The sequence below is a fragment of the Candidatus Zinderia endosymbiont of Aphrophora alni genome, from assembly GCF_964019745.1.
Taxonomy (GTDB): Bacteria; Pseudomonadota; Gammaproteobacteria; order Burkholderiales; family Burkholderiaceae.
Genome location: NZ_OZ026462.1, coordinates 57672 through 173014, shown reverse-complemented (window position 1 = coordinate 173014; position 115343 = coordinate 57672). Strand labels below are relative to the sequence as shown.

Sequence of the window (115343 nt, the reverse complement as noted above, 5' to 3'; positions counted from 1 at the left end):
AAAAAATAAAATCAAAATTAAAAAATGAAAAAAAAAAAAATATTTAAAAAAAAAAAAACAAAAAATAGAATTATCGCTACTAAAATACGTTTAGTAGGTATAAATAATGAACAATTAGGAATTATGAATTTAAAAATTGCTATTTTAATAGCAAAAAAAAAAAATACAGATTTAGTAGAAATAAATTCAAATGCAAAACCACCAATAGTAAAATTAATAAATTATGGTAAATTTCAATATATAAAAGAAAAAAAAGAACAAAAAATAAAATTTAAAAAAAAAATAATTCAAACTAAAGAAATAAAATTTAAACCAAATATAAATTTTAATGATATAAATATAAAAATTAAAAAAATAAAAAAAATTTTAATAAATAAAAATAAAATTAAAATATCTATATATTTTATAGGAAGAGAAATATCTTTTGAAAAAAAATCAACAAAAATTATTGAAAAAATAAAAAAAAATATAAAATTTATAGGACAAATAGAAAAATTAACAAAAATAGATAAAAAACAAATAAATTTATTAATCTCACCAAAAATTTAATTTAAATTAAAATTTATTTTTTATAAAAAATGTTAAAAAAAAAAACTAAAAGTAGTGCTAAAAAAAGATTTAAAATTTCTTCTAATGGAACCATTAAAAGAGCACAAGCTTTTAAAAGACATATATTAACAAAAAAAACTACAAAAAATAAAAGGAAACTTAGAAAAATAATAAAAATTCACAAAAATGATATACCATCAATAAAATTAATGTTAATTTCTAAATAAATATTAAAAATATGCCAAGAGTTAAAAGAGCAGTTAATGCAAATAAAAGACATAAAAAAATTTTAAAACAAGCTAAAGGTTTTAGAGGTAGAAGAAATAAGATTTATAGAATAGCAAAACAAGCAATTATGAAAGCTGGACAATATACTTATAAAGATAGAAAAAATAAAAAAAGATTTTTTAGATCTATTTGGATAACTAAAATTAGTGCTGCATGTAAAAAAATTAATTATAAATATAATTTTTTTATAAATAAATTAAAAAAAAATAATATTATTTTAAATAGAAAAATTATATCAAATATAATAACAAATGATAAACAATTATTTTTTGAAATTTTAAAAAAAATATAAATATAAAATATTTAAAAAATGATAAATTTTGAAGAATTTTTTAAAAAAATAAAAAAAAAATTTTCTAAAGCTAAAAATATCAATGAATTAATATATGAAAAATCAAAATATTTAGGAAAAAATGGAAAAATAACAATACAAATAAAAAAATTATCTACATTTTTAAAAGAAAAAAAAAAAAAAGAAGCAATAAAAATTAATAAAATTAAAAAAAAAATAGAAAAAATTTTCAAAAAATTTAAAATTAAATTTAATAAAATTAATATAAAAAAAAAATTAAATTTAAATAAAAATATTGATTTAACTTTACCAGGAAGAGGAAAAAAAATTGGTAATATACATCCAATTAATAAAGTACTTGAAAAAATTGAAAATTTTTTTTTTTCTATAGGTTTTAAAAAAATAGAAGGTCCAGAAATTGAAACTGATTCAATAAATTTTACAGCTTTAAATAGTCCTAAAAATCACCCCGCAAGATCTATGCATGATACATTTTATATTAATGCAAAAGATAAAGAAAATAATCAATTATTATTAAGAACTCATACTAGCGCTATGCAAATAAGATATTCAATAAAAAATAAACCTCCTATAAAAATTATATCTACTGGAAAAGTTTACAGAGTTGATAATGATAAAAATCATTCTCCAATGTTTCATCAAATAGAAGGTTTTTGGATTGATAAAAATATAAATTTTTCAAATTTAAAATATATATATTTAAATTTTATAAAATTTTTTTTTAAAAATGATAATATAAAAATTAGATTTAGACCTTCATATTTTCCTTTTACTGAACCATCAGCAGAAATTGATATTCTTTTTAAAGAAGGACATTTTAAAAATAAATGGTTAGAAGTTTCAGGCGCTGGACAAATTCATCCAAATGTAATGAAAAATATTAATATAAATACTAACTTATTTTCAGGAATTGCTTTTGGAACAGGTATTGAAAGATTAACAATGTTAAAATATGGTATAAATGATATAAAATTACTATATAATGGAAATTTAGATTTTTTAAAACAATTTAAATAAATTATTTTAAATTAATTTAATATATAAAATTAATATTTTAATTAAAATTTTAAATGTTACTTTCAAAAAATTGGTTAAAAACTATAATTAATCTTAAAATTAATTCATATAAACTTTCAAATTTATTAACAATGTCTGGAATAGAAGTAGAAAAAATTGAAATTTTCAAAAAAACAAATACAAATTTAATAATAGGTGAAATAATTAAAATAAATAGATGTAATAATATTAATATATGTAAAATACATATAAATAAAACTAATATAAATAAAATAATATATATTATAACAAATAATTTTAATATTAAATTAGGATTAAAAACTATTTGTTTAAAAAAAAATAAAAAAAATTTACAAAGAAAATTTTTTTCTTATTATGAAATAAATTTATTAGAAAATTATAACAAAAATATTATTAAATTATCAAAAAATAAAATAAACGGAGAAATTTATTTTAAAAAAAATATAAAAGATACTATTTTTACACTTAATATTCCTAATAATAGACCTGATTGTTTATCTATTAATGGAATTGCTAGAGAAATAGCTACTTTAACAAATACTAAAATAAAAACAAAAATAAATTATAAAAACATTATTAATACTAAAGATAATTTAAAAATTAATATTATTAATAATAAATTATGTAATCGTTTTTCAGGAAGAATTATAAAAAATTTAAATATAAATAATCCAATACCAATATGGATGAAATATAGATTAAAAATAAGTGGTAAAAAACAAGTCTCAACAATTATAGATATTATAAATTATGTAACATTAGAAACAGGATTTTTTTTTAATATAATAGATTTAGATAAAATAAAAGGTAATTTAAATATAGATTTTGGAAAAAAAGATGAAGTAATAAATTTATTAAATAAAAAAAAAATAAAAATAAAAAAAAAAATAGGAATTATTTCAGATGAAACAAAAATTTTATCTTTAATAGGAGTTATAAATAGTAAAAATATTATTGTTAATAATAAAACAAAAAATATTTATATAGAAGCTGGATGTTGGAAAAAAAAAAATATAAAAAAAATTTTAAATACATATAATTTATCTACTAATTCTTCAAAAATTTTTGAAAAAAAAATAGATTATTTAAATATAATTAATGCTTTAGAAAGAATTACATATTTAATATTTAATATTTGTGGTACTTCAAAAACTTTAATAGGACCCATAAATGATATTTTAATAAATAAATATAAACAAAAAATAATACAATTTAAAAAAAAAAAAATCAAAAAAATTATTGGTATAAATATAGAAAATAAAAAAATTGAAAAAATTTTTAAAAAATTAAATATCACTAGTTATAAAAAAAAAAATATTTTTTATTTAACTCCTCCTAATTATAGATTTGATTTAAAAATAGAAGAAGATATAATTGAAGAAATTGCTAGAATATATGGATATAAAAATATTCCTAGTATTCCTCCAAAAACTATAAATATAATAGAATTAACTCCAAAAAAAAATATACCATTTACAAAAATAAGAAATTTAATTGCAAACCTTGATTATCAAGAAGTAATAAATTATAGTTTTACAAGTGATAAATTAGAAACAGATTTTATGAAAAATACAAAACAAATTAAAATACTTAACCCAATTTCAAATAAAATGAATGTTTTAAGATCATCTTTAATACCAAATTTAATAATTAATATTAAACATAATATTAAATATAAAAAAAATAGAATACGTTTATTTGAAATAGGTACAATTTTTAAAATAAATAAAAATATTCAAAATAGTCAATATAAAATAAAAGGTTATAAACAAGAAAAATATATAACTTGTATAAGTTATGGAAAATTATTTGATGAGCAATGGGGGGTTAAATCACGCAATATAGATTTTTTTGATATTAAATCAGATTTAGAAAATTTATTTATACAACATAAATTATATTTTTATAATACATATCATCCATCATTTCATCCAAAATATTCTTTAAAAATAATTTTAAATAAAAAAAAAATTGGATTTATAGGAATAATACATCCATATTTACAAAAAAAATATAATTTAAAACTTACACCAATAATTTTTGAAATAAAAGCTAAAGCATTTAAAAAAAAAAAAAAAATTAAATATAAAAAAATTTCTAATTTTCCAGAAATATCTAGAGATATATCATTTATAATAGATGAAAAAATTCAAGTTCAATCAATATTTAAAACTTTTAAAAAAATTAAAAAAATAAATAAAAATTTTAATTTTATAAAAAAAATAATATTATTTGATCAATATAAAGATATATTAATAAAAAAAAATAAAAAAAGTCTTTCTTTCAAAATAATAATTCAAGGAAAAACAGAAAATTTAAATTCTAAAATTATTAATTTAATTATTAATTCTATTATTAAAGAAATCTCTAAAATTTATAAAATAAAATTAAGAAATTTTTAAAATGAAAATTATAATTTTAGGTGCAGGGATTATAGGAATAACATCAGCATGGTTTTTAAATAAAGAAGGACATAAAATTATTATTATTGATAGACAATCTGGAGTAGCACAAGAAACAAGCTTTGCAAATGGATGTCAAATTTCTGAATCAAATTCAGAACCTTGGTCAAATCCTTTAACACCTTTTAAAATATTAAAATGGATAAATAAAAAAAATTCTCCAATTTATATAAAAATGAAATTAAAAACATTTAAATTTAAATGGATAAAAAATTTTTTAAATGAATGTTTTCCTTTTAAAACAGTTAATAACTGTAAACAAATTTTATCACTTTGTCAATATAGTAAAAAAATATTAAAAATATTAAGAAAAAAAACAAATATAAATTATGATCATTTAAAAAATGGAATTTTAAAACTTTATACAAAAGAAGAAGATTTTAAATCTTCTATTCCTATAATAAATCTTATGAATGATTTAGGTTGTAAAAGAAAAATTTTAAATATACAAGATATTTTAAATATTGAACCATCTTTAAAAAATAATAAAAAAAATTTTTTTTGCGGAGATTTTACAAATTCAGATGAATCAGGGAATATTTATAAAATGGCAATTAAATTAACAAAAATTTTAAAAAAAAAAGGAGTAATTTTTAATTTTAATACTACTATTACAAAAATAATAAAAAAAAAAAAATATATTAATAAAATTGAAACTATTAATAAATTAGGATTTTATAAAAATTTTAAAGCAGATATTTATCTTATAACAGCTGGTATAAATTCTAAATTTTTATTAAAACCAATAGGTATTAATTTATTAATGTACCCTATAAAAGGATATTCAGCAACATATAAAATTATAAATTTTAAAAAAACCCCTAATATTTCAATTATAGATGATAAATATAAATTAGTAATATCAAGATTAAAAAATAAATTAAGAATAGCAGGGATTTGTGAATTAAATGGTTATTTAACAAGAGAATTAAATAAAAAAAAATGTGAATTTTTAACAAAAAGAATAAAAAAATTATTTCCCAAAGCTTGTAATTATAAAAAACCTAAATATTGGGCAGGGATAAGACCATTAACCCCTACAAACATACCATATATTGGAAAAACTAAATTTAAAAATTTATTTTTAAATACAGGACATGGAGCGCTAGGTTGGACTATGAGTTTTGGTTCTGGATTTGCAATTTCAGAAATAATTTCTAATCGTTTACCTAATATAAATTTTAATTTTTTAGGAATTAAAAAATAAAAATATATGTTAAAAGAAAAAATAATAACTTTTTTATTATTTACCCTTTTTAGTTCTATATCTCCAGGAGCCGGAGCTATATTAACTATAAGTTATGGTTTAAATTATGGATGGAAAAAAACTAATATATCAATATTAGGACAAGAAATCGCTTTAGGAATAATAATAACTTTAATTACAATATGCACTAATAAATTAATGTCAAATACAAAATTAATAATACCAACAATAAAAATTTTTGGTAGTTTATGGTTAATATATTTAGGTTATTCACAATGGAATGCACCAATAATTAATATATATACTAAAAATAAAAATAATATTAAATATAATTTATCATTTTTACAAAAATTTTTAATGGGTTTTATAACTAATATAACTAATCCAAAAGCAATTATTTTTATGATGACTACTCTTCCTAAATTTATTAATAATACTGAGCCTATAATTAAACAAGCTATATTTATGTCTATTATAATGATGACAATAGATGGAATTATAATGATATTATATGCTTTTACAGCTAATAAATTACAATATTTTTTTAAAAATAAAAAAATGATAAAAATACAAAATCGTATTTTAGGTAGTATTTTAATATTAATAGCATTAAGTCTTTATTTATAATTTTTTTAAAAATTAAAAAAAATTAATTGATATTCTATTAATAAACTTTCAATAAATAAATAAGAAGATAAAAATTCTGAATATAATAATATTTCATTATTAATTTTTTTTAATAAAAAATTAATTTTTAAAATTGTAGTTTTTTGAACTAAAAATAATAATTTTTTTTTAAAATGAAAAAAATAATAAATATTATTTGTAGTTTTTAAAAAAAATAAATCATATAACCAAAGTTGTAATATTAAAAGTAAACTTTTAATATCAATTTTTAATAAATATTTAGATAAATTATTAATATCAACATTTTTAGGATAAAAAAGAAAAGAAAAAAATTTTTTTAAAAAAAAATAATAATTTTTATAAAAATATTTTAAAGCTAAAATAGGAAAACCTCCGCTATTAAAAAATAATTCTTCAATATTTTTTAAAGATTTTTTTTTAAGCCAAAATAAACTTTCTTCATAAGAAGGTTTTCTTAATATTATTTTATAACAACGAGATAAAATTGTTGGTAATATTTTTTTTAAATTATTTGCTATTAATAAAAATATTACTTTTTTTGGTGGTTCTTCTAAAATTTTTAATAAAGAATTAGCAGAAAAAATATTTAAAGATTCAATATCACTTAATAATATTACTTTTAAATTACATAAACTATTAGTAAAATAAGTAAATTTTATTAATAATTTTATTTGGTTAATATTTAATTTATTTAATAATAATTTATTTAAATAAATAGATTTTTCATTTTTATTTATAACTTCAGGTAATATAGAAAAATAATCAGGATGAATATTTTTATTAAACCAAAAACAAGAAATACAAAATTCTTTTTTATTACATATTTTTTTCTTAGAAAAAAAATTTTCACATAATAAAGATTTAGCAAAATATTGAACAAAATTAACTTTTCCTATACCATAATTACCATAAAATAAAATAACATTAGGTAATTTATTACGTAAATAATTTATTTTCTTCCAAAATTTTTTAAACCAAGGAAATAACATATTTTTAAAATTATATTTATTATATTAATATTTTATATATAATCGGAAATTGGATTTGAACCAAAATAATTTTTATTATAATATTTAAAAATACTATACGTTTACCATTTACGTCATCCGAATAAAAAATTATAAATAAAATATTTTTTTATAAAAAAAAAAATATATAAATTAAAATTACATCATACCTTCCATTCCTCCACCCATACCACCAGGTTGAGGAATATTCATAGATTTTTCTTCTAAAAGCTCTACAATTAAAGCATCAGTAGTTAAAATTAAACCAGCAACAGATGAAGCATTTTGTAATGCTGAACGAGTAACTTTTGCTGGATCTAAAACACCAAATTTTACTAAATCACCATAAGTTCCATTAGCAGCATTATAACCAAAGTTTCCAATACCTGCTTCTACTTTATTTATTACAACTCCAGGTTCATCTCCAGAATTAAAAACTATTTGTCTTAAAGGCTCTTCTATAGCTCTTAAAACAATTTTTATACCTGCTTCTTGATCAGCATTATCGCCTTTTAAATTTTTAAGATTAGATCTAGCTCTTAATAAAGCAACTCCACCACCAGGTACAACACCTTCTTCTACAGCTGCTCTAGTAGCATGTAAAGCATCTTCAACACGTGCTTTTTTTTCTTTCATTTCTACTTCTGTAGCAGCACCAACTTTTATTAAAGCTACACCTCCCGCTAATTTTGCTACACGTTCTTGTAATTTTTCTTTATCATAATCAGAAGTTGCTTCTTCTATTTGAGTTCTAATTTGTTTAACTCTAGCATTAATAGCAGAAGTTTTACCATTTCCATTAATAATAATAGTATTTTCTTTTGCTATTTCAATTTTTTTAGCTTGTCCTAATTCTAATAAAGAGGTTTTTTCTAAAGTTAATCCAACTTCTTCTGCAATTACAGTACCACCTGTAAGAATAGCAATATCTTCTAACATAGCTTTACGACGATCTCCAAAACCAGGCGCTTTAACAGCTGCTGTTTTTAAAATTCCTCTTATACTATTTACAACTAAAGTTGCTAATGCCTCACCTTCTACATCTTCAGCAATAATTAATAAAGGTCTATTTGTTTTAGCTATTTGTTCTAATAATGGTAATAAATCTCTAATATTAGAAATTTTTTTATCAAATAATAAAATATAAGGATTTTCTAAAATAATAACTTGTTTTTCTTGATTATTAATAAAATATGCTGATAAATATCCTCTATCAAATTGCATACCTTCTACAATTTCTAATTCATTTTCTAATGATTTTCCATCTTCAACAGTAATTACACCTTCTCTACCAACTTTATCCATAGCTTTAGCAATAATATTTCCAATATCAATATCAGAATTTGCAGAAATTGAACCAACTTGTGCAATTTCTTTACTAGTTGTTGTAGGTTTTGATAATTTTTTAATTTCTGAAATAATTTTTTTTACTGCTTTATCTATTCCTCTTTTTAAATCAGTAGGATTAAAACCAGCAGCTACAGATTTAAAACCTTCACGAACAATAGCTTGAGCTAAAACAGTAGCTGTTGTTGTACCATCACCAGCATTTCCTGAAGTTTTAGAAGCAACCTCTTTAACTAATTGAGCACCCATATTTTCAAATTTATCTTTTAATTCAATTTCTTTTGCTACTGTAACACCATCTTTAGTAACAATTGGAGAACCAAAACTACGCTCTAAAACTACATTACGCCCTTTAGGACCTAAAGTTACTTTTACAGCATTAGCTAATATATTTACTCCATTAACAATTTTTTCACGAGCATCATGACCAAAAATTATTTGTTTTGCTGACATTTTATAATCCTAAAAAAAAATTTAATAATTAATTATTTTTCAATAATAGCAAATAAATCTTCTTCTTTCATAACTAATAATTCTTTACCTTCAATTTTTACTGATTGTCCAGAATATTTACCAAATAAAACATAATCACCAACTTTTACAGATAAAGGACAAATTTTGCCATTTTCTAAAATCTTACCTTTTCCTACTGAAATTATTTTTCCTTGATCTGGCTTTTCTGTTGCTGTATCTGGTAAAACAATCCCAGAAATAGTTTTAGTTTCTTGTGCTAAACGTTCTACTATAACACGATCATAAAGAGGACGAATTTTCATATAAAATCCTAAGAAATTTTTTTTAAAAAAATAAATATAAATATAAATATTTATTTAAATAAAAATAATCATTAAAAAATTTTAAAAAAATTATATAATTTTTAAAATTTTTACTTTTTATAAAACATATTAAATAATTTTAATCCAGGATTTAAAGATTTCATAAAAACCTCTCCAATTAAAAATATATTAACTTTTAATTTTTTAATATATTTAATATTATTTTTTGTATAAATACCAGATTCTGTAATAATTAATTTATTTTTAGGAATATGTTTTAATAAATTATTAGTATTTTTTATTGAAATTTTAAAAGTATTTAAATTACGATTATTTATTCCTATTAAAGATGTTTTTAAATTATAAGATTTTTCAATATCTTTATAATTATGTACTTCCACTAAAACATCCATACCTAAATTATTAGCGCAAATTTCAAATTCAAACATTTGTTCAGAATTCAATAAAGACGATATAAGAAGTATAGCATCAGCACCATATAAATACATCTCATATATTTGATATAAATCAATAACAAAATCTTTACACAAAATAGGTAATTTACAGGATTTTTTAACTTCTAATAAATCATTATAAGAACCATAAAAAAAATTTTTATCTGTTAAAACTGACAAACAAGTAGCGCCATAATTATAATAATTAATAGCTAATTTATTAGGATTAAATTTTTTTTTTATTAAACCTTTAATAGGAGAAGCTTTTTTTATTTCTGCTATTATAGCAGAAATACCACTAGAAGTTTTTTCTATTAAAAATTTTTCAAATCCTCTTTTTTTTTTAAAATTTTTAAATTTTTTTTCAGCTAAATTACGTATTTTAAAAAAATTATTTGTTTTTTTTGAAAAAGAAATTTCCCTTTTTTTTGTTTTTATAATTTTCTTTAAAATATTTTGCATAATTTTTTAATATAATAAAAAAAATTATTTTTTTTAAAAATTATTTGTTACATATATAAATTGATTTAATTTTTTTAAAGCCAAACCATTATTAATTATTTCACATGCCTTAGAAATTCCTTCTCTAATAGAGAGAGAAATTTTAGAAAAATATAATATAACAGCAGAATTTAATACAACTATATCATAATAATGAGATTTCTTACCATAAAATACATCAAGTATTTTTTGTTTAGAATCTTTAACATTATTAACTTTAAAAGCATTACTAGAAACAATATTAATACCAAAATATTGAGGATGTATTTTATATTTAACAATTTTATTATTTATTAATTCAGCAATATATGTATAACCATTTAATGTTACTTCATCTAAACCATCCTCACCACATAATACTATAGCTTTTTTAAAATTTAAACATTTTAATGCATAAATTTGAATTTTTATTAAATTTTTATTAAAAACACCCATAAAAATTTTTTGAACATTAAGAGGATTTACTAATGGCGCAATTATATTAAAAATAGTTTTTATTTTCAATTCTTTACGTAAAAAAGAAATATTTTTTATACATTTATAATAATTTGAAGAAAGCATAAAACCTATACCAGTTTTTGAAATGCATTTTAATAAATATTTAGATTTTAAATTAATATTAACTCCTAATTCCTCTAAAACATCAGCGCTACCAGAAGAAGAAGAAATAAATCTTCCACCATGTTTTGCAATTTTTACACCAGCAGCAGCTACAACAAACATGGAAGCTGTTGATATATTAAAAGTATTATATAAATCCCCACCTGTGCCAACAATATCTAAAAAATCTTTAACTTTATTATTATTATTAGGAATAATTATTAAAAATTTACGTAAAACTTTTACAATAGCTATAATTTCTTCTATACTTTCACCTTTAGACCTTAAAGCAATAATAATAGCAGTAATTAATACTAGAGATAATTTATTTTTAAAAATTTTATTAAATAATTTTGTTACATCATTATAATTAAGATTTTTTTTTTCTAAACAATCAATAAGTATCTTTTTTATAAACATAAATATATAATATATATTATTTTAAATATAAAAAATTTTGTAATAAAAAGTGTCCATATTGAGATAATATAGATTCAGGATGAAATTGTACACCATATAAATTATATTTTTTATGTTTAATAGCCATTATTTCTCCATCATTAGTAATAGATATAATTTTCAAACAATTAGGCAAAAATTTTCTATCAATTGCTAAAGAATGATAACGAACTACATTATAATAATTAGGAATATTTTTAAAAATTCCAGAACCATTATGAATAATTTTAGAAATTTTACCATGCATAATTTTCTTTGCTGTTATTATTTTTGCTCCAAAAGCCTCTCCTATTGCTTGATGTCCTAAACATACACCTAAAATTGGGAAATATTTTCCAAGATTAATAATAACTTCAATACATATTCCAGCATCAATTGGTCTTCCTGGACCTGGAGATAAACATATATATTTAGGATTAATTTTTTTAATTTGTTTAATAGTAATTTCATCATTACGAAAAACAATTACTTTTTTTCCTAATTCTTTAAAATAATAAACAATATTATAAGTAAAAGAATCATAATTATCTATCATTAAAATCATATTTTTAAAAAATATTTTATAATATAAATTTTTAAAAAATATTTTAAAAAAATTATATTTTTAAAATTAAAAATTTAATATATTTTAATAATGAATTTAAAATTTTTTTTTCATAATTATTTGACTGTTTTTTTAAAAACAAAATTTTTTTTAAACATTTATTTATAGTAAAAAAATTATTTTTATTAAAAAAAAAAACTGAACATAAATAGTTACTCCATTCTTTCTTTTCTTTTAAAGACAAAATTTCATAAAAATTACGCGCTTTATAACGAAAAACTAAATCTTTTAAAGATTTATTTTCAAAATAAATTTTTTTATTTTTTTTTAAAAAAAATAATTTTTTAATTTCTAATAATTTTTTTTTATCATTTTCAGAAATAAAATTTTCATATAAATTATATTCTATATCAATTTTTTTTTTAGAAAATTTATAAAAAATATCATTAAAAACAAAATTACAATTAATTATTTTAGAAATATTAATAAAATTTTTATAAATTACATCAATTTTAATTTTGAATTTTTTTAAAATTTTTTTAGATAAAACTTTAAGATTATTTACAACAAATGGAGATTTATTTAAATAAATTATTTTTATTGGAGATTTATTATTTTTTTTAGTATAAATAAATTTTATTTGTTTAATAAAAAAATCATTAATACGATTTTTATTAAAATCAACAAAATCAAATATATTATAGCTTAAATCCCAAGCTAAAACTTCATTTTTATTAAATGGATTAATAGTTAAAAATAACATTATTGATAAACAATTATATTTTCTAGAAAAAAAACCTGAAATATATAAAAATGGTTTTTTAGAATAAAAACCAATTTCAATTAAAACTCGTTGTTTTTGTCTTAAAGCAACACAAAAATTAAATAATTTTAAATTATTTTTTTTAATAATTTTAGCTAAAAAAATAGTAGATTTAACATCAACTAAAGCATCATGTAATTTAACATTTAATAAACCATTTATTTTAACTAAATTTTCTAATTTAAAACTTGGAAAACCTTCATTATCTTTAGGCCAAAAAATACTTTTATTATTAAATATATATACTGCTTTAATTAAATTTATCAAATCCCAACGACTACATTTTTTTTTCCATGTATGACTATAAGGATCAATTAAATTACGCCACATCATAAATCTAGTAACTTCATCATCAAAAGAAATATTATTATAACCAACATTAATAGTATTAGGAACTGACATTATTTTTTTAATTTTCTCTGCAAATAAATTTTCAGAAATACCATTTTTAAAACAAAAACCAGGAGTTATTTTAGTTATTAAACAAGAAGATGGATCAGGGATAAAATCATTTGCCAATTTACAATATATTAAAATAGGTTTTTCTATTTCATTTAATTCTAAATCAGTTCTAACAGCTGCAAATTGAGCAGGACGAGTAAATCTAGGGTTTAAACTAAAAGTTTCATAATCATGCCATAAAAAAGTATTTTTCATTATAAATAAATATTTTTTTTAAAATAAAAATATATTTTTATAATATATATAATATAAAAATATTTTATATATTTAAAATTTATATTTTTAAAAAAAATAAATTTTTAAATTAATTATTATTAAAATAAAAAATTTTTATAAAAAATATTAACATTTTATATTTTTTCTCCCCGACCTGGGGTCGAACCAGGGACCTTCGGATTAACAGTCCGTCGCTCTACCAAACTGAGCTATCAGGGATATTTAATATATACTTAATTATAAAAAAAAATAATTATAAATCATAATTTTTTTAAAAATATAAAAATAATCTATTATATAATATATTATATATTATATATTATATATTACAATATATAATATATATTTTATATAATAATATTTTTTTTTTTTAATATATAAAAATATATTTTTTTAGTTTTTGAAAAATTTATTATTTCCCAATATAACATACATTTATAATATTTTAATTCATTAATAGAATGTTCTAATTCTACATATAAAAAACCATCATTTGTTATTAAATTTAAACAAAAAAAAATCATTTTAGGTAAAAAATCTTTATAAAAAGGAGGATCTAAAAAAATCAAATTAAATTTTTTATAAATTTTATTTTTTTTTAAATAAAAAATAGATCTTCTTAAAAAAAAAAAAGAATTAAATTTTAATATAAAAACATTTGAAGCATTTAAATATTTTTTAAAAAAAAATAATTTATTAACTAAATTTTTATTTTTTTCTATTAAAAAAACTTTTTTTGAACCTCTACTAGCAGCTTCAAAACTTAAAGAACCAGAACCAGCAAATAAATCAATACAATTTATTATAGACCAATTATTATTAATTAAATTATCAATCCAATCAAAAAGTACTCCTTTAACTCTAGTTAAAGTTGGACGTAAAAATGTTTTTTTTAATGAAGGTAATAAAATACCTTTCCATTTTCCTGAAATTAAACGTATTCTTTTATTTTTTTTTTTTTTTTTTAATTTTAAATATTTCATATATAAAATATATATATTTCTATTTACATAAATTAATATATATAATATACATAATATTTTTTAAAAAAAAATATTTATATATATATATATATATAAATTTATAAAAATTAAATAAATTATAATAATAACATGTTAAAAAATTTTAATAAACCTTTAAAAAATAAAAATAAAAAATCTTGGTTAGAAAAATTTAAAAAAAAAACCAAAAAAACTTTTAATAATTTAAAAAATTTTTTTAAAAAAGATGAAACAAAAAAAATATTTTTAAAAAAATTAAAAAATACATTTTTATCTTCAGATACTGGAGTAAAAACAACTAATTTTTTAATTTCAAAATTAAAAAAAAAAATAACTAAAAAAAAAAAAATTTATAACGAATTACAAAAATTATTAACTAAAATTTTAACACCAATAGAAAAAAAATTTTCTTTAAATAAAAAAAAACCATTAATTATAACAATAATAGGAATTAATGGCGTAGGTAAAACCTCAGTAGTTGGAAAACTTGCAAAATTTATTTTAGATAATAAACAAACTGTATTATTAGCATCTTGTGATACATTTAGAGCTGGAGCTTATGAACAATTAAAATTTTTTGGAGATTTAAACAAAATAAAAACAATATTTCAAAAATCTAGTAATCCATCTGCTATAGCAAATAATGCTATAGAATCAGCAAAATCAAAAAAAATTGATAATGTTATTATTGATACTGCAGGTAGATTACCAAATCAAAAATATTTAATGGAGGAATTAAAAAAACTTAAAAGAACTATTGAAAATAAAATAAATACACATTCACATGAAATATTATTAGTATTAGATATTAATAATGGACAAAATATATTATCACAAATAAAAAAATTTCATAAAGAATTAAAAATAACAGGTTTAATAATTACCAAATTTGATAGTAGTTCAAAAGGAGGGATAATAATATCTATAGCTAAAAATCAAAAAATTCCAATTTATTTTATAACAACAGGAGAAAAAATTGAAAATATTCAAGAATTTAAAATAATAAATTATTTAAATACATTATTATCATAAATAATTAATTATTTTATTTTTAATTATAATAATAAATATAATTTATTTAAATTTTTAAAAAAAATAACATAAATTTGCCATTTGTATAGATGCTTTAGCAGCATAAATACCATTTTTTTTAATTCTTAAAATAGCTTGTTTTTTATTATATACTGATAAAATAGAATTGATAATTGGTATATTATATTTTAAACTAATATTTGTAATAGCATGCCAAGAATTATTAGAAATTAATTTAAAATGATAAGTTTCACCTTTTATTATAATTCCTAAAGTAATTAAAGAATTAATTTTTTTTTTTTTAATTAATTTTTTTAAAATTAATGGTATTTCTAATACCCCAGGTACTTTTTTATAAAAAATATTTTTTTCTTTTATATTAAATTTTTTTAATGTTTTAAAACAATATAAAAAATATTTACTACTTATTTTATAATTAAAACAAGATTGTACAATACCAATGCATAAATTTTTATTATTTTTATTATAAATATAATCATTTATAAAAAAATTATTTTTTATATTCATATATAAAAATTAATATTATTTATATTTATTATTTTTTATATATTTAATTAAATCACGTATAATACCTATTTTAATATTAAAAAAACTTGAAAATTTTAATAAATCAGATAAACGTGCCATATATCCATTATCATTGATAATTTCACAAATTACAGAAAAAGGTGTTAAACCAGCTATTTTTGCTAAATCACATCCAGCTTCTGTATGACCTGCTCTTTTTAAAACACCTCCTTTTACAGCTTTTAAAGGAAAAATATGACCTGGTTGAACTATATCAGTAAAAATAGCATTTTTATTAGAAGCTACTTTAATAGTTCTTACTCTATCAGGAACAGAAATACCTGTAGTAACTCCAGTAGAAGCTTCTATTGAAACAGTAAAATTTGTTTTAAATTTAGAATTATTAAAAATTGACATCATAGGTAAATGTAAACGTTTACAATGTTTAGAAGTTAAAGTTAAACAAACTAAACCTCTAGCATATTTAATCATAAAATTTATAGCATCATGAGTTACAAAATCAGAAGCTAAAAATAAATCACCTTCATTTTCTCTTTTTTTATCATCAATCATTATTACCATTTTACCATTTCTAAAATCATCAATAATTTCTTTTATTGAAAATATATTCATATTTTATATTATTTAAATATTTTAAAAAAAATATTAATTTATAATATTTATATTAAAAAAATTATTATTTATATCAAATATATTATATTTATTTGATAAATAAACATTATTTTCAAAAATTAAAATTTTTAAAAATTCTCCAATATTAAATTTATAAATTATTTATTTAATAATATTAATATCAAATAAAAATTTATAATATATATTATATTTTTTCTTATATAATATACTTATATTATTAATATTTAATAAAAATTAAAATTAATTATAATATTTTAAAATATTTAAATTAAATTTTAAAATAATATTTAATATAATTATAAAATTAATATATATAATAATATTTTTAAAATTTGAAAATTAAAAAAATTAAAATTACATAAATATTTTTTTTAACACATTAATATATTTTTATTACAAATATTTAAATAATATTTTTTAAAAAAATAATTATAATTTATAAAAAAAATTATATTTTTTTTAAAATATAACATATTTATTATAAATTTAATAAAATTTATATATTTAAAATAAACTTTTATTAAATAATTTATAAATAATAAATTATAATTAAAAATTAAAAAATATTTTTTAAAATTTAATAGTTTATCTAAAAAATTTTTATTTTTTAAACGAAATATTTTTTTAATTAATTATTTTTAATTTTAATTAATAAATTAAATAAAAAATTATTTAAAATTTTATTAACAAATAAAATTTCAAAAAATAGTTTAAATATTTTTTTTAATAAGAAATATTAAAAAAAATAATTTTTTCTTTATAATTTTTATAAAATTTTTAAAATTTCAAAAATTAAATAATTATTTATAAAAATATTTATTAAATTAAATTTTTTTAATAAATCAAAAACAAATTTTTTAATTCCAATATTAATTTTTAAAATTATTTTAAATATTTATTTAAATAATTTATTTATTAAATAATAAAAATTATAATAAAAATAATAAAAATTAAAAATAAAATTATTATTATAATAACCTAAATTTTATATATATAAAATTATATTTCATATATTTTAAAAATAATATTTATCCATTATTATTTTAAATTTTTTTCAAAAATATTTTTTAAAATATTAAAAATAATAATTTTTTATTTTTTTTTTCATATAAAAAAAATATAATTTTATATATTATATATATAAAAAAATATTATATATTTTTATTATTATTTTAAAATATTAAAATATTTTTATTTTTTAAAAAAAAAATTTTTATAATTATTAATAATTATTTTAAAAATATTAAAATAAATATAAATAAAATAAATAAAAAATAATATATATTATATAAATATTAAAAATTATTTATTTTATTAAAATTTTTAATAAATAAAAATAATTTATTATTTAATAATTTTTAATTATAAATTTATTATTAATTTTTAAAAAATAAAAAACGAAATTATTAAAAACATTACATAATATATTTATTAAAAATTTTTATAAATTATTTATAATATAAAAATAAAAAATTAATAAAAAAATTAAATTTTTAAAAAATCTATAATTTTATTTAAAAATTTTTAAAAATTAAATTATATTTTTAGATAAATCTTCAAAAATAATTAATTTTTTTAAACATTTTTTTACAAAAAATTTATCAATTAATACATTTTTTTCTTTAAAATTTGAAATAGAAAATAAAATTTTTTCTAACAATTTCTCCATAACAGTAAATAAACAACGTGCTCCTATATTTTCAGTTTTTTCATTTATTAAAAAAGCAATATTAGCTATTTTTTTTATTCCATCAAGAGTAAAATTTGCTTTTATACCTTCAACTTTTAATATAGCTTTATACTGTTTAATTAAAGAATTTTCTTTAACAGTTAAAATTTTTACAAAATCTTTTCTTGTTAAATGTTCTAATTTAACTTTAATAGGAAAACGACCTTGTAATTCTGGGATTAAATCAGAAGGTTCTGAAAAATGAAAAGCTCCAGAAGCAATAAATAAAATAAAATCAGTTTTTACTGTACCATATTTTGTATTTACTATAGTACCTTCTACTAAAGATAATAAATCTCTTTGTACACCAAATCTAGAAACATCAATATTATTATATGATTTAGATATAATTTTATCTATTTCATCTAAAAATACTATTCCTTTTTGCTCAACTCTTGCAATAGCTTTTAAATTTATTTTTTTAAAATCTAATAATTTTTTTATTTCTTCATCTAATAAAGATTTAAATATATCTTTAATTTTAATATCTTTTTTTACATAACTATCTTTAAAATTAGAAAATACAGTCTTAATTTCTTTAACAATGTTATTATTACTAAATGGTAATAAAATTTCCATTTGATCATTGGTTTCTAAAACTTCCATTTTTATAAATTTATCATGAAATTTTTTTTCTCTAACTTTTTTTTTTAAAAAAAATTTTATTACTTTATTATAAATAAAAGTATTTTTACAAATTTTTAAAAGAAATTTTTTTTCATGCTCTTCAAAAAAATCTATTTTAAAATTTTCTGAAATCATTAAAAGATTTACTATTTTTTCTTCTACTATATCTAATGCAATTTTTTTTTTTTTTTTTATTTCTAATTCTTTTTCTTGTTTTATCCCAACTTCTAAAAGTTCTTTAATAATACTTTCTACATCTTTTCCAACATACCCTACTTCAGTATATTTTGTGATTTCAACTTTTATAAAAGGAGAATTTGTTATTTTTGCAATATTTCTAGCAATTTCTGTTTTTCCAACACCTGTAGGACCAATCATTAACACATTTTTAGGAATAATTTCACTTCTTAAAGGTTCTTTAATTTTTAATCTAGAATACCTATTATAAATAGCTATAACAATAGCTTTTTTAGCATTTTTTTGACCAATAACTCTTTTATCTAACTCTAAAAGCATTTTCTTAGGAACTATATTCATATTTTTAAAATTATTTTATAGTTTTAATAATATAATTAGAATTTGTATAAATACACAATTCGCTAGCTATAATTAAAGATTTTTTAACAATTTCTGCAGACGATAAATTTGTATTATTTTTTAAAGCAATTGCTGCTGATTGAGCAAAAATTCCTCCAGAACCAATAGCTCCAATATCATTAGAAGGTTGTAAAACTTCACCATTACCAGTAATTATTAATATATTATTTATATCTGCTACTAATAACATAGCTTCTAATCTTCTAAGATTATTATTAGTACGCCAATCTTTTGCTAATTCAACAGAAGATTTTATTAAATTTCCTAAATTTTTATTAATTTTAAATTCAAATAAATCTAATAAAGTAAATGCATCAGCAGTACTACCAGCTAAACCTACTAAAATTTTTTTATTATATATCTTATATATTTTACGAGTAGAATTTTTAATTATAATATTACCTAAAGTAACTTGTCCATCACCACCCATTGATACTTTTTTAGCACATTTAACAGATAAAATAGTAGTACCATGTAACTTTTTCATAATTTTAAAAAATAATAATAAATTAAAAATTTATAATTATATAAATGTATATCTAATATATAGGAAAAAATTTTATTAAATTTTTAACTTTTTTTTTAATTTTTTTTAAAAAAAAAATATTTTTCCTAAACAAAATTGCATCAGCAATCAAATTACCAATTATTATAATTTCTTTTTCTTTAAACCCTCTTGTTGTTATAGCTAAAGTTCCTAATCTTATACCAGAAGTAATTCTGGCATTTTTTTTATCATTAGGAATAACATTTTTATTACAAATTATATTAACACTACTTAAAATATTTTCAGCTTCTTTACCAGTAATATTTTTATTTTTTAAATCTATTAATATTAAATGAGATTTTGTAGTTTTTGATATAATTTTAAAATTACGTTTTTTTAAAATTTCTGAAAGAAGAATAGAATTTTTAATTACTTGTTTTTGATATAAAATAAAATTTAAAGATAATGCTTCTTTAAAAGATACAGCTTTAGCTGCTATAATATGCATTAAAGGCCCACCTTGAATACCTGGGAAAATTGCTGAATTAATTTTTTTTTTATATTTAGATTTCATTAAAATAATACCACCTCTAGGACCTCTTAAAGATTTATGTGTTGTAGAAGTAACAAAATCTGCATATGGTATAGGATTTGGATATAATCCTGCAGCAACTAATCCAGCATAATGTGACATATCAACTAAAAGATAAGATTTATTTTTTTTAGCAATATAAGAAAAAAAAGAAAAATCAATATGTAAAGAATATGATGAAGCACCAGCAATTATTAATTTAGGTTTTTTTTCATAAACAATTTTTTCTATATATTCATAATCAATTTTTTGATTTTTATCTAATCCATATGAAATAACATTAAATAATTTACCTGATACATTTAATTTCATACCATGTGTTAAATGTCCACCAGAATTTAAAGACATTCCTAATATTAAATCACCAGCATTAAGTATAGAAAAAAAAACTCCTTGATTTGCTTGAGAACCAGAATGAGGTTGTACATTTGCAGATTCAGCACCAAAAAGTTTTTTTAAACGATTTATTGCTAATTTTTCAATTTTATCAACAAATTTACATCCTGCATAATAACGTTTATTTGGGTAACCTTCAGCATATTTATTAGTTAATTTACTACCTTGTGCATACATAGAAGCTTGAGAAATATAATTTTCTGAAGCAATTAATTCAATATTTTCTTCTTGTCTTTTTTCTTCTTTTTTTATTAATTGCCAAATTTTAGGATCTATATATTTAATTTTTTTTTTTATCATATATTTTAAATTTATTTCTTTTAAAAATAATTGTTATAAATATAAATTATATATATAATATATATATTATAATATAAAAAAGTTTATATATATAATATATATAATATATATAATATATATAATATATATAATATATATAATATATATAATATATATAATATATATAATATATATAATATATATAATATATATAATATATATAAAAAGGGTTGTTAGCTCAGTTGGTAGAGCAGCGGACTTTTAATCCGTTTGTCGTGGGTTCAAATCCCACACAGCCCAAAAATTATTTTTTTTTATAAAAATTTTTAATAAAATTTAAAATCTTAATAGGTTCATCAATTATTTTAAATAATTTTAAATCTTTAGTATTTATAAAATTATTTTTAATCATTATATTATTCATCCAATCTATAAATCCAGACCAAAAACTACTACCAACTAAAATAACAGGAACTTTACGTATCATATTCATTTGTAATAAATTTAAAATTTCTGTAAATTCATCTATAGTTCCTAATCCTCCTGGAAAAATAATATAAGCTTTTGAATATTTATAAAAAGAATTTTTTCTCATAAATAAAAAATTATAATCTATAGACATATTTTGAAAATTATTTTTTATATTATTTAAAAATTCAAAATTTAAACCTATAGAAGATATTTTTTTTAAATTAAAAGCACCTTTATTTGCAGCTTCCATAATTCCTAAACCACCACCAGTAAAAATTTTAAAACCAGAATTAACTAATAATTTTGATAATTTTAAACATGTAAGATAATATAAATTATTTTTTTTAATTCTAGAAGATCCAAAAATAGATATAACAAATTTTAAATTTAATAAGTTAAATTTAGATTTTAAAAAATCTAAAATTAAATTTATTAAATAGTAAATATCATTTACATATTTTTTAAAAAAATTATTAATTAATAATTTAAACATATTAAAAATATTTAATAATTTTTATAAAATACTATTTATACAATTTATATTAATTTACCTTTTATAAATATATATAATATATATTATATATATAATATTTTTAATAAAAAATATTTTTAATAAAAAATAATTTTAATAAATAAATTTATGAATAAAAAAAAAAACTCTAATAAAAAAATAATATTAAATTATAAATCAAAATTAAATAATTTTTTTTTAGTATCTATGCCTTTTATGGAAGATCATATTTTTAATGATGCTGTTATTTATATATATAAACATGATAAAGATGGAGCATTAGGAATTATTATAAATAAAATAACAAATATAAACATAGAAATATTATTAAATAACTTTAAACAAGAAGAAAAAGATAAAATTTTTGCTAATTTAAAATCTATTAACAATTTTATTATGTTTGGAGGAATTGTTAAAACTGAAAAAAGTTTTATTTTATATACTAAAAAAAAAAAAAATCCTAAAACTTTAAAAATAAAAAAAAAAATTATTTTTTTAGAATACGATACTTTTGTTGAAAAATATAAACATAATAATTTAAAAATTGAAAATTTAATAATAACTTTTGGGTATTTAAAATGGGGACCAGGACAATTAGAAAGAGAAATTAGTAATAAAGTAGCATGGATATTAATGAGAGAAGATGAAGATCTTCTTTTTAAGACTCCTGTTAAAAAACGATATAAAAAATTATTATCTACATTAGGAATAAAAAAAATATTTTTGAGTAATGTTTACGATGAAATATAAAAATATTAAAATTATAATAGCTTTTGACATAGGTTTAAAAAATATTGGAATTGCAATAGGTAATACTTTAATAAAAAAATCAAGACCACTATTAACAATTAAAAATTGTAATATAAAAAAAACATTTAAAAAAATAAAATTAATTATAAAAACTTGGAAACCAAATTATTTTATTATAGGAATACCTTACATTAAAAGTAATATATACAAATATTGTATAAATTTTTCTAAAAAACTTTTTTTACATTTTAAATTAAAAATTAAAAAAATAAATGAAAATTACTCTTCTATAATAATAAAAAAAAAAAAAAAAAAAGATTCAAAATCAGCTTCTTTAATTCTTCAACAATATTTTTATAATATATAAAAAAATAATTTATTAAATTAAAAATGTTTACTGGAATAATAAATAATATTGGTATTATAACAAAAATTAAAAAAAAAAATAAAAATATTAATATTAATATTGAAGCACAAAAAATATTTATTAAAAACATTAAATTAGGAGATTCAATTTCAATTAATGGTGTTTGTACAACAATATTTAAAAAAAATAATATTTCTTTTAATATAAATATATCTAAAGAAACTTTAAAAAAAATTAAAATATTTAATAAATTTGAAAAAATTAATTTAGAAGAAGCATTAACAATAAATAAAAAAATAAATGGACACTTATTAAGTGGTCATATAGATGATATAGGAAAAATCAAAAATATACAAAATATTAATGAATCATATAAATTTATTATAAAAATACCTAATTTTATTAAAAATTATATAATATATAAAGGATCAATTGCTATAAATGGTGTTTCATTAACAATTAATAAAATTTTTAATATTAAAAAAAAAAATTATATAAATTTAAATATTATACCATATACTATGAATAATACAATATTTAAACATATGAAAATTAATGATAATGTTAATATAGAAGTGGATTTTTTTTCTAAATATATAGAAAATATAATATATTATAAAAAAATAATATTTTAAATATAAAAATATGATTAAAGAAGAATTATTGGAAATTAAAGGAATTATTAAAAAAATTTTACCTGATTCAAAATTTAAAGTTATTTTAAAAAATGGTCATGAATTAATTGCTTATACATCTGGTAAAATACGTTTAAATCATATTAGAATTTTACCAGGTGATAAAGTTACTTTAGAAATTTCACCATATGATTTAAATAAAGGTAGAATAACATTTAGACATTTGAAAAAATAATTTTTTTAAAATTATTTTTTTAACCTGATAATTACCTACTTTCACACTAGTTATAGTACTATCATCGGCGCAAAATCGTTTCACTTTCTTGTTCGGAATGGTAAAGAGTGGTTCCAATTCGCTATGATTATCAGGCTAATTAAAATAATAATTTTAAAAATTTTATTTTTAAATTTATATAAAATTTAAAAATAAAATTTTTTTTTATTTAAAATAAAAATATCATAGAATAATAAGTCTCACGGGTAAATTAGTATCAGTTAGCTAAACATATTACTATGCTTACACATCTGACCTATCAACGTTCTAGTCTAGAACAACCCTTTAGAAAAAAAATTTTTTGGGAAATCTAATCTTAGGGTAAGCTTCCCGCTTATATGCTTTCAGCAGTTATCTTTTCCGAACATGGCTACTCGGCTATGCCACTGGCGTGACAACCGATACACTAGAGGTTCGTCCACTTCGGTCCTCTCGTACTAGAAGCAGCTCCCTTCAAATTTCCAACGCCCACGGTAGATAGGGACCAAACTGTCTCACGACGTTTTAAACCCAGCTCACGTACCACTTTAAATGGCGAACAGCCATACCCTTGGGACCTACTACAGCCCCAGGATGTGATGAGCCGACATCGAGGTGCCAAACTCCCCCGTCGATATGAACTCTTGGGGGGAATTAGCCTGTTATCCCCAGAGTACCTTTTATTCGTTGAGCGATGGCCATTCCATACAGAACCATCGGATCACTATGTCCTACTTTCGTATCTGCTCGACTAGTCAGTCTCGCAGTTAAGCACGCTTTTGCCATTGCACTATCAGTACGATTTCCGACCGTACTTAGCGTACCTTTGAGCTCCTCCGTTACTCTTTAGGAGGAGACCGCCCCAGTCAAACTGCCTACCATGCACTGTTCTTAATCCGGATAACGGATTAAAGTTAGAATTTCAAATAAAAAAGGGTGGTATTTCAACAACGACTCAATAAAAACTGGCGTTTTTATTTCATAGTCTCCCACCTATCCTACACAAAATTATTTAAAAATCAATACAAAGCTACAGTAAAGGTTCATGGGGTCTTTCCGTCTAGCCGCGGGTAGTTTGCATCTTCACAAACATTTCAATTTCACTGAGTCTCAGGAGGAGACAGTGTAGCCATCGTTACGCCATTCGTGCAGGTCGGAACTTACCCGACAAGGAATTTCGCTACCTTAGGACCGTTATAGTTACGGCCGCCGTTTACTGGGACTTCACTCAAAAGCTTTCACTTTATCATTTAATCTTCCAGCACCGGGCAGGCGTCACACCCTATACATCCACTTACGTGTTAGCAGAGTGCTATGTTTTTATTAAACAGTCGCAGCTACCATTTTTTTGCAACCTTTTTTTGTTTTTTAAGAAGTATAAAATTATTAACTAATAAAGGCATACCTTCTCCCTAAGTTACAGTATTAATTTGCCGAGTTCCTTCTCCTGAGTTCTCTCAAGCGCCTTAGAATATTCTTCTCATCCACCTGTGTTGGTTTACGGTACGGCCTTTAATATACTGAAGCTTAGAAGATTTTCTTGGAACTACTATTTAATTGCTTTATAAAAATATTCGTTTCATATTTTTGAATTATATTATCGGATTTTCCTAATAAACTTCTTAAATATAAAAACCAAGATTTCCAACACTTGGACAATTTTTAGCAATTCGTCTCTTCATCGCATATATTAAAGGTATAGGAATATTAACCTTTTTTCCATCGATTACGCATTTCTGCCTCACCTTAGGAACCGACTAACCCTGTTTCGATGAACGTTGAACAGGAAACCTTAGATTTTCGGCGTGAAGGATTTTCACCATCATTATCGTTACTTATGTCAGCATTCGCACTTCTGATACTTCCAGTTTTTTTCACAAAAAACCTTCTCAAGCTTACAGAACGCTCTCCTACTATATTTTTTTTAAAAAATATTCATAGCTTCGGTAATTAGCTTTAGCCCCGTTACATTTTCCGCGCAAAATGACTAGATCAGTGAGCTTTTACGCTTTCTTTAAAGGATGGCTGCTTCTAAGCCAACCTCCTGATTGTTTTAGACTTTTCACTACGTTTTCCACTTAGCTAATTTTAGGGACCTTAGCTGATGATCTGGGTTGTTTCCCTCTCGACGCCGGACGTTAGCACCCGACGTCTGTCTCCTAAGCTAACACTTACCGGTATTCGGAGTTTGCAATGGTTTAGTAAATTTTAACAATCCCCTAGCCATAACAGTGCTCTACCCCCGGTAGTGAATACTTAAGGCACTACCTAAATAGTTTTCGGAGAGAACCAGCTATCTCCAAGTTTGATTGGCCTTTCACCCCTACTCACAGCTCATCCCCTAATTTTTCAACATTAGTGGGTTCGGTCCTCCAATAAATTTTAATTTACCTTCAACCTGGCCATAAGTAGATCACTTGGTTTCGGGTCTATATCCAAAGACTAAACGCTCTATTAAAACTCGATTTCTCTACGCCTACCTTATAAAAGTTAAGCTTGCCATTGAATATAACTCGCTGACCCATTATACAAAAGGTACGCAGTTACTATTAAAAATATAAAAATTATATTAAAAAGCTCCTACTGTTTGTATGCATATGATTTCAGGATCTATTTCACTCCCCTTCAGGGGTTCTTTTCACTTTTCCCTCACGGTACTTGTTCACTATCGGTCAATTACGAGTATTTAGCTTTAGAGGATGGTCCCCCTATATTCAGACAAGATTTCACGTGTCTCGCCCTACTTATATATAAATTTAGTTTTATATAATTTATTTAATATAAAGGACTATCACCTGTTATAGTTGAATTTTCCATTTCATTCTACTATAAATTATATTATATTTTATAAGCTTTTCCCATTTCGCTCGCCACTACTAAGGGAATCTCATTTGATTTCTTTTCCTACAGTTACTTAGATGTTTCAGTTCACTGCGTTAGCTTTATTTATCTATATATTCAATAAATAATGACTTTTAAAAAGTCAGGTTTTCCCATTCGGAAATCTGCGGGTCGATACTTGTTTGCTAGTTATCCGCAGCTTATCGCAAGCTACTACGTCCTTCATCGCCTGTAATTGCCAAAGCATTCATCATATGCACTTAATTTTTTTATTCTCTATAATATTAAATAAATCTTAAAAATTAATATATTTTTTTAATATATTTTGTTTCTCAAAAAAATCTTACTCTATTTAGTAAAAAATAAAATAATAATAAATATAAATATTTAATTTTATGTTCCTCTAAAAGGAGGTAATCCAGCCGCACCTTCCGATACGGCTACCTTGTTACGACTTCACCCCAGTCACGAATCCTGCCGTAGTAATCGCCATCCTTTTTTTTTAGGTTAAGTTAATTACTTCTGGCAAAACTCGCTTCCATGGTGTGACGGGCGGTGTGTACAAGACCCGAGAACGTATTCACCGCGACATGCTGATCCGCGATTACTAGCGATTCCATCTTCATGCAGTCGAGTTGCAGACTACAATCCGGACTACGATACACTTTTTGGATTAGCTCTTCTTTGCAAATTTGCTGCCATCTGTATGTACCATTGTATGACGTGTGAAGCCCTACTCATAAGGGCCATGAGGACTTGACGTCATCCTCACCTTCCTCCGGTTTGTCACCGGCAGTTTTATTAAAGTGCTCTTAACGTAGCAATTAATAATAAGGGTTGCGCTCGTTGCGGGACTTAACCCAACATCTCACGACACGAGCTGACGACAGCCATGCAGCACCTGTGTTTTAGTTCTTTTTCAAGCACTTTTAAATTTCTTTAAAATTCTAAACATGTCAAGAGTAGGTAAGGTTTTTCGCGTTGCATCGAATTAATCCACATCATCCACCGCTTGTGCGGGTCCCCGTCAATTCCTTTGAGTTTTAATCTTGCGACCGTACTCCCCAGGCGGTCTACTTGACGCGTTAGCTACATTACTGAATCAATAAAAATCCAACAACTAGTAGACATCGTTTAGGGCGTGGACTACCAGGGTATCTAATCCTGTTTGCTCCCCACGCTTTCGTGCATGAGCGTCAGTGTTATCCCAAGGGGCTGCCTTCGCCTTTGGTATTCCTTTATATATCTACGCATTTCACTGCTACATATAAAATTCTACCCCTCTCTAATACACTCTAGCTATACAGTCATAAATGTAGTTCCTTGGTTAAGCCTAGGGATTTCACATCTATCTTATATAACCGCCTGCGCACTCTTTACGCCCAGTAATTCCGATTAACGCTAGCACCCTACGTATTACCGCGGCTGCTGGCACGTAGTTAGCCGGTGCTTATTCTTCAGGTACCGTCATCCATTTTAAATATTAGTTAAAATTATTTCTTCCCTGACAAAAGAGTTTTACAACCCTAAGGCCTTCTTCACTCACGCGGTATTGCTGGATCAGGATTTCTCCCATTGTCCAAAATTCCCCACTGCTGCCTCCCGTAAGAGTCTGGACCGTATCTCAGTTCCAGTGTGGCTGATCATCCTCTCAGACCAGCTACTGATCATTGCCTTGGTAAGCTTTTACCTTACCAACTAGCTAATCAGATATCGGCCGCTCAAAAAGCATAAGGTCTTTCGATCCCCTACTTTAATCCTTAGATATTATGCGGTATTAGCTAATTTTTCAATTAGTTATCCCCCACTTTAAGGTACGTTCCGATATATTACTCACCCGTTCGCCACTTGCCACCAAAAACAAAAAACATTTTCGTGATGCCGTTCGACTTGCATGTGTAAAGCATACCGCCAGCGTTCAATCTGAGCCAGGATCAAACTCTTTAATTTTAAAAAAATAACTTATAATTTATTTTAAATACTTATAAAAATTTTACAAAAACAAAAAAACTTTTAATAAAAATAAAATTTATATTTAAAAATTAATTAAATTAATATAATATAATTAAATATTATATATAATTTTTAATATAATTTTTATTATCAATATATTATTATTTTCAAAAAATTAAAATAATTTTTTTTAAATTAAATTATATAATTTTTTTTATATAAATATAAAATATTCTTTTAATATATTATATTATATTTTATTTAAAAAGTAAACAATATTTAAAAAAATTTTTAATATTTTTTTAAATAATTTTAAATAATTTTAAATAATTTTAAATAATTTTAAATAATTTTAAATAATTTTAAATAATTTTAAATAATTTTAAATAATTTTAAATAATTAATAATTTATTAAAATTTTTAATTAAAAAAATATATATTTTATTTATATAAATAAAAATATTTATTTATTAAATTTTAATAAAATATTAAATTAATAAATTAATAAATTATTAATTATTTTTTAATACTATAATAAAAATAATTAACAATTTATCTATATAAATTTATATATATTTTATCTATATAAAAAAAATAAATTTAAAAATTAATAATAATATTTGTTCATTAAGTTTTATTAAAATATTAAATTAATAAATTAATAAATTAATAAATTATTAATTATTTTTTAATACTATAATAAAAATAATTAACAATTTACCTATATAAATTTATATATATTTTATCTATATAAAAAAAATAAATTTAAAAATTAATAATAATATTTGTTCATTAAGTTTTATTAAAATATTAAATTAATAAATTATTAATTATTTTTTAATACTATAATAAAAATAATTAACAATTTACCTATATAAATTTATATATATTTTATCTATATAAAAAAAATAAATTTAAAAATTAATAATAATATTTGTTCATTAAGTTTTATTAAAATATTAAATTAATAAATTAATAAATTATTAATTATTTTTTAATACTATAATAAAAATAATTAACAATTTACCTATATAAATTTATATATATTTTATCTATATAAAAAAAATAAATTTAAAAATTAATAATAATATTTGTTCATTAAGTTTTATTAAAATATTAAATTAATAAATTATTAATTATTTTTTAATACTATAATAAAAATAATTAACAATTTACCTATATAAATTTATATATATTTTATCTATATAAAAAAAATAAATTTAAAAATTAATAATAATATTTGTTCATTAAGTTTTATTAAAATATTAAATTAATAAATTAATAAATTATTAATTATTTTTTAATACTATAATAAAAATAATTAACAATTTACCTATATAAATTTATATATATTTTATCTATATAAAAAAAATAAATTTAAAAATTAATAATAATATTTGTTCATTAAGTTTTATTAAAATATTAAATTAATAAATTATTAATTATTTTTTAATACTATAATAAAAATAATTAACAATTTACCTATATAAATTTATATATATTTTATCTATATAAAAAAAATAAATTTAAAAATTAATAATAATATTTGTTCATTAAGTTTTATTAAAATATTAAATTAATAAATTATTAAATTATTAATTATCTTTTAATACTATAATAAAAATAATTAACAATTTACCTATATAAATTTATATATATTTTATCTATATAAAAAAAATAAATTTAAAAATTAATAATAATATTTGTTCATTAAGTTTTATTAAAATATTAAATTAATAAATTATTAATTATTTTTTAATACTATAATAAAAATAATTAACAATTTACCTATATAAATTTATATATATTTTATCTATATAAAAAAAATAAATTTAAAAATTAATAATAATATTTGTTCATTAAGTTTTATTAAAATATTAAATTAATAAATTAATAAATTATTAATTATTTTTTAATACTATAATAAAAATAATTAACAATTTACCTATATAAATTTATATATATTTTATCTATATAAAAAAAATAAATTTAAAAATTAATAATAATATTTGTTCATTAAGTTTTATTAAAATATTAAATTAATAAATTATTAATTATTTTTTAATACTATAATAAAAATAATTAACAATTTACCTATATAAATTTATATATATTTTATCTATATAAAAAAAATAAATTTAAAAATTAATAATAATATTTGTTCATTAAGTTTTATTAAAATATTAAATTAATAAATTAATAAATTATTAATTATTTTTTAATACTATAATAAAAATAATTAACAATTTACCTATATAAATTTATATATATTTTATCTATATAAAAAAAATAAATTTAAAAATTAATAATAATATTTGTTCATTAAGTTTTATTAAAATATTAAATTAATAAATTATTAATTATTTTTTAATACTATAATAAAAATAATTAACAATTTACCTATATAAATTTATATATATTTTATCTATATAAAAAAAATAAATTTAAAAATTAATAATAATATTTGTTTATTAAGTTTTATTAAAATATTAAATTAATAAATTATTAATTATTTTTTAATACTATAATAAAAATAATTAACAATTTACCTATATAAATTTATATATATTTTATCTATATAAAAAAAATAAATTTAAAAATTAATAATAATATTTGTTCATTAAGTTTTATTAAAATATTAAATTAATAAATTATTAATTATTTTTTAATACTATAATAAAAATAATTAACAATTTACCTATATAAATTTATATATATTTTATCTATATAAAAAAAATAAATTTAAAAATTAATAATAATATTTGTTCATTAAGTTTTATTAAAATATTAAATTAATAAATTATTAATTATTTTTTAATACTATAATAAAAATAATTAACAATTTACCTATATAAATTTATATATATTTTATCTATATAAAAAAAATAAATTTAAAAATTAATAATAATATTTGTTCATTAAGTTTTATTAAAATATTAAATTAATAAATTATTAATTATTTTTTAATACTATAATAAAAATAATTAACAATTTACCTATATAAATTTATATATATTTTATCTATATAAAAAAAATAAATTTAAAAATTAATAATAATATTTGTTCATTAAGTTTTATTAAAATATTAAATTAATAAATTATTAATTATTTTTTAATACTATAATAAAAATAATTAACAATTTACCTATATAAATTTATATATATTTTATCTATATAAAAAAAATAAATTTAAAAATTAATAATAATATTTGTTCATTAAGTTTTATTAAAATATTAAATTAATAAATTATTAATTATTTTTTAATACTATAATAAAAATAATTAACAATTTACCTATATAAATTTATATATATTTTATCTATATAAAAAAAATAAATTTAAAAATTAATAATAATATTTATTCATTAAGTTTTATTAAAATATTAAATTAATAAATTATTAATTATTTTTTAATACTATAATAAAAATAATTAACAATTTATATATATAAATTTATATATATTTTATTTATATAAACAAAAATTAATAAAAATATTAATTTATTATATCTTATTAATGATATTAAATTAATAAATTAATAAATTAATAAATTAATAAATTAATAAATTAATAAATTAATAAATTAATAAATTAATAAATTAATAAATTAATAAATTAATAAATTAATAAATTAATAAATTAATAATTATTTTTTAATATTTTTATAAAAATAACTAATAATTTATTTATATAAATTTATTAAAATATTAATATTTATATTATAATCTTTTTATTTTTAATATTAAAAATAATTAATAACTTATTGTAAAATTAATTAATTTAAATATTATTTAATAATAATTATTAAATTAATTTATTTAAATAATATTTTTATGTTTATTATAAAAATAATTAATAACTTAATTTATTATAAAATTAATTTAATAAAACATTATTTAATAACTTTATTTGTTATAAAACTAATCTAATAAAACATTATTTAATAACTTAATTTGTTATAAAACTAATCTAATAAAACATTATTTAATAATTTAACTCGTTATAAAACTAATCTAATAGTTATAAAATTAATCTAATAAAACATTATTTAATAACTTAATTTGTTATAAAACTAATCTAATAAAACATTATTTAATAACTTAATTTGTTATAAAACTAATCTAATAAAACATTATTTAATAACTTAATTTGTTATAAAGCTAATCTAATAAAACATTATTTAATAACTTAATTTGTTATAAAACTAATCTAATAAAACATTATTTAATAATTTAACTCGTTATAAAACTAATCTAATAGTTATAAAACTAATCTAATAAAACATTATTTAATAACTTAATTTGTTATAAAACTAATCTAATAAAACATTATTTAATAACTTAATTTGTTATAAAACTAATCTAATAAAACATTATTTAATAACTTTATTTGTTATAAAACTAATCTAATAAAACATTATTTAATAACTTAATTTGTTATAAAACTAATCTAATAAAACATTATTTAATAATTTAACTCGTTATAAAACTAATCTAATAGTTATAAAATTAATCTAATAAAACATTATTTAATAACTTAATTTGTTATAAAACTAATCTAATAAAACATTATTTAATAACTTAATTTGTTATAAAACTAATCTAATAAAACATTATTTAATAACTTAATTTGTTATAAAGCTAATCTAATAAAACATTATTTAATAACTTAATTTGTTATAAAACTAATCTAATAAAACATTATTTAATAATTTAACTCATTATAAAACTAATCTAATAGTTATAAAATTAATCTAATAAAACATTATTTAATAACTTAATTTGTTATAAAACTAATCTAATAAAACATTATTTAATAACTTAATTTGTTATAAAACTAATCTAATAAAACATTATTTAATAATTTAACTCGTTATAAAACTAATCTAATAGTTATAAAATTAATCTAATAAAACATTATTTAATAACTTAATTTGTTATAAAACTAATCTAATAAAACATTATTTAATAACTTAATTTGTTATAAAACTAATCTAATAAAACATTATTTAATAATTTAACTCGTTATAAAATTAATCTAATAAAACATTATTTAATAACTTAATTTGTTATAAAACTAATCTAATAAAACATTATTTAATAACTTAATTTGTTATAAAACTAATCTAATAAAACATTATTTAATAACTTAATTTGTTATAAAGCTAATCTAATAAAACATTATTTAATAACTTAATTTGTTATAAAACTAATCTAATAGTTATAAAATTAATCTAATAAAACATTATTTAATAACTTAATTTGTTATAAAACTAATCTAATAAAACATTATTTAATAACTTAATTTGTTATAAAACTAATCTAATAAAACATTATTTAATAACTTTATTTGTTATAAAACTAATCTAATAAAACATTATTTAATAACTTAATTTGTTATAAAACTAATCTAATAAAACATTATTTAATAACTTAATTTGTTATAAAACTAATCTAATAAAACATTATTTAATAACTTTATTTGTTATAAAACTAATCTAATAAAACATTATTTAATAACTTAATTTGTTATAAAACTAATCTAATAAAACATTATTTAATAATTTAACTCGTTATAAAACTAATCTAATAGTTATAAAATTAATCTAATAAAACATTATTTAATAACTTAATTTGTTATAAAACTAATCTAATAAAACATTATTTAATAACTTAATTTGTTATAAAACTAATCTAATAAAACATTATTTAATAACTTAATTTGTTATAAAGCTAATCTAATAAAACATTATTTAATAACTTAATTTGTTATAAAACTAATCTAATAAAACATTATTTAATAATTTAACTCATTATAAAACTAATCTAATAGTTATAAAATTAATCTAATAAAACATTATTTAATAACTTAATTTGTTATAAAACTAATCTAATAAAACATTATTTAATAACTTAATTTGTTATAAAACTAATCTAATAAAACATTATTTAATAATTTAACTCGTTATAAAACTAATCTAATAGTTATAAAATTAATCTAATAAAACATTATTTAATAACTTAATTTGTTATAAAACTAATCTAATAAAACATTATTTAATAACTTAATTTGTTATAAAACTAATCTAATAAAACATTATTTAATAATTTAACTCGTTATAAAATTAATCTAATAAAACATTATTTAATAACTTAATTTGTTATAAAACTAATCTAATAAAACATTATTTAATAACTTAATTTGTTATAAAACTAATCTAATAAAACATTATTTAATAACTTAATTTGTTATAAAGCTAATCTAATAAAACATTATTTAATAACTTAATTTGTTATAAAACTAATCTAATAAAACATTATTTAATAATTTAACTCGTTATAAAACTAATCTAATAGTTATAAAATTAATCTAATAAAACATTATTTAATAACTTAATTTGTTATAAAACTAATCTAATAAAACATTATTTAATAACTTTATTTGTTATAAAACTAATCTAATAAAACATTATTTAATAACTTAATTTGTTATAAAACTAATCTAATAAAACATTATTTAATAATTTAACTCGTTATAAAACTAATCTAATAGTTATAAAATTAATCTAATAAAACATTATTTAATAACTTAATTTGTTATAAAACTAATCTAATAAAACATTATTTAATAACTTAATTTGTTATAAAACTAATCTAATAAAACATTATTTAATAACTTAATTTGTTATAAAGCTAATCTAATAAAACATTATTTAATAACTTAATTTGTTATAAAACTAATCTAATAAAACATTATTTAATAATTTAACTCGTTATAAAACTAATCTAATAGTTATAAAATTAATCTAATAAAACATTATTTAATAACTTAATTTGTTATAAAACTAATCTAATAAAACATTATTTAATAACTTTATTTGTTATAAAACTAATCTAATAAAACATTATTTAATAACTTAATTTGTTATAAAACTAATCTAATAAAACATTATTTAATAATTTAACTCGTTATAAAACTAATCTAATAGTTATAAAATTAATCTAATAAAACATTATTTAATAACTTAATTTGTTATAAAACTAATCTAATAAAACATTATTTAATAACTTAATTTGTTATAAAACTAATCTAATAAAACATTATTTAATAACTTAATTTGTTATAAAGCTAATCTAATAAAACATTATTTAATAACTTAATTTGTTATAAAACTAATCTAATAAAACATTATTTAATAACTTAATTTGTTATAAAGCTAATCTAATAAAACATTATTTAATAACTTAATTTGTTATAAAACTAATCTAATAGTTATAAAATTAATCTAATAAAACATTATTTAATAACTTAATTTGTTATAAAACTAATCTAATAAAACATTATTTAATAACTTAATTTGTTATAAAACTAATCTAATAAAACATTATTTAATAACTTAATTTGTTATAAAACTAATCTAATAAAACATTATTTAATAACTTAATTTGTTATAAAGCTAATCTAATAAAACATTATTTAATAACTTAATTTGTTATAAAACTAATCTAATAGTTATAAAATTAATCTAATAAAACATTATTTAATAACTTAATTTGTTATAAAACTAATCTAATAAAACATTATTTAATAACTTAATTTGTTATAAAACTAATCTAATAAAACATTATTTAATAACTTTATTTGTTATAAAACTAATCTAATAAAACATTATTTAATAACTTAATTTGTTATAAAACTAATCTAATAAAACATTATTTAATAACTTAATTTGTTATAAAACTAATCTAATAAAACATTATTTAATAACTTTATTTGTTATAAAACTAATCTAATAAAACATTATTTAATAACTTAATTTGTTATAAAACTAATCTAATAAAACATTATTTAATAATTTAACTCGTTATAAAACTAATCTAATAGTTATAAAATTAATCTAATAAAACATTATTTAATAACTTAATTTGTTATAAAACTAATCTAATAAAACATTATTTAATAACTTAATTTGTTATAAAACTAATCTAATAAAACATTATTTAATAATTTAACTCGTTATAAAACTAATCTAATAGTTATAAAATTAATCTAATAAAACATTATTTAATAACTTAATTTGTTATAAAACTAATCTAATAAAACATTATTTAATAACTTAATTTGTTATAAAACTAATCTAATAAAACATTATTTAATAACTTAATTTGTTATAAAGCTAATCTAATAAAACATTATTTAATAACTTAATTTGTTATAAAACTAATCTAATAAAACATTATTTAATAATTTAACTCATTATAAAACTAATCTAATAGTTATAAAATTAATCTAATAAAACATTATTTAATAACTTAATTTGTTATAAAACTAATCTAATAAAACATTATTTAATAACTTAATTTGTTATAAAACTAATCTAATAAAACATTATTTAATAATTTAACTCGTTATAAAACTAATCTAATAGTTATAAAATTAATCTAATAAAACATTATTTAATAACTTAATTTGTTATAAAACTAATCTAATAAAACATTATTTAATAACTTAATTTGTTATAAAACTAATCTAATAAAACATTATTTAATAATTTAACTCGTTATAAAATTAATCTAATAAAACATTATTTAATAACTTAATTTGTTATAAAACTAATCTAATAAAACATTATTTAATAACTTAATTTGTTATAAAACTAATCTAATAAAACATTATTTAATAACTTAATTTGTTATAAAGCTAATCTAATAAAACATTATTTAATAACTTAATTTGTTATAAAACTAATCTAATAAAACATTATTTAATAATTTAACTCGTTATAAAACTAATCTAATAGTTATAAAATTAATCTAATAAAACATTATTTAATAACTTAATTTGTTATAAAACTAATCTAATAAAACATTATTTAATAACTTAATTTGTTATAAAACTAATCTAATAAAACATTATTTAATAACTTTATTTGTTATAAAACTAATCTAATAAAACATTATTTAATAACTTAATTTGTTATAAAACTAATCTAATAAAACATTATTTAATAATTTAACTCGTTATAAAACTAATCTAATAGTTATAAAATTAATCTAATAAAACATTATTTAATAACTTAATTTGTTATAAAACTAATCTAATAAAACATTATTTAATAACTTAATTTATTATAAAACTAATCTAATAAAACATTATTTAATAACTTAATTTGTTATAAAGCTAATCTAATAAAACATTATTTAATAACTTAATTTGTTATAAAACTAATCTAATAAAACATTATTTAATAATTTAACTCATTATAAAACTAATCTAATAGTTATAAAATTAATCTAATAAAACATTATTTAATAACTTAATTTGTTATAAAACTAATCTAATAAAACATTATTTAATAACTTAATTTGTTATAAAACTAATCTAATAAAACATTATTTAATAACTTAATTTGTTATAAAACTAATCTAATAAAACATTATTTAATAATTTAACTCATTATAAAACTAATCTAATAGTTATAAAATTAATCTAATAAAACATTATTTAATAACTTAATTTGTTATAAAACTAATCTAATAAAACATTATTTAATAACTTAATTTGTTATAAAGCTAATCTAATAAAACATTATTTAATAACTTAATTTGTTATAAAACTAATCTAATAAAACATTATTTAATAATTTAACTCATTATAAAACTAATCTAATAGTTATAAAATTAATCTAATAAAACATTATTTAATAACTTAATTTGTTATAAAACTAATCTAATAAAACATTATTTAATAACTTAATTTGTTATAAAACTAATCTAATAAAACATTATTTAATAACTTAATTTGTTATAAAACTAATCTAATAAAACATTATTTAATAACTTAATTTGTTATAAAACTAATCTAATAAAACATTATTTAATAATTTAACTCGTTATAAAACTAATCTAATAGTTATAAAATTAATCTAATAAAACATTATTTAATAACTTAATTTGTTATAAAACTAATCTAATAAAACATTATTTAATAACTTAATTTGTTATAAAACTAATCTAATAAAACATTATTTAATAACTTAATTTGTTATAAAGCTAATCTAATAAAACATTATTTAATAACTTAATTTGTTATAAAACTAATCTAATAAAACATTATTTAATAACTTAATTTGTTATAAAACTAATCTAATAAAACATTATTTAATAATTTAACTCATTATAAAACTAATCTAATAGTTATAAAATTAATCTAATAAAACATTATTTAATAACTTAATTTGTTATAAAACTAATCTAATAAAACATTATTTAATAACTTAATTTGTTATAAAACTAATCTAATAAAACATTATTTAATAATTTAACTCGTTATAAAACTAATCTAATAGTTATAAAATTAATCTAATAAAACATTATTTAATAACTTAATTTGTTATAAAACTAATCTAATAAAACATTATTTAATAACTTAATTTGTTATAAAACTAATCTAATAAAACATTATTTAATAACTTAATTTGTTATAAAACTAATCTAATAAAACATTATTTAATAATTTAACTCATTATAAAACTAATCTAATAGTTATAAAATTAATCTAATAAAACATTATTTAATAACTTAATTTGTTATAAAACTAATCTAATAAAACATTATTTAATAACTTAATTTGTTATAAAACTAATCTAATAAAACATTATTTAATAACTTAATTTGTTATAAAACTAATCTAATAAAACATTATTTAATAACTTAATTTGTTATAAAACTAATCTAATAAAACATTATTTAATAATTTAACTCATTATAAAACTAATCTAATAGTTATAAAATTAATCTAATAAAACATTATTTAATAACTTAATTTGTTATAAAACTAATCTAATAAAACATTATTTAATAACTTAATTTGTTATAAAACTAATCTAATAAAACATTATTTAATAACTTAATTTGTTATAAAGCTAATCTAATAAAACATTATTTAATAACTTAATTTGTTATAAAACTAATCTAATAAAACATTATTTAATAATTTAACTCATTATAAAACTAATCTAATAGTTATAAAATTAATCTAATAAAACATTATTTAATAACTTAATTTGTTATAAAACTAATCTAATAAAACATTATTTAATAACTTAATTTGTTATAAAACTAATCTAATAAAACATTATTTAATAACTTAATTTGTTATAAAACTAATCTAATAAAACATTATTTAATAACTTAATTTGTTATAAAGCTAATCTAATAAAACATTATTTAATAACTTAATTTGTTATAAAACTAATCTAATAAAACATTATTTAATAATTTAACTCATTATAAAACTAATCTAATAGTTATAAAATTAATCTAATAAAACATTATTTAATAACTTAATTTGTTATAAAACTAATCTAATAAAACATTATTTAATAACTTAATTTGTTATAAAGCTAATCTAATAAAACATTATTTAATAACTTAATTTGTTATAAAACTAATCTAATAAAACATTATTTAATAACTTAATTTGTTATAAAACTAATCTAATAAAACATTATTTAATAACTTAATTTGTTATAAAACTAATCTAATAAAACATTATTTAATAATTTAACTCGTTATAAAACTAATCTAATAGTTATAAAATTAATCTAATAAAACATTATTTAATAACTTAATTTGTTATAAAACTAATCTAATAAAACATTATTTAATAACTTAATTTGTTATAAAACTAATCTAATAAAATATTATTTAATAATTTAACTCGTTATAAAACTAATCTAATAGTTATAAAACTAATCTAATAAAACATTATTTAATAACTTAATTTGTTATAAAGTTAATCTAATAAAATATTATTTAATAATTTAACTCGTTATAAAACTAATCCAATAGTTATAAAACTAATCTAATAGTTATAAAATTAATTTAATAAAACATTATTTAATAACTAATTTAATTAAATATTAATTAATAATAATTATTAAAATAATTTATTTAAATAATATTTTTATATTTATTATAAAAATAATTAAATTTAAATAAAATATTAATAAATATTATTTGTATAATTTATTAATTTAAATTTAATTTTAAATAATCTTTAATTAAAAATTTATTTTCTAAATATAATTTATTAATTTAAATTTAATTTTAAATAATCTTTAATTAAAAATTTATTTTCTAAATATAATTTATTAATTTAAATTTAATTTTAAATAATCTTTAATTAAAAATTTATTTTCTAAATATAATTTATTAATTTAAATTTAATTTTAAATAATCTTTAATTAAAAATTTATTTTCTAAATATAATTTATTAATTTAAATTTAATTTTAAATAATCTTTAATTAAAAATTTATTTTCTAAATATAATTTATTAATTTAAATTTAATTTTAAATAATCTTTAATTAAAAATTTATTTTCTAAATATAATTTATTAATTTAAATTTAATTTTAAATAATCTTTAATTAAAAATTTATTTTCTAAATATAATTTATTAATTTAAATTTAATTTTAAATAATCTTTAATTAAAAATTTATTTTCTAAATATAATTTATATATAAAAATATTTTTTTTTTTTTTAAAAGAAAATTTTTTTTTAAAAAAAAATTTTTAAAGAGTATTTTTATAAAATATACTTTTTTTCTGCAAAAGTCAATAAATTTATATTTTTAAAAAAATATTTTATTTTTTTTTTTTAAAAATTTTATTAGCTTTATAACTAGATCTTACTAAAGGTCCTGATATAACAGTTTTAAAACCTAATTTATAAGCTTCTTTTTTAAATTTTTTAAATTTTATTTTTTTTATATATCTATGAACTGGAATATGTTTTTTTGTTGGCATTAAATATTGTCCAATAGTTAAAATATCAACATTATTTTTTTTAATATCATATATTGTATTTAAAATTTCTTCATCAGTTTCACCTAAACCTATTATTAATCCAGATTTTGTTAATAAATTAGGAAAATTTAATTTTATTTTTTTTAATAATTTTAATGAATTAAAATAATTTCCTCCTGGTTTAATTTTTTTATATAATCTATAAGTAGTTTCAATATTATGATTTATAACATCTGGTAAATTTTTACTTAAAATTTTAATAGCTAAATTATTTTTTTTTTTAAAATCAGGTACTAAAATTTCTATTTTAGTTTTAGGAGATATTTTACGTATATTTTTTATACATTTAGCAAATTGTTCAGCACCTCCATCTTTTAAATCATCTCTAGTAACACTAGTAATAACAACATAATCAAGTTTTAATTTTAAAATTATATTTGCTATATTTTTTGGTTCATTAATATCAATTTTTGTTGGTTTTCCATTTTTAATATTACAAAAAAAACATTTTCTAGTACATTTATTTCCCATTATCATAAATGTAGCAATACCTTTTGTAAAACATTTTATAATATTTGGACAAGCAGCTTCTTCACATACAGTAATAATTTTATTTATTTTTAAAATTTTTTTCATTGAAAAAAAATTTTTATTTTCAAAATTTGTTTTTATTTTTAACCATTTAGGTTTTTTAATTATTTTTTTATTATTATTCATAATATAATTTATTTATTTAAATAATAAATTATTTTTTTAATAAAATTTTTTTTTATATTTTTTTTAGAAATTTTAGAATTTAAAGTTTTTATATCTACAATTTTAATATTTTTACATCCACATGGATAAATATATTCAAAAGGTTTTAAATTCATATTTATATTTAAAGAAATACCATGATATGTATAATATTTTTTAGTTATTTTTAAACCTAAAAAAGCAATTTTTGCATTTTTCCAAAAACCATTACTTATATAAATTCCAGGTTTTTTTTTTTTTTTACTATTTATGTTATACATTTTTAATGTATCAATAATAGAATTTTCTAAAATATTAATAAATTTAAATAAATAAAATTTATTTTTAATAATTTTTTTAAATAAATTTAATAAAAAGTAAATTACTATTTGACCTGGTCCATGATAAGTTACATCTCCTCCTCTATCTGTTTTAATAATTGGAATATTATGTGCATTAATAATATTTTTTATATTTGCATTTAAACCTAATGTAAAACATGGATTATGTTCAACAATCCATATTTCATTAATAGTATTTTTATTTCTTTTTTTAATAAAATTAATCATTTTTTTAAATGTTATTTTATAATCTTCTTTACCTTTATCAATTATATTTATATTAAACATATTAATTATTTTTTTTTTGAAATTATTATTAAAAAATGTTTTTTTTTAATTTTAGGAATTTTAAAAAATATTTTTTTTATAATTGTCCATTTTTTAGGTATATTATTAATTTCTTTTTTTGAAATTATTGTTTTCATAGCAAAAAAAAATCCATTAAATTTTAATAAATGTTTTGCCCATTTAATAAATTGTTTTATATTTGTTAAACTTCTTGATATAATTATATCGTAAAATTTTTTTTTTTAAAATTTTCTACTCTTGTTAAAAATATAGATATATTTTTTAAATTTAATTCTATTTTTACTTGATTTAAAAATATTATTTTTTTATTTTTTGAATCTATTAAATGTATTTTAGTTTTAGGAGATATTTTTTCTAATAAAATAGCAATTATTATTCCAGGTAATCCTACACCTGAACCAACATCTAAAATATAATTTTTATTTTTTAAATATTTTATAATTGTTAAAGAATCTAAAATATGAAAAAAAATAATTTTTTTAGATGTTTTTATAGAAGTTAAATTATAAATTTTATTCCATTTTTTTATTAAAAAAATAAATTTTAATATTTTTTTAATTTGATTTTTTTTTAAAAAAACTCCTATTTTTTTAGAATTTTTTTTTAATATATCACTTATATATTTCATATAAAAATAATTATTTTTTATATTTAAATAATATTATTAATATTGATATTGATGAAAAAGTTATACCAGAAATTTTAGAAGCTTGACCAATTGTTTTTGGTTTATATTTATTAAGTTTTTCTTTTGCTTCATTAGATAATGTTTTAATATTCATATAATTAAAATTATATGGTAATTTTATATTTTCGTATTTATTATGATTAATAATATTTTTATATTCTTTTTTAATATATCCTTCATATTTTATTTTTATATTTATTTCTTTAGAAATTTTTTTATTAGTTATTTTATAATTAGTAATTAATTTATTATTAATATCTAACATAGATAATAATTTTTCATAAGTTATATATGGTCTTTTTAATAAATTATAAAAATTATATTCTTTTTTTATAGATTTTAATAAAATTCTTTTAATTTCTTTTTTTTTAATAATTTTTGGATTTATCCATATTGTTTTTAATCTTTTAATTTCATTATTAATTATTTTTTTTTTTTTTTTAAAAAGTTGCCATTGTTTTTTTTTTATACAACCTAAACTTTTTGCAATTTTTGTTAAACGATAATCTGCATTATCTTCTCTTAAATATAATCTATATTCAGCTCTACTAGTAAACATTCTATAAGGTTCATTAATACTTTGTGTTGTTAAATCATCTATTAATACTCCTAAATATGCTTCATTTCTTTTAGGAAACCATTGTTCTTTATAAGATGCATTTAAAGAAGCATTTATCCCTGCTAATAAACCTTGTGAAGCTGCTTCTTCATAACCAGTAGTTCCATTTATTTGTCCTGCAAAATATAAACCTGAAATTTCTTTTGTTTCTAAAGTTAATTTTAAAAATTTAGGATCAAAACAATCATATTCTATAGCATATCCAGGTCTTAAAATATGAGCATTTTCTAAACCTTTTATAGAATGTAAAATTTTTAATTGAATTTCAAAAGAAAAACTAGTAGAAATTCCATTAGGATAAATTTCATTATTTTTTGAACTTTCCATTTCTAAATAAATTTTATGTGATTTTTTTTCTGGAAATTTTAAAAATTTTTCTTCTATAGAAGGACAATATCTAGGGCCTATTCCTTTAATTATCCCTGAATACATTGGATTTTTTTTAATATTTTTTATAATTATTTCACGTGTATTATTGTTAGTTTTAGTTATCCAACAATTTTTTTGTTTTTTATTTTTTTCATTATTACTCATAATAGAAAAAAATGGTATAGGATTTTTATCACCTTTATGTTTTTTTAACTTTAAAAAATTTATACTTCTTGCATCAATTCTTGGTGGTGTTCCTGTTTTTAATCTTTTTTTAGGAATATTTAATTCATTTAAATTTTTTGATAAATTTATAGAAGATTTTTCACCTAAACGTCCAGATTTATAATTATATGAACCTATATGAATTTTTCCATTTAAAAAAGTTCCAGTAGTTAATATTACTGATTTACATTTTAATAAAAGTCCAGATTGAGTAATTACTCCAATAATTTTATTATTTTTAATTTTAATATTATCAATTGTTTCTTGAAAAATTAAAAGATTTTTTTCTTTTTCTAATGTTTGTCTTATAAAAATTTTATATAAGATTTTATCTACTTGTACTCTAGTGGATTGAACCGCTGCTCCTTTTGAAGTATTTAATGTTTTAAAATGTATTCCTGCTTTATCTGTTATAATAGGCATAATTCCTCCCATAGCATCAATTTCTTTAACTAAATGTCCTTTTCCTATTCCTCCTATAGAAGGATTACAAGACATTTGTCCAATTGTATCAATATTATCTGTTAAAAGAAGAGTTTTAGATTTCATTCTTGATGCAACTGATGCTGCTTCAATACCAGCATGTCCACCACCTACAACAATTACATCAAATATATCTGTTAATAACATTTATTTATTTTTTTTAAAAATATTATTTTCCTATACAAAATTTTGAAAAAATATTTTTTAAGATTTTTTTTGAATGTTTTTTACCTGTAATTTTATTTAATTTATTTTGAATTATTTTTAATTCTTCTGCTAAAAAATCATTAATATTTATATTTTTTTTTTTTTTATCATAAGAATAAAAAATAGCTTTTTTTAAATGTTTTTTAATTTTTTTAAAAATTATTAATTGTTTTTTATTAATCATATATTTTTGTTTTGAATATATATTATAATTTATATTATTTTTTAATTTTTTTTTTAAAAAATTTATTCCAATATTTTTTTTTGCTGATAAAAAAATATGAATATTATTTATATTTTTTTTTATTTGTAATTTATTATTTAAAATATCTATTTTATTCCAAATAAAAATTTTTTTAATATTTTTAGGTATTTTTTTAATATTTTTTTTATCTTCTTTAGAAATACCTTTACAAATATCAAAAACATATAAAATTATATTTGAATTTTTAATTTCATTTAAAGTTTTTTTTATACCTATTTTTTCAATAATATTAATTTTTAAATTTTTTTTATTTATATTTTTAATACCAGCAGTATCTATAATATTAAATATTATTCCTTTTATTTCTATTTTTGTTATTAATTTATCTCTAGTAGTACCTGCAATATTTGTTACTATAGCTGTTTTAGTATTAGATAAAATATTTAATAATGATGATTTACCTACATTAGGTTTTCCAATAATTAATGTATTTATACCATTATTAAAAATAATTTTTTTTGAAATATTTAAAGATATTTGTTTTAATTTTTTTTTAATTTTTATTAATTTTTTATATATATTAATATTTTTATTTTTTATAATAATTTCTTCTGGAAAATTTAAATATGCTTCTATAAAAATTCTTAATTTTTTAATTTTTTTTTCAATATTATTTATTAAAAATGATAATTTTCCTTTTAATGAATTAATAGCAAATTTTGCTGCTTTTTTTGTAGAAGCTTTTATTAAATCAGCAATAGCTTCTGCTTGTATTAAATCTATTTTTTTATTTAAAAAAGCTCTTTGTGTAAATTCACCAGGTTTTGCAATTTTTAAATTTATTATTTTTCCAATTTTTAAACAATTAGAAAATATCCTATTCATAATAATAGGATTTCCATGTGAATGAATTTCTAATAAATTTTCTCCTGTATATGAATTAGGAGCTTTAAAATATATAATTAATCCATAATCTATAATATTTCCTTTAATATTTTTAAAACTTGTATAAGTTGCATATCGTGGTTTTAAATTATTTTTATTTTTATTACAAATTTTATTTATTATAATCCATAAATTTTCTCCAGATATTCTTATTATCCCAATAGCACTTTTATTTAAAGATGTTGAAATTGCTATTATAGGATGAGAATATAAGTTCATATTTTATTTTAATAAAATTATTTGTTGTAAAATAGATAAAAAATTATTTGTTATCCAATATAATACTATACTAGAAGGCATATGTGAAAATATTAAAATAAAACTTATTGCAATTAATATTGATGAAATATTTATAGAATTTTTATTTTTAAAATTTAAATTTGATTGTAAAAGAGAAGTAATACTCATTATAATTGGTAATATAAAATATGTATCTGGTAAAGATAAATCTTTTATCCAAAATATCCAATGTGCATTTCTAAATTCTATTGAGTTAGATAAAACTGTAAATAAAGATAAATAAAATGGTAATTGAATAATTATAAAGAATATACTAATAATAAAACTTATCTTTTCTTTTTTATATAAATTATTAATTTTTTTTTTTATATAATTATTATTAAGTTGAATTTGATTAATATTTTTTTTATTTTTAAAAAATAAATTAAATTTATTAAATTTTTCTTGTACATATATTGTTATTGGTAGAAAAATTATTTTAATAACTATTGTTAATAATATTATATTCCATCCCCAATTATTAATAATTGTATGTATTTTTATTAATAACCAATATATAGGTTTTATAAAAAATAATAATTTTCCATAATTTTTTATTAATTCTAAACTATTGTTTATTTTTTTTAAAAAATTTAAATTTTGTGGACCTGAATATAAACCAAAAGTTATATTTAAAGAGTGTTTAGGTAAAATATTTTTTATTTTTAATATATTTCCTATTGCATATAAATTATTATTAATTTTTTTTGTATAAAATGAATTTATTGAATTTTTAGGCATTATTAAAACAGATGTAAAGTAATGTTGTATAAATGCTATCCATCCTTCATGAGAAACTATATAATTTTTACCATTTTTATTATTAATTGTGTTAAGATTAATTTTTTGAAATTTTTTATTATTTGTATATACTCCAAAACCAGTAAAAGGTTTATAAAATTTTGTTTCTTCTAAAGATTTATTATTATCATGTAATATTTTTAAATATATTTTTGGATTAATTATTTTAGAATTATTATTAAATAAATTAAATTTTATTTTTATATAATAACTATTATTTTTAAATGTAAAAATTTTTAAAAATTTAATTTTTTTATTTTTTGAAGATAAAATTACTTTTATTTTATTTTTTTTTTTAATAACATTTTTTAATATATAATGTGTTTTATTATTAGGAAATTTTTTGTTAATAAACCCAGTTTGTAATTTATAAATATTTTTATTATTATTTTTAAATAAAAAAAGATTTTTATTTTTTTTAAAATTATTTTTAAATTTTAATAATTCTATTTTTGAAATATCTCCACCAATTTTATTTAAAGTAATTTTCATTAAATTGGTAATTATTGTAATATTATTAGTATTTTTTTTTAAAATATTTAATTTTTTATCTATATTATTTTTTTCTAAATAAAAATATTTATTTTTTAAAAAAATATTTTTATTATGAATATAATTAAAATTAAATATTATATATATAATACTTAAAATTATTATAATTTTATTTTTTCTCATAAATTAATATAAAATATATATTATATAATATAAAAAATTTTATTTATTTTTAATAAATAAATTGCTTATAATTTTTTTTTTTTTTAAAAAAATAATTAAAATTTTTATTTTTTTTTTAATATTATTTTTAATAATATTATTATTAGTATCAAAAATATTATTTATTTTAAATAATTTTATAATTATATTTTTTTTAAAAAAAAAAAATTTTAAATGTTCTTTAATTATTCTTTTTATAGCATTTCTTTTTGTAGATTTTTTAATTATTTTTTTAGAAATATTAATAATTATTTTTTTTTTTTTTTTAAAAAAAAAAAAATAATAAAATTATTTATTATATAACTTTTTTTTTTCATAAATTTTATAAAAATTATAAATTAATTAAAAATTTTCTTTTTTTTAATCTTCTTGAATTTAAAATATTTTTACCATTTTTAGTTGACATTCTTTTTCTAAATCCATGAGTTCTTTTACGTTTTATTTTAGATGGTTGATAAGTTCTTTTCATATTTTATAAATATTAATAATATTATTTTTAAATTTTAATATATATTAAATATATATTATTTATAATAATATATAAAATAATATATATTATATATATTTTATTTTTTTATTATATATAAATAATATATATTATTATAAATATATAAATATTTTTTTAAAATAATTTTTGAAAAATATATAATTATGGTTATTATACGTTTATCTCGTAAAGGTGTTAAAAAACGTCCTTTTTTTAGTATTATTGTTGCTGATTCAAAAAGTCCAAGAAATGGTAAATTTTTAGAAAAAATTGGTTTTTATAATCCATGTATTTTATATAATAAAAAAAAAAAATTTTATATTTTTAAAAAACGTTTAATTTTTTGGAAAAATTTAGGTGCTCAATTATCAAATACTGTTAATCGTTTAATAAAACATTTTAATATATTATAATTTTAAAAAATATTTTTTATATATATATTTTATAAAAATTATTAATTAAATTATATTTATTTTTAAAATTTTAAAAAAAATTTTTAATATAAAAATGAATTTAATAGATATTTTAGAAAAAGAAGAAATTATTAAAATGAATAAAAATATTCCATATTTTAATTCAGGTGATACAATAATAGTAAGTATAAATGTTATAGAAGGTAATAGAAAAAGAATTCAATTATATGAAGGTATAGTTATTGCTAAACGTAATAGAGGTTTTAATTCTAGTTTTATTGTAAGAAAAGTTTCTTATGGTGAAGGAATAGAACGTACTTTTCAATTATATTCTCCTTTAATTTATAATATAAAAATTAAACGTAGAGGTAGTGTAAGACGTGCAAAATTATATTATATGAGAAAAAAATTTGGTAAATCAGCACGTATAAAAGAGAAGATTTTTTATAAAAAAAAACATTTTTTTTAAAATATATATTTTTTATTTTATATAAATTATGAAATTTAGAATTGAATGTGATTCAATTGGTTGTTTAAATGTTCCTTTTAAAAGATTATGGGGGGCTCAAACTCAAAGATCTTTAAAATATTTCAAAATTTCTTTTGAACGTATGCCTAGTGAAGTTATTAAAGCTTTAATTGTTATTAAAAGATCTTGTGCAAAAGTAAATTTTACTTTAGGATTAATTGATAAAAAAAAAAGTTCAGCAATTATTAAAGCTGCTGATGAAATTATTTTAGGAAAATATAAAGATGAATTTCCTTTATTAGTTTGGCAAACAGGTTCTGGAACACAAAGTAATATGAATGTTAATGAAGTATTAGCAAATTTAGGATCTAAAATTTTAGGAGGGGAATTAGGAAAAAATCGTTTAATACATCCTAATGATGATGTTAATAAAGGTCAATCTTCTAATGATGTTTTTCCAACTGCTATGCATATATCTTCTTTTGAATTTATTAAAAAAAAATTAATTCCTTCTTTAGAAAAATTAATTTTTTCTTTAAAATTAAAGTCAGAAGAATTTAAAGATATTATAAAAATTGGTAGAACTCATTTACAAGATGCTATACCTTTAACATTAGGACAGGAATTTTCTGCATATGTTAGTCAATTAGAATACGTTAAATCATCTATTATTTTTATGTTAGAAGGTATTAAAGAATTAGCTATTGGTGGAACTGCTGTAGGTACTGGTTTTAATACTCATATTAATTTTGATAAATTAGTAGTAAAAGAATTAAATTCTTTTTATAAATGTAAATTTAAAATTTCTTCTAATAAATTTTCTTCCTTATCAAATCATGATATTTTAGTTTTTTCACATGGTGTATTAAAAACTTTATCTTCTACTTTAATGAAAATTGCTAATGATATAAGATGGCTTTCTTCTGGACCTAGATGTGGATTAGGAGAAATTATAATTCCTGAAAATGAACCTGGAAGTTCAATAATGCCAGGAAAAATTAATCCTACACAATGTGAAGTTATAACTATGTTATGTGCACAAATTTTTGGTAATGATGTTTCTATAAATATAGGAGGATTTTCTGGGAATTTTCAATTAAATGTTTTTAAACCGTTAATTATTTATAATTTTTTACAAAGTATTCGTTTACTTACTGATGGTATGATTAATTTTGAAAAATTTTGTATTAAAGGTATAAAAGCAAATTTTAAAAGAATAAATTTTTTATTAAAAAATTCTTTGATGTTAGTTACAGCTTTAACTCCTTATATAGGTTATGATAAAGCTGCTAAAATAGCTAAAAATGCTTATAATAAAAATATTACTTTAAAAAAATCAGCTTTAGAATTAGGTTATATTTCAGAAGAACAATTTGAAAAATGGATTAATTTTAAAAAAATGATTAAAAAAAAATAATTTTTTTTAAAAAAAATAATAATGATCTATTAATAATGTAATAAACATTAAAAATAAATAATATATTGAATATTTAAATGTTTTTAATGTAATATAATTTGTATATTTATAAAATAAATTCCATGAATATTTTATAAAAATTAAATTTAATAATATTGTTATATATATGTATATATAACCACTCATTTTAATAAAAAATGGTATTAGTGAAATTATAAATACTATAATAGTATATATAAAAATATTAATTTTTGTAAATTTTTCTCCATGAGTTATTGGAAGTATTGGTAATTTTGATTTTATATAATCTTTTTTATAAAACATAGCTAATGACCAAAAATGTGGTGGTGTCCAAAAAAAAATTATTAATACAAGTATCCAAGGTTTTATTGAAAAAATTGTATTTTTTATAGTTGCCCATCCTAATATTGGTGGTAAAGCTCCTGGTAAACCTCCTATTATTATATTATATGATGTAAAAGGTTTTATAAATATTGTATATATTATAGAATATCCTATAAATGTTATTATAGTTAACCACATTGTTAATTTATTAACAAAAGTATATAAAAAATATATTCCTGATAAATTAAATATACTAAAAATTAATAAAATTATATAAATATTTATTTTATTTTTAGCTGTTGCTCTATTTTGAGTTCTTTTCATTAAAATATCTCTTTTTTTTTCTATTAAACAATTAATTATAAATGCTGAGCTTGATATTAACCATATTCCTATGGTAGAAAATATTATTTTTTTTAAATAAAAATGTTTATTTATAGCTAGAAACATACTTATAACAGTACAAAAAATAACTAAAAATGTAATTTTTGGTTTTGTTAAAGAAAAATATTTTAAAAATATATTTTTAAACATATTTATATTTATTTTTTATATATTATTTTTTTTATAAGAATTTAATTATTATTAATAAAAAAAAATAAATTTTATATTTTATATATTTTTTGTAGTATTATTTAAATTTATTAAAATTTAAAAAAAATATAAATAATTTTTATTATTTTATACACATTAAATATGTTATTAAAAAAATTTAGTGTGGAATTTTTCCCTCCTAAAACTATTGAAGGTATTAATAATTTGCGATTTACAATGAATAAATTATCAAAATTAAATCCTACTTTTTTTTCTGTTACACATGGTACATGTAATAATACTCAATATGGAACTTTTAATACTGTTTTAGAAATTTTTAAAAATGGATATAATGTTGTTCCTCATATTTCATGTATTGGAAATACAAAAAATACTTTAAAATCTATAATTTATCAGTATAAATCTATGGGTATTAAAGATATAGTTGTTTTAAGAGGAGATATTATAAAAAAATATAAAGAAAAAAAAAATTTAAATAATTTTAATTATGCTGAGGAATTAATAAAATTTATTAAATTTAATACTGGTAATTGGTTTAATATTAAAGTTGCTGCTTATCCTGAAAAACATTTTGAAACAAATTCTTTTTTTAAAGATATATATTATTTTATTAAAAAAGTAAGATTAGGAGTTAATTCAGCAATTACTCAATATTTTTATAATATAGATGCTTATTTTAATTTTGTAGATAATATACAAAAATTAGGTATTTATATTCCAATAATACCAGGAATTATGCCAATAATTAGTTATTCTCAATTAAAAAGATTTTCTAATATTTGTGGTTCAGAAATTCCTAAATGGATTCATTTAAAATTATTAGATTATAAAAATGATATAAATTCTATTAAATCTTTTGGTATTGATTTAATAACAGAAATGTGTCAAAAGTTATTAGAAAATGGCGTTTCTAAATTACATTTTTATACGTTAAATAATCCTTATGCTACTATAAAAATATGCAAAAATTTGAATTTTTATTAAAATTTTTAAAGTGTTTTTGATGAATAATATAAATAATATTCATTTTTAAAAAGTTTTTCATGAGTGTAGCACATGTTTTAGGATTCCCTCGAATCGGTAGCAATAGAGAGCTTAAATTTGCTATGGAATCTTTTTGGATAAAAAAAATCAATGAAAAATCTTTAAGGGATATTGGTAAAGAAATTTGCTTAATAAATTGGGATGCTCAAATTAATTCTAATATGGATTATATTACTGTTGGTGATTTTTCTTGGTATGATCATGTTTTAAGTACATTAGTTTTATTTGGTGCTATTCCTACACGTTTTAAATTTAATCCTAGAAAAATAAATTTAAGAAAATATTATATTATGGCTCGTGGAGATAAAAATCATTTAGCTATGGAAATGACAAAATGGTTTAATACTAATTATCATTATTTAGTTCCTGAATGGTCTCCAGATATTCTTTTTAAAGGAGATGCAACTTGGTTATTTGAGGAAATTTTTAATGCTTATACAAAAGATAAAAAAATTAAAGTTGTATTATTAGGTCCATTAACTCTTTTATATTTAGGAAAAATTAAATATGGTTTATCACATAAATTAGATTTATTACCTAAATTACTTATTTCTTATAAAAATATTATAAGAAGATTAAAACGAAAAGATATTTCATTAATTCAAATAGAAGAACCTATTTTAACGTTAGAATTAGATAATTTATGGTTAGATGCTTTTAAAAAAACTTATATAGAATTAGGAAATTATTATCCATTTTTATTATTAACAACTTATTTTGATTCAATAAATAAAGAAAATTTTTTTTATTTAAAAGAATTACCAATTTATGGTATTCATATTGATGCTGTTTATGGAAATTCTCAATTAAAAAATTTTTTAAAATTTTGGCCTATAAATAAGATTTTATCTATTGGTATAGTAGATGGAAGAAATATTTGGCGTTCTGATTTAAAAAGTGCATTTTTTAAATTAAGACCATTTTATAAAAAATTTGGTAATAAATTATGGATATCTTCTAGTTGTTCTTGTCTACATGTACCTATAGATTTAAAATATGAAAAATTTATTGATTCTGAAATTAAATCTTGGTTATCTTTTACAATTCAAAAATTAGATGAAATTTTTATTATTAAAGAAGCTTTTTTTGGTAATTTTTATAAAATAATAAAATATTTTATATCTTCAGAAAAAATTGTTAAAAGTAAAAAAAAATCTATAAGAATTCATAATAATTTAGTAAAAATTGCTATAGATAAAATACAAAAAATAAATATTAATCGTAATTCTACTTTTACAAAAAGAATAGTTATACAAAAAAAAAATTTAAATCTTCCTAATTTTCCTATAACAACTATTGGTTCTTTCCCTCAAACTTCTAAAATTAGAAAATTAAGATTTAATTATAAATCTGGAAGAATTGGTTATTTAGAATATTTAAAAAAAATTAAAAAAGAAATTCATTTTGTAATTAAAAAACAAGAAGAGTTTGGATTAGATGTATTAGTGCATGGTGAATCTGAACGTAATGATATGGTAGAATTTTTTGGTGAACAATTATCAGGTTTTGGTTTTACTTTTAATGGTTGGGTGCAAAGTTATGGTTCTCGTTGTGTAAAACCACCATTTATATATGGTGATGTATATAGACCAAAAGTTATGACTACTTATTTAAGTGAATTTGCTCAAAGTTTAACAAAAAAACCAGTAAAGGGTATGTTAACTGGTCCAATAACAATGTTATTTTGGTCTTTTGTTAGAAATGATCAAGAAAAAAGAATTACTGCTTTACAAATCGCTTTAGCTTTAAGGAAAGAAGTGAGAGATTTGGAAAAAGCAGGGATAAGTATTATTCAAATTGATGAACCAGCTTTAAGAGAAGGATTACCTTTAAAAAAATCTAAATGGAAAGAATATTTAAAATGGGCTATATATGCATTTAAAATAACTTTTTCATTTGTAAATGATAAAACGCAAATTCATACACATATGTGTTATTCAGAATTTAATGATATATTAAATTGGATTATTAAAATGGATGCTGATGTTATTACTATAGAAACTGCTAAATCAAATATGAAATTATTAAATAATTTTAATTATCCTAATGATATAGGTCCAGGAATTTATGATATTCATTCTCCAAGAATTCCAAATGTTAAAGAAATTTCTAATTTAATTAATAAAGCTCGTAATTTCATTCCTGATAAAAATTTATGGATAAACCCTGATTGTGGTTTAAAAACTCGTTCTTGGAAAGAAATTTCTTCAGTATTAACTAATATAGTAAAATCTGTTAAAAATATTAGATAAAAATTTATTTTTAAATGAATTTTAATTCATTATTTATTTATAATAAATTAAGTGATTTTTATTTAAAAATTTTTTGTATCCCGCATAATTTATTATTTTCTTTTAAAGAAATTAATTTTATTCCTTGTGTAAATCTTTTCATTATAGGTATTTCAGAAACTTTTATTCTAATAGTTATAGCTTTATTAGTTATTAGTATTATTTCATCTTTTTCTTTTACTGGAATAGCTCCTATAATTTTACCATTTTTTTTATTTATTTTCATTGTAATTATTCCTTTAGTACCTTTTTTATGTTTTGTATATTCTTTTACAGAAGTTTTTTTACCAAAACCATTTTCAGTTACTGTTAAAATATTTTGATTATCATTTTTAATTACTAATAAAGCTATTATTGTTTGATTTTTTTTTAAATTCATTCCATTTATACCTTTAGTAAATCTTCCAGTTAATTTAATATCAGATTCTTTAAATTTTATAGATTTGCCAGAACTAGAAAATAACATAATATCATTATTACCATTTGTTAATACTATATTAATTAAAAAATCATTTTTATCTAATTCGATAGCAATAATTCCATTTTTTCTTATATTAATAAAATTTGATAAAGGTGTTCTTTTAACTTTACCTAAATTTGTTGCCATAAAAATATATTTATTTTGTGGAAAAGTTTTATTTTCTTTTGATAACGCAAAAATTGCTGTAATTTTTTCATTTTTTTTTAATTTAAAAAAGTTATTTATTAATTTATTTTCATTATTTTCATTATTTTGTGTTATTTCCCAAATTTTTAATAAGTATAATTTTCCTTTATTTGTAAAACATAATAAATAATCATGAGTATTTGTTGTCAATAATTGTATTATCCAATCATTTTTTAAATTAGTTATTATTTTTTTACCCTTTCCACCTTTTTTTTGTAATTTATAATTAGAAATTGGTTGATATTTTATATTACCTAAAAAAGATAAAGTTATAATTATATTTTCTAAAAAAATAAAATCTTCTTTTATTAATTCTATAGTTTGTGTTTCAATTATTGATAATCTTTTTTCTTTATTTAAAATAAAATTTTCTTTTATTTTTGTTAATTCTTTAAAAATAATTTCTTTTAAAGTATTTTTATCAAATAATATTTTATTATAAATTATTATTTTTTTTTCTATTTTTTTATATTGTTTAAAAATTTTTTTTTTTTCTATTTTTGTTAAATTTTGTAATTTAATTTGTAGAATTTTTTCAATTTGTTTATTGGTTAATTTTAAAGTTATATTTTTATTATTTTTGTTATTTTTTTTAATTTTTTCTATTATTTTAGAAAACCAAACTTTTTTTAAAAGTTTTTTTTTTATATCTTTTAAATTTTTTAAAGAAGTAATTATTTTAATAAATTTATTAATATTATCAATAGCTATTGCTAAACCTTTTAATAAATGTTTTTTTTTTTTTATTTTTTTAATTTGAAATTTAGTTTTTCTAATAATTATTTCTTTTCTATGTAAAAGAAAATATTCTAATATTTGTTTTAAATTTAATAATTTTGGTTTTTTTTTTACTAAAGCAACAAAGTTTATTCCAAATGTTTCTTGTAATTGTGTATATTTATATAGTATATTTAATATAGTTTTAGGTGATTTATTGTCTTTTAATTCAATTACTATTCTTATACCTAATTTATTAGATTCATCTTTAATATTATTTATCCCTTCAATTTTTTTTTTATGTACTAATTCTATTATTTTTTCTATTAATGTTTTTTTATTTACTAAAAAAGGTATTTCATCAATAATAATTGCAGTATTTAAATTATTATTATATTTTTCAAAATGAACTTTACCTTTTATTATCATTTTTCCCTTTCCAGTTTTATATGCTTTTTTTATCCCTGATAATCCATAAATTATCCCTCCTGTTGGTAAATCTGGAGCGGGTATAAATTTTATTAATTCTTTTATTGTGCAATTTTTATTTTTTAATAAAAATATTGTAGCATTAATAACTTCTAAAATATTATGTGGTGGTATATTAGTAGCTAATCCTACTGCTATTCCTGATGATCCATTTATTAATAAATTTGGAATTTTTGAAGGTAAAATTATAGGTTCTTTTTCTTTTCCATCATAATTAGAAATAAAATCTACAGTATTTTTTTCAATATCTTTTAAAATTTCATTTGAAATTTTTTTTAATCTACATTCAGTATAACGCATAGCAGCTGCATTATCACCATCTATTGAACCAAAATTTCCTTGTCCTTCTATTAATGTGTATCTTAAAGAAAAATTTTGTGTCATACGTACTAAAGCTTCATATATAGAATTATCTCCATGAGGATGAAATTTCCCCATAACTTCTCCAACAATTCTCGCACATTTTATAAAAGGCTTTTTATAAATATTATTTATTTTATACATTGCATATAAAATTCTTCTATGAACAGGTTTTAAACCATCTCTAACATCTGGTAAAGCTCTTCCTATAATTACACTCATTGCATAATTAAGATAATTTTTTTTCATCTCTTTTTCTAATGATATATCTAAAATTTTTTTTAAATATTTATTCATATTTTAAAATATTCATTTTATTTTTTAAAAATATTAATATTATTAGAGAGAGAGGGATTCGAACCCTCGATAAGTTTTTTAAAACTTATACATATTTTCTAGATATGTGATTTTAACCACTCATCCATCTCTCTTATTATATATAATATTTTTTATATTAATTATAATATTTTATACTTTTTTTTAATAAATTTAAATGTTTTTTTTAAATTTTAAAAAAATAAATTTTATAAAAAAAAGAATTGATATTTTACCAAATTTTATATTTATGAGTAGATGGTTACAGTTACCATTATATATAGGATTAATTATATCACAATGTATATATGTTTATTATTTTTGGATTGAATTATTTGATCTTATTAAAGCTTCTTTTGGTAATATTAAATCTTTAAGACATATTGCAAGTTTAGTATCTACTTCTGAAAATTTATTAAATTTTAAATATTTAAATGAACAAACAATTATGTTAGTTATTTTATCGTTAATAGATATTGTAATGATTTCTAACTTACTAATTATGGTTATTATTGGTGGATATGAGACATTTATTTCAAGAATGAAACTTGAGAATCATCCAGACCAACCTGGATGGCTTTCTAATGTTAATGCTTCTGTTTTAAAAATTAAATTAGCAACTGCTATTATTGGTATTTCTTCTATAAATTTATTAAAAACATTTATAAATGCTAATGTTTGTGAATTAAAAACTTTAATATTTCAAACTTTTATTCATTTAGTTTTTTTGTTATCTGCTATATCTATTGCTTATTGTGATAAATTATCTTATAATTATATATTAAATATAAGTAAAAATAAATAATTTTTATATATGGTGATTGTAGCTCAATTGGTAGAGTCTAGGATTGTGGTTCCTATTGTTGCGGGTTCAACCCCCGTCAATCACCCTTATAAGTATAATATATATTTATTATTATATTTATTTAACATAACATAACATAACATAACATAACATAATATAATATAATATAATATAACATAAATATTTTATATATAAAAGTATTTTTATTTATTTATTTTTTTAAAATATATTAATTATAATATATTTATTATTATATATAATAAATATATTTTTATATTAAAAATTTTATAAATGTCTAATTTAATTTTTTGTTTAAAGTTAAAAAAAAAAACTAATGGTTTAAAATATTTACCATTTTATGGTTCGTTAGGAGAACGTATATATTTTAATATTTCTAAAAAGATTTGGAAACTTTGGTTAAAACATCAAACTATTTTGATTAATGAAAAATGTTTAAATTTATTTAAAATTAAAGATAGAAAATTTTTATATAAAACAATGGAAAAATTTTTTTTTGAAGAGTAATTTTTATATTTTTAAAAAATTTTTATAATTTTTTGATTTTTAATTTTTATTGTTGTTAATTTTCCTCCCCAAGCACAACCATTATTAATACAAAAAATATTTTTTGTTTTTATTAATTTAAAATTTGACCAATGTCCAAATAATATATTAATATCTTTAGTTTTTCTCCAAGAAATTTTAAACCATGGTATTATTTTTTTTTTATTTTTTTTTTTTTTAAAATTTATTAGTCCTTTTGAATTACAATATCTAATTCTAGTTAATGCATTATTTATACATAATAATCTATTATATCCTGATAAATTATCATTCCAGATAATATTTTTTTTATTATAATTATTATAAATATATTTTAAAAAATTAAAACATTTATTACTATTTAAAATATCTTTAATTTCTTTTGCTAAATTTAATGTTTTTTGTAAATCCCATTGTGGTAATACTCCTGCATGTACAATTAAAAAATTTTTATAATACATTGCTAATGTTTGATTTTTTAACCAATCTATAATTTTATCTTTTTCTTTAGAATTATAAATATTATTTAAAACATCCTTTTTTATAAAAGGACTTGCTCCATAAAAAATAGCTAATAAATGTAATTCATTATTACCTAAAATAATTTTAACATTATTTTTCATAGAAATAATATTTTTTATTATTTTTAATGATTCATATTTATTATTTATAATATTTCCAATAAATAAATATTTATTATATTTTTTAATTGTTTTTTTAAATTTTATAAATTTTTTATAATTTCCATATATATCACTTATAATTATAGTTGACATTTTATTCCTTAAAGTATAAGAATTAATTAATATTTATTTATTTTTTATAAATTTTTATTTTTTTAATTAATTTTAAAATAAAAATTATTAATTTAATTTACTTATTTTTTATTATTATTATATAAAATATATAAAATATATATTATATATTCTTAATTTTTTTATATATAAAAAATATTTTTAAATTAAAAATAATATAAATATTATTTTTTATTAAAAATATATATTATATTTTTTTAATTTTATTATTATAAAATAATATTATTATGATAAAATATTTAATAATATTTAATAATATTTAATAATATTTAATAATATTTAATAATATTTAATAATATTTAATAATATTTAATAATATTTAATAATATTTTTATTTAATTTAAATTAAAATTTATTTTTTATAAATTTAAAATTTAAAATTTTATATCTTTAATTTTTTAAATTAATATTAATTTGATATTAATGTTTAATATTAATATTTAAAAAAAATAATAATTTAATATTAATAATTAATTTATGTTAATTAATATAAATTTTTATTAATATAAAAAATATTATTTAAATATAAATTAATTATTATTTTATTAATTAATATTAATTTTTAATATTTTTAATATTTTTAAAATATATTATTAATAATTAATTTTTTATTAATTTTTTATATTATTTATAATAATATTTATGTTATAAATAAAATATAATTTTATTATTAATAAAATTATATTTTTTTATATTTTTATATTTTTTATAAATAAAATTTAATTTATTTAAATTAATATTATTTTTATTTAAATAATTTTATTTTAAAATATATAATAATATTATTAATATTTTAATAATAATATTTATTATATTATTTTAAATATAAATATAAATATAAATATAAATATAAATATAAATATAAATATAAATATAAATATAAATATAAATATAAATATAAATATAATTATAAATATAAAATATATGTCACGTATTTGTCAAATAACAAATAAAAAACCATTAATTGGTAATAATGTTTCTCATTCTAATAATAAAACTAAACGTAAATTTTTTCCAAATTTACAAAATCATCGTTTTTTTTTAAAATCTAAAAATAAATGGATTTTATTACGAATAACTAAAGCAGGTTTACGTCTTATTGATAAGAAAGGTATAGATTTTGTTTATAATAATATTATTTATAAAAAAAATAAAAAAAAAGTATAATGTATAACAAAAAATTATATTTTAAAAAATATGTCTAAAAAATCTAAACGTATAAAAATTAAATTAGAATCAACTGCTGGTACTGGTCATTTTTATACTACTACAAAATCTAAACGTAATAGTTTAAAAAAAATATTTTTTATGAAATATGATCCTAAATTACGTAAACATGTTAAATATATAGAGAAAAAAATAAAATAATTATATTAAAATATTTTTATTTATTAATTTTAGTTAAATTAAATAATTTTTAAAATTTTTGATTTATATTTTATTAAAAAAAATGCCTACAATAAATCAATTAATACGTAAACCTAGAAAAAAATTTAGAATTAAAAGTAAATCTCCTGCTTTAAATAAAAATCCTCAAAAAAGAGGTGTTTGTACTCGTGTTTATACTACAACACCTAAAAAACCTAATTCTGCTTTAAGAAAAGTTGCAAAAGTTCGTTTAACAAATGGTTTTGAAGTAATTTCTTATATTGGTGGTGAAGGACATAATTTACAAGAACATAGTGTAGTTTTAATAAGAGGTGGAAGAGTTAAAGATCTTCCTGGAGTTCGTTATCATATGGTTAGAGGAGCTTTAGATATGCAAGGTGTTAAGAATCGTAAAAAAGCAAGATCTAAATATGGTGTAAAGAAAAATAAAAAATTAAAAAAATAATAATATTAAATATAATAATAAAAATTATGTCACGTCGTAAAAAAAATATTAAAAAAAATATTTTACCAGATCCTAAATTTTGTAATATAGATGTTGCAAAATTTGTTAATATTTTAATGTTTTCTGGAAAAAAATCTTTATCTGAAAATATTATTTATCGTGCTTTTGATTATATTAAAAAAAAAACTGGTCGTAATCCTTTAGATATTTTTTTTTTAGCTATTGAAAATTGTAAACCATTAGTAGAAGTTAAATCTCGTAGAATTGGTGGTTCAAGTTTTCAAGTACCTATTGAAGTTCGTTTAACTCGTCGTGCTACTTTATCAATGCGTTGGTTACGTGAATCTCTTTTTAAACGTAAAGAAAAGTATATTTATCATCGTTTAGGTCAAGAGTTAATAGATGCTTCTGAAAATAAAGGATTTACAATTAAAAAACGTGATAATATTCATAAAATGGCAGAAGCTAATAAAACTTTTTCACATTTTAAATTTTAATTATTTATAAAAAAATAATATTTTTAAATATTTTAAATAATTATTATGTTAAGAAAAACATTAATTAAAAATTATAGAAATATTGGTATTTCTGCACATATAGATGCTGGAAAAACTACTATTACAGAACGTATTTTATATTTTACTGGTGTAAATCATAAAATAGGTGAAGTTCATGATGGTGCTGCAACAATGGATTGGATGATTCAAGAGCAAGAGAGAGGAATAACTATAACTTCTGCTGCTACTACTTGTTTTTGGGATGGTATGCGTAAAAATTTTGTTAAGCATCATATTAATATTATAGATACTCCTGGACATGTTGATTTTACTATTGAAGTTGAACGTTCTATGAGAATTTTAGATGGAATGTGTATGGTATATTGTGCTGTTGGTGGTGTTCAATCTCAATCTGAGACTGTATGGAGACAAGCTAATAAATATAAAGTACCTCGTTTAGCTTTTGTAAATAAAATGGATAGAATAGGAGCAAATTTTTTTAAAGTATATGATCAAATACGTTTAAGATTAAAAGGAAATCCTATACCTATACAAATTCCTATAGAAATTAATGGAGTATTTTTAGGTGTAATAGATTTAATAAAAATGGTTGCGATTTTTTGGGATGATTCTTCTAATGGAATGAAATTTGTTTTTAAAGATATTCCAAAAAATTTTTTTGATATTGCACGAAAATGGCGTACATTTATGATAGAAATGTTAGTAGAATTTTCTGAAGAATTAATGATTAAATATTTAGAATTTGATGATTTGAATGAAAAAGATATTAAATTTATTTTAAGAAAATTAACAATTGAAGCAAAAGTTACTCCTATGATTTGTGGTACAGCAATTAAAAATAAAGGTATTCAACCTATGTTAGATGCTATTATAGAATATTTGCCTTCTCCTATTGATATTCCATCTATTAAAGGTTTAGATGAAAATAATAAAGAAGAATTTAGAAAATCTTCTGATGATGAAAAGTTTTCTTCTTTAGCTTTTAAAATAATGAATGATTTATTTGTTGGTCAATTAATTTTTTTAAGAGTTTATTCTGGAATTATTAGAACAGGGGATTTTATTTATAATCCTTTAAAAAAAAAAAAAGAACGTTTAGGAAGAATTTTACAAATGCATGCAAATAAAAGAGAAGAAATTAAAATAATTAGGACTGGTGATATTGCTGCAGCTGTAGGTTTAAAGAATGTTACTACTGGTGATACATTATGTGATTTAAATTCTATAATTATATTAGAACGTATTATTTTTCCTGAACCTGTAATTTCTCAAGCTGTTGAACCAAAAACAAAAATTGATCAAGAAAAAATGGGTTTAGCTTTATATCGTTTATCACAAGAAGATCCTTCTTTTTATATTAAAAATGATAATGAAACTGGACAAACTATTATTTCTGGAATGGGTGAATTACATTTAGAAATTATAATTGATAGAATGAAACGTGAATTTAAAGTTGAGGCTAATGTTGGTACTCCTCAAGTTGCATATAGAGAAACAATAAAAAAAATTTGTAAAAGTATTGAAGGAAAATTTATTAAACAATCTGGAGGACGTGGTCAATATGGGCATGTTTTTTTAAAACTTGAACCTCAAAAACCTGGTTTAGGATTTAAATTTATTAATGCTATAAAAGGTGGTACTATTCCTAAAGAATTTATACCTTCTGTTGAAAAAGGTATTATTGATTCATTAAATTTTGGTGTTTTAGCTGGTTATCCTGTAGTAGATGTTAAAGTTACTTTATTTTTTGGATCTTTTCATGAAGTAGATTCTAATGAAAATGCTTTTCGTATAGCTGCTTCTAAAGCTTTTAAGGAAGGTTGTCGTAGATCAAATCCAACAATTTTAGAACCTATAATGTTTGTTTCTATTGAAACTCCAGAAGAATATGCAGGTTCAATTATTGGTGATTTATCCTCTAGAAGAGGAATAATAACTGATATGTCAGAATTAATTAATATTAGTGGAAAAAATATTTTTGCTAATGTTCCGTTATCAGAAATGTTTGGTTATTCTACATCTATTAGATCTCTTTCACAAGGTAGAGCTACATATTCAATGAAATTTAATAAATATTCTGAAGCACCTAAAAATATTATTGAAAAAATAATTAATTTAAAAAAAAAATAATTTTTAAAATTTAAAAAAATTTAAAGGAAAAAATGGCAAAAAATAAATTTGAAAGAACTAAACCGCATATTAATATTGGAACAATAGGGCATGTTGATCATGGTAAAACTACTTTAACTGCTGCTATAACTACAGTTTTATCTAAAAAATTTGGATGTGAAGCTAAAGCATATGATCAAATTGATGCAGCACCAGAAGAAAAAGAAAGAGGTATTACTATTAATACTGCTCATGTTGAATATGAAACTTCATTACGTCATTATGCACATGTAGATTGTCCTGGTCATGCAGATTATGTAAAAAATATGATTACTGGTGCTGCTCAAATGGATGGTGCAATTTTAGTTTGTTCTGCAGCTGATGGACCTATGCCACAAACTAGAGAACATATTTTATTAGCTCGACAAGTTGGTGTTCCATATATAATAGTTTATTTAAATAAATCAGATTTAGTTGATGATCAAGAATTATTAGAATTAGTAGAAATTGAAATTAGAGAATTATTAACAAAATATGAATTTCCAGGTGATATTATACCTTTTATTAGAGGATCAGCTAAATTAGCTTTAGAAGGTGATTTAGGAATATTAGGTGAACAATCTATAATATCTCTTGTTAATGCTATAGATACTTATATTCCTAATCCTAAACGTGCAATAGATGGTGATTTTTTAATGCCAGTTGAAGATGTATTTTCTATTTCTGGAAGAGGAACAGTTGTTACTGGTAGAATTGAAAGAGGAAAAATAAAATTAGGAGAAGAAATAGAAATTGTAGGAATTAAAAAAACACAAAAAAGTATATGTACTGGTGTTGAAATGTTTAGAAAATTATTAGATTATGGTCAAGCAGGAGATAATGTTGGAATTTTATTAAGAAGTATAAAACGAGAAGATGTTGAAAGAGGACAAGTTTTAGTTAAACCTAAATCTATGAAGCCTTATAAAAAATTTTCAGCAGAAATTTATGTTTTATCAAAAGAAGAGGGTGGTAGACATACTCCATTTTTTAATAATTATAAACCTCAATTTTATTTTAGAACTACTGATGTTACAGGTTCTATTGAATTACCTAAAGATAAAGAAATGGTAATGCCAGGAGATAATGTTTTAATAAATGTTAAATTAATTAATCCTATAGCTATGGAGGAAGGTTTACGTTTCGCAATTCGTGAAGGTGGTCGTACTGTAGGTGCAGGTATAGTAATAAAAATTTTTAAATAAAATTATTAATAATTTATATTTTTATTATTATAAATATAATTAAATTTAGGAAATTTATTATGTTTTTAAAACAAAAAATTAGAATTAAATTAAAATCTTTTAATAATAAATTATTAGAACAATCTATTTTAGAAATAACTAATATTACAAAAAAAACAGGAGCTTTTATTAAAGGTCCTATTTTTTTGCCTACAAAAATTCAAAGATTTGATATATTAAGATCACCTCATGTTAATAAAAATTCTTATGATCAATTTGAAATTAGAACTTATAATAGAATAATAGATGTTATTAATTCTACACAAATTACATTAAATGTTTTAATGAAAATTGATTTACCTTCTGGTGTTGATATAGAAATAAAATTTAAATAATATTTTTTTTATGAAATATATTTTAAATATATTTTTTTATTTTTAAAGAATTTATGAGTTTAGGACTTATTGGTAAAAAAATTGGTATGACACGTATTTTTTTAAAAAATGGTAATTCTATTCCAATTACTGTTATTAGTGTTCCTAAAAATCGTGTTGTTCAAATAAAAAATATAAAAAATGATGGTTATAATGCTATTCAAACAACTTTTGGTATTAAAAAAAAAAATAATAATAAATCTTTATTAGGACATTATTTAAAATTTAAATTAAAAATTGGTTTAATTTTAAAAGAATTTAAAGTTAAAGAAGATTTTTTTTTAAAAAATTTAATTAAAATTGGTGATAAAATTACTGTAAAATTATTTAATATTGGAGATAAAGTAGATATTCGTGGTAAAACTATTGGTAAAGGTTTTTCAGGTGTTATAAAAAGATATCATTTTTCTTCTGGTCGTGCTTCTCATGGAAATTCTAAAGCACATAATACTCCTGGTTCTGTTGGAATGTCACAAGATCCTGGAAGAGTTTTTCGTGGTAAACGTATGAGTGGTCAATTAGGTTTTAAATATAAAACTATACAAAATTTAAAAATTTTACGTATAGATTCAATACGTAATTTACTTTTTATTTCTGGTTCTATTCCTGGATGTAAAAATAATTATGTAACTATTTTACCATCTGTTAAATTTATTCCTAAATTAATATAAAGGTTTTTATGTATTTAAAAGTGTTAAATGATAATGGTAAAGTATGTTCTAATATATTAGTATATGATTCTATTTTTAATAAAAAATATAATGATAAATTAATTCATCAAATAATTGTTTCTTATAAAGCTAATACAAGATTAGGAAATCGTAAACAAAAAAATAGATCTGAAGTAAATCATAGTACTAAAAAACCTTGGAAACAAAAAGGTACTGGAAGGGCAAGAGCTGGTATGTCTTCTTCTCCTTTATGGAGAGGAGGTGGTAGAGCTTTTCCTAATTTTCCTTATGAAAATTTTCATCATAAGATAAATAAAAAAATGTATCGTTTAAGTATTAGTATGATATTATCAAAATTAATTTTTGAAAATCGTTTATTTATTATAGAAAATTTTTTTTTAAATACTTATAAAACTAAAATTTTAGTAAAAAAAATAAAAAATATGAATTTAGATTCTGTTTTAATTATTATTGAAAATATAAAAAAAAATTTAATTTTAGCATCTCGTAATTTACATAATATATCTATTATTAAAACTCAACAAATTAATCCTATTTCTTTAATTTATTTTAAAAAAATTTTACTTTCTAAAGAATCATTGATAAAAATTCAAAATTGGTTGTTAATATGAAAAAAATAAAAACAAAATATAGTAAAGAACATTTAACAAATATTTTATTAAATCCTATTATTTCTAATAAAAATTTTTTTAATTTTAAAAATAATAAAAAAATTATATTTCTTGTTTCTCCTAAATCAAATAAATTAGAAATAAAATTTGCAGTAGAAAGAATGTTAAAAGTTAAAGTTAAATCTGTTTGTGTTTTAAATAGAAAGGGTAAAAAAAAACGTTTTAAAAATTTTTTTGGTTATAGAAAAAATACTCGTAGAGCTTTTGTAACATTAAAAAATATTAAAAATATTAATTTATTAAAGGATATAATAAAATGATAATTTTAAAAATGAAACCTACATCTCCTGGACGTAGAGGTATGGTAAAAATTTCTAATATTAATTTATATTCTGGTCGACCATTAAAAAAATTAATTAAAAAAAAAAAAAAATCTTCTGGACGCAATAATAATGGTCGTATTACTGTTAGGCATATAGGTGGTAAACATAAGCGTTATTATAGAATAATAGATTTTTTAAGAAATAAAGATAATATTTTATCTAAAGTTAAAAGAATTGAATATGATCCTAATCGTTCTGCGAATATAGCTTTATTATATTATATTGATGGTGAAAAAAAATATATTTTATCTCCTAATGGTTTAGTTATTGGTGATGAAATTATGAGTGGTAATATGGTTCCAATAAAAATTGGTAATTCTATGCCAATTAAAAATATACCTATTGGTATGATTATACATTGTATAGAAATTTTACCTGGTAAAGGTGGGCAAATAGCACGCACTGCTGGTTCTAAAGCTACTTTAATGTCTAAAGGAAAAGTATATTCACAAGTAAGATTAAGATCTGGTGAGGTACGTCGTTTTCATATTAATTGTAGAGCTACTATTGGGGAAGTTGGAAATATAGAACATAATCTTAAAAAATTTGGTAAAGCTGGTTCTTCTAGATGGAGAGGTATTAGACCTACTGTTAGAGGAGTTGCTATGAATCCTATTGATCATCCACATGGAGGTGGTGAAGGTCGTACTTCTTCTGGTAGACATCCTGTATCTCCTTGGGGGAAACAAACAAAAGGTAAAAAAACTAGAAAGAATAAAAGAACTTCCTTTATGATAATTTCTAAACGTTTTAAAAAATAAGGAAAAAAATATGTCTCGTTCTTTAAAAAAAGGTCCTTTTTGTGATATTAAATTAATTAAAAAAGTTAAAAAATTAAAACTTATGAATAATAAAAAAATTATTAAAATATGGTCTAGACGTTCTACTATTTTACCTGATTTTATAGGTTTAACTTTTGGAATACATAATGGTAAAAAACATATACCTGTATATATTTCTGAAAATATGGTTGGTCATAAATTTGGAGAATTTTCTTTTACTCGTACTTTTCGAGGGCATTCTTTAGGAAAAAAAAATGTTAAATAAATTTTTATAATTATGAAAATTAAATCTTCGTTATTAAAAGTTAATTTATCTGCTCAAAAAGCTCGAGTTGTTGTTAATTTAATAAGAGGTAAATTAATTAATTATGCTATTAAAATTTTATCTTTTAATTTTAAAAAAAGTTTTTTAATTATAAAAAAATTTTTATTTTCATCTATTGCAAATATTAAACATAATTTTAAACTTAATATTGAAAATTTTTTTATATATAAAATTTATGTTGAAAAAGCTAAAACGTTGAAACGTTTTATTGCTAAAGCTAAAGGTCGTAATGAAAAAATTTTAAAACAATCTTGTCATATTTATTTAATTTTAAAAAAAAAAAAAAAATATTATGGGTCAAAAAATTAATCCGGTATGTTTACGTTTAGCACTTAATAAAAAATGGCGTTCTTCTTGGTTTGCTGATAAAAAGTTTTTTTCTTTATTTTTAATAGAAGATTTAAAAATACGTTTTTATATAAAAAAAATATTTCATAATGCTTCTATTAATAATATATTTATTGAACGTAATTCTAAAAAAATTATTAAAATTATAATTTATACTTCGCGTCCTGGTATTTTAATAGGTAAAGGTGGTGAAGGAATAGAATTATTAAAAAAAAAAATAAATAGATTAAGTAATTCTCAAATTTATATTATAATTGAAGAAGTTTTAAATCCTGAATTAGAACCACAATTGATATCACAAATAATTTCTCAACAATTAGAAAAAAGAGTTATGTTTCGTAGAGCTATGAAACGTGCGATACAAAATGCTGTTCGTTTAGGAGTATATGGAATAAAAATTATGTTATCAGGTCGTTTAAATGGTATTGAAATAGCACGTAAAGAATGGTATTGTGAAGGAAGATTACCTTTACATACTTTAAGTGCTAATATTGATTATGGTTTTAGTGAAGCTAAAACTTCTTTTGGAATTATAGGAGTAAAAGTTTGGGTTTGTAAAACAAATATAAAAATTAAAAATTAATTTTTAATTATTTATAAAATATAAAAATATTAATAAAAATTATTTAAAATAAATATATATTTTTTTTTAAAAAAAAAATAAAATTTATTTATATGTTACAACCTATAAAAAGTAAATATAAAAAAAAACAAAAAGGTAGAAATACTGGTATTTCTCATTTTAAAGGTAGTTATGTAGTATTTGGAAAATTTGGTTTAAAGTCTTTAACTAGAGGTAGAATAAGTTCTAAACAAATAGAATCTGCTAGAATAGCTATGACTAGATGTATAAAAAGAGGTGGTCGAATTTGGGTTCGTATTTTTCCTGATAAACCTATTACACAAAAACCTGCAGAAGTTAGAATGGGAAATGGTAAAGGAAATGTTGAATATTATGTTATGGAAATTAAACCAGGTAAAATACTTTATGAAATGGATGGTGTAGATGAATTTTTAGCTAAAAAAGCATTTCGTTTAGCTTCTTCAAAATTACCTGTTTTAACAACTTTTGTTTTACGTCAATTTAAAAATTAAAAATTAAAAATTAAAAATTAAATAATAAAAAATAAAATGAAAAAAAAAAAAAAATTTATTTTAAAAATTAAAAATAAAGATATTAAAAGTTTAAAATTTATTTTAATAAATTTTATTAAAAAAAAATTTTTTTTAAAAACTCAAATAATTTTTAAAAAAGTTAAAAATTTTTCAAAATTAAAAATGATTCGTAAAAATATAGCACGTATTAAAACAATTATTAATGAAAAAAAAAATGAAAATAATTAAAAAAAATAAAAATTTTTTATTTGGAAAAGTTATTTCTAATAAGATGGATAAAACTCTTATTGTTTTAGTAAAAAAAATTGTTAAACATAAATTATATGGTAAAATGATAGTAAAATTTAAAAAATATTTTGTTCATAATGAAAAAAATATTATTAATATTGGTGATAAAATAAAATTCTTTGAATGTCGTCCGATTTCTAAAAAAAAACATTGGTTAATAAAATGTATTTTATAATTTTTTTTAATTAATAATTTTTATTTTTTAAATGATTCAAACTCAAAGTAAATTATATGTTGCTGATAATACTGGAGCTAAGAATGTTTTATGTATAAAAGTTTTAGGTGGTTCAAAACGTCGTTATGCTAATATTGGAGATATTATAAAAGTAGTTGTTAAAAAATCAATTTCTAAAGGTAAAGTAAAAAATGGGGAAATTTATAATGCAGTAGTAGTACGTACTGTTCATGGTATTCGTAGAATTGATGGTTCTTTAATAAAATTTGATAAAAATGCTGTTGTTTTATTAAATTCTAAATTTGAATTAATTGGTACTAGAATTTTTGGTCCTGTTACTAGAGAATTAAGAGTAAATCGTTTTATGAAAATTATTTCTTTAGCTTTAGAAGTAATATAAAATTATGAAAAAAATTAAATTATATGATAAAGTAAAAATTTTATCTGGTAAGCATAAAGGTAAATTTAGTATAATTATAAAAATTTTAAAAAATAATTATATTATTGTTGAAAAAGTTAATATTGTTAAAAAAACTAAAAAAAGAAAAATTAATGAAAATAATATTACTAATGGTTTTTTTGAAAAAAATATGCCTATTCATATTTCAAATATTAGTGTATTAAGATTATTAAAAAAAAAAATATAAAATAAAAATTTTATTTAATTTTGAGGTTTTTATGTCTAGGTTACAAATTTTATATAAAGAAAATATAGTAAGAAAATTATTTAAAAAATTTTCTTATAAATCAATAATGGAAGTACCAAAAATTATTAAAATTGTTCTTAATATGGGATTATCTGAAGCAGTTTCAAATAAAAAAATTATTAATTATGCTTTAAAAGATTTAGAAATAATTTCTGGACAAAAACCTATTATAACAAAATCTAAAAAATCTATTGCGGCTTTTAAAATTCGTGTAGGTTATCCTATTGGATGTATGGTAACTTTGAGAAAATCTAAAATGTATGATTTTTTAGATAGATTAATAAATTTAGTTTTACCAAGAATTAAAGATTTTCGTGGTATTTCTAATAAATCTTTTGATGGTAGAGGTAATTTTAATTTTGGTATTAAAGAACAAATTATTTTTCCTGAAATAAGTTTTGAAAAAATAGATAAAATACGTGGTTTAAATATTAGTATTGTTACAAATGCTAAAAATGATAAAGAAGCAAAATTTCTTCTTTTAGGTTTTAATTTTCCATTTATTTTAAAATAAATAATATGTCAAAATTATCATTAATTAATCGAGAGATTAAACGTAAAAAATTAGTTAAAAAATATTTTAAAAAACGTTTATATTTTAAAAAAATTATTTCTGATCCTTTTAAATCTCAAAGAGAAAAATATAAAGCAAGATTAAAATTACAACTTTTACCTAGAAATTCTTCTCCTAATAGATTAAGAAATCGTTGTGTATTAACTGGACGTTCAAGGGGTTTTTTTAGAAAATTTGGTTTAAGTAGAATAAAAATTCGTGAAATTGCTATGCGTGGTGAAATTCCAGGTTTAATAAAAGCTAGTTGGTAATTTTATTATAATATATGTATTATATGTAAATATATTTTAAAATAAAGGAGAATATTATGAGTATGAGTGATCCAATATCTGATATGTTAACTCGTATTCGCAATGCACAAAATGTTAAAAAAGAAATTGTTTTAATACCTTTTTCTAAAATAAAAATTGCTATTGTTAAAATTTTTGAAAGTGAAGGTTATATAAAAAAATTTGTATCTATTAATTTTATTAATAAAAAAATAATTAAAATTTATTTAAAATATTTTAATAATAAACCTGTTATTGAAATTTTAAAAAGAATTTCTAAACCTGGACTTCGTGTTTATAAAAAAAAAAAGTTAATTCCTAAAATTTTAAATGGTTTAGGAGTAGTTATTGTTTCTACTACTATTGGTATAATAACTGGTAAAAAAGCTAAATTTTATGGACTTGGTGGTGAAATAATTTGTTATATTGCTTAATTTAAGGAAAAATATGTCTCGTATTGGTAAACTTCCTATTTTTTATTCTAAAGATATAAAAATTAAATTAATAAATAATATTATTTATATTAAAGGTCAATTAGGAACTTTAAATTGTAAAATAAATTCTTTAATTTTAATAAAAATTAAAAATAAAAAAATAAGTTTTAAACTTATAAAAAAAAAAATTATTAATAAAGTAATACTTGGAACTTTTAGAGCTTTAATAAATAATATGATTAATGGTGTTTCTATTGGTTATGAAAAAAAATTAATTTTAGTAGGTGTAGGTTTTAAAGTTTTTATAAAAAATAATAGATTAAATTTATTTATTGGTTTTTCTCATATTATTAAATATAATATTCCTTTAGGAATTTTTTGTGAAATTTTATCTTCAACAGAAATTATTATTAGAGGAATTGATCGTCAATTAGTTGGACAAGTAGCATCTGAAATACGTTTATTTCGTGTTCCTGATCCTTATAAAGGTAAAGGTATTCGTTATTTTAATGAAAATATTATTTTAAAAGAATCTAAAAAAAAATAAAAAATAAAATATAAAAATATATATTAAAATGAATAAAAAAAAAATACGTTTACGTAGATCTTTTAGTACTAGAATTAAAATAGCTAAAAAAAAAAAATTTAGATTTGTTGTTAATAAAACTAATTTACATATTTATGCAAATATTATTAATTATAATATGAAAATTTTAGTTTCATCTTCTAGTTTAGAATCAGAAGTAAAATTAATAATTGCTAATTATAAAAAAAATTTTTTTAATAAAAAAATTAATTTTTTTATTTCAAAATTAATTGGTAAAAGAATTGCTAAAAAATCTTTAAAAATTGGAATAAAAAAAGTTGCTTTTGATCGTTCGGGTTTTAAATATCATGGACATATAAAATTATTAGCAGAGTCTGCACGTAAAGCTGGTTTAAAATTTTAAAAAAATATATTTTTAAAATTTAATTTAAATTTAAAATGAAAAAAATAGATTTAGAAATAAAAGAAAAAACGATTACTATTAATCGTGTTACTAAAGTGGTAAAAGGTCGTCGTATTATGAGTTTTGTTTCTTTAGTTGTTGTTGGAGATGGTAATGGTAGTATAGGTATTGGAAAAGGAAAATCTAAAGAAGTACCTTTAGCTATACAAAAAGCAACAGAAAAAGCTCGTAATAGAATGTATAAAATAACTTTAAAAAATAATACTATATATCATGAAATTATTGGAAAACATTGTTCTTCTTTAATTTTTATGTTTCCAATAAAAGAAGGTCGAGGTATTATTGCTGGTGGAGTTATAAAAGCTATCTTAAATGTTATGGGGATTGTTGATGTTATGGCAAAATCTAAAGGTTCTAATAATCCCTTTAATGTTGTTAGAGCAACTATAAATGGTTTATTAAGTATGAATACATTAGAAATAGTTGCAGCAAAACGAGGAAAAATTATTAAAGATATAATTTAATTTATTTAAATTTTTTTAAAAATATGAAAAAAATTAAAATAAAATTAATAAAAAGTTTAATTGGTATAAATTTTAAACATCGTGCTACTATTTATGGGCTTGGGTTAAAAAAAATAAATTCTATATGTAGTTTAAAAGATAATAAAATAATAAGAGGAATGATTAAAAAAATTAGTTATCTTATTAAAATTTTATAATTATTTTAAAAATTAATATTTTTTATATACAATATTTATATGTATTTAAATACAATTAAAACATTTAATTTTTCTAAAAAAAATAAACGTAGAGTTGGAAGAGGAATTGGCTCTGGTTTAGGGAAAACTTCCGGTAAAGGTCATAAAGGACAAAAATCTCGATCTGGTTGGAAAAAAAAAATAGGTTTTGAGGGTGGTCAAATGCCATTACAAAAAAGATTACCTAAAAGAGGTTTTAATTCTTCTAAACCTTTATGCGCAGAAATTAGTTTATTTAAATTAAATTTAATTTTAGAAGAAAATATTAATATAAATATTTTAAAAAAATATAAAATAATTACAAAAAATATTAAAAATGTTCGTATTTTTTATTCTAAAAATTTTTTTAAAAAAGTTAAAATATTTGGAATTTTAGTTACTAAAAAAGTTAAATTAATGATAGAAAAATTTGGAGGTTCGATATATTATTAAAAATGATTTTATATTAAAAATTAAAAATATTTATTTTTTTTTTAAAAAAAAAATTAAAAATTTTCCTTTAAGACGATTTTTATTTTTAATTATAATTTTATTTATATATAGAATTGGGAATTTTATCCCTATTCCAGGAATAAGAATTAATTTTTTCAAAATAAAAAGAAATATTTATAGAAATAATTTTATTAGTATAATAAATATTTTTTCTGGTATTAAATTATCTAATTTTAGTATGTTTTCTTTAGGAATTATGCCATATATTTCTTCTTCTATTTTAATACAATTACTTTCTTTAATTTCACCATATATTAAATCTTTAAAATTAGAAGGTGAATTAGGAAATTCTAAAATTTTAAAATTAACAAAATATTTTACAATATTATTTTCATTTTTGCAATCTTTAATAGTTTTATTATCATTAATTTTAAAAAAAAATAAAATATTACATTTAGATTTTATTTTTTATATAACTTTAATTGTTACTTTTACAACTAGTGCAGTTATAATAATGTGGTTTAGTGAACAAATTACAAAATATGGTTTAGGAAATGGTATTTCTATAATAATTTTTGTTAGTATTATTACTGGATTATCACAAATTATTAATAATTTTTTTTCATTAATTTTTTTAAAAAAAAATTTTTTTTTAATTGTTTTAATTTTTATTATATTAGTATTTATAATAGTTTTTTTTGAAAAAGGTCAAAGAAAAATTTATATAAGTTATATAAATAAACAAATAAATAATAAAATTTATTTTAATAAATCTATATATTTACCTTTAAAACTTAATATTTCTGGTGTAATTCCAGTTATTTTTTCATCTTCTATAATTTCTTTACCATCTATTTTAATAAATTGGTTTTTATTTAAAAAAAATATTTTTTTTTTTTTTTTTAAAAAGATATCTTTTTTTTTAATCCCAGGAAAATTATTATATATAATTTTACATATATGTTTAATTATATTTTTTTGTTTTTTTTATTCTTCTATTATTTTTAATAGTTATGAAATTGCTGAAAATTTAAAAAAAAATGATGCATTAATAATTGGATTGAGACCTGGAAATTATACTTTTAATTTTATTAATAAAATTTTATTACAATTAACTTTTTTAGGTTCTTTATATATATCTTTAATATATTTATTACCTCAATTTTTAATTTATTATTTTAAATTTTCATTTTATTTTAGTGGTACATCTTTATTAATCATTGTTTTAGTTGCTATGGATATTTTAGAACAAATTCAATGTTTTATTATTGATAAAGAAAATAATTCTTTATTTAAAAATATTAAAATTTAAATAAAATTTATTTTTATTTTTTTTAATATTTTTAAATTTTTATAAAAAATATATTTTTATTTTTAAAATATGAAAGTATGTACTTCAGTTAAAAAAATTTGTAGAAATTGTAAAATTGTAAAAAGAAAAGGAATTATTAGAGTAATTTGTAAAGAATCACGTCATAAACAACGTCAAGGTTAATTTTTTTTTAAATATTTTTAAAAATAAAGGAAATATTAAATGGCTCGTATAGTTGGTGTTAATATACCAGAAAATAAACATATTTTAATATCTTTAACGTATATTTATGGTATTGGCTATAGTTTAGCTAAAAAAATTTGTAAATTTGCTAACATTAATTATAATATAATAGTAAAAAATTTAAATGATATTGAAAAAGAAAGATTAAGAAAAGTAATTTCTAATTATACTATAGAAGGTGATTTACGTCGTAAATTTTTTTTAAGTATTAAAAGACTTGTTGATTTAGGTTGTTATCGTGGATTACGTCATCGTAAAAAATTACCAGTTAGAGGACAAAGAACTAGAACTAATGCTAGAACAAGAAAAGGTCCTCGTAGATTAGCACAATCTTTAAAAAAATAATTTTTTTTATAATTTAAAAATATGTTAAAAAAAACTAAAACTACTAAATCAATTCGTATTCATAAAAAAAATAAAAAAAATATTTTAGAAGGTATTGCTCATATTTATGCTTCATATAATAATACAATAGTTACAATTACAGATAAATTAGGTAAAACATTATCTTGGGCAACATCAGCTAGTGGTGGTTTTAAAGGTTCTCGTAAATCAACTCCATTTGCTGCACAAGTTGCCGCAGAATTAGCAGGAAAAAATGCTATTAAATATGGAATAAAAATTTTAAAAGTTCGTATTAAAGGTCCTGGCCCAGGTAGAGATTCAGCTGTAAGAGCATTATATATGTTAGGAATAAAAATAACACAAATTCAAGATGTTACTCCTATTCCTCATAATGGTTGTAAACCATCTAAACGTAGACGTATTTAATTTTTATTTTAAATAAAATTAATATATATTTATATTAAAATTTTATTTTTTTATTTAAATTTTAATTAAAAGGAAAAATTATGGGACGTTATATTGGCCCTAAATGTAAATTATCACGTAGAGAAGAAATGGATTTATTTTTAAAAAGTTCTAAAAGATTATTAGATACTAAATGTAAATTAAATTCAAAACCTGGTGGAAATAAAAAATATAATAAAAGAATTTCAGATTATGCTTTACAATTAAGAGAAAAACAAAAAATTAAATTTATATATGGAATATTAGAACGACAATTTAGAAGATATTTTTTTAAAGCAAATCGAATGAAAGGAAATACTGGTCAAATTTTATTAATGTTATTAGAATCTAGGTTAGATAATGTTGTATATCGTATGGGTTTTAGTACTACAAGATCAGAAGCAAGACAATTAATATCACATAAAACATTTATTGTAAATCATAATATTGTAAATATTGCTTCATATCAAGTAAAAATTGGAGATAAAATTTTAGTAAGAGAAAAATTCAAAAAACAATTACGAATTATAGAATCTTTATCATTAGCTGAAAAAAATGGATTTCCTTCATGGTTATTAATAAATAAAAAAAATTTTTATGGAACTTTTAAAATGTTTCCTAAACGTACAGAAATAATGAATAATATTAATGAATCTTTAGTAGTAGAATTATATTCTCATTAAATTTATATTTTTTATAAAGGAAAATAATTTATGAACGATATTTTTTTAAAATATGGTTCTACAAAAGTAAAATTTTTAAATTCAAATTTTTCAAAAATTATTATAAAACCTTTAAAATTAGGTTATGGACATACTCTTGGTAATGCTTTAAGACGTATTTTATTATCTTCTATAAGTGGATATGCGCCTACTGAAATTTTTTTTCATAATGTATTACATGAATATTCTTGTTTAAAAGGAATAAAAGAAGATGTTATAGATATTTTATTAAATTTAAAAGGTATAATATTTAAATTATATGATTGTAAAAAAGTTCTTTTATTATTAAATAAAACAGATAAAAAAATTATATTAGCTTCAGATATTTTTTTACCATATAATGTTAAAATAATTAATCCTAATCATGTTATTGCAAATCTAACTTTAGAAACATCTTTAAAATTAGAAATAGTAGTTGAAAAAGGTGAGGGTTATGTAAAAAGAAAAAAAAAAAAAGTTAATACTAATATTAATTCTGTAAATATTGGAAAATTTTCTTTAGATGCTTCTTTTTCACCTATACGTCGTGTTTTTTATGAGGTAAAAAATTTTTATATAGAAGGAAAAAAATTTGATAAATTAGAACTTAATGTTGAAACTAATGGATTAATATCTCCTAAAAATGCTGTAAAAAAATCAATAAATAAATTTATAAAACATTTAAAACTTATAAAAATTTTTTAAAAAAAAATAAATTTTATTTATTTTAAATTCATATAAATTACAATTAAATTAATGTAAAAAAATTTAGATAAAAAATATTTTAATAAAAAATAATATATATAATGTTATATTTTAAAAAAAATATATTTTATTAGGAAACTATATAATATGCGTCATTTACATAATTTTCGTAAATTAAATCGTACATCTTCACATCGTTTAGCTATGTTAAGAAATATGTCTATATCATTAATAAAAAATCAATTTATTAAAACTACTTTATCAAAAGCTAAAGAATTACGTAAATTTATTGAACCACTTTTAACTTTAAGTAAAAAAGATACTTTATCTAATAGAAGATTGATATTTAATCGTTTAAGAAATAAAAATATCGTAAAAAAAATTTTTAATGAATTATCAATATATTATAAAAATATAAAAGGAGGTTATTTAAGAATTTTAAAATTTGGTTATCGTTTTGGTGATAATGCATCTTTAGCTTTTGTAGAATTAATTAATAATATTAAAAATAAAAAAAAATTAATAAAAAAATAATTTTTTAAAAATATTTTAGAAATTTTTTTTAAAAATTAATAATTTTATATTATCTATTTTTAAATATGAATAAATGTTTTTTATATTATTATAATTTTTTATAAATTTTATTTTTTTTATATAAATAATTTTTTGTATATATTTAGTATATTTTATAAAAAATTTTTTTATATTTTTTTTATTTTTATTACAAATTTTAATTTGTAAATTAATAATAGTATTATTACTAATATTATTTTTTTTTTTTAATATCCTACATGCTTCAATTATTTTTTTAAGTTTATTAATATTTAATTTTGATGTATTGTTAATTTTATTTAAATTAGGTAATGGATAATTTTCATTTATTATTGATTTTTTATATAAAATATTTTTATTAAAAATATTTTGTAAATTATCCCATAATTTCTTTGTAAGAAATGGCATTATTGGATGTAATATTTTTATTATTTCAATTAAAATTATTAATAATATATATTTGGTATTATTTTTTTGTTTAATATCGCCAAAATTAATTTGTATTTTTGCAAATTCTAAATACCAATTACAATATTCATTCCATATAAATTTATATATTATTAATGCAATATAATCAAATCTACAATTATTAAATTCAAAATTAATATTTTTTTTAATTTTTTGTATTAATGATATAATCCATAAATCTGTTTCTAATAATTTTTTTTTTGTTTTAGAAATTTTTTTTAATAAAAAATTTTCTTTTTTTATATTTGTTATTACAAAATTTGTTGCATTCCAAATTTTATTACAAAATTTTTTATATCCTATACATTTATTAAAATCAAAATTTATATTTCTATTTGGTGTTGCTAAAGATAAAAGCGTAAAACGTAAAACATCTGTTCCAAATTTAGGGATTTTTTTTTTTTTTTTAAAAATTATTATTTTTTTTTTTTTTTTTTTAATTAATTTTTTTGAATTAATTTTATTTATTATATCTATTGGATTAATAGTATTACCTTTAAATTTTGACATTTTTTTACCTTTTTTATCTTTTATAATACCATGTATATATATTTTTTTAAAAGGTATTTTACCTGTGAAGTAAGCAGTCATCATTATCATTCTTATAACCCAAAAAAATATTATATCAAATCCTGTAATTAAAATAGAAGATGGTAAATATGGATTATATTTTTTTTTTTTTGATAATTTTATAGTGGCAAAAGGTATTAATGCGGAAGAAAACCAAGTATCTAAAACATCTTTTTCTTGAATAATTTTTTTATTTTTTGCTTTTTTTATAGCTTCAGTTTTTGTATTTGTTACATATATATTTTTTTTTTCATCATACCATGCAGGTATTTTATGCCCCCACCATAATTGACGAGAAATACACCAATCTTGAATATTATTTATCCATTTATTGAAAGTTTTTTTCCAATAAGAAGGAATTATTATAATTTCTTTATTATTAATTTTTTCTTTTGTTATTTCTGCTAATGATTTTTTATAAAAATATTTATTGTTTTTTGAGGGTTTATTTACTGCAATAAACCATTGATTCATTAACATAGGTTCTATAATTGCATTTGTTCTTTCTGCGTATGGAATATTTATTTTATGTAGTTTATAACTTTCTATTAATTTATTTTTTTTAAGTTCTTTTAAAATTTCTACTCTTGCTTGAAATCTATCCATACCTTGGTATTTATATGGGGCTTTTTTATTAATTTTAACATCAGTTGTAAATATATTTATTTTTTCTAAATTATGTTTTTTACTTATTTCATAATCTATAAAATTATGAGCAGGTGTTATTTTTACTAATCCTGTTCCAAATTCTTTTTTAATTTTTTCATCTGCTATTATTGGTATAATTTTATTTATTATAGGTACTTTAAACATTTTATTTTTAAGTTTATGATATCTATCATCTTTAGGATTAATAGCTATAGCTACATCACCAAAAATAGTTTCAGGTCTAGTTGTTGAAACAACAATATATTTATTAGAATTTAAAATATTATATTTAATATTCCAAATTTTACCTATTTTTTTTTTCCATTTTATTTCTAAATCAGAAATTACTGTTTTTATTGTTGGATCCCAATTTACTATTTTTTTTTTTTTATAAATTAAATTATCATTAAATAATTTTACAAATGTTTTTTTTACTATAGAAGAAAATTTTTTGTTCATTGTAAAATATTTTTTTTTAAAATCTATAGATATTCCTATTTTTTTAATTTGTTTTTTAATTTTATTTTCTGATTTTTTTTTCCAATTAAAAATTTTTTTTTTAAATTCAATTTTTCCTATTTCTTCTTTTGAAGAATTTATTTTTTTTAATTGTTTTTCAATTATTAATTGTGTTGCTATACCCGCGTGATCTGTACCAAAAATTCCATTTATTTTATATCCCATCATAAAATGATATCTCATTAATATATCTGAAATTATTTGATTAAAAGCATGTCCTAAATGTAATATTCCAGTAATATTTGGGGGAGGAAGTTGTATGCAAAAAATTTTTTTTGTTTTTTTTTTTTTTAAAAAAAATATTTTTTTCATTTTAAATTTTAATAATTTTTAATTATTTTTGTTTTTTTAAAAAATATATTGAAAATTAATATTTTTTTTTTTTTTTAAAAAAAATATCATTATCAATGATATTATAAATAATTTTTTTTTTAAAATAAATAAAATTTTTTATTTTAAAAAAAAATGTTTAAAGTGATTAAAAAATATAAAGAAATATATTTTAAAAATTTAGATTTTAATAAATTAAGAATTAAATCTTTTATTAATTCTAAAAAAAAATATATTCTAGGTTCTAGAAAAGATATTAAAGTTCCTATTAGAAAAATTATTCAATCTAAAAATAATTTTATTTATAAAATTAAAAAAAATCCTTCAATATATATATATGATACTTCTGGAGTATATACAGATAAAAATATTAAAATAAATATTAATTTAGGATTATCAGATGTTTGTACTAATTGGATAATAGAACGTAATGATGTTAATATATTAAATAATTTAAATTTTAATTTAATTAAAAATTTTTTTTTTTTTAAAAAAAAATATAATTTTAATTTTAATTTTTATAAAAATTCTTTAAAAGCTATTTGTGGTAAAAATGTATCACAAATGTATTATGCTCGTAAGGGTATTATTACACATGAAATGGAATTTATTTCTATAAGAGAAAATTTATATCGTAAAAAATATTTAAAATTTTTTAAAAATTATAAAAATATAATTAAAAAAAAAAATCATAATTTTTTTTTTTTAAAAAAAATTACTCCAGAATTTATTAGATCTGAAGTAGCAAATGGTAAGGCTATTATCCCAGCTAATATAAATCATCCTGAATTAGAACCTATGATAATAGGACAGAATTTTTTAGTTAAAATAAATTCTAATATTGGTAATTCTTCTATAATTTCTTCTATAGAAAATGAAATAGAAAAAATGTTATGGTCAATTAAATGGGGAGCTGATACTGTTATGGATTTATCTACTGGTAAAAATATTTATATAATTAGGGAATTAATAATTCGTAATTCTCCTGTACCTATTGGTACTGTTCCTATATATGAAGCTTTAGAAAAAGTGAAAGGTAATATTAAAAATATTACATGGAAAATTTTTCGAGAAACTTTAATAGAACAAGCGGAACAAGGTGTTGATTATTTTACTATTCATGCAGGAATTCGTTTAAAAAATATTTTTTTAACAAAAAATAGAATGACTGGTATAGTTTCTAGAGGTGGTGCTATAATTTCTAAATGGTGTTTATATCATAAAAAAGAATCTTTTATTTATAAACATTTTGAAGAAATTTGTTTAATTATGAAATCTTATAATGTAAGTTTTAGTTTAGGTGATGGTTTTAGACCTGGATCTATTTATGATTCTAATGATTATGCACAATTTTCAGAATTAAAAAATTTAGGAAAATTAGCAAAAATTGCTAAATTACATGATATACAAGTAATGATAGAAGGACCTGGACATGTACCTATGAATTTAATTAAAGAAAATATTGATTTTAAAAATAAATTTTGTAAAAATGCACCATTTTATACTTTAGGACCATTAGTTACAGATGTTGCATTAGGTTATGATCATATTTCTTCTGGTATTGGTGCAGCACAAATTGCTAATTATGGAACAGCTATGTTATGTTATGTTACTCCTAAAGAACATTTAGGGTTACCAAATAAATTAGATATTAAAAATGGTATTATTACTTATAAAATTGTTGCTCATTCTGTAGATATTTCAAAAGGTCATTTATTATCACAAATTAGAGATAATGCTTTATCAAAAGCTAGATTTGAATTTAGATGGGATGATCAATTTAGTTTAAGTTTTGATCCTGAAAAAGCATATAAATTTTATAATGAAATTATATTACGAAAAAAAAATAAAAATTTTAAATTTTGTTCTATGTGTGGTCCTAATTTTTGTCCAATGAAAATACATATATATATTAATAATTATATGTTAAAAAATTAATTTAAATTTATTATAAAAATGTAAATATATTATATTAATTTATGAAAATTAAATTAAATGGTAAATTTTTTTTTTTAAAAAATATTTTTTTTTTAAATGAATTAATAATTAAACTTAATTTAAATAAATATCTTATTGCTGTTTCTGTTAATAAAATTATTATACAAATTTGTAATTGGTCTAGGTATTTATTAAATGAAGGTGATTGTGTAGATATTATTACAGCTGTAGGTGGTGGATAGTTTTTAAAAAATATTTATTTAAAATTTATAATTTACACATTTAAATGTTAAAAAAAAATTTTAAAAATAATTCTTTTATTTTATGTAATAAAAAATATAAATCTAGGCTTTTAATAGGTACTGGTAAATATAGAAGTTTTTTTGAATTACGTGATGTTATTAAAATTAGTAAAGCAAATATAATTACTATTTCTATTAAAAGATTAAATTTATTTGAAAAAAGAGCTTCTTCAAATTTATTAAAAATGTTATATAAAGAATCTTGTACTATTTTACCTAATACAGCTAATTGTTATAATGCAGAAGAAGCTGTTTATGTTTCAAAATTATCACGTGAATTATTAGAAGGTAATAATTTAATAAAATTAGAAATTTTAGGAGATAAAAAAACATTATTACCAAATATGCAAGAAACTTTTAAAGCTGTTGAAATTTTAATAAAAGATAATTTTAAAGTAATGGTTTATTGTACTGATGATTCTATACAAGCAAAAATTTTAGAAAAAATGGGTGTTATAGCAATAATGCCTTTAGCATCTATGATAGGTTCAGGTATGGGGATTTTAAATAAATTTAATTTATCATTAATAGTTAAAGAGTCAAATATACCAATTATAGTAGATGCAGGTATTGGTACTGCTTCAGATGCAGTAATAGCTATGGAAATTGGATGTGATGGAGTATTAATGAATACAGCTATTGCTAAAGCTAAAAATCCTATAATTATGGCAAATGCTATGAAAAAAGCTGTGCAATCAGGACGTCAATCTTTTTTAGCTGGTAGAATGAATAAAAAAAATATAGCTTTTTCTTCTTCTCCAAAATTTAATTTTTTTTAAATTTATTTTTATTGTTATGAACAATTTAAAAAATAAATATATATATAAAGGTTTATATATTATTACTCCTGATTGGAATGATACAAAAAAATTAATTTTAATAACTAAAAAAATAATTAAAGGTGGTTGTTCATTAATTCAATATAGAAATAATGTTCATTAATTCAATATAGAAATAAAATTTCTAAAAAAGATATTCAAAAAAAACAAGCAATATTTTTATTAAAATTATGTCATAATAATAATATTCCTTTAATAATTAATAATGATATTGATTTATGTATTCAGATTAATGCTGATGGTGTTCATTTAGGTTATAAAGATTTTTCTATTTTTGAAGCTAGATATATTTTAGGAAATAAAAAAATTATTGGTTCTTCTTGTTATAATTCATTATATTTTGCTAAGAAAAATTTTCTTAATGGTGCAAATTATATTTCTTTAGGAGGGTTTTATTTTTCAAACATTAAAAAATATTTATTTAAAACAAATTTAAAGTTAATATCTTTAATAAAAAAAAAAATATTTGTTCCAATTGTAGCAATTGGTGGTATAAATAAAAAAAATTTTTTACCTTTATTTAAATTTGGAGTAGATATGATAGCTATAATTAGTAGTCTTTATTATTCAAAGAATATAATTTTTGATTTATTAATATTAAATAATATTAAATAATATTAAATAATATTAAATAATATTAAATAATATTAAATAATATTAAATAATATTAAATAATATTAAATAATATTAAATAATATTAAATAATATTAAATAATATTAAATAATATTAAATAATATTAAATAATATTAAATAATATTAAATAATATTAAATAATTTTATTTATTAAAAATTTAATAAATATTTATTTATAATAAAAATATTAATTTTTATAATTATATTTATAAAAAAATATTAATTATTAATTAATATATTAAATATATATTTATTAAATATATAAATATTTATAAAATATATTTTTAAAAAATATTAATATATATTAAAAAAATTTATTTAAATAAAATTTATACAATTTTTATTTTTATGATATTTTTAAAAAAAAAAGAAATATTAAAAATATCTTTTAAAAAGATATTATTACTTTTTGTAAAATTATGTAATATTTTAAATATTAAAAAAAAAAAAAAAAAAATTAAAAAAATTAATAATGAATTATTAAAACCTTTAATTTATAATCAATATAAAAAAAAAATTTTTTTTTTAAATAAAAAAAAAAAAATTGAAAAAATTTTAAATAAAATTAAATTAATTAATTTAGAAATAAAAAATATAAAAGAATTAATTTTACTTACTTTTTTAGAAAAAAATTTTTCTTTATTAGATTTTATTTTATTAGAAATAAAAAAAATAAAAAAAAAAATTATATTAATAGAATTTAAAAAAATTTTTAATAATTCTATTGATAAAAAAAATTGTTTTATAGATATAAAAGCTGGTGCTGGAGGTATAGATGCAGAAGATTGGTCTTTTATATTATTACGTCAATATTTAAAATATTGTGAGAGAAAAAAATTTAAAACTGAAATTATGCATAAATCTTATGGTGAAAAAAATGGTATAAGATTAGCAACAATTAAAGTAAAAGGTAAATATGCATTTGGTTTTTTAAAAACTGAAACAGGTATTCATCGTTTAGTAAGAAAATCTCCATTTAATTTTTCAAAAAATAGACATACTTCTTTTGCTAGTTTATTTGTATATCCTGATTATGAAAATTTAATAAAAATTACAATTGATATTTCTAGTGTAAAAATTGATACTTATAAATCTTCAGGTGCTGGTGGACAACATGTTAATAAAACTGATTCTGCTGTTCGTTTAACTCATATTCCTACTGGAATAGTAGTTAAATGTCAAAATAGTCGAAGTCAATATCGTAATAAAGTTACTGCATGGAATATGTTAAAAAATAAATTATATAATTTTGAAAAAAATAAACAATTAATTAAACGTAAAAAAATTGAAAATTTGAAATCTAATATAAGTTGGGGGCAACAAATTAGATCTTATATTTTAGATAAATCATTTATTAAAGATTTAAGAACTAATTATCAAACTAATGATATAAAAGGTACTTTAGATGGTAAAATAGATAATTTTATTTATGAATTTTTAAAATTAAAAGTATAAAATATATTTATATTTATTTTTAATATAATTTTAAAAATTTATTTAATTTATAAAAAAATGAATATTTTTTCAGAAATTAATAATAGAAAAAAAAAATTAGATTTAATGATTTCTCAAGGTTTTAATTTTCCTAATAATTTTATTCCTAAAAATAAAACATATTTTTTATGTAAAAAATATAATAATTTTGATAAATTAATTTTAGAAAAAAAAAAAATTAATGTTTCTATAGCCGGTAGAATATTTACTAAACGAATTTTTGGAAAAGCAATTTTTGCTTTAATTAGTGATTTTTCAGGATCTTTTTTAAATGGAAAAATTCAAATATATATTAATTATAATATATTAGGTAAAATTGGATTTAATAATTTTAAAAATTATGATTTAGGAGATATTATTGGAGTATGTGGAATTTTATTTAAAACTAATACAAATGAATTAACTATAAAAGTTAATAAAATTTTATTTATTAATAAATCTATTCATCAAATTTCAAGTAAATTTTATGGTTTATCAAATAAAGAAATTAAATATCGTAAACGATATTTAGATTTAATTATAAATCCTAAAGTAAGATTAGTTTTTAAAATTAGATCTTCTATTATTTCTTTTATTAGAAAATTTTTAGAAAAAAATGATTTTTTAGAAGTTGAAACACCAATGTTTCATAAAATTCCTGGAGGAGCTTCAGCTAAACCATTTATTACATATCATAATTCTTTAAATATGAAAATGTTTTTAAGAGTTTCTCCAGAATTATTTTTAAAAAAATTAATTGTTGGTGGTTTTAATAGAATTTTTGAAATTAATAGAAATTTTCGTAATGAAGGTTTATCTATTTTTCATAATCCTGAATTTACTATGTTAGAATTTTATTCAACTTATGTTGATTATAAATGGTTAATGATTTTTATTGAAAAAATTTTTAAAAAATTAACTTTTTTTTTATATAAAAAAAATATAATAAAATATCGTGAAAAAAAAATAGATTTTTCTAAACCTTTTAAAAGATTTACTATTATTGATGCTATATTAAATTATACAAATTATACTATATTTCAATTAAATAATATTTCTTTTTTATATTTAGAATTAAAAAAAATTAGTTTAAAATTAAATAAAAAAATTATTAAAAATTTAGATATGGATTTATATCAAATGCAATTAATTTTATTTGATATAACAACAAAATCTAAAATAATTAATCCTACTTATATTATAGATTATCCAGTTTCTGTTTCTCCTTTAGCACGTTTATCAAATATTAATAAAAATATAACTGAACGTTTTGAATTATTTATTTATGGTTGTGAAATAGCTAATGGTTTTTCTGAATTAAATGATTCTAAAGAACAATCTAAAAGATTTTTAAAACAAATTATAAAACATAAAAATATTAATATTAAAAATATTAAAAAAAAAACATTTAAAAATAATAAATATTATGATAAAGATTATATTAATGCTTTAGAATATGGTATGCCACCTACAGCTGGATGTGGTATTGGTATTGATCGTTTAGTTATGATTTTAACAAATTCTTTTAGTATAAAAGATGTAATTTTATTTCCTTATTTACGAAATATTTAATTTATCTTTATAATTTTAAAAATTAATTAATTTGTATTTTTAAGTAATCTTTAATTCCAATTATATTAATAATATTTAATTCAAATTTTATCCATTTTATATGTTTAATAGAATCATATAAAATTTCTTCTAAAAGTATTCTTGTGATATAATCATATTTTTTTTCACATATAAGTATATTTTTTTTAAGATTTTTTTGAATTTTTTTTTCAAAATATAAATTATTTTTTAAAATTTCTTCTATATTATTACTAAATATAAATTTATTTAAAATTTCAATATTGGGTTTACCTTCAAGAGTTAATATTCTATTTAAAATTTTTTTTGCATGTTTTAATTCTTCTTTTGATTCATTTTTTTCTTTTAATGCAATTTTTTTATAACCTAAATGTTTATAAATTATAGAATTTAAAAAATATTGATTACTTGCTATTAATTCATTAATTAATTGATCATTTAATAAATTAATAATTTTTAAATTATTCATAATAATTTTCCTTTTTAAAATATATTTTAATAAATAAAAAATATTGTTATATATATAATTAATTTGTATATTATTATTTAATAATCCCTCCTCCTAAACATATATTTTTATTATATAATACTATTGATTGTCCTTTAGCTGCACCCCATTGAGGTTCTATAAAATATAAAATATATAGTTTGTTATAATAATATATAATACATTTTGAATCTTTTTGTCTATATCTAATTTTTGCTTTTAATATTGAAAAGTTTTTAGGTGCTTTACCTGATATCCAATGAGTTTTATATATTATAATTTTATATGATAATAACCATGGATGATTATGACCTTGTACAACATATAAAATATTTTTTTTTATATTTTTTTTAGCAACATACCAAGGAGTATTTTTTTTTTTTATATATATATTTTTTTTTATACCACCAATACCTATACCTTTTCTTTGACCTATAGTATAAAAACTTAATCCTATATGTTTTGAAATTGTTATTCCACTTGTAGTTTTTATTGGCCCAGGATTATAATTTATATAATTATTTAGAAATTTTCTAAATGGTCTTTTACCTATAAAACAAATCCCAGTAGAATTTTTTTTGTTTACATTAGGAAATTTAAGTTTTTTAGCAATTTCTTTAATTTTTGTTTTATAGAAATTTCCTATAGGAAAGATACTTTTTGATAATTGTTTTTGATTTAATCTATATAAAAAATAACTTTGATCTTTATTTAAATCTTTAGCTTTTAATAATTTATATTTACCTTTTAAAGTTTTTTTTATTCTAGCATAATGTCCTGTGGCAATTAAATTAGTTTTTAAGATAGAATTTGCATAATTTAAAAAAAAATTAAATTTAATTATAGAATTACAAGTTATATCTGGATTAGGTGTATTACCTTTTTTATATTCTTTTATAAAATTTGAAAAAATATATTTTTTATATTCTTTTGAAAAATTTACTATTTTAATATTTATTCCTATAATATCTGCTATGCTTATAGCATCAATTAAATCTTTTTTATTATTACAAAAATTATTTTTTTTTTTATTATCATTCCAATTATTCATAAATAAACCTATTACTTCATATCCTTGTTCTTTTAAAATCCAAGCTGATACTGAAGAATCTATACCTCCAGACATTCCTAATATTATTTTTTTTTTTTTCATTTTTAAATAAAAATTATATTTAATTTTTTTTTTATTAATTATATATAATAATATAAATTATTATAAATATAAAATATTTATATATTTTTTATATAAATAATATAAAAATAATATTTTAATATTTTAAGTAAAAATATAATTTTATATATAAAAAATATGAAAAAAAATAAAAAAAAAAATTTTTCTCAAAATTTTTTAATAGATAAAAATATTATAAAAAAAATAATTTCATTTTTAGATTTTAAAAATGATGATTTAGTTATTGAAATTGGTCCTGGATATGGTAATATTACTAAATATTTATTAAAATTTTTAAAAAAAATTTATGTTATAGAAATAGACAAAAATTTAGTTAATTTTTTAAAAAAAAAATTTTTTTTAAAAAAAATAAAAATTTATTTTTTAGATGTTTTAAATTTTAATTTTTTAAATTTTTTTAATAGATTTAAAAAAAAAATTAGATTAATAGGAAGTTTACCATATAATATTTCTAGTTTACTTTTATTTTATCTTATACAATTTTCCAATTTATTAATAGATCAACATTTTATTTTACAAAAAGAATTTGTGGATCGTATGATAGCTAAACCAGGAAATAAAAAATTTGGTCGTTTATCTATTATGTTACAGATTCATTTTAAAATAAAATTATTATTTTTAATTAATCCTGAATCTTTTAAACCTAAGCCTAAAGTAAAATCAGCTATGGTTCGTATAATTTCAAAAAAAATACTTATTAAATATAATATATTTTTTTTAAATAAAATTTTAATTAAAGCCTTTTCAAATCGTAGAAAATTTATTTTTAATTGTGTTAGTAATTTTTTTTCTAAAGAAGATTTTATTTTTTTAAAAATTAATCCTAAATTAAGACCAGAAATGTTAACAATAAAACAATATATTTTATTATCAAATTTTTTAAAAAAAAAAAAAAATTAATTTTTTTTTAAAAAATTTAAATTTATAATTTTATTTAACATATTATATATATTTTTTAATATTGCTTTTCTATTATTTTTATAATTTATATTTTTTGAATTTATTTTTATTTTTTTAAAAAATTTTTCTATATATTTATTAAAAATTAATAATTTATTAAATATATTAATATATTTTTTTTTTTTAATATTAATATTAATTAATTTTTGTGTTTTTATAATTTTATTATAAATATATATTTCATATTTTTTTTTTAAATATTTTTTATTTATATAAATATTTTTATTAAATTTTTTTAAAATATTTATAATTCTTTTATTAGAAATAAATAAATTATTATATTTTATTGAAAAATTAATTATTTTTAATGTTTTTAATTTATAAATTATATCTCCAATAATTTTTGGTTTTTTAGAAATTATAGATTTTATTTCATTTTTTTTAAAATTATATTTTAATAATAATTTATTTAATTTTTTATAAATAAAATTATATATATTCATATATTGATTCTTAAAAATATTATTTTTTTTAAAACTATTAATAGTTTGTTTTATTAACATTGGTATAGATAATAATAATTTTTTTTCTATTAATATTTGTAATAATCCAATTATATTTCTTTTAATTTTAAAAGGATCTTTATTATTTTTAGGTTTAAAACCTATATTCCAAATACCAATTATAATTTCTAATTTGTCTGCTATAGAAATTATTATTGAAATTTTTAAAAATGGTAATTTATCATTAAAAAATTTAGGTAAATAATGTTCTAATATAGATTTAGCAACTTTTTTATTTTCTCCATCATATATTGCATAATATTTTCCTATAATTCCCTGTAAAATTGGAAATTTTTTTACTATTTTAGTAGTAAGATCAATTTTAAATAGAGATAAACTTCTTTTTAGCAAATATTTATTACATTTAATAATATTGGAAATATCTATTGATATTTTTTTTATTCTTTTTATTCTTTGTAATTGATTTCCTAATTTATTATGATAAATAATATTTTTTAATAATTTTTTTTTTTTATATAATGTAGTTTTTTTATCTTTTTTAAAAAAGATTTTTATTTCTGATAATATATAAAAAATTGATTTTTCATATTCTTGAATAATATTTTTAAAATTTTTAGTGTTAGAGTTACAAACTATAAGAAAATATTTACATATTTTATTATATTTATTTTTTAAAATAAAATGTTTTTGAAAATTTTGAATTATTATTTTTATACATTTTTTTGGAAGTTTTAAAAAAACTTTATTAAACGCACATTTATATACTGTTGGCCATTCAATAAGAGCTGTAATTTCTTTTAATAATTTTTTGTTTATAGATAATTTATAATTTTTAGCTTTTTTAAATAAAAGATTTTTTATTGTTAATAATCTTTGAGAAAAGTTTGGTATTACTTTACCTTCTTTTATTAATATTTTAGAATAATTATTTGCATTATTAATATTTAAAATATTATTTTTAATAAATCTATTACCATAAGTTATAGAATTTGAATTAATATGAAGAATATTTAATGAAATTATTTTTTTACCAAAAATAATTAATAAATTTTTTATTGGTCTAATAAATTCAATAATTTTTATGAAATTTTTATTTATTTTTTTATTATATTTCATAAATCTATAAATAGATAATTTTTTTATAGAATTTTCTAATACATTTTTTAAAAAATATTTTAAATATATATTTTTTTTTTTATAATAAAAAAATAATTCCTTTTTATTATTTTTATTTTTTTTTTTTATTTTATTAATAGAAATTTTATAAAAATTATTAATTTTAGAAATTATTGAAATTTTTTTTATTAAAAAAAAAGTTGGACGATTATTTTTATCAAAGGCTATATTTTTAGATAATATTTTTTTTTTAAAAATTAAACTTTTAGATTTTTTTTTTACATTTTTTATATATATACCTATTCGTCGTATTGTTGAATATGTTTCTATATATGAATTTTTTTTTATAAAATTTTCTAATTGTAATTTATAAATAATATTTTTTGTAAATGTATTTTCTATATTTAATAAAATTTTATGAGGTAGTTCTTCTGTCATTAATTCTATCAAAAGATTTTTTTTTATCATTTTAAATTATTAAAATATATTATATATAAATTTATTTATTTTTTATTTTTTAAAGAAAGATATAATTTTGCAATTTTACAAGATATTTTTTTAATACGATATATATAATTAATTTTTTCTATTGCAGAAATAGTACCAGTAGCTTCTAATAAATTAAAAATATGTGTTGATTTTAACATCATTTCATATGATGGAAAAATTAATAATAAATTAATTAATCTTTTTGATTCTTTTTCATATATATTAAATGTTTCTAATAAAATTTTTTTATTATAAAAATTAAAATTTAATAATGAAAATTCATATTCATTTTGAATAAATAATTCTTTATATAATATTTTTTTAATTTTATTTTTATTTTTAATTTCTGTCCAAATTAAATTGTTAATATTTTTATTATTTTGTAAATGCATAGCAAGTCTTTCTATGCCATAGGTAATTTCACCTAATATTGGATTACAATTTATACAACCAACTTGTTGAAAATATGTTATTTGTGTTATTTCTATACCATTTAATTTTACTTCCCATCCTACCCCCCATGAACCTAATGTTGGATTTTTCCAATTATCTTCTATAAATCTAATATCATTATTTTTAAAATTTAATTTTAAAAATTTTAATGAATTTATATATAAATCTAAAAAATTATCTGGAGTAGGTTTTAAAACTACTTGATATTGAAAATAATTTTGAATTTTATTAAAATTTTTTCCATATTTTCCATCTTTAGGTCTTCTAGAATTTTGTATATAAGCAGCTTTCCAATGTTCTGGTCCTATAGCTTTTAAAAAAGTTGCTGTATGTGATGTACCGGCACCTATTTCTATATCATATGGTTGTAATAATATACATAATTCTATTGATAAAAAAAATTGTTTTATAGATATAAAAGCTGGTGCTGGAGGTATAGATGCAGAAGATTGGTCTTTTATATTATTACGTCAATATTTAAAATATTGTGAGAGAAAAAAATTTAAAACTGAAATTATGCATAAATCTTATGGTGAAAAAAATGGTATAAGATTAGCAACAATTAAAGTAAAAGGTAAATATGCATTTGGTTTTTTAAAAACTGAAACAGGTATTCATCGTTTAGTAAGAAAATCTCCATTTAATTTTTCAAAAAATAGACATACTTCTTTTGCTAGTTTATTTGTATATCCTGATTATGAAAATTTAATAAAAATTACAATTGATATTTCTAGTGTAAAAATTGATACTTATAAATCTTCAGGTGCTGGTGGACAACATGTTAATAAAACTGATTCTGCTGTTCGTTTAACTCATATTCCTACTGGAATAGTAGTTAAATGTCAAAATAGTCGAAGTCAATATCGTAATAAAGTTACTGCATGGAATATGTTAAAAAATAAATTATATAATTTTGAAAAAAATAAACAATTAATTAAACGTAAAAAAATTGAAAATTTGAAATCTAATATAAGTTGGGGGCAACAAATTAGATCTTATATTTTAGATAAATCATTTATTAAAGATTTAAGAACTAATTATCAAACTAATGATATAAAAGGTACTTTAGATGGTAAAATAGATAATTTTATTTATGAATTTTTAAAATTAAAAGTATAAAATATATTTATATTTATTTTTAATATAATTTTAAAAATTTATTTAATTTATAAAAAAATGAATATTTTTTCAGAAATTAATAATAGAAAAAAAAAATTAGATTTAATGATTTCTCAAGGTTTTAATTTTCCTAATAATTTTATTCCTAAAAATAAAACATATTTTTTATGTAAAAAATATAATAATTTTGATAAATTAATTTTAGAAAAAAAAAAAATTAATGTTTCTATAGCCGGTAGAATATTTACTAAACGAATTTTTGGAAAAGCAATTTTTGCTTTAATTAGTGATTTTTCAGGATCTTTTTTAAATGGAAAAATTCAAATATATATTAATTATAATATATTAGGTAAAATTGGATTTAATAATTTTAAAAATTATGATTTAGGAGATATTATTGGAGTATGTGGAATTTTATTTAAAACTAATACAAATGAATTAACTATAAAAGTTAATAAAATTTTATTTATTAATAAATCTATTCATCAAATTTCAAGTAAATTTTATGGTTTATCAAATAAAGAAATTAAATATCGTAAACGATATTTAGATTTAATTATAAATCCTAAAGTAAGATTAGTTTTTAAAATTAGATCTTCTATTATTTCTTTTATTAGAAAATTTTTAGAAAAAAATGATTTTTTAGAAGTTGAAACACCAATGTTTCATAAAATTCCTGGAGGAGCTTCAGCTAAACCATTTATTACATATCATAATTCTTTAAATATGAAAATGTTTTTAAGAGTTTCTCCAGAATTATTTTTAAAAAAATTAATTGTTGGTGGTTTTAATAGAATTTTTGAAATTAATAGAAATTTTCGTAATGAAGGTTTATCTATTTTTCATAATCCTGAATTTACTATGTTAGAATTTTATTCAACTTATGTTGATTATAAATGGTTAATGATTTTTATTGAAAAAATTTTTAAAAAATTAACTTTTTTTTTATATAAAAAAAATATAATAAAATATCGTGAAAAAAAAATAGATTTTTCTAAACCTTTTAAAAGATTTACTATTATTGATGCTATATTAAATTATACAAATTATACTATATTTCAATTAAATAATATTTCTTTTTTATATTTAGAATTAAAAAAAATTAGTTTAAAATTAAATAAAAAAATTATTAAAAATTTAGATATGGATTTATATCAAATGCAATTAATTTTATTTGATATAACAACAAAATCTAAAATAATTAATCCTACTTATATTATAGATTATCCAGTTTCTGTTTCTCCTTTAGCACGTTTATCAAATATTAATAAAAATATAACTGAACGTTTTGAATTATTTATTTATGGTTGTGAAATAGCTAATGGTTTTTCTGAATTAAATGATTCTAAAGAACAATCTAAAAGATTTTTAAAACAAATTATAAAACATAAAAATATTAATATTAAAAATATTAAAAAAAAAACATTTAAAAATAATAAATATTATGATAAAGATTATATTAATGCTTTAGAATATGGTATGCCACCTACAGCTGGATGTGGTATTGGTATTGATCGTTTAGTTATGATTTTAACAAATTCTTTTAGTATAAAAGATGTAATTTTATTTCCTTATTTACGAAATATTTAATTTATCTTTATAATTTTAAAAATTAATTAATTTGTATTTTTAAGTAATCTTTAATTCCAATTATATTAATAATATTTAATTCAAATTTTATCCATTTTATATGTTTAATAGAATCATATAAAATTTCTTCTAAAAGTATTCTTGTGATATAATCATATTTTTTTTCACATATAAGTATATTTTTTTTAAGATTTTTTTGAATTTTTTTTTCAAAATATAAATTATTTTTTAAAATTTCTTCTATATTATTACTAAATATAAATTTATTTAAAATTTCAATATTGGGTTTACCTTCAAGAGTTAATATTCTATTTAAAATTTTTTTTGCATGTTTTAATTCTTCTTTTGATTCATTTTTTTCTTTTAATGCAATTTTTTTATAACCTAAATGTTTATAAATTATAGAATTTAAAAAATATTGATTACTTGCTATTAATTCATTAATTAATTGATCATTTAATAAATTAATAATTTTTAAATTATTCATAATAATTTTCCTTTTTAAAATATATTTTAATAAATAAAAAATATTGTTATATATATAATTAATTTGTATATTATTATTTAATAATCCCTCCTCCTAAACATATATTTTTATTATATAATACTATTGATTGTCCTTTAGCTGCACCCCATTGAGGTTCTATAAAATATAAAATATATAGTTTGTTATAATAATATATAATACATTTTGAATCTTTTTGTCTATATCTAATTTTTGCTTTTAATATTGAAAAGTTTTTAGGTGCTTTACCTGATATCCAATGAGTTTTATATATTATAATTTTATATGATAATAACCATGGATGATTATGACCTTGTACAACATATAAAATATTTTTTTTTATATTTTTTTTAGCAACATACCAAGGAGTATTTTTTTTTTTTATATATATATTTTTTTTTATACCACCAATACCTATACCTTTTCTTTGACCTATAGTATAAAAACTTAATCCTATATGTTTTGAAATTGTTATTCCACTTGTAGTTTTTATTGGCCCAGGATTATAATTTATATAATTATTTAGAAATTTTCTAAATGGTCTTTTACCTATAAAACAAATCCCAGTAGAATTTTTTTTGTTTACATTAGGAAATTTAAGTTTTTTAGCAATTTCTTTAATTTTTGTTTTATAGAAATTTCCTATAGGAAAGATACTTTTTGATAATTGTTTTTGATTTAATCTATATAAAAAATAACTTTGATCTTTATTTAAATCTTTAGCTTTTAATAATTTATATTTACCTTTTAAAGTTTTTTTTATTCTAGCATAATGTCCTGTGGCAATTAAATTAGTTTTTAAGATAGAATTTGCATAATTTAAAAAAAAATTAAATTTAATTATAGAATTACAAGTTATATCTGGATTAGGTGTATTACCTTTTTTATATTCTTTTATAAAATTTGAAAAAATATATTTTTTATATTCTTTTGAAAAATTTACTATTTTAATATTTATTCCTATAATATCTGCTATGCTTATAGCATCAATTAAATCTTTTTTATTATTACAAAAATTATTTTTTTTTTTATTATCATTCCAATTATTCATAAATAAACCTATTACTTCATATCCTTGTTCTTTTAAAATCCAAGCTGATACTGAAGAATCTATACCTCCAGACATTCCTAATATTATTTTTTTTTTTTTCATTTTTAAATAAAAATTATATTTAATTTTTTTTTTATTAATTATATATAATAATATAAATTATTATAAATATAAAATATTTATATATTTTTTATATAAATAATATAAAAATAATATTTTAATATTTTAAGTAAAAATATAATTTTATATATAAAAAATATGAAAAAAAATAAAAAAAAAAATTTTTCTCAAAATTTTTTAATAGATAAAAATATTATAAAAAAAATAATTTCATTTTTAGATTTTAAAAATGATGATTTAGTTATTGAAATTGGTCCTGGATATGGTAATATTACTAAATATTTATTAAAATTTTTAAAAAAAATTTATGTTATAGAAATAGACAAAAATTTAGTTAATTTTTTAAAAAAAAAATTTTTTTTAAAAAAAATAAAAATTTATTTTTTAGATGTTTTAAATTTTAATTTTTTAAATTTTTTTAATAGATTTAAAAAAAAAATTAGATTAATAGGAAGTTTACCATATAATATTTCTAGTTTACTTTTATTTTATCTTATACAATTTTCCAATTTATTAATAGATCAACATTTTATTTTACAAAAAGAATTTGTGGATCGTATGATAGCTAAACCAGGAAATAAAAAATTTGGTCGTTTATCTATTATGTTACAGATTCATTTTAAAATAAAATTATTATTTTTAATTAATCCTGAATCTTTTAAACCTAAGCCTAAAGTAAAATCAGCTATGGTTCGTATAATTTCAAAAAAAATACTTATTAAATATAATATATTTTTTTTAAATAAAATTTTAATTAAAGCCTTTTCAAATCGTAGAAAATTTATTTTTAATTGTGTTAGTAATTTTTTTTCTAAAGAAGATTTTATTTTTTTAAAAATTAATCCTAAATTAAGACCAGAAATGTTAACAATAAAACAATATATTTTATTATCAAATTTTTTAAAAAAAAAAAAAAATTAATTTTTTTTTAAAAAATTTAAATTTATAATTTTATTTAACATATTATATATATTTTTTAATATTGCTTTTCTATTATTTTTATAATTTATATTTTTTGAATTTATTTTTATTTTTTTAAAAAATTTTTCTATATATTTATTAAAAATTAATAATTTATTAAATATATTAATATATTTTTTTTTTTTAATATTAATATTAATTAATTTTTGTGTTTTTATAATTTTATTATAAATATATATTTCATATTTTTTTTTTAAATATTTTTTATTTATATAAATATTTTTATTAAATTTTTTTAAAATATTTATAATTCTTTTATTAGAAATAAATAAATTATTATATTTTATTGAAAAATTAATTATTTTTAATGTTTTTAATTTATAAATTATATCTCCAATAATTTTTGGTTTTTTAGAAATTATAGATTTTATTTCATTTTTTTTAAAATTATATTTTAATAATAATTTATTTAATTTTTTATAAATAAAATTATATATATTCATATATTGATTCTTAAAAATATTATTTTTTTTAAAACTATTAATAGTTTGTTTTATTAACATTGGTATAGATAATAATAATTTTTTTTCTATTAATATTTGTAATAATCCAATTATATTTCTTTTAATTTTAAAAGGATCTTTATTATTTTTAGGTTTAAAACCTATATTCCAAATACCAATTATAATTTCTAATTTGTCTGCTATAGAAATTATTATTGAAATTTTTAAAAATGGTAATTTATCATTAAAAAATTTAGGTAAATAATGTTCTAATATAGATTTAGCAACTTTTTTATTTTCTCCATCATATATTGCATAATATTTTCCTATAATTCCCTGTAAAATTGGAAATTTTTTTACTATTTTAGTAGTAAGATCAATTTTAAATAGAGATAAACTTCTTTTTAGCAAATATTTATTACATTTAATAATATTGGAAATATCTATTGATATTTTTTTTATTCTTTTTATTCTTTGTAATTGATTTCCTAATTTATTATGATAAATAATATTTTTTAATAATTTTTTTTTTTTATATAATGTAGTTTTTTTATCTTTTTTAAAAAAGATTTTTATTTCTGATAATATATAAAAAATTGATTTTTCATATTCTTGAATAATATTTTTAAAATTTTTAGTGTTAGAGTTACAAACTATAAGAAAATATTTACATATTTTATTATATTTATTTTTTAAAATAAAATGTTTTTGAAAATTTTGAATTATTATTTTTATACATTTTTTTGGAAGTTTTAAAAAAACTTTATTAAACGCACATTTATATACTGTTGGCCATTCAATAAGAGCTGTAATTTCTTTTAATAATTTTTTGTTTATAGATAATTTATAATTTTTAGCTTTTTTAAATAAAAGATTTTTTATTGTTAATAATCTTTGAGAAAAGTTTGGTATTACTTTACCTTCTTTTATTAATATTTTAGAATAATTATTTGCATTATTAATATTTAAAATATTATTTTTAATAAATCTATTACCATAAGTTATAGAATTTGAATTAATATGAAGAATATTTAATGAAATTATTTTTTTACCAAAAATAATTAATAAATTTTTTATTGGTCTAATAAATTCAATAATTTTTATGAAATTTTTATTTATTTTTTTATTATATTTCATAAATCTATAAATAGATAATTTTTTTATAGAATTTTCTAATACATTTTTTAAAAAATATTTTAAATATATATTTTTTTTTTTATAATAAAAAAATAATTCCTTTTTATTATTTTTATTTTTTTTTTTTATTTTATTAATAGAAATTTTATAAAAATTATTAATTTTAGAAATTATTGAAATTTTTTTTATTAAAAAAAAAGTTGGACGATTATTTTTATCAAAGGCTATATTTTTAGATAATATTTTTTTTTTAAAAATTAAACTTTTAGATTTTTTTTTTACATTTTTTATATATATACCTATTCGTCGTATTGTTGAATATGTTTCTATATATGAATTTTTTTTTATAAAATTTTCTAATTGTAATTTATAAATAATATTTTTTGTAAATGTATTTTCTATATTTAATAAAATTTTATGAGGTAGTTCTTCTGTCATTAATTCTATCAAAAGATTTTTTTTTATCATTTTAAATTATTAAAATATATTATATATAAATTTATTTATTTTTTATTTTTTAAAGAAAGATATAATTTTGCAATTTTACAAGATATTTTTTTAATACGATATATATAATTAATTTTTTCTATTGCAGAAATAGTACCAGTAGCTTCTAATAAATTAAAAATATGTGTTGATTTTAACATCATTTCATATGATGGAAAAATTAATAATAAATTAATTAATCTTTTTGATTCTTTTTCATATATATTAAATGTTTCTAATAAAATTTTTTTATTATAAAAATTAAAATTTAATAATGAAAATTCATATTCATTTTGAATAAATAATTCTTTATATAATATTTTTTTAATTTTATTTTTATTTTTAATTTCTGTCCAAATTAAATTGTTAATATTTTTATTATTTTGTAAATGCATAGCAAGTCTTTCTATGCCATAGGTAATTTCACCTAATATTGGATTACAATTTATACAACCAACTTGTTGAAAATATGTTATTTGTGTTATTTCTATACCATTTAATTTTACTTCCCATCCTACCCCCCATGAACCTAATGTTGGATTTTTCCAATTATCTTCTATAAATCTAATATCATTATTTTTAAAATTTAATTTTAAAAATTTTAATGAATTTATATATAAATCTAAAAAATTATCTGGAGTAGGTTTTAAAACTACTTGATATTGAAAATAATTTTGAATTTTATTAAAATTTTTTCCATATTTTCCATCTTTAGGTCTTCTAGAATTTTGTATATAAGCAGCTTTCCAATGTTCTGGTCCTATAGCTTTTAAAAAAGTTGCTGTATGTGATGTACCGGCACCTATTTCTATATCATATGGTTGTAATAATATACATCCATATTTTTCCCAAAATTTATTAAGTTTAAATATAATTTTTTGTATAGTTATCATTTTTTAAAATAATATAATTTATAATATATTATATTAAAAATTAATAATATATGGATTTTTAAATCCTATTTTTTTTAAAATTTTTATTTCTTTTTTTTTCATTTTTTTTAAAGTTTTTTTATTATTATGTTTATAACCTTGTATATGTAACATCCCATGTATTATTAAATGAATTATATGAAATAAAAGTGTTTTTTTTTGTTTTTTTGCTTCTTGTATTATTTTTTTTATACATAAAATTATATCAGCTTTTATATTTTTTTTTTTTATATATGTAAAAGTTAAAATATTAGTTATTTTTTTTTTTTTTCTATATTTAAAATTAAGTTTTTTAATTTTTTTTTTTTTACATTAATAATTGAAATCTCTGTTTTTTTTTTAAAAATTAAATTCCCACATTTATATATTATAAAATAAGGTATAATTTTATTTATATATTTATTATAATAATTAATATATATTTTATTTTTTTTTTTCATATATTTTTATATAATAAATATTATTTATATTATTTTACCTTCTAAATAAAATTGAAAAGCTTTAGTAATTTTTATAGGTATAATTTTACCTATAATTTTTTTTTTATTTTTTTTTATATAAAAATTAACTATTTTATTATTTTCTGTTTTACCTGTTAATTTTAAAGGATTTTTTTTTGATATATTTTCTACTAAAACATATTGTTTTGAACCTATCATATTTTTATTAATTTTATAAATATTTTTTTTAATTATTGTTTGTATATATTGCAATCTATATTTTTTAATTATTTCAGGAATGTTATTTATAAATTTTGCTGCTAATGTTTTAAGTCTTGGACTATATATAAAACTATAACTAGTATCAAATTTTATCTCATTAATTAAATTTATTAATTTTTTAAAATCATTATCATTTTCTCCAGGAAAACCAATAATAAAATCAGTTGATATTGATATATTAGGTTTTATTTTTTTTATTTTATATATAATATTTTTATATTCTTCTATAGTATAACCTCTACGCATTTTTTTTAAAATTTTATTAGAGGCATGTTGTACTGGTAAATAAATATGATTACCTAATTTAGAATTATTAATATAACTATTAATTAATTTTTCTGTAAATTCTTTAGGATGATTTGTGATAAATTTTATTCTTTTAATTTCTGGGATTTTTGAAATATATTTTATTAAATCAGAAAAATCTTTTTTTTTATTATTTTTAAAATTTTTAAAAGCATTAACATTTTGCCCTAATAAAATAATCTCTTTTTTCCCTTGTTTTATAAATTCTTTAATTTCTTCTAAAATATTTTTAATATTTCTCGAAATTTCTTTTCCTCTAGTTTGTGGTACTATACAATAACTACAAAATTTATTACATCCTTCCATTATTGTTAAAAAAGCTGTTGGATTATTATTTTTTTTTTTTTTTTTAATTATTAAAAATTTTTTTAAAATTGTAGAATTTATTTTTATTTGTTTTTTATTTTTTTCATGATTTTTAATCATTGTTGGTAACATATGTAATGTTTTAGGACTAAAAATTATATCAACTAAAGGTGATCTTTTAAAAATTTTTTCTTTTTCTTCTTGCGCAACACATCCTCCAATACAAATTAAAAATTTTTTTTTTTTTTTAAGTTTTGAAATTCTACCTAATTCAGAAAAAAATTTTTCTTTTGCTTTTTCTCTTATTGAACATGTATTTAATATAATTATATTAGCATCTTCTTTATTTTTTATTTTAATAATTTTAAAATATATATTTAATATTTCTAAAATTTTTTTTGAATCATAAACATTCATTTGACAACCAAAAGTTTTAATATATATTTTATATTCCATATATTTATATATTTTAGTGATAGGTGGAATTGAACCACCACTCTCAGCGTTATGAGTGCTGTGCTTTAACCATTTAAGCTATATCACTAATATTTAGTTTAAAATAATTTTTATATTATGTTATAATTATATTTAATATTTTTTTTTTATTATTATTTCTAATATTTTTTTTTTTTTATATATTAAAAACATAATTTTTTATTTATAAAATATAATTTAAATTTTTTTTATTCTTGTAAATATTTTATCTTAAATAAAATCTATTATTCTATTTTATGGATAAATTTCCAATTTCAAATTTTTCTCAATATATTTCTCATCATTTAAAACATTTTTCTACTTATAAACAAATTAAAATTATTGATTTTTCTATAATTAATATAGATACTATTTTTTGGTCTTTATTTTGTGGTATTTTCCCATTTTTTTTAATATTTATTATTTATTATTTTTCTAATGTTAAAAAACCAAATAAATTTCAAATTTTTTTAGAATTATTATTTGAAATTGTTAATTCAAATGTTAAAAGTATTATTAATAAAAAAAAAAATAAATTTATTGTATCATTATGTTTAACTATACTTATTTGGATTTCTTCTATGAATTTATTAGATCTTATCCCTGTTGATTTGATATCTAATATATTTTTTTTATTTTCTGGTAAATATATTCATCAACGTATTGTTCCTACAACTGATTTAAATTGTACTTTAGGTATATCTTTAGGAGTATTAATAATAATTTTATATTTTAATATTAAAAATAAAGGTTTTTTAAATTTTTTATATGAATTATTATTTTTTCCATTAGGAAAATGGTTATTACCATTTAATCTTTTATTAAATATTATTGAATTTATATCTAAAACAATTTCTTTAGGTATGCGTTTATATGGTAATATGTATGCTGGAGAATTAATATTTTTATTAATAGCTTTATTAAGTTTAACTTCTAGTTTTTTAGGTTGTATTTTACAAATTTTTACTGGTACTATTTGGGCAATTTTTCATATTTTAATTATATTTTTACAAGCTTTTATTTTTATGATGTTAACTATAGTTTATATTAATCAATCATATGAATTTCATGTTTAAAAAATAATAAATTATTTAAAAGAATTTTATGACTGATGTTTCTTTTGTAGCTTTATCTTGTGGTTTAATTATAGGTTTAGGTTCAATTGGTGCTTGTATTGGTGTTGCTATAATGGGAAGTAAATATTTAGAAGCTTCTGCGCGTCAACCAGAATTAATAAATATTTTACAAACTAAAATGTTTTTATTAGTAGGTTTAATAGATGCTGCTTTTTTAATAGGTGTTGGTATTGCAATGTTATTCGCTTTTGCTAATCCTTTTATTAGTATTAAATAATTTTTATAATTATTAATATATAATATTATTATTTATAATAACAATATTTACAATATTTATGAATTTAAATTTAACATTATTTATAGAATTTATAATATTTTTTATATTAGTTGGTTTTGTTTATAAATTTATTTATCCATTATTAAATAAAATTTTAGAAAAAAGAATAAAAAATATTACAGAAAATTTATCTATAATAAAACAAAATAAATTAAAAATTCAAAAAATTAAATTAAAAATTAAAAAAAAATTATTAAATTCTAAAAAAGATGCTTTGAAAATTATTCAAGCTTCTGAAAAGGAATCAAAATTTATTATAATAAATGCAAAAAAAAAAGCTTCTAAAGAAGTTTTAAAAATTTTTAAAAATGCTAAAGAAAAAATTAATCAAGATATTTTTTTAGCAAAAAATAATTTAAAAAATGAGATTATTTCTTTAACTTTTAAAAGTTTAGAAAAAATTTTAGAAAAAGAAATTACTAATAAAGATAAAAATAAATTTTTAAATAAATTGAATTTTACAAAAAATATTTTTAATGATTAAAGATGATTTTTATTTATATTTTTATTCTCGTGCTTTGTTTGAAATAGTAATTACTGAAGAATTAGTTGTTTGGTTAAAATTAATTAAAAAATTAAAGCAAATTTTAATTTGTCCTGAAATTATAAATTTTTTAAAAAATTCATTTATATCTTTTAAACATAAATTTTTAATTCTTTTAAATTTTTTAGATCAAGATATTATTAATAATAAAAAAATTATTAATTTTATTAAAATTTTAATTAAAAATAAAAGAATAATTTTTTTTTCGAAAATTGTAAATTTTTTTTTTCTTTTAATAAATATTTATAAAAATGTTAAAAATATTAAAATTGTTACTGCTTATATTTTATCAAAAAAACAAATATTAAATTTAATATATAAAATAGAAAAATTTTTTTGTTGTAAAATTAAATATAAAATTATTATAAATAAATCTATTATTGGTGGTATTTTTATTATTATTAATGATAATATTTATGATGTTTCTATTAAAAATAATTTAAATATTTTATTTAAAATTTTAAGTAATTAATTTTAAAATCTTTATATATATTAAAAATATGCAAATTAATATTTCTGAAATTAGTGAAGTAATTAAAAAAAAAATTGAATCTTTTAAATATATTACAGAAATTAAAAATCAAGGTGTAGTTCTTACTGTTTCTGATGGTATTTGTAATGTTTATGGTTTGTCTAATGTTATGCAAGGAGAAATGTTAAAATTTTCTAAAGGTGAAATAGGTTTAGCTTTAAATTTAGAAAGAGATTTTGTAGGTGTTGTAATTTTAGGTTCTTATGAAAATATTTCTGAAGGTGATTTAGTTATATGTACTGGTAGTATTTTAAAAATTCCAGTTAGTAATAAATTATGTGGACGTGTTATTAATGCATTAGGAAACCCTATAGATGGTAAAGGAGAAATTTATTGTGATTCTTTTTTACCTATAGAAAGAATAGCACCAAGTGTTATTGATAGAGAATCTGTTTCTGAACCTTTACATACTGGTTTAAAATCTATTGATTCTATGGTACCTATTGGTAAAGGTCAACGAGAATTAATTATTGGAGATAGACAAACAGGAAAAACTACTTTAGCTATAGATACAATAATTAATCAAAAAAATCAAAATATGATTTGTATTTATGTTGCTATTGGACAAAAAGCGGCTTTTATTAAAAGTATTGTAAATTTATTAACTATTTATGAAGCTATAAATTATACTATAATTGTTGTAGCAACAGCTGCAGAATCAGCTGCTATGCAATATATTTCTCCTTATTCAGGTTGTACTATTGGTGAATATTTTCGAGATTTAGGACAAGATGCTTTAATAATTTATGATGATTTATCAAAACATGCTATAGCATATCGTCAAATATCATTATTATTAAGAAGACCACCTGGTAGAGAAGCTTATCCTGGTGATATTTTTTATCTTCATAGTCGTTTATTAGAGCGCGCTTCTAGAGTTAATATAAATTATATAGAAAAAATTACTAATGGTAAAATATGTGGTAAAACAGGTTCTTTAACAGCTTTACCGATTATTGAAACACAGTCTGGAGATATTTCTGCATTTATTCCTACTAATGTTATTTCTATAACTGATGGACAAATATTTTTAGAAACTTCTTTATTTAACGCTGGTATTCGTCCAGCTATTAATGCTGGTATTTCTGTTTCTAGAGTTGGTGGTGCAGCTCAAACAAAAATTATTAAAAATTTATCTTTAAATATTAGAACTAATCTTGCACAATATAAAGAATTAGAAGCATTTTCTCAATTTTCTTCTGATTTAGATAAAAGAACAAAGGAACAATTAAATAGAGGTTCTCGTGTTATAGAAATATTAAAACAAGAACAATATTCACCATTGCCTTTTTATTTAATAGCTATTAGTTTATTTGCAGTAAATTTTGGTTTTTTAGATGATATAGAAATTAAAAATATATTAATTTTTGAAAAAAAATTACATTCTTTTATGATTAGAAATAAAATGGATTTATTAAAAAATATAAAAAAAAATATGTTAATAAATAAAAAAATAGAAAAATTATTAAATAATTCTATTATGGAATTTAAAAAAAATTTTATATAAATATTATATGTCTATAGCAAAAGAAATATCTATAAAAATAAATAGTATAAAAAATACTAAAAAAATTACAAAAGCTATGGAAATGATTGCAGTATCTAAAATGCATAAAATACAAAAAAAAATGTTTTTAATTAGAAATTATTATAATAAAATTAAAAAAATTATATTTAATTTATTATTTTTAAATATAAATTATAAACATGATTTTATTTTTAAAAAAAATAATTCTAAAAAAGTTGGATTTATTATAGTATCTACAGATAAAGGATTATGTAGTGGAATTAATTCTAATTTATTTAAATTATTTTTTTTAAAAATTAAAAAAAAAAAAATAAATAAAAAAAATATTAAAATTGTATCTATTGGTAGTAAAAGTTTTAATTTTTTTACACATTTAAATTATAAAATAATTTCTTATGTAAATAATATAAATGAATTTTCAATTTTTAAAAAAATTATTGGACCTATTAATTCTATTATTAATTTATATAATAAAAATAAAATTAAAATTATATATTTATTATATAATAAATGTATTAATACTTTTAAACAAGAACCTTTAATTAAACAACTTTTACCAATAAAAAAAAATTATAAAAATTTTAATAAAAAAAAAAAATATAATAATAATTATTTATTTGAACCAAATAAAAAAAAAGTTATATCTAAATTATTAATTCGTTATTTAGAAACAATTGTTTTACAAGCTGTAATTGAAAATATAACTTCAGAACAATCAGCACGTATGATAACAATGAGTAATGCTAGTAATAGCGCAGATAATATTATAGATAATTTAAAATTAAAATTTAATAAAACTCGTCAATATTTTATAACTAATGAATTATCAGAAATTATTTCAGGTTCTATGAATATATAATATTTTTTATAATTTTTAAAAGGATAAAAAATATGATTAATGGGAAAATTATACAATGTATTGGATCTGTTGTAGATGTTGAATTTTCAAAAAAATTTATTCCTAAGATTTTTGATGCTTTAATAGTAGAAAATTTAAAACTTACATTAGAAGTACAACAACAAATAGGGGATGGAATAGTGCGTACTGTTGCTTTAGGAGAAACTAATGGTTTATGTCGTGGAATGATAGTTAAAAATACTCAAAAAACTATTATGGTTCCTATAGGAATTTCTACTTTAGGAAGAATTATGAATGTTTTAGGAGAACCTATAGATAATTTAGGAATAATAGAAAGAAAAAATATTGCTTCTATTCATCGTTCTCCTCCAACTTTTGAAGAATTATTGTATTCTCAAGAATTATTAGAAACTGGAATTAAAGTTATAGATTTAATTTGTCCTTTTATAAAAGGTGGAAAAGTTGGTTTATTTGGTGGTGCTGGTGTTGGTAAAACAGTAAATATGATGGAATTAATTAATAATATTGCTAAAGTTCATAGTGGATTATCAGTTTTTGCAGGTGTTGGTGAACGTACTCGTGAAGGTAATGATTTTTATAAAGAAATGTTAGAAGCAAAAGTTATTAATTTATCTGATTTAACTTTATCAAAAGTTTCTATGGTATATGGTCAAATGAATGAACCTTCTGGAAATCGTTTAAGAGTTGCTTTAACTGGTTTAACAATTGCTGAAGGTTTTAGAGATTTAGGAAAAGATGTTTTATTTTTTATTGATAATATTTATCGTTATACATTAGCAGGGACAGAAGTTTCAGCTTTATTAGGTAGAATACCTTCTGCTGTTGGTTATCAACCTACTTTATCAGAAGAAATGGGACGTTTACAAGAACGTATAGCTTCTACAAAAAATGGTTCTATTACTTCTATTCAAGCAGTTTATGTTCCTGCAGATGATTTAACAGATCCTTCTCCTGCTACAACTTTTGCTCATTTAGATTCAACTATTGTTTTATCAAGAGAAATAGCATCATTAGGAATTTATCCTGCAGTTGATCCTTTAGAATCTACTTCTCGACAATTAGATTATAAAATAATTGGAAAAGAACATTATAATGTTTCTAAATCTGTTCAAAAAATATTACAACGTTATAAAGAATTAAAAGACATTATAGTTATTTTAGGAATTGATGAGTTATCAATAGAAGATAAATTAATAGTTTCAAGAGCAAGAAAAATACAAAGATTTTTATCTCAGCCTTTTCATGTTGCTGAAGTTTTTACAGGAATTTCTGGTAAATATGTTACTCTTAAGGAAACTATAAAAGGTTTTAAAATGATTTGTGAAGGTGATTTAGATAATTTACCGGAACAAGATTTTTATATGGTTGGTAATATTCAAGAAGTTATAAATAAATCTAAAAAAAAATAAATTTATGCAAAATAAAAAAAAATCTTTTATAAAAATAAATATTCTTTCTGTAAAAGAAAAAATTTTTTCTGGATTAGTAAAATTTATTGTAGTACCATGTACTTTAGGTCAAATTGGTATTTTTCCTAATCATATTCCTTTTATTTCTTTTATAGTTCCTGGGATTATTAAAATAAAATTTTATGAAAAAAAATATAATGAATTTATTTTTGTTTTTGGTGGATTTATAGAAATTAGATTAAATAAAGTAAATATTTTAGTTGATATAGCTGTTAGGAATGCTCATTTAGATAAAAATAGATCTATTATAGCAGAAAAACTTTCTAAAAATATTAAAAATAAAAATAAATTATCATTAATACAAGCAAATTTAAATATTGTTTTATCAAAATTATCTTTTTTAGAAAAATATAAAAAATAAATAAATTATATTTATAATATTTTTATTTTAAAAATAAAATTAATAATTTTATATATAAAAATATTAAAATTTTTTATTTTTTTAAATTTTATTATTATTTTTTTAGAAATATTTTAAATTTTTATTAATTATTAAATATTTTAAAAATTTTTTTAAAAAAAATTTTTTTAAAAAATATATATTTTTAAAAATATATTAAAATATAAAATATTTTTTTAATATTAATAAATAATTTTTATATTTTAATAATAAATATTTTTATTAAAATTAATTATGATTCATAAATTAGTTATTGCTTTATCAAAAGGTAGAATTTTGAAAGAAACAATTTTATTATTAAATTCTATTGGAATTTTTTTTAAAAAAAAATATTTATTATCACGTAAACTTATTTTAAAAACTAATAATTCTAATATAAAAATTATTTTGGTAAGAGCTTTTGATGTACCTATATATGTTAATTATGGTGTGGCTGATTTAGGTATTGTTGGTAGAGATGTTTTATTTGAGCATAATTTAAAAAATTTATATCATTTAACTGATTTAAAAATTTCTAAATGTAGATTATCTATTATTTCAAAATCAAATTTTGATTATTTGAAATTTATTAATTCTGGTTTAAAATTATGTGTTGCTACTAAATATATTAATATTACTCGTAAATATTTTTTATCTAAAAATATTAATATAAATTTAATAAAATTAAGTGGTTCTTTAGAATTAAGTCCTTTAATAGGTTTATCTAATATAATTGTGGATTTAATAGATACTGGTTTAACTTTAAAAGAAAATAATTTAATAGAAATAAAATGTATTTTAAAAGTTTCTTCACAATTAATAATTAATAAATCATCATTAAAGTTTAAAAATAATTTTTTACAGTCAATATTTAAAATTTTTAAAAAAAATATAAATTTATAAGATATATAAAAAATATAATTTTTTTTAATGAAAATTAAAATTAAAAAACTTATTTCAAAAGATGAAAATTTTAAAAAAAAACTTTATTTAATATTAAAAAAAAAAAATAATATTTTAAATGAAAATGTAGATTTAGAAGTTGCAAAAATATTAGATAATGTTAAAAAATATGGTGATAAATCTATTATTGAATATACAAATTTTTTTGATAAATTAAATATTTCTTGTGTATCATCTTTAAAAATAAGTTTGAATGAATTAAAAAAATCTTTAAAATTTATTTCAAAAAAAAATTTAGATTCTTTATATGTTGCAGCTGATAGAATTAGAAAATTTCATGAATATCAAAAATTAAATAGTGGTCTTGAAGGTTTTTCTTATATTGATAAAAATGGTAATACTTTTAGTCAAAGAATATTACCTATAAAACGTATTGGAGTTTATGTACCAGGAGGTACAGCTTCTTATCCTTCATCAGTTTTAATGAATGTAATTCCTGCTAAAGTTGCTGGTGTAAAAGAAATTATTATGATGGTTCCTACTCCTCATGGTATAAAAAATCCTTTGGTTTTTGCAGCAGCTTATATATCTGGTATTAATGAAGTTTTTACAATAGGTGGAGCGCAGGCTATTGGTGCTTTATGTTATGGAACTAAAAATATTAAAAAAGTTGATAAAATTGTAGGTCCTGGTAATATTTATGTATCATCTGCAAAACGTAAAGTTTTTGGTTCTGTAGGTATTGATATGATTGCTGGACCTTCAGAAATTGTAATTATTTGTGATGGAAATACAAATCCGGAATGGATTGTAATGGATTTATTTGCTCAAGCAGAACATGATATATTATCACAATCTATTTTAATTTGTCCTGATGAAAAATATTTATTAATTATTGAAAAAATAATTAATAAAAGAATTAATAATATGTTACGTAAAAATATTATTTATAAATCTATAATTAATTATGGATTATTTATTAAAACCAATAATCTTAAAGAAGCTTGTAAAATTTCTAATATTATAGCTCCAGAACATTTAGAAATTTCTACTAAAAATCCTAATAAATATTTAAAATATATTTCTAATGCTGGTTCTATATTTTTAGGTTCATTTTCATCAGAATGTATAGGTGATTATTGTGCAGGACCTAATCATGTATTACCTACTTTACAAACTTCTAGATTTTCTTCTCCTCTTGGAGTTTATGATTTTATAAAACGTTCTAGTATTACTTATATAAATAAAATTAGTGCAAAAAAATTAGGTAATTTTGCTTCAAATTTAGCTTTATGCGAAGGACTTCAAGCACATTCTATGTCGGTTTTATCTAGAATTTAATTTTTTTATATAATATATATAATATATAAAAATTATATATAATATTTAATTATTAAAAATAAATTTATTTTTAGGATAAATAAATGTGTTTATTAAGAACTGCAAAATATTTTCATAAAACAAGAGAAACAGAAATTTATATTAAAATAAATTTAGATGGTATTGGAAAAACTAATTTAAATACTAGTATTCCTTTTTTAGATCATATGATAAATCAAATTTCATGTCATGGTTTAATAGATTTAAATATTAAAGCGTTTGGTGATTTAAATGTAGATTACCATCATCTTGTTGAAGATATTGGTATTACATTTGGGAAAGTTTTTAAAAAAGCAATTGGTAAAAAAAAAGGTATTTCTAGATATGGTTTTTCATATATCCCATTAGATGAATCTTTATCACGTGTTGTTATTGATATTTCTGGTAGATCTTATTTAAATTATAATGTTTCTTTTTTAAATTCTTATATAGGTTTTTTTTGTTTAGATTTAATTGTAGAATTTTTTATAGCTTTTGTAAATAATGCTAAAATTACTTTACATATTGATAATTTAAAAGGTGTTAATAGTCATCATCAATGTGAAAGTATTTTTAAAGCTTTTGGTCATGCATTAAAAATGGCAATTTCTTTTAATAAACGTATATGTGGTATTATTCCTTCTACTAAAGGTAAATTATAAAAAATTAAATTTTGTTTTTTTTATTTATATGAAAAAAATTATAATAATTAATTATGGTTCTGGAAATGTATATTCAGTTGCAAATGCTATTTCTAATATTGATAAAAATATAAATATTAAAATATCAAAAAATATTAAAGAAATACGAACAGCAGATAAAATAATTTTACCTGGACAAGGTGCTATTTCAAATTGTATGAAACTTTTAAAAAAAAATGATTTACATAAAGAAATAATAGATTTTGCTAAAAAAAAACCTTTATTAGGAATATGTGTTGGAGAACAAATGTTATTTGATTGGAGTGAAGAAAATAATTTTACTAAATGTTTAGGAATATTATCAGGGGGTGTTATACGTTTTAAATTTAAAAAAAATTTATATCAAAAAAATAAATTAATATTTAAAATTCCTCATATTGGATGGAATACAGTTATACAAAAAAAAAAACATTTTTTATGGAAAAATATTAAACAAAATTCATATTTTTATTTTGTACATAGTTATTATGTTAAAGCTAATAATAATTCTGATATAATAGGTGAAACTTTTTATGGTAAAAAATTTATTTGTGCAGTAGTAAAAAATAATATTTTTGGTACTCAATTTCATCCAGAAAAAAGTTCTTTTTCTGGTTTACAATTATATAAAAATTTTATTAAATGGAATCCATAAATATTTATTTATATTATATTTTAAATTTTTTAAAAAAAATATGTTATTAATTCCAGCTATCGATATAAAAAATGGTTTTTGTGTAAGATTAAAACAAGGAAATATGAATAATATTACTATATTTTCTAAAAAACCTGAAAAGTAGTTTTACATTGGTTAAATCAAGGTTTTAATAATTTACATGTAGTAGATTTAGATGGGGCTTTATTTGGATATGCAAAAAATTATTTA

Annotated in this window: 108 protein-coding genes, 5 tRNA genes, 3 rRNA genes and 6 pseudogenes (2 of these 122 cut by a window edge); 81 read left to right on the top strand and 41 right to left on the bottom strand. The window is 17.4% G+C overall.

What is annotated here, in order from left to right:
• The 8 genes in view from thrS to AACL00_RS00820 are tightly spaced (at most 53 nt apart) and all read left to right on the top strand, a layout consistent with a single transcriptional unit that may run on beyond the window.
• On the top strand, positions 1–47 hold the final stretch of the coding sequence (gene thrS / locus AACL00_RS00855) for a threonine--tRNA ligase (RefSeq protein WP_339044815.1). 1870 nt of this gene lie to the left of the window's left edge; only the last 47 of its 1917 coding nucleotides appear in the window; its start codon lies beyond the left edge, outside the window; the stop codon is at positions 45–47.
• Positions 25–549, top strand: a complete 525-nt coding sequence (gene infC, locus AACL00_RS00850; RefSeq protein ID WP_339044814.1) for a translation initiation factor IF-3 — start codon at positions 25–27, stop codon at positions 547–549. Before thrS ends, infC begins: the two co-directional genes overlap by 23 nt.
• 29 nt (positions 550–578) lie before the next feature.
• The gene (rpmI, locus tag AACL00_RS00845; RefSeq protein ID WP_339044813.1) at positions 579–776 is read left to right on the top strand and encodes a 50S ribosomal protein L35; all 198 of its coding nucleotides are present in this window, start codon (positions 579–581) and stop codon (positions 774–776) included.
• Positions 777–787: 11 nt separating this feature from the next.
• Entirely contained in the window at positions 788–1129 is a 342-nt protein-coding gene (gene rplT / locus AACL00_RS00840; protein ID WP_339044812.1) for a 50S ribosomal protein L20, read from the top strand.
• An 18-nt stretch (positions 1130–1147) separates the two neighbouring features.
• A complete protein-coding gene (gene pheS / locus AACL00_RS00835; RefSeq protein ID WP_339044811.1) occupies positions 1148–2167 on the top strand; it encodes a phenylalanine--tRNA ligase subunit alpha in 1020 nt (339 codons plus the stop codon).
• Between the two features lie 53 nt (positions 2168–2220).
• Entirely contained in the window at positions 2221–4590 is a 2370-nt protein-coding gene (gene pheT, locus AACL00_RS00830) for a phenylalanine--tRNA ligase subunit beta (RefSeq protein ID WP_339044809.1), read from the top strand.
• A gap of 1 nt (position 4591) precedes the next feature.
• A complete protein-coding gene (locus tag AACL00_RS00825; protein ID WP_339045125.1) occupies positions 4592–5857 on the top strand; it encodes a D-amino acid dehydrogenase in 1266 nt (421 codons plus the stop codon).
• 6 nt (positions 5858–5863) lie between these two features.
• Positions 5864–6484 (top strand): LysE family translocator, encoded by a 621-nt coding sequence (locus AACL00_RS00820; RefSeq protein ID WP_339045124.1) that lies wholly within the window; start codon positions 5864–5866, stop codon positions 6482–6484.
• Between the two features lie 5 nt (positions 6485–6489).
• Here the strand turns inward: AACL00_RS00820 and AACL00_RS00815 are convergent, their stop codons facing one another.
• The 9 genes from AACL00_RS00815 to AACL00_RS00775 form a co-directional block, all read right to left on the bottom strand.
• Positions 6490–7494: a hypothetical protein gene (locus AACL00_RS00815; protein WP_339045123.1), complete on the bottom strand. Its 1005-nt coding sequence runs from the start codon at positions 7492–7494 to the stop codon at positions 6490–6492.
• A 177-nt stretch (positions 7495–7671) separates the two neighbouring features.
• Complete coding sequence (gene groL / locus AACL00_RS00810; protein WP_339045122.1) at positions 7672–9312, bottom strand: chaperonin GroEL; 1641 nt, start codon at positions 9310–9312, stop codon at positions 7672–7674.
• A 32-nt stretch (positions 9313–9344) separates the two neighbouring features.
• On the bottom strand, positions 9345–9635 hold the full coding sequence (groES, locus tag AACL00_RS00805; protein WP_339045121.1) for a co-chaperone GroES: 291 nt from the start codon (positions 9633–9635) through the stop codon (positions 9345–9347).
• 110 nt (positions 9636–9745) lie between these two features.
• The gene (trpC, locus tag AACL00_RS00800; RefSeq protein WP_339045120.1) at positions 9746–10552 is read right to left on the bottom strand and encodes an indole-3-glycerol phosphate synthase TrpC; all 807 of its coding nucleotides are present in this window, start codon (positions 10550–10552) and stop codon (positions 9746–9748) included.
• Positions 10553–10585: 33 nt separating this feature from the next.
• Positions 10586–11611, bottom strand: coding sequence for an anthranilate phosphoribosyltransferase (gene trpD, locus AACL00_RS00795; protein ID WP_339045119.1), 1026 nt, complete (start codon positions 11609–11611; stop codon positions 10586–10588).
• A gap of 16 nt (positions 11612–11627) precedes the next feature.
• On the bottom strand, positions 11628–12194 hold the full coding sequence (locus AACL00_RS00790; protein WP_339045118.1) for an aminodeoxychorismate/anthranilate synthase component II: 567 nt from the start codon (positions 12192–12194) through the stop codon (positions 11628–11630).
• 52 nt (positions 12195–12246) lie between these two features.
• Positions 12247–13674: an exodeoxyribonuclease I gene (gene sbcB, locus AACL00_RS00785; RefSeq protein WP_339045117.1), complete on the bottom strand. Its 1428-nt coding sequence runs from the start codon at positions 13672–13674 to the stop codon at positions 12247–12249.
• Positions 13675–13840: 166 nt separating this feature from the next.
• A tRNA-Asn gene (locus AACL00_RS00780) sits at positions 13841–13914 on the bottom strand.
• A 128-nt stretch (positions 13915–14042) separates the two neighbouring features.
• Positions 14043–14678 carry an RsmD family RNA methyltransferase gene (locus tag AACL00_RS00775; protein WP_339045116.1) on the bottom strand — a complete coding sequence of 212 codons (636 nt, stop codon included), beginning with the start codon at positions 14676–14678 and terminating at the stop codon, positions 14043–14045.
• A 129-nt stretch (positions 14679–14807) separates the two neighbouring features.
• Here AACL00_RS00775 and AACL00_RS00770 point away from each other — a divergent pair, with 129 nt between their 5' ends.
• Positions 14808–15728, top strand: a complete 921-nt coding sequence (locus AACL00_RS00770) for a signal recognition particle receptor subunit alpha (RefSeq protein ID WP_339045115.1) — start codon at positions 14808–14810, stop codon at positions 15726–15728.
• A 54-nt stretch (positions 15729–15782) separates the two neighbouring features.
• Here the strand turns inward: AACL00_RS00770 and ribH are convergent, their stop codons facing one another.
• From ribH to glyA, 5 genes and pseudogenes are all read right to left on the bottom strand, one after another.
• Positions 15783–16256, bottom strand: a complete 474-nt coding sequence (ribH, locus tag AACL00_RS00765) for a 6,7-dimethyl-8-ribityllumazine synthase (RefSeq protein WP_339045114.1) — start codon at positions 16254–16256, stop codon at positions 15783–15785.
• A gap of 39 nt (positions 16257–16295) precedes the next feature.
• Positions 16296–16889 (bottom strand): annotated as a pseudogene (ribB, locus tag AACL00_RS00760) (3,4-dihydroxy-2-butanone-4-phosphate synthase); the annotation flags it as partial.
• Positions 16890–18441: 1552 nt separating this feature from the next.
• The gene (gene hslU, locus AACL00_RS00755; RefSeq protein WP_339045113.1) at positions 18442–19803 is read right to left on the bottom strand and encodes an ATP-dependent protease ATPase subunit HslU; all 1362 of its coding nucleotides are present in this window, start codon (positions 19801–19803) and stop codon (positions 18442–18444) included.
• Between the two features lie 10 nt (positions 19804–19813).
• Entirely contained in the window at positions 19814–20350 is a 537-nt protein-coding gene (gene hslV / locus AACL00_RS00750) for an ATP-dependent protease subunit HslV (RefSeq protein WP_339045112.1), read from the bottom strand.
• Between the two features lie 52 nt (positions 20351–20402).
• Positions 20403–21638: a serine hydroxymethyltransferase gene (gene glyA / locus AACL00_RS00745; protein ID WP_339045111.1), complete on the bottom strand. Its 1236-nt coding sequence runs from the start codon at positions 21636–21638 to the stop codon at positions 20403–20405.
• 206 nt (positions 21639–21844) lie between these two features.
• Here glyA and AACL00_RS00740 point away from each other — a divergent pair.
• A tRNA-Lys gene (locus AACL00_RS00740) sits at positions 21845–21917 on the top strand.
• 4 nt (positions 21918–21921) lie between these two features.
• On the opposite strand, the gene AACL00_RS00735 is transcribed toward AACL00_RS00740, so the two are convergent.
• Positions 21922–22581, bottom strand: a complete 660-nt coding sequence (locus tag AACL00_RS00735; RefSeq protein ID WP_339045110.1) for a TIGR00730 family Rossman fold protein — start codon at positions 22579–22581, stop codon at positions 21922–21924.
• A 147-nt stretch (positions 22582–22728) separates the two neighbouring features.
• On the opposite strand from AACL00_RS00735, the gene AACL00_RS00730 reads away from it, so the two are divergent.
• The 4 genes from AACL00_RS00730 to infA are packed head-to-tail and all read left to right on the top strand — an operon-like array spanning position 22729 to position 24586.
• A complete protein-coding gene (locus tag AACL00_RS00730) occupies positions 22729–23349 on the top strand; it encodes a YqgE/AlgH family protein (protein ID WP_339045109.1) in 621 nt (206 codons plus the stop codon).
• Complete coding sequence (gene ruvX / locus AACL00_RS00725) at positions 23339–23716, top strand: Holliday junction resolvase RuvX (protein ID WP_339045108.1); 378 nt, start codon at positions 23339–23341, stop codon at positions 23714–23716. The genes AACL00_RS00730 and ruvX overlap by 11 nt, the downstream gene beginning before the upstream one ends.
• A gap of 23 nt (positions 23717–23739) precedes the next feature.
• The gene (locus AACL00_RS00720) at positions 23740–24351 is read left to right on the top strand and encodes a riboflavin synthase (protein ID WP_339045107.1); all 612 of its coding nucleotides are present in this window, start codon (positions 23740–23742) and stop codon (positions 24349–24351) included.
• Between the two features lie 10 nt (positions 24352–24361).
• Positions 24362–24586 (top strand): translation initiation factor IF-1, encoded by a 225-nt coding sequence (infA, locus tag AACL00_RS00715; protein ID WP_339045106.1) that lies wholly within the window; start codon positions 24362–24364, stop codon positions 24584–24586.
• A 22-nt stretch (positions 24587–24608) separates the two neighbouring features.
• Here infA and rrf read toward each other — a convergent pair.
• From rrf to rpmH, 10 genes and pseudogenes are all read right to left on the bottom strand, one after another.
• A 5S ribosomal RNA gene (gene rrf / locus AACL00_RS00710) occupies positions 24609–24721 on the bottom strand.
• A gap of 91 nt (positions 24722–24812) precedes the next feature.
• A 23S ribosomal RNA gene (locus AACL00_RS00705) occupies positions 24813–27719 on the bottom strand.
• Between the two features lie 132 nt (positions 27720–27851).
• Positions 27852–29395: ribosomal RNA gene (locus AACL00_RS00700) — 16S ribosomal RNA — on the bottom strand.
• Together the 16S, 23S and 5S rRNA genes form the textbook arrangement of a ribosomal RNA operon.
• Before the next feature lie 12651 nt (positions 29396–42046).
• Complete coding sequence (gene lipA, locus AACL00_RS00695) at positions 42047–42925, bottom strand: lipoyl synthase (RefSeq protein WP_339045105.1); 879 nt, start codon at positions 42923–42925, stop codon at positions 42047–42049.
• Between the two features lie 8 nt (positions 42926–42933).
• On the bottom strand, positions 42934–43572 hold the full coding sequence (gene lipB, locus AACL00_RS00690) for a lipoyl(octanoyl) transferase LipB (protein ID WP_339045104.1): 639 nt from the start codon (positions 43570–43572) through the stop codon (positions 42934–42936).
• 5 nt (positions 43573–43577) lie between these two features.
• Positions 43578–44221 (bottom strand): annotated as a pseudogene (gene rsmG / locus AACL00_RS00685) (16S rRNA (guanine(527)-N(7))-methyltransferase RsmG).
• A gap of 10 nt (positions 44222–44231) precedes the next feature.
• Positions 44232–46124, bottom strand: coding sequence for a tRNA uridine-5-carboxymethylaminomethyl(34) synthesis enzyme MnmG (mnmG, locus tag AACL00_RS00680; RefSeq protein ID WP_339045103.1), 1893 nt, complete (start codon positions 46122–46124; stop codon positions 44232–44234).
• A gap of 22 nt (positions 46125–46146) precedes the next feature.
• The gene (gene mnmE / locus AACL00_RS00675; protein WP_339045102.1) at positions 46147–47553 is read right to left on the bottom strand and encodes a tRNA uridine-5-carboxymethylaminomethyl(34) synthesis GTPase MnmE; all 1407 of its coding nucleotides are present in this window, start codon (positions 47551–47553) and stop codon (positions 46147–46149) included.
• A gap of 3 nt (positions 47554–47556) precedes the next feature.
• Positions 47557–49089 (bottom strand): membrane protein insertase YidC, encoded by a 1533-nt coding sequence (gene yidC, locus AACL00_RS00670; RefSeq protein WP_339045101.1) that lies wholly within the window; start codon positions 49087–49089, stop codon positions 47557–47559.
• Positions 49090–49459: 370 nt separating this feature from the next.
• Entirely contained in the window at positions 49460–49597 is a 138-nt protein-coding gene (rpmH, locus tag AACL00_RS00665; RefSeq protein ID WP_339045100.1) for a 50S ribosomal protein L34, read from the bottom strand.
• A 182-nt stretch (positions 49598–49779) separates the two neighbouring features.
• On the opposite strand from rpmH, the gene rpsP reads away from it, so the two are divergent.
• The 3 genes from rpsP (at position 49780) to fumC (ending at position 51914) form a co-directional block, all read left to right on the top strand.
• Entirely contained in the window at positions 49780–50028 is a 249-nt protein-coding gene (gene rpsP / locus AACL00_RS00660; RefSeq protein ID WP_339045099.1) for a 30S ribosomal protein S16, read from the top strand.
• 94 nt (positions 50029–50122) lie between these two features.
• The gene (gene rplS / locus AACL00_RS00655) at positions 50123–50497 is read left to right on the top strand and encodes a 50S ribosomal protein L19 (protein ID WP_339045098.1); all 375 of its coding nucleotides are present in this window, start codon (positions 50123–50125) and stop codon (positions 50495–50497) included.
• A 28-nt stretch (positions 50498–50525) separates the two neighbouring features.
• On the top strand, positions 50526–51914 hold the full coding sequence (gene fumC, locus AACL00_RS00650) for a class II fumarate hydratase (RefSeq protein WP_339045097.1): 1389 nt from the start codon (positions 50526–50528) through the stop codon (positions 51912–51914).
• Positions 51915–51920: 6 nt separating this feature from the next.
• Here fumC and cyoE read toward each other — a convergent pair whose 3' ends face one another.
• On the bottom strand, positions 51921–52793 hold the full coding sequence (gene cyoE, locus AACL00_RS00645) for a heme o synthase (RefSeq protein ID WP_339045096.1): 873 nt from the start codon (positions 52791–52793) through the stop codon (positions 51921–51923).
• A 162-nt stretch (positions 52794–52955) separates the two neighbouring features.
• Between cyoE and metF the strand changes: the two genes are divergently transcribed.
• Positions 52956–53798, top strand: a complete 843-nt coding sequence (gene metF / locus AACL00_RS00640; RefSeq protein ID WP_339045095.1) for a methylenetetrahydrofolate reductase [NAD(P)H] — start codon at positions 52956–52958, stop codon at positions 53796–53798.
• Positions 53799–53857: 59 nt separating this feature from the next.
• Positions 53858–56110, top strand: a complete 2253-nt coding sequence (gene metE, locus AACL00_RS00635) for a 5-methyltetrahydropteroyltriglutamate--homocysteine S-methyltransferase (protein ID WP_339045094.1) — start codon at positions 53858–53860, stop codon at positions 56108–56110.
• A gap of 58 nt (positions 56111–56168) precedes the next feature.
• On the opposite strand, the gene gyrA is transcribed toward metE, so the two are convergent.
• Both gyrA and AACL00_RS00625 read right to left on the bottom strand, forming a co-directional pair.
• Positions 56169–58679, bottom strand: coding sequence for a DNA gyrase subunit A (gyrA, locus tag AACL00_RS00630; RefSeq protein ID WP_339045093.1), 2511 nt, complete (start codon positions 58677–58679; stop codon positions 56169–56171).
• 43 nt (positions 58680–58722) lie between these two features.
• Positions 58723–58813: transfer RNA gene (locus AACL00_RS00625), tRNA-Ser, on the bottom strand.
• 62 nt (positions 58814–58875) lie between these two features.
• Between AACL00_RS00625 and AACL00_RS00620 the strand changes: the two genes are divergently transcribed.
• The 3 genes from AACL00_RS00620 to AACL00_RS00610 all read left to right on the top strand — a co-directional run bounded on the left by AACL00_RS00620 (position 58876) and on the right by AACL00_RS00610 (position 60027).
• Entirely contained in the window at positions 58876–59502 is a 627-nt protein-coding gene (locus AACL00_RS00620; RefSeq protein ID WP_339045092.1) for a YqhA family protein, read from the top strand.
• 12 nt (positions 59503–59514) lie between these two features.
• Positions 59515–59587 (top strand) — tRNA-His (locus AACL00_RS00615).
• A 206-nt stretch (positions 59588–59793) separates the two neighbouring features.
• Complete coding sequence (locus AACL00_RS00610; RefSeq protein WP_339045091.1) at positions 59794–60027, top strand: oxidative damage protection protein; 234 nt, start codon at positions 59794–59796, stop codon at positions 60025–60027.
• Positions 60028–60038: 11 nt separating this feature from the next.
• Here AACL00_RS00610 and AACL00_RS00605 read toward each other — a convergent pair whose 3' ends face one another.
• Positions 60039–60821 (bottom strand): symmetrical bis(5'-nucleosyl)-tetraphosphatase, encoded by a 783-nt coding sequence (locus tag AACL00_RS00605; protein WP_339045089.1) that lies wholly within the window; start codon positions 60819–60821, stop codon positions 60039–60041.
• Between the two features lie 963 nt (positions 60822–61784).
• On the opposite strand from AACL00_RS00605, the gene rpmB reads away from it, so the two are divergent.
• From rpmB to rplQ, 34 genes are all read left to right on the top strand, one after another.
• A complete protein-coding gene (gene rpmB, locus AACL00_RS00600) occupies positions 61785–62027 on the top strand; it encodes a 50S ribosomal protein L28 (protein ID WP_339045088.1) in 243 nt (80 codons plus the stop codon).
• 30 nt (positions 62028–62057) lie between these two features.
• Positions 62058–62228, top strand: a complete 171-nt coding sequence (gene rpmG, locus AACL00_RS00595; protein WP_339045087.1) for a 50S ribosomal protein L33 — start codon at positions 62058–62060, stop codon at positions 62226–62228.
• Between the two features lie 82 nt (positions 62229–62310).
• On the top strand, positions 62311–62694 hold the full coding sequence (rpsL, locus tag AACL00_RS00590) for a 30S ribosomal protein S12 (RefSeq protein ID WP_339045129.1): 384 nt from the start codon (positions 62311–62313) through the stop codon (positions 62692–62694).
• Between the two features lie 26 nt (positions 62695–62720).
• On the top strand, positions 62721–63191 hold the full coding sequence (rpsG, locus tag AACL00_RS00585) for a 30S ribosomal protein S7 (RefSeq protein ID WP_339045086.1): 471 nt from the start codon (positions 62721–62723) through the stop codon (positions 63189–63191).
• A gap of 45 nt (positions 63192–63236) precedes the next feature.
• A complete protein-coding gene (gene fusA / locus AACL00_RS00580; protein WP_339045085.1) occupies positions 63237–65342 on the top strand; it encodes an elongation factor G in 2106 nt (701 codons plus the stop codon).
• A gap of 32 nt (positions 65343–65374) precedes the next feature.
• Entirely contained in the window at positions 65375–66565 is a 1191-nt protein-coding gene (tuf, locus tag AACL00_RS00575; protein WP_339045084.1) for an elongation factor Tu, read from the top strand.
• Between the two features lie 59 nt (positions 66566–66624).
• The gene (gene rpsJ, locus AACL00_RS00570; RefSeq protein WP_339045083.1) at positions 66625–66939 is read left to right on the top strand and encodes a 30S ribosomal protein S10; all 315 of its coding nucleotides are present in this window, start codon (positions 66625–66627) and stop codon (positions 66937–66939) included.
• Positions 66940–66992: 53 nt separating this feature from the next.
• Positions 66993–67649 carry a 50S ribosomal protein L3 gene (rplC, locus tag AACL00_RS00565; RefSeq protein ID WP_339045082.1) on the top strand — a complete coding sequence of 219 codons (657 nt, stop codon included), beginning with the start codon at positions 66993–66995 and terminating at the stop codon, positions 67647–67649.
• An 8-nt stretch (positions 67650–67657) separates the two neighbouring features.
• Positions 67658–68281: a 50S ribosomal protein L4 gene (gene rplD / locus AACL00_RS00560; protein WP_339045081.1), complete on the top strand. Its 624-nt coding sequence runs from the start codon at positions 67658–67660 to the stop codon at positions 68279–68281.
• Complete coding sequence (gene rplW / locus AACL00_RS00555) at positions 68278–68601, top strand: 50S ribosomal protein L23 (protein ID WP_339045079.1); 324 nt, start codon at positions 68278–68280, stop codon at positions 68599–68601. The genes rplD and rplW overlap by 4 nt, the downstream gene beginning before the upstream one ends.
• Complete coding sequence (rplB, locus tag AACL00_RS00550) at positions 68598–69425, top strand: 50S ribosomal protein L2 (protein WP_339045078.1); 828 nt, start codon at positions 68598–68600, stop codon at positions 69423–69425. The genes rplW and rplB overlap by 4 nt, the downstream gene beginning before the upstream one ends.
• Before the next feature lie 10 nt (positions 69426–69435).
• On the top strand, positions 69436–69711 hold the full coding sequence (rpsS, locus tag AACL00_RS00545; RefSeq protein ID WP_339045077.1) for a 30S ribosomal protein S19: 276 nt from the start codon (positions 69436–69438) through the stop codon (positions 69709–69711).
• A gap of 9 nt (positions 69712–69720) precedes the next feature.
• Complete coding sequence (gene rplV / locus AACL00_RS00540; protein WP_339045128.1) at positions 69721–70080, top strand: 50S ribosomal protein L22; 360 nt, start codon at positions 69721–69723, stop codon at positions 70078–70080.
• The gene (gene rpsC, locus AACL00_RS00535) at positions 70064–70702 is read left to right on the top strand and encodes a 30S ribosomal protein S3 (RefSeq protein ID WP_339045075.1); all 639 of its coding nucleotides are present in this window, start codon (positions 70064–70066) and stop codon (positions 70700–70702) included. The genes rplV and rpsC overlap by 17 nt, the downstream gene beginning before the upstream one ends.
• Positions 70703–70794: 92 nt before the next feature.
• A complete protein-coding gene (gene rplP / locus AACL00_RS00530; RefSeq protein ID WP_339045074.1) occupies positions 70795–71214 on the top strand; it encodes a 50S ribosomal protein L16 in 420 nt (139 codons plus the stop codon).
• A gap of 36 nt (positions 71215–71250) precedes the next feature.
• Positions 71251–71463 (top strand): 50S ribosomal protein L29, encoded by a 213-nt coding sequence (gene rpmC, locus AACL00_RS00525; protein ID WP_339045073.1) that lies wholly within the window; start codon positions 71251–71253, stop codon positions 71461–71463.
• Complete coding sequence (gene rpsQ / locus AACL00_RS00520) at positions 71450–71698, top strand: 30S ribosomal protein S17 (protein ID WP_339045072.1); 249 nt, start codon at positions 71450–71452, stop codon at positions 71696–71698. The genes rpmC and rpsQ overlap by 14 nt, the downstream gene beginning before the upstream one ends.
• 31 nt (positions 71699–71729) lie before the next feature.
• Positions 71730–72098 carry a 50S ribosomal protein L14 gene (gene rplN / locus AACL00_RS00515; RefSeq protein ID WP_339045071.1) on the top strand — a complete coding sequence of 123 codons (369 nt, stop codon included), beginning with the start codon at positions 71730–71732 and terminating at the stop codon, positions 72096–72098.
• Between the two features lie 4 nt (positions 72099–72102).
• Complete coding sequence (gene rplX, locus AACL00_RS00510; protein ID WP_339045070.1) at positions 72103–72345, top strand: 50S ribosomal protein L24; 243 nt, start codon at positions 72103–72105, stop codon at positions 72343–72345.
• A gap of 31 nt (positions 72346–72376) precedes the next feature.
• Complete coding sequence (gene rplE, locus AACL00_RS00505; RefSeq protein ID WP_339045068.1) at positions 72377–72919, top strand: 50S ribosomal protein L5; 543 nt, start codon at positions 72377–72379, stop codon at positions 72917–72919.
• A gap of 5 nt (positions 72920–72924) precedes the next feature.
• Positions 72925–73230, top strand: a complete 306-nt coding sequence (rpsN, locus tag AACL00_RS00500; RefSeq protein WP_339045067.1) for a 30S ribosomal protein S14 — start codon at positions 72925–72927, stop codon at positions 73228–73230.
• 56 nt (positions 73231–73286) lie between these two features.
• Positions 73287–73682 (top strand): 30S ribosomal protein S8, encoded by a 396-nt coding sequence (gene rpsH, locus AACL00_RS00495; protein ID WP_339045066.1) that lies wholly within the window; start codon positions 73287–73289, stop codon positions 73680–73682.
• Positions 73683–73695: 13 nt separating this feature from the next.
• Positions 73696–74229 (top strand): 50S ribosomal protein L6, encoded by a 534-nt coding sequence (gene rplF / locus AACL00_RS00490; protein WP_339045065.1) that lies wholly within the window; start codon positions 73696–73698, stop codon positions 74227–74229.
• A 28-nt stretch (positions 74230–74257) separates the two neighbouring features.
• Positions 74258–74632: a 50S ribosomal protein L18 gene (locus AACL00_RS00485; RefSeq protein ID WP_339045064.1), complete on the top strand. Its 375-nt coding sequence runs from the start codon at positions 74258–74260 to the stop codon at positions 74630–74632.
• A gap of 35 nt (positions 74633–74667) precedes the next feature.
• Positions 74668–75156: a 30S ribosomal protein S5 gene (rpsE, locus tag AACL00_RS00480; protein WP_339045063.1), complete on the top strand. Its 489-nt coding sequence runs from the start codon at positions 74668–74670 to the stop codon at positions 75154–75156.
• A gap of 23 nt (positions 75157–75179) precedes the next feature.
• The gene (gene rpmD, locus AACL00_RS00475) at positions 75180–75353 is read left to right on the top strand and encodes a 50S ribosomal protein L30 (protein ID WP_339045062.1); all 174 of its coding nucleotides are present in this window, start codon (positions 75180–75182) and stop codon (positions 75351–75353) included.
• Between the two features lie 39 nt (positions 75354–75392).
• The gene (gene rplO / locus AACL00_RS00470) at positions 75393–75824 is read left to right on the top strand and encodes a 50S ribosomal protein L15 (protein WP_339045061.1); all 432 of its coding nucleotides are present in this window, start codon (positions 75393–75395) and stop codon (positions 75822–75824) included.
• The gene (secY, locus tag AACL00_RS00465) at positions 75802–77136 is read left to right on the top strand and encodes a preprotein translocase subunit SecY (protein WP_339045060.1); all 1335 of its coding nucleotides are present in this window, start codon (positions 75802–75804) and stop codon (positions 77134–77136) included. The genes rplO and secY overlap by 23 nt, the downstream gene beginning before the upstream one ends.
• A 69-nt stretch (positions 77137–77205) precedes the next feature.
• Complete coding sequence (gene rpmJ, locus AACL00_RS00460) at positions 77206–77319, top strand: 50S ribosomal protein L36 (RefSeq protein ID WP_339045059.1); 114 nt, start codon at positions 77206–77208, stop codon at positions 77317–77319.
• 39 nt (positions 77320–77358) lie between these two features.
• On the top strand, positions 77359–77724 hold the full coding sequence (gene rpsM, locus AACL00_RS00455; RefSeq protein ID WP_339045058.1) for a 30S ribosomal protein S13: 366 nt from the start codon (positions 77359–77361) through the stop codon (positions 77722–77724).
• Positions 77725–77745: 21 nt separating this feature from the next.
• Positions 77746–78150: a 30S ribosomal protein S11 gene (rpsK, locus tag AACL00_RS00450; protein WP_339045057.1), complete on the top strand. Its 405-nt coding sequence runs from the start codon at positions 77746–77748 to the stop codon at positions 78148–78150.
• Positions 78151–78230: 80 nt separating this feature from the next.
• Complete coding sequence (gene rpsD / locus AACL00_RS00445) at positions 78231–78851, top strand: 30S ribosomal protein S4 (protein ID WP_339045056.1); 621 nt, start codon at positions 78231–78233, stop codon at positions 78849–78851.
• Between the two features lie 30 nt (positions 78852–78881).
• Entirely contained in the window at positions 78882–79574 is a 693-nt protein-coding gene (locus AACL00_RS00440; RefSeq protein ID WP_339045055.1) for a hypothetical protein, read from the top strand.
• A 147-nt stretch (positions 79575–79721) separates the two neighbouring features.
• Positions 79722–80108, top strand: coding sequence for a 50S ribosomal protein L17 (gene rplQ / locus AACL00_RS00435; RefSeq protein WP_339045054.1), 387 nt, complete (start codon positions 79722–79724; stop codon positions 80106–80108).
• A 15-nt stretch (positions 80109–80123) separates the two neighbouring features.
• Here the strand turns inward: rplQ and AACL00_RS00430 are convergent, their stop codons facing one another.
• Positions 80124–82643, bottom strand: a complete 2520-nt coding sequence (locus AACL00_RS00430; protein ID WP_339045053.1) for a valine--tRNA ligase — start codon at positions 82641–82643, stop codon at positions 80124–80126.
• A 183-nt stretch (positions 82644–82826) separates the two neighbouring features.
• Here AACL00_RS00430 and thiC point away from each other — a divergent pair.
• The 7 genes and pseudogenes from thiC to lysS (AACL00_RS00400) all read left to right on the top strand — a co-directional run.
• Positions 82827–84593, top strand: a pseudogene (gene thiC / locus AACL00_RS00425) (phosphomethylpyrimidine synthase ThiC); the annotation flags it as partial.
• A 47-nt stretch (positions 84594–84640) separates the two neighbouring features.
• Positions 84641–84841, top strand: coding sequence for a sulfur carrier protein ThiS (thiS, locus tag AACL00_RS00420; RefSeq protein WP_339045052.1), 201 nt, complete (start codon positions 84641–84643; stop codon positions 84839–84841).
• Between the two features lie 44 nt (positions 84842–84885).
• Positions 84886–85680 (top strand): thiazole synthase, encoded by a 795-nt coding sequence (locus tag AACL00_RS00415; RefSeq protein ID WP_339045051.1) that lies wholly within the window; start codon positions 84886–84888, stop codon positions 85678–85680.
• 16 nt (positions 85681–85696) lie between these two features.
• A complete protein-coding gene (locus AACL00_RS00410) occupies positions 85697–85843 on the top strand; it encodes a hypothetical protein (RefSeq protein WP_339045050.1) in 147 nt (48 codons plus the stop codon).
• The gene (locus tag AACL00_RS01670; protein ID WP_422388890.1) at positions 85843–86355 is read left to right on the top strand and encodes a thiamine phosphate synthase; all 513 of its coding nucleotides are present in this window, start codon (positions 85843–85845) and stop codon (positions 86353–86355) included. Before AACL00_RS00410 ends, AACL00_RS01670 begins: the two co-directional genes overlap by 1 nt.
• 367 nt (positions 86356–86722) lie before the next feature.
• A complete protein-coding gene (gene prfB, locus AACL00_RS00405; RefSeq protein WP_339045048.1) occupies positions 86723–87829 on the top strand; it encodes a peptide chain release factor 2 in 1107 nt (368 codons plus the stop codon).
• 57 nt (positions 87830–87886) lie between these two features.
• On the top strand, positions 87887–89419 hold the full coding sequence (gene lysS, locus AACL00_RS00400) for a lysine--tRNA ligase (protein ID WP_339045047.1): 1533 nt from the start codon (positions 87887–87889) through the stop codon (positions 89417–89419).
• 22 nt (positions 89420–89441) lie between these two features.
• On the opposite strand, the gene bfr (AACL00_RS00395) is transcribed toward lysS (AACL00_RS00400), so the two are convergent.
• Both bfr (AACL00_RS00395) and mnmA (AACL00_RS00390) read right to left on the bottom strand, forming a co-directional pair.
• Positions 89442–89906: a bacterioferritin gene (bfr, locus tag AACL00_RS00395; RefSeq protein WP_339045046.1), complete on the bottom strand. Its 465-nt coding sequence runs from the start codon at positions 89904–89906 to the stop codon at positions 89442–89444.
• Positions 89907–89979: 73 nt separating this feature from the next.
• Positions 89980–91077, bottom strand: a complete 1098-nt coding sequence (gene mnmA / locus AACL00_RS00390; protein WP_339045045.1) for a tRNA 2-thiouridine(34) synthase MnmA — start codon at positions 91075–91077, stop codon at positions 89980–89982.
• A 156-nt stretch (positions 91078–91233) separates the two neighbouring features.
• Here mnmA (AACL00_RS00390) and rsmA (AACL00_RS00385) point away from each other — a divergent pair, with 156 nt between their 5' ends.
• Positions 91234–92016 (top strand): 16S rRNA (adenine(1518)-N(6)/adenine(1519)-N(6))-dimethyltransferase RsmA, encoded by a 783-nt coding sequence (gene rsmA, locus AACL00_RS00385; protein WP_339045044.1) that lies wholly within the window; start codon positions 91234–91236, stop codon positions 92014–92016.
• Here rsmA (AACL00_RS00385) and glyS (AACL00_RS00380) read toward each other — a convergent pair.
• Both glyS (AACL00_RS00380) and AACL00_RS00375 read right to left on the bottom strand, forming a co-directional pair.
• Entirely contained in the window at positions 92013–94124 is a 2112-nt protein-coding gene (gene glyS / locus AACL00_RS00380) for a glycine--tRNA ligase subunit beta (protein ID WP_339045043.1), read from the bottom strand. The two genes, rsmA (AACL00_RS00385) and glyS (AACL00_RS00380), sit on opposite strands and share 4 nt — an antisense overlap.
• A 35-nt stretch (positions 94125–94159) precedes the next feature.
• A complete protein-coding gene (locus AACL00_RS00375; protein WP_339045127.1) occupies positions 94160–94948 on the bottom strand; it encodes a glycine--tRNA ligase subunit alpha in 789 nt (262 codons plus the stop codon).
• Between the two features lie 31 nt (positions 94949–94979).
• Between AACL00_RS00375 and AACL00_RS00370 the strand changes: the two are divergent.
• Positions 94980–95717: pseudogene (locus tag AACL00_RS00370) on the top strand (peptide chain release factor-like protein); the annotation flags it as partial.
• 57 nt (positions 95718–95774) lie between these two features.
• Positions 95775–97307 carry a lysine--tRNA ligase gene (gene lysS, locus AACL00_RS00365; RefSeq protein WP_339045047.1) on the top strand — a complete coding sequence of 511 codons (1533 nt, stop codon included), beginning with the start codon at positions 95775–95777 and terminating at the stop codon, positions 97305–97307.
• Between the two features lie 22 nt (positions 97308–97329).
• Here lysS (AACL00_RS00365) and bfr (AACL00_RS00360) read toward each other — a convergent pair whose 3' ends face one another.
• Together bfr (AACL00_RS00360) and mnmA (AACL00_RS00355) are read right to left on the bottom strand one after the other, a co-directional pair.
• The gene (gene bfr, locus AACL00_RS00360; protein ID WP_339045046.1) at positions 97330–97794 is read right to left on the bottom strand and encodes a bacterioferritin; all 465 of its coding nucleotides are present in this window, start codon (positions 97792–97794) and stop codon (positions 97330–97332) included.
• A gap of 73 nt (positions 97795–97867) precedes the next feature.
• Positions 97868–98965 (bottom strand): tRNA 2-thiouridine(34) synthase MnmA, encoded by a 1098-nt coding sequence (gene mnmA, locus AACL00_RS00355; protein WP_339045045.1) that lies wholly within the window; start codon positions 98963–98965, stop codon positions 97868–97870.
• Positions 98966–99121: 156 nt separating this feature from the next.
• Here mnmA (AACL00_RS00355) and rsmA (AACL00_RS00350) point away from each other — a divergent pair, with 156 nt between their 5' ends.
• A complete protein-coding gene (gene rsmA, locus AACL00_RS00350; RefSeq protein WP_339045044.1) occupies positions 99122–99904 on the top strand; it encodes a 16S rRNA (adenine(1518)-N(6)/adenine(1519)-N(6))-dimethyltransferase RsmA in 783 nt (260 codons plus the stop codon).
• Here rsmA (AACL00_RS00350) and glyS (AACL00_RS00345) read toward each other — a convergent pair.
• The 5 genes and pseudogenes from glyS (AACL00_RS00345) to AACL00_RS00325 form a co-directional block, all read right to left on the bottom strand.
• Complete coding sequence (gene glyS, locus AACL00_RS00345; RefSeq protein WP_339045043.1) at positions 99901–102012, bottom strand: glycine--tRNA ligase subunit beta; 2112 nt, start codon at positions 102010–102012, stop codon at positions 99901–99903. The genes rsmA (AACL00_RS00350) and glyS (AACL00_RS00345) overlap by 4 nt on opposite strands.
• A gap of 35 nt (positions 102013–102047) precedes the next feature.
• A complete protein-coding gene (locus AACL00_RS00340) occupies positions 102048–102923 on the bottom strand; it encodes a glycine--tRNA ligase subunit alpha (protein WP_339045042.1) in 876 nt (291 codons plus the stop codon).
• A 33-nt stretch (positions 102924–102956) separates the two neighbouring features.
• Positions 102957–103262 (bottom strand): annotated as a pseudogene (gene ybeY / locus AACL00_RS00335) (rRNA maturation RNase YbeY); the annotation flags it as partial.
• A 164-nt stretch (positions 103263–103426) separates the two neighbouring features.
• Positions 103427–104752 (bottom strand): tRNA (N6-isopentenyl adenosine(37)-C2)-methylthiotransferase MiaB, encoded by a 1326-nt coding sequence (miaB, locus tag AACL00_RS00330; RefSeq protein ID WP_339045041.1) that lies wholly within the window; start codon positions 104750–104752, stop codon positions 103427–103429.
• Between the two features lie 14 nt (positions 104753–104766).
• Positions 104767–104840: transfer RNA gene (locus AACL00_RS00325), tRNA-Met, on the bottom strand.
• 187 nt (positions 104841–105027) lie between these two features.
• On the opposite strand from AACL00_RS00325, the gene atpB reads away from it, so the two are divergent.
• The 14 genes and pseudogenes from atpB to AACL00_RS00255 form a co-directional block, all read left to right on the top strand.
• Positions 105028–105846, top strand: coding sequence for a F0F1 ATP synthase subunit A (gene atpB, locus AACL00_RS00320; RefSeq protein WP_339045040.1), 819 nt, complete (start codon positions 105028–105030; stop codon positions 105844–105846).
• Between the two features lie 28 nt (positions 105847–105874).
• Entirely contained in the window at positions 105875–106123 is a 249-nt protein-coding gene (atpE, locus tag AACL00_RS00315; protein ID WP_339045039.1) for a F0F1 ATP synthase subunit C, read from the top strand.
• A 58-nt stretch (positions 106124–106181) separates the two neighbouring features.
• Positions 106182–106667, top strand: coding sequence for a F0F1 ATP synthase subunit B (gene atpF, locus AACL00_RS00310; protein ID WP_339045038.1), 486 nt, complete (start codon positions 106182–106184; stop codon positions 106665–106667).
• Complete coding sequence (gene atpH / locus AACL00_RS00305) at positions 106660–107199, top strand: ATP synthase F1 subunit delta (protein ID WP_339045037.1); 540 nt, start codon at positions 106660–106662, stop codon at positions 107197–107199. The genes atpF and atpH overlap by 8 nt, the downstream gene beginning before the upstream one ends.
• Before the next feature lie 28 nt (positions 107200–107227).
• The gene (gene atpA / locus AACL00_RS00300; protein ID WP_339045036.1) at positions 107228–108766 is read left to right on the top strand and encodes a F0F1 ATP synthase subunit alpha; all 1539 of its coding nucleotides are present in this window, start codon (positions 107228–107230) and stop codon (positions 108764–108766) included.
• 7 nt (positions 108767–108773) lie between these two features.
• Complete coding sequence (gene atpG / locus AACL00_RS00295; RefSeq protein ID WP_339045035.1) at positions 108774–109646, top strand: ATP synthase F1 subunit gamma; 873 nt, start codon at positions 108774–108776, stop codon at positions 109644–109646.
• Positions 109647–109678: 32 nt separating this feature from the next.
• A complete protein-coding gene (atpD, locus tag AACL00_RS00290) occupies positions 109679–111076 on the top strand; it encodes a F0F1 ATP synthase subunit beta (protein ID WP_339045034.1) in 1398 nt (465 codons plus the stop codon).
• A gap of 4 nt (positions 111077–111080) precedes the next feature.
• Complete coding sequence (gene atpC / locus AACL00_RS00285; protein WP_339045033.1) at positions 111081–111497, top strand: ATP synthase F1 subunit epsilon; 417 nt, start codon at positions 111081–111083, stop codon at positions 111495–111497.
• Between the two features lie 273 nt (positions 111498–111770).
• On the top strand, positions 111771–112418 hold the full coding sequence (hisG, locus tag AACL00_RS00280) for an ATP phosphoribosyltransferase (protein WP_339045032.1): 648 nt from the start codon (positions 111771–111773) through the stop codon (positions 112416–112418).
• A gap of 27 nt (positions 112419–112445) precedes the next feature.
• A complete protein-coding gene (gene hisD, locus AACL00_RS00275; protein WP_339045031.1) occupies positions 112446–113759 on the top strand; it encodes a histidinol dehydrogenase in 1314 nt (437 codons plus the stop codon).
• An 83-nt stretch (positions 113760–113842) separates the two neighbouring features.
• Complete coding sequence (gene hisB, locus AACL00_RS00270; RefSeq protein WP_339045030.1) at positions 113843–114439, top strand: imidazoleglycerol-phosphate dehydratase HisB; 597 nt, start codon at positions 113843–113845, stop codon at positions 114437–114439.
• 28 nt (positions 114440–114467) lie between these two features.
• A complete protein-coding gene (gene hisH, locus AACL00_RS00265) occupies positions 114468–115112 on the top strand; it encodes an imidazole glycerol phosphate synthase subunit HisH (protein WP_339045028.1) in 645 nt (214 codons plus the stop codon).
• Between the two features lie 40 nt (positions 115113–115152).
• On the top strand, positions 115153–115257 hold the full coding sequence (locus tag AACL00_RS00260) for a HisA/HisF-related TIM barrel protein (RefSeq protein ID WP_339045027.1): 105 nt from the start codon (positions 115153–115155) through the stop codon (positions 115255–115257).
• A 59-nt stretch (positions 115258–115316) separates the two neighbouring features.
• Positions 115317–115343, top strand: a pseudogene (locus AACL00_RS00255) (HisA/HisF-related TIM barrel protein); its annotated part runs 576 nt beyond the window's last position; the annotation flags it as partial.

Bases quoted from the DNA above. Each gene is read 5' to 3' on its own strand.
- hisB (WP_339045030.1), top strand. From the start codon at position 113,843: ATGTGTTTATTAAGAACTGCAAAATATTTTCATAAAACAAGAGAAACA.
- atpF (WP_339045038.1), top strand. From the start codon at position 106,182: ATGAATTTAAATTTAACATTATTTATAGAATTTATAATATTTTTTATA.
- mnmA (WP_339045045.1), bottom strand. From the start codon at position 98,965: ATGAAAAAAAAAAAAATAATATTAGGAATGTCTGGAGGTATAGATTCT.
- lysS (WP_339045047.1), top strand. From the start codon at position 87,887: ATGAATATTTTTTCAGAAATTAATAATAGAAAAAAAAAATTAGATTTA.
- rpmJ (WP_339045059.1), top strand. From the start codon at position 77,206: ATGAAAGTATGTACTTCAGTTAAAAAAATTTGTAGAAATTGTAAAATT.
- AACL00_RS00340 (WP_339045042.1), bottom strand. From the start codon at position 102,923: ATGATAACTATACAAAAAATTATATTTAAACTTAATAAATTTTGGGAA.
- rplC (WP_339045082.1), top strand. From the start codon at position 66,993: ATGAGTTTAGGACTTATTGGTAAAAAAATTGGTATGACACGTATTTTT.
- AACL00_RS00735 (WP_339045110.1), bottom strand. From the start codon at position 22,581: ATGTTTAAATTATTAATTAATAATTTTTTTAAAAAATATGTAAATGAT.
- pheT (WP_339044809.1), top strand. From the start codon at position 2,221: ATGTTACTTTCAAAAAATTGGTTAAAAACTATAATTAATCTTAAAATT.
- AACL00_RS00815 (WP_339045123.1), bottom strand. From the start codon at position 7,494: ATGTTATTTCCTTGGTTTAAAAAATTTTGGAAGAAAATAAATTATTTA.
- rplT (WP_339044812.1), top strand. From the start codon at position 788: ATGCCAAGAGTTAAAAGAGCAGTTAATGCAAATAAAAGACATAAAAAA.
- rplE (WP_339045068.1), top strand. From the start codon at position 72,377: ATGTCTAGGTTACAAATTTTATATAAAGAAAATATAGTAAGAAAATTA.
- rplF (WP_339045065.1), top strand. From the start codon at position 73,696: ATGTCTCGTATTGGTAAACTTCCTATTTTTTATTCTAAAGATATAAAA.
- rpmC (WP_339045073.1), top strand. From the start codon at position 71,251: ATGAAAAAAAAAAAAAAATTTATTTTAAAAATTAAAAATAAAGATATT.
- atpG (WP_339045035.1), top strand. From the start codon at position 108,774: ATGTCTATAGCAAAAGAAATATCTATAAAAATAAATAGTATAAAAAAT.
- lipB (WP_339045104.1), bottom strand. From the start codon at position 43,572: ATGTTTAATATAAATATAATTGATAAAGGTAAAGAAGATTATAAAATA.
- rsmA (WP_339045044.1), top strand. From the start codon at position 99,122: ATGAAAAAAAATAAAAAAAAAAATTTTTCTCAAAATTTTTTAATAGAT.
- rpsN (WP_339045067.1), top strand. From the start codon at position 72,925: ATGTCAAAATTATCATTAATTAATCGAGAGATTAAACGTAAAAAATTA.
- AACL00_RS00620 (WP_339045092.1), top strand. From the start codon at position 58,876: ATGTTTTTTTTAAATTTTAAAAAAATAAATTTTATAAAAAAAAGAATT.
- ribH (WP_339045114.1), bottom strand. From the start codon at position 16,256: ATGAATATAAAAAATAATTTTTTTATAAATGATTATATTTATAATAAA.
- AACL00_RS00820 (WP_339045124.1), top strand. From the start codon at position 5,864: ATGTTAAAAGAAAAAATAATAACTTTTTTATTATTTACCCTTTTTAGT.
- metE (WP_339045094.1), top strand. From the start codon at position 53,858: ATGAGTGTAGCACATGTTTTAGGATTCCCTCGAATCGGTAGCAATAGA.
- AACL00_RS00730 (WP_339045109.1), top strand. From the start codon at position 22,729: ATGAATAAAAAAAAAAACTCTAATAAAAAAATAATATTAAATTATAAA.
- hisH (WP_339045028.1), top strand. From the start codon at position 114,468: ATGAAAAAAATTATAATAATTAATTATGGTTCTGGAAATGTATATTCA.
- AACL00_RS00415 (WP_339045051.1), top strand. From the start codon at position 84,886: ATGTTAAAAAAAAATTTTAAAAATAATTCTTTTATTTTATGTAATAAA.
- fumC (WP_339045097.1), top strand. From the start codon at position 50,526: ATGAAATTTAGAATTGAATGTGATTCAATTGGTTGTTTAAATGTTCCT.
- glyA (WP_339045111.1), bottom strand. From the start codon at position 21,638: ATGATAAAAAAAAAAATTAAATATATAGATCCTAAAATTTGGCAATTA.
- mnmE (WP_339045102.1), bottom strand. From the start codon at position 47,553: ATGAACTTATATTCTCATCCTATAATAGCAATTTCAACATCTTTAAAT.
- rplX (WP_339045070.1), top strand. From the start codon at position 72,103: ATGAAAAAAATTAAATTATATGATAAAGTAAAAATTTTATCTGGTAAG.
- rpmB (WP_339045088.1), top strand. From the start codon at position 61,785: ATGTCACGTATTTGTCAAATAACAAATAAAAAACCATTAATTGGTAAT.
- trpC (WP_339045120.1), bottom strand. From the start codon at position 10,552: ATGCAAAATATTTTAAAGAAAATTATAAAAACAAAAAAAAGGGAAATT.
- rplB (WP_339045078.1), top strand. From the start codon at position 68,598: ATGATAATTTTAAAAATGAAACCTACATCTCCTGGACGTAGAGGTATG.
- gyrA (WP_339045093.1), bottom strand. From the start codon at position 58,679: ATGAATAAATATTTAAAAAAAATTTTAGATATATCATTAGAAAAAGAG.
- fusA (WP_339045085.1), top strand. From the start codon at position 63,237: ATGTTAAGAAAAACATTAATTAAAAATTATAGAAATATTGGTATTTCT.
- AACL00_RS00770 (WP_339045115.1), top strand. From the start codon at position 14,808: ATGTTAAAAAATTTTAATAAACCTTTAAAAAATAAAAATAAAAAATCT.
- rplS (WP_339045098.1), top strand. From the start codon at position 50,123: ATGAATTTAATAGATATTTTAGAAAAAGAAGAAATTATTAAAATGAAT.
- rplW (WP_339045079.1), top strand. From the start codon at position 68,278: ATGAAAAAAATAAAAACAAAATATAGTAAAGAACATTTAACAAATATT.
- pheS (WP_339044811.1), top strand. From the start codon at position 1,148: ATGATAAATTTTGAAGAATTTTTTAAAAAAATAAAAAAAAAATTTTCT.
- AACL00_RS00720 (WP_339045107.1), top strand. From the start codon at position 23,740: ATGTTTACTGGAATAATAAATAATATTGGTATTATAACAAAAATTAAA.
- ruvX (WP_339045108.1), top strand. From the start codon at position 23,339: ATGAAATATAAAAATATTAAAATTATAATAGCTTTTGACATAGGTTTA.
- rpsE (WP_339045063.1), top strand. From the start codon at position 74,668: ATGAAAAAAATAGATTTAGAAATAAAAGAAAAAACGATTACTATTAAT.
- atpH (WP_339045037.1), top strand. From the start codon at position 106,660: ATGATTAAAGATGATTTTTATTTATATTTTTATTCTCGTGCTTTGTTT.
- rpsD (WP_339045056.1), top strand. From the start codon at position 78,231: ATGGGACGTTATATTGGCCCTAAATGTAAATTATCACGTAGAGAAGAA.
- rplP (WP_339045074.1), top strand. From the start codon at position 70,795: ATGTTACAACCTATAAAAAGTAAATATAAAAAAAAACAAAAAGGTAGA.
- AACL00_RS00430 (WP_339045053.1), bottom strand. From the start codon at position 82,643: ATGAAAAAAATATTTTTTTTAAAAAAAAAAAAAACAAAAAAAATTTTT.
- rplN (WP_339045071.1), top strand. From the start codon at position 71,730: ATGATTCAAACTCAAAGTAAATTATATGTTGCTGATAATACTGGAGCT.
- groL (WP_339045122.1), bottom strand. From the start codon at position 9,312: ATGTCAGCAAAACAAATAATTTTTGGTCATGATGCTCGTGAAAAAATT.
- rsmA (WP_339045044.1), top strand. From the start codon at position 91,234: ATGAAAAAAAATAAAAAAAAAAATTTTTCTCAAAATTTTTTAATAGAT.
- rplO (WP_339045061.1), top strand. From the start codon at position 75,393: ATGTATTTAAATACAATTAAAACATTTAATTTTTCTAAAAAAAATAAA.
- hslU (WP_339045113.1), bottom strand. From the start codon at position 19,803: ATGAATATAGTTCCTAAGAAAATGCTTTTAGAGTTAGATAAAAGAGTT.
- bfr (WP_339045046.1), bottom strand. From the start codon at position 97,794: ATGAATAATTTAAAAATTATTAATTTATTAAATGATCAATTAATTAAT.
- AACL00_RS00410 (WP_339045050.1), top strand. From the start codon at position 85,697: ATGAACAATTTAAAAAATAAATATATATATAAAGGTTTATATATTATT.
- sbcB (WP_339045117.1), bottom strand. From the start codon at position 13,674: ATGAAAAATACTTTTTTATGGCATGATTATGAAACTTTTAGTTTAAAC.
- cyoE (WP_339045096.1), bottom strand. From the start codon at position 52,793: ATGTTTAAAAATATATTTTTAAAATATTTTTCTTTAACAAAACCAAAA.
- tuf (WP_339045084.1), top strand. From the start codon at position 65,375: ATGGCAAAAAATAAATTTGAAAGAACTAAACCGCATATTAATATTGGA.
- AACL00_RS00610 (WP_339045091.1), top strand. From the start codon at position 59,794: ATGTCTAATTTAATTTTTTGTTTAAAGTTAAAAAAAAAAACTAATGGT.
- rpsH (WP_339045066.1), top strand. From the start codon at position 73,287: ATGAGTATGAGTGATCCAATATCTGATATGTTAACTCGTATTCGCAAT.
- rplQ (WP_339045054.1), top strand. From the start codon at position 79,722: ATGCGTCATTTACATAATTTTCGTAAATTAAATCGTACATCTTCACAT.
- hisG (WP_339045032.1), top strand. From the start codon at position 111,771: ATGATTCATAAATTAGTTATTGCTTTATCAAAAGGTAGAATTTTGAAA.
- infC (WP_339044814.1), top strand. From the start codon at position 25: ATGAAAAAAAAAAAAATATTTAAAAAAAAAAAAACAAAAAATAGAATT.
- rpmG (WP_339045087.1), top strand. From the start codon at position 62,058: ATGTCTAAAAAATCTAAACGTATAAAAATTAAATTAGAATCAACTGCT.
- AACL00_RS00605 (WP_339045089.1), bottom strand. From the start codon at position 60,821: ATGTCAACTATAATTATAAGTGATATATATGGAAATTATAAAAAATTT.
- AACL00_RS00440 (WP_339045055.1), top strand. From the start codon at position 78,882: ATGAACGATATTTTTTTAAAATATGGTTCTACAAAAGTAAAATTTTTA.
- AACL00_RS00825 (WP_339045125.1), top strand. From the start codon at position 4,592: ATGAAAATTATAATTTTAGGTGCAGGGATTATAGGAATAACATCAGCA.
- rpsQ (WP_339045072.1), top strand. From the start codon at position 71,450: ATGAAAATAATTAAAAAAAATAAAAATTTTTTATTTGGAAAAGTTATT.
- groES (WP_339045121.1), bottom strand. From the start codon at position 9,635: ATGAAAATTCGTCCTCTTTATGATCGTGTTATAGTAGAACGTTTAGCA.
- rpsL (WP_339045129.1), top strand. From the start codon at position 62,311: ATGCCTACAATAAATCAATTAATACGTAAACCTAGAAAAAAATTTAGA.
- bfr (WP_339045046.1), bottom strand. From the start codon at position 89,906: ATGAATAATTTAAAAATTATTAATTTATTAAATGATCAATTAATTAAT.
- rpsG (WP_339045086.1), top strand. From the start codon at position 62,721: ATGTCACGTCGTAAAAAAAATATTAAAAAAAATATTTTACCAGATCCT.
- thiS (WP_339045052.1), top strand. From the start codon at position 84,641: ATGAAAATTAAATTAAATGGTAAATTTTTTTTTTTAAAAAATATTTTT.
- rpsC (WP_339045075.1), top strand. From the start codon at position 70,064: ATGGGTCAAAAAATTAATCCGGTATGTTTACGTTTAGCACTTAATAAA.
- mnmA (WP_339045045.1), bottom strand. From the start codon at position 91,077: ATGAAAAAAAAAAAAATAATATTAGGAATGTCTGGAGGTATAGATTCT.
- rpsS (WP_339045077.1), top strand. From the start codon at position 69,436: ATGTCTCGTTCTTTAAAAAAAGGTCCTTTTTGTGATATTAAATTAATT.
- hslV (WP_339045112.1), bottom strand. From the start codon at position 20,350: ATGAAAAAGTTACATGGTACTACTATTTTATCTGTTAAATGTGCTAAA.
- hisD (WP_339045031.1), top strand. From the start codon at position 112,446: ATGAAAATTAAAATTAAAAAACTTATTTCAAAAGATGAAAATTTTAAA.
- rpmI (WP_339044813.1), top strand. From the start codon at position 579: ATGTTAAAAAAAAAAACTAAAAGTAGTGCTAAAAAAAGATTTAAAATT.
- glyS (WP_339045043.1), bottom strand. From the start codon at position 102,012: ATGATAAAAAAAAATCTTTTGATAGAATTAATGACAGAAGAACTACCT.
- metF (WP_339045095.1), top strand. From the start codon at position 52,956: ATGTTATTAAAAAAATTTAGTGTGGAATTTTTCCCTCCTAAAACTATT.
- infA (WP_339045106.1), top strand. From the start codon at position 24,362: ATGATTAAAGAAGAATTATTGGAAATTAAAGGAATTATTAAAAAAATT.
- trpD (WP_339045119.1), bottom strand. From the start codon at position 11,611: ATGTTTATAAAAAAGATACTTATTGATTGTTTAGAAAAAAAAAATCTT.
- yidC (WP_339045101.1), bottom strand. From the start codon at position 49,089: ATGAGAAAAAATAAAATTATAATAATTTTAAGTATTATATATATAATA.
- rplD (WP_339045081.1), top strand. From the start codon at position 67,658: ATGTATTTAAAAGTGTTAAATGATAATGGTAAAGTATGTTCTAATATA.
- rpmD (WP_339045062.1), top strand. From the start codon at position 75,180: ATGAAAAAAATTAAAATAAAATTAATAAAAAGTTTAATTGGTATAAAT.
- rpsM (WP_339045058.1), top strand. From the start codon at position 77,359: ATGGCTCGTATAGTTGGTGTTAATATACCAGAAAATAAACATATTTTA.
- rpsJ (WP_339045083.1), top strand. From the start codon at position 66,625: ATGTTTTTAAAACAAAAAATTAGAATTAAATTAAAATCTTTTAATAAT.
- atpC (WP_339045033.1), top strand. From the start codon at position 111,081: ATGCAAAATAAAAAAAAATCTTTTATAAAAATAAATATTCTTTCTGTA.
- rpsP (WP_339045099.1), top strand. From the start codon at position 49,780: ATGGTTATTATACGTTTATCTCGTAAAGGTGTTAAAAAACGTCCTTTT.
- atpB (WP_339045040.1), top strand. From the start codon at position 105,028: ATGGATAAATTTCCAATTTCAAATTTTTCTCAATATATTTCTCATCAT.
- rpmH (WP_339045100.1), bottom strand. From the start codon at position 49,597: ATGAAAAGAACTTATCAACCATCTAAAATAAAACGTAAAAGAACTCAT.
- atpE (WP_339045039.1), top strand. From the start codon at position 105,875: ATGACTGATGTTTCTTTTGTAGCTTTATCTTGTGGTTTAATTATAGGT.
- AACL00_RS00260 (WP_339045027.1), top strand. From the start codon at position 115,153: ATGTTATTAATTCCAGCTATCGATATAAAAAATGGTTTTTGTGTAAGA.
- rpsK (WP_339045057.1), top strand. From the start codon at position 77,746: ATGTTAAAAAAAACTAAAACTACTAAATCAATTCGTATTCATAAAAAA.
- glyS (WP_339045043.1), bottom strand. From the start codon at position 94,124: ATGATAAAAAAAAATCTTTTGATAGAATTAATGACAGAAGAACTACCT.
- prfB (WP_339045048.1), top strand. From the start codon at position 86,723: ATGATATTTTTAAAAAAAAAAGAAATATTAAAAATATCTTTTAAAAAG.
- lipA (WP_339045105.1), bottom strand. From the start codon at position 42,925: ATGAATAATAATAAAAAAATAATTAAAAAACCTAAATGGTTAAAAATA.
- AACL00_RS00775 (WP_339045116.1), bottom strand. From the start codon at position 14,678: ATGAAATATTTAAAATTAAAAAAAAAAAAAAAAAATAAAAGAATACGT.
- atpA (WP_339045036.1), top strand. From the start codon at position 107,228: ATGCAAATTAATATTTCTGAAATTAGTGAAGTAATTAAAAAAAAAATT.
- AACL00_RS00485 (WP_339045064.1), top strand. From the start codon at position 74,258: ATGAATAAAAAAAAAATACGTTTACGTAGATCTTTTAGTACTAGAATT.
- mnmG (WP_339045103.1), bottom strand. From the start codon at position 46,124: ATGTTATTAACAGATATATTTGATGTAATTGTTGTAGGTGGTGGACAT.
- atpD (WP_339045034.1), top strand. From the start codon at position 109,679: ATGATTAATGGGAAAATTATACAATGTATTGGATCTGTTGTAGATGTT.
- miaB (WP_339045041.1), bottom strand. From the start codon at position 104,752: ATGGAATATAAAATATATATTAAAACTTTTGGTTGTCAAATGAATGTT.
- lysS (WP_339045047.1), top strand. From the start codon at position 95,775: ATGAATATTTTTTCAGAAATTAATAATAGAAAAAAAAAATTAGATTTA.
- AACL00_RS00790 (WP_339045118.1), bottom strand. From the start codon at position 12,194: ATGATTTTAATGATAGATAATTATGATTCTTTTACTTATAATATTGTT.